The following is a 115,343-nucleotide window of genomic DNA, read 5'->3' on the forward strand; positions in this document are numbered from 1 at the left end:
ATCCACCCCCACCGACTCCAACCCCAACACCTGCGCAAACACCCCACACAGAATCTCCTCCCGCACCGACACCGGCCCCCGACCCACACCCGCACCCGCACCCGCACCCACACCCACACCCACGCTCACACCCGCGGCATAATCCGGCGCCGGCAACGCCCGACGATCCAGCTTCCCGCTCGCGGTCAACGGCAACTCGTCCAGCACCACGACCGCCGCCGGCACCATGTACTCCGGCAACCGCCGCCCGGCAAGCTCTCGCACCCTGACCCGCAGACCATCCGCAGCGGCATCCGCGTCGGCCGGCACCACGTAGGCCACCAGCCGCCCGTCCCCGGGCGTGTCCTCGCGGACGACCACCGCCACCTGACCGACCTGCGGATGAGTCCGCAGCACGCTCTCGATCTCACCGGGCTCGATCCGGAACCCCCGGACCTTCACCTGCTCATCCGCCCGACCCACAAACACCAACTGCCCATCAGGCAGCCACCGCACCAAATCCCCCGTCCGATACATCCGCTCACCCACCCCGAACGGACACGCCACAAACCGCTCACCCGTCAAACCCGCACGCCCCACATACCCACGCGCCACCCCCGCACCCGCCACATACAACTCACCCACCACACCCACCGGCACCGGAGACAAACCCTCATCCAGTACGAGCATCGACATTCCGGCGACACCGCGGCCGATCACACTGTCCTTGTCAGTGCCGTCCAGTCGCCGATGCGTGACATAGATCGTCGCCTCGGTCGGCCCGTACATGTTCACGAGCGCGGGGTTGCTGTCTCCTTGCCTGGCCCACCAGCCGTCCAACTGCGCCGGGTCCAGCGCCTCCCCGGCCAGCACGGCCAGCCGCAGCGCGCCCAGGTGGAAATCGTCGGCCGCGAGCAGCTGGTAGAAGGCCGACGGCGTCTGGCTCAGGATCGTGACGTGTTCGCGCGCCAACAGCTCCGCGAGCTCCTGCGGCGACCGGGAGACCTCGTAGGGGACGACCACGACTCGGCCGCCGTGCACCAGCGCGCCCCACAGCTCCCAGGCCGACACGTCGAAGGAGAACGAGTGGAAGCAGCTCCAGACGTCTTCCGGGCCGAGGCCGAACAGTTCCCGCATCGAGGCGAACAGCCGAACCACACCGCGATGGGGAACCGCGATCCCTTTGGGCTGCCCCGTCGATCCCGATGTGTAGATCACATAGGCGGAGTTGTCCGGTAGCGGTTCGCCATGTCGCTCCGGGCTCGACAGCGCGCCACCGTCGAGTGCCGCCAGCTCCGCTGCCACTCCCGGGTCGTCCACGACGACCGCCGGCAGACGCGGCGGCACCGACTCGGCGGCCAAGGACGCACACGCCACCGACGTCAGCACACAGTCGGCGCGACTGTCTTCCACCATGAATCCCACGCGTTGCGCTGGGAGGTGCACGTCGACCGGGAGATATGCCGCTCCGGTCTTCAGCACTCCCAGGAACGCCACCACCACATCGATCCCACGTTCCATCAACACCGCCACCACCGACTCGACGCCCGCGCCCTGAGCCGCCAGGTACCGCGCCAGCCGGTTCGCCGCCGTGTCCAACTCCCGATACGACACCTCCACCCCGTCCGCGACCACCGCCACCGCGTCGGGAGTGCGTGCCGCCTGCTGCTCGAACAGCTCCACGACCGTGGTGCCCGGGCCCTCGACCACGGAGTCGTTCCACTCCACCAGCACCTGATCACGCTGCTCCGCATCGAGCAGATCGACCGCGTGCAACCGCACCTGCGGGGCGGCCGTCACGGTCTCCAGCACTCTCGCGAACCAACCGGCGATACGCTCCGCCGTCGACGCGTCGAACAGATCCGCCGCCGCCGTCAACGATCCCTGCAGCCCCGCGGGCCGCCCCTGGGCGTCGAACGTCTCCACGACAGCCGCTTCGAGGTCGAACCGTGCCAGGGTCAAGGGCTTCTGGAGAACCTCGGCGGTCACGTTCGTCAGCTCAAGCGCCGCTTCACCGGTGTTCTGCAGCGTCAGCATCACCTGGAACAGCGGATGCCGGGCCAGCGCGCGGGTCGGCGACAGCTCCTCCACCAGCCGCTCGAACGGCACGTCCTGATGTGCCAGGGCACCGAGGCTCGTCTGCCGTACCCGGCCCAGCACGTCGGTGAAGGTCGGGTCACCCGACAGGTCGGTGCGGATCACCAGCGTGTTGGCGAAGAACCCGACCAGGTCGTCCAAGGCCTCATCGGTACGCCCCGCCACCGAGGACCCGATCGGCACATCACACCCCGCACCCAACCGCGACAGCATGACCGCCAACGCCGACTGCAACACCATGAACCCGGTCACGCCCTCGGCCCGGGCCAACCCCACCAACCGCTCATGCACCTCGGCCGACACCCGCAACGGCACCGTGTGCCCACGGTGGCCCGGCTCTGTCGGACGTCGCCGATCAACCGGCAGGGGCAGTTCTTCCGGCGCTCCTTCGAGCGCCTGCCGCCAGTAGGCCAGTTGGGTCGACAGCCGGCTCGTCGGGTCGGATTCCTCGCCCAGCAGCTCCTGCTGCCACAGCGCGTAGTCGGCGTACTGCACCGGCAGCGCGCTCCACTGCGGCGCCTCGCCCCGCAGGCGCGCCGCGTAGGCGGTCGAGAGATCCCTCGCCAGCGGAGCCCGCGACCATGCGTCCATGGCGATGTGATGCACGATCAGGACGAGCACATGCTCGTCCGGTGCGTGCCGGTCCGCACCGGTCTGGAACAGCCAGCCCCGGACCGGGACTTCCTCGGCCAAGTCGAACGCATACTCCTCCGCCTGGGCAACCGCCTCGGCAAGTCCTTCCGGCGTTATCTGGCGCACCTGCAACTGCCAGTCCAGCTCCAGCTGTCGCATGTCGAGGATCTGCTGATGCGGCTCGCCGTCGACGGCAGGGAAAACCGTTCGCAGGGATTCATGACGTTCGAGTACGTCTCGCAGGGCCGCGCCCAGCGCGGTGACGTCGAGTCGGCCGCGGAAACGCACGGTGACACCGCTGTTATAGGCCGGGTTCTGCCCTTCCATCTGAGCGAGGAACCACAGCCGCCGCTGGGCATGCGACAACGGAATCATCGATTCATCTCCCCTGTGTACGAAGCGCGCAACCGACCGACTCGATTTCCGACGCGGTCATGAATCACCCGCGCTCAACGACTTTCACGCCCGCGGATCCTCGGCCTGACGACCGTCGCCCGACGTCGGCTTGTGTCGCGGCGACATACCGACGCCCAGATTTCAGCGCATCACCGCTCGTTGAACAAGGTCAGCCTGCGAAACAACGGTTCGGGCGCTGTCCAACCGATGAGTTGGCGCAGTTGGACAGATGATGGGACATATGAGAGGACGGACTCCTGGAAACCGCGTGGGGGCTGGAGTTCTGTGCGGAAGCGTCGTTCAGGTGATTGTGGTCGCGCGGGGCGGGAAAACCAAGACCGGGAAGTTAAGCGACGGTCAGTCCAACTGCGGTGGCGGCGTCGGTTGCACAGCAGTCCGCGGTTGGCGCACCGGGGTGGACAGGTCGTGTGGTGGGCGTGCGTCGCTCCCGGTGGCTCGGCCCGTCCGGCTCGCTCCTCATCCGCGACGCGAAATGCGGCGGCGCCTGAGGTGCCGCCGCATCTTCCTGGTCGCGCTCAGTCCGCGTACCCGAACTGCTTGACCAGTGCCGCGAACTCGGCGTCCTCACGGATGCGTTCCTTGTAGGCGGCCGCCAGCGGCTCTTCGACGCCCACGACGGCCGACGACTCGAACTGGGAGGCGTCGCGTGCCGGCGGTGTCCGGAACTCCCGCATACCGGGTGGCAGTTCGAAGATGCCGGACGCATGAACGGCCGCCGGCGTCCAGTTCTCCACGGCCCGCCGAACCCGGTCGCCGTCGGTCCCTCCCGGAAGCTCGAGAAAGTCGACGAGTTGCCCGAGGGCCGCGCCCGGGTCGGCCAAGAGGTCTTCGTGGCGTATCACGGCGACCTGTTCGAGCTGTGGGAAGTGGGCGCGGACCCGCTCCGGCCGGGTCCACTCCCGGGCGTGCAACTGCCAGTTGGCGTGCGCTTCGTCGGGCTGCATGAGCGCTTCGTCGGGGCTCGCCAGCAGCTGTTTGATCCGCCGTTCCCGGTCCTCGGGCCTGACCCGGTTTCCGCGCGTCATGTCGTACAGGATGCCGCGGGGGTCCCGTGTCACGTAGACCACCTTGCCGGTGACCGCCCGGTAGTGCTGGATGACTTCCGCGTCGGGCAGGAGGTGGGTCCGCACCAGGTAGGGCCGCGGTTCCTCCAGTGGCACCACCCGCCCGTAGTCGAACAGCACGGCCATCTCGGGCGCCAGGTCGTTCAGGGCCTCCGGGGAGGCGTCGCCCGGCGGTGAGTCCAGCAGGTAGCCCGCTACGAGCGCGCGTGCCAGGCCGCAGGCGGACTGCCGGCAGGAGGTGATCCAGGAAAGGCTGGGCATGGTCCTCGTCTCCCTCGGGGCACCGGATCAGTTGGCGTATCCGTACTGGCCGGCGAGGCTGCTGAACTCCTCGTCCTCGCGCAGCAGGCGCCGGTAGGCGTCCTCGATGTCCTCGCCGTAGCCGGCCAGGGACTGGCCGCTCAGTCCCTGGCCGAAGAACAGGTTCCGGTCGCGGTGGCTGAGCGAGGTGTCCCGCCGCTCGGCGTCGCGCATCTTGTCCAATGCGGAGTTCTGCACGGCGCGCTGCACCCGGTCGGAGTCGATCTCACGGTCGAAGCCGAGGAAATCGATCATCTTGTAGAGCGAGCCGACGGTGTCCTGCTTCATGTCCTCGTACCGCAGGACCAGGAGTTCGGTGTTCGAGAAGTGCCGGCGCAGCCGCTCCGGTGATGTCCATTCCAGCACGTTCTCCGTCCACAGCCCGTAGCCCATCCGCTGCCACGGGACTATCCCACGGTTGTCGATGAAGTGTTTCGCGTACGCGGCTCGGCGGTCCGGGTCGACGTGCAGCATCCGTTCCGCGCTGGGAATCACGTCGCGGGGGTTGCGCACCACGTAGATGACCTTGGTGGTGGCGTCGCGGTACTGGTCGTGGATGTTCAGGCCAGGCAGGAAGTGGGTTTTCACCACAAGCGGCTGCGACCGGTCGACCGGCAACGTTCTGCCGGTACGCAACAGGTTGACCACGTCGGGCACCGCGTCGTCCAACCGGCCCAATTTCGCCATACGCAATTCGACCTGGCTGTCACGCAAGTAACTGGCCAACAGAATGCGGGTCCAGGTGTTTCCGGACTTCGGATAGGAAGCTATCCAGCCCAATGCCATGGTTCCTCCTTTCCATTCGGAATCCGACCGTACCCGCTTCGCTTCCCGCCGTCTTGGACGCCCGACGACGTCCGACGACGCCCGACGCCTTCTCCGGGGTGCTCAACCCGTAGTGGCCCGTAGTCCCTTCTGCGGTGCGCTCACCACGTCCGCCGGCAGACAGCGGTTGAGCACCGAGAGCAGCGGGCCGGTCATGGCGGTGGTGACCAGCGCCATCACCACCAGCGCGAGATACAGGGTGGCGGTGAGCACTCCGGCGCTGTAGCCGGCCTGCAGCAGGACGATCTCGGTGAGCCCGCGGGTGTTGAGCAGGACGCCCAGGCGGAGCGCCTCGGCGTGTCCTTCCCCGCCCCAACGCGAGAACAGGTAGCCGCCGCCGATCTTGGAGAGCACGGCCAGGGCGGTCGCCAAGGTGGCCACAAGCCAGGGAATGCCGGTCGATCCCGTCCATATCTTGAGTCCGGTGGTGACGAAGAAGACCGGCACCAGCCACAGGCCCAGCGTGGACACCCAGCGCACGGGTGCGTCCCAGTGCGGTGTGCCGGGCGGGATCATCAGTCCCACGACGAACGCGCCGAAGATGGCGGTGAGGCCCCAGGACTCCGCCGCGGCCGCCGCGCCGAGCACGCATCCCCCCAGCATCACGAACACGAGCCAGGGCCACCGGGCGCAGAACCGTTCGGCCTGACGGGTCCTCAGCAGTCGGCGGCCCAGCACGGTCGCGAGGACACCGAGGACGAGTACGGCGGCCGCGGTCGCGAAGCCGCCGACACCCCCTTTGGCGATCCCGATCACCGCGGCGAGGAGCAGCCAGGCCACGGCGTCGACGAGTACCGCCGAGGTCAGGGCGAGCCGGCCGGCGCGTGTGGTGGTCAGATTCCGGTCGGCCAGGATTCTGGCGAGCACGGGCACCGCCGAGACCGCCATCGTGGTGGCGAGCAGCAATACGAGGGCGAGGGTGGGTCCTGTCCCGCGCAGTTCGGGACGGTCGTACCAGACGAGCCAACCGGCGAAGGCCGCACCGGCCGCGAGGGAGGGTGCGAGGGTGCCCAGCGTCGTCCAGCCGATGGCTCTTTGCCGCAGCCGGGAATCGTCCAGCCGTAACTCGTGGGCGACGCCGACCAGGTACAGCACGAGTCCGGCGTGCCCGATCTCGCGGAGCGGCTCGATCACGGGGGCCGGCAGCAGGACGGGCTGTGCCTGTGGCCAGGCCCAACCGAGGATGGCGGGCCCCAGCAACATGCCGACCGCGATCTCGCCGACGACGCCGGGCTGGCCGATCCGGCGGGCGGTCCATCGTCCCAGGTAGGCGATTCCCAGGACGACGGCGAGAGCGGCTGCCGTGTGGACGGCCACGGCGGGGGTCATCGTGCGTCCTGCCGGTCCGTCGCGCCCTGGCCCGTTCTCTGCGGTTCCGGAGCGGCCCTGCGCGACACCTCGTATGCCGCGACTGCGGCACGCGACGCGTGGCCGAGGACGGCGGGTGACGGGCCGAAGGGGTCATGCGCGGGCTCGATCGCGTGGGTGAGGTGGACGGCGGAGGATTCCGTTCCGTCCGACTCGCAGTGGCCGGGCTGATCGGCGACGGCCTCGGTCGCGGCCCGGTCTGGCGTGTCCATTCATGGCCCCCTCTGTCATGTTCCGCAGGCGTGCGGAGGTGGTCTTCCGCACGGTGGGCGATTCCGCGGTGTCGAGATGACCGGCGCCTTCGACGCGTTCCGCGGTCGGCTGCGGCCGGCTCGATCGCGGTTCCTCGTGGGCCGCAGGGCGAGGTGTCGGCCGACTCACAGAACCCGGCGGGCAGCCGTGTCGTCAACTCCCGTCGGCTGGGCCTTGGCCGGGCGGGATCACGGTCCGTGGCAGGCCGTGCGGGCCGGCGGGCCACCGATCCGATTCCGATCCAGGACCTGGCGACCCCCGAAGTCCTGCGCCGGCTTCAGACCGAGCAGGCGCGCTGACCCGAGGGATCAGGGCGGTTCTGGCTCCGCATGCCCATCTCTGATAGAGATGGTTGACATCGCGAACCATCGTCTCGAAGGAGGAAACGTCCGGAGCGGATCGGCGCTTACCCCTGTGTGACGGCGGCGAAGAAGCCGCCGGCCACTCCACGGCACTACCACGCACCGGACTCCCGGCTCGCCGTACTGACCACGCTCATCCTCGGCCAGCACACCGTCTACCAGCTCGATGCCGCCGCGCGCGCCCGCCTCAACAGTGCCTTCATCGCCATGTCCTTCGTCGGCGGGGCGGTCGGATCCGAGCTCGGATCCGTCGTCTACCACGCCGGAGGCTGGACCGACCTCACCGCACTCGGCGCCGCCCTTCCCCTCAACGCCGGCGCTTCCGCGCTCGTCCTGCCGGCGTGGAGCCCGCAGGACGAGGCCCGCAGCCTGCTCCAGGCCGCCGAGCTGCACCGTTTCACCCAGGCCACCCTCACCGACGTCGACGCCCTGATGGAACGCCTCGGCCGGATCCGCCGGATCGGCTACTCCGTGACGCGCGGGGAGCTCGATCCCGATGTGGTGGGCATCGCCGCCCCCATCCGGAACGAGAACGAGCAGGTGGTCACGGCGGTGAGCGTGGCCGCCCTCGCCTCGCGGGTCTACCCGGAGGCCGAGATGGAGATCGCCCAGAAGGTCCTGGCCGCAGCCGCCGAGATCAGCGACCGAATGGCCGTCGTCACGGGGTGACTCCGCGTCAGCAGCCACCCGCCCGGCCTCAATCCGTCGGAGACGGGCTTCGAGGACGACCCGTCCGGGCTGCGCGTCCATCCGGAGGGGTTTTGACGAGTTGCCGTCGGGCTCGGGGAGATATCGCCTGATCCGGTGGGTAATCTCGCGCTGCCACCGGCCGAATCGCGCCGGCCGCGCGCGCCGCGCTGCCCTCCCAGCAGACTCAGGAGAAGAGCCATCACCGAGCAGAAGCCCGGAACGGCTGGGGCCGCTCCGGGAAACCAGCCCCAAGAGGCCGACCAGTTGAGGAACATGCTGCGTCGGCCCGAGTACCGGCGGGCGTTGGTGTTCTGCGGCTTGATCGGGATTCCGGTGTCGTTGGTCGCGTTCTGGTTTCTCGTCCTGCTCCATCAGTTGGAGAATCTGATCTGGGTGGACTGGCCGCACGATCTCGGGTGGACGGATCCGCCCTGGTGGTGGCCTTTCCCACCGGCTCTGCTGTCCGGTGCGGTCGTCGCCCTGGTCGTCCTGCGGTTTCCGGGCCGCGGAGGACACATCCCGGCGGCGGGCCTGCACTCCGGAGGGGCGTCGAAGGCCGCGGTTCCCGGTGTGGTCCTCGCCGCGTTGGCCAGTCTCCCGCTGGGCGCCGTCCTCGGGCCCGAGGCTCCGCTGATCGCCCTCGGCGGTGGTCTGGCGCTGGTTTTCCGGGATCTCGCACGCGCTCCCGCGACCGAGGCGAGCACGGCGCTGCTCGGCGCGGCCGGCGCCGCGGCGGCCATCTCCGCGATCTTCGGCAGTCCGCTCGTGGCGGCCGTGATGCTCATGGAAGTGGCCGGAGTCGGCGGACCGCAGCTGTTCGCGGTGATGCTGCCCGCCCTGCTGTCCAGCGGAATCGGCGCCATCGTGTTCACCGGTTTCGACCACTGGACGGGACTGAAGACCGGGAGCCTCCAGATCGGGCTGCCCACTCCGCCTCTCCTCGACACCGGGGACGTGGTGTGGTCGGCGCTGATGGCCGTCGTCATCGGGGTGGCGGTGCACGGGGTCATGGTGGGCGGACGGATCTCAGCGCGCTTCGTGTCCGGACACCCGTTGCGCGGCACGGTGTTGTGCGCACTCGGCGCGGCGGGCTGCGCGGCCCTCTACGCGGTCGTCACCGGCCGTTCGCCGTCCGAGGTCTCCCTGTCCGGGCAGGCCGCTCTGGCGCAACTCGCCGAGAACCCCCATGCGTGGTCGGTCGGCAGTCTGGTGGCGGTCCTGGCGTTCAAGGGCGTCGCGTACGCGCTCTGCCTGGGCAGCCTTCGCGGCGGTCCGACCTTCCCCTCCCTGTTCCTGGGCGGAGCGGTGGGCGTCCTGCTGTCGCCCCTGCCGGGGCTCGGCGTCGTAGCCGGTATGGCGGCGGGCATGGCCGCCGCGTGCGCCGCCGCGCTGCGGCTGCCCGTCAGTACGGTGGTGCTGGTCGTCCTGATGGTGGGCAACTCGGAAACGGTGCCCGTGATCGTGCTGGCCGTCGTCGTGTCGTTCGTGACCACCGAGCTGCTGCCCCAGGGACCGGCGATTCCCGCCCCGAGGGTTACGCCATAACCGCCCGCAGGTGGAGTGGAATTGATCAGGAAGTACCGACGGGCCCGGCCCTCAACCGGAAACTGGCCACGAGGATGTGCAGGCTGACGATCAGTGCCCATACGGGGAAGACCAGCTCGGACCAGGCGAAACTGCCCGTCAGGAGAAGCAGCGTCAGGGCGACGAGGTAGCCGAGGAAGGAGAGCCAGCGCGGCAGGACTCCGAGCCGATGCCCGATGGTGGAGGTGCAGAAGGTGAACACCGCGGCCATGCGCATCGCATAGGTCGTCAGCAGGCTGTAGGTGACGTGACGGCCGAACGACCACCCTTGCAGCCTGGAGCCGGCCCCCGCCACATCGACCGTGACCAGTAGGCCGCCGGCCGCCGCCGCGGCCCCGAAGAGAGTCGCCACGAACAGCAGCCCGCTGCCCAGGAAGACCATGGCGAAGAACTGGTCCTCGGCCTCTCCGATGCGTGCGCGCACGGCGCCCATGAACCACAGGAAGAAGATGCCCGCGAAGGGGATGAGGTTGAGCGCCGTCTGTACGGCGCGGCGGCGCGAGGGGTCGGTGACCCAGCTGCTGCCCGTGCTGCCGGATTCGTCCGGTACCGCTACGCGGATCAGCACGATGGCCGCGGCGAGCAGCAGGGCGAACAGGATTCCCACCAGTCCCGCGGCTCGTGGAGTGCGCAGGGCCTGAAGTTTCCTCTCCATGGGCGGTCTTCCGCTTCCTCTCCCGGCCGGTGCGTCCTCGTCGGCGACGGTCCCTTGTCCCTCCGTCCCGTGCGGTCATGCGCGGACGCCGGCGGGCGGCCAAGACCAGCAAGCACCGGTACAGGTCGGCGTGCCACTCGGGCTGTCCATGCGGGTGAGGTGCGCGGACATCCGCGCCCCGGGCCGTGCACGTCGCGAGCGCGACGGGGTCGGGGCCGACGGTCGGGCTACTCCGGCGGACGCTCGGCGCCCGGTCGGCCCGGGGTCAGCAGGACTGCCGTGTCCCCCGGCCGGGGCAGTGGCGTGCTGCCTCCCGTGACCGGATCGAGGCGGCCGTCGCGCCGTACGAGGAACAGCAGCTCGCTGCCGGGCCGCAGGGCGTCGCCGGCGGGCCGGCCCAGGACGGCTGCCCCCTGCGCGTACCTGCGGGAGAACGTCGGCCAGGTCAGCTCCGCGCCGAACAGCACCTCGCCACCGATGAACGGCGCCACCACGCCGTGGCTGTCGGCCGGTGCGTTGAGGCGGTGGACCGTACCCTCCACGCTGCCGCGCAGCACCACCGCCGCCAGTGCGTTGAAGTCGTCCTCAGCGGTGAGGAAGTACACCTCCGTGATGCCCTCCAGCTCGGCGGCCCCACCCGTGGCGGCGCCCAGCAGTTCACCCGGCGCAAGCTCGATCCCGGCCTGCCGGATCCGCTCGCGCTGTTCCTCTTCCGCTGCCCACATCAGCACCTCCAGCCCTGCCGACTTCAGGGCCACGCCCAGGTCGACCACCCAGGGGTCGCCGCCGACCAGCAGGGGCCGCGAGCGGGACGGGCGTACGACGCCCAGGCGCCGGGCGAAGGGTGCGGCGGTCAGCCCGTAGAGCGTCACGGTCGCGACGATAACCATGAACACGGCCGGAAGGATCTTCGACGCGCCGCCGATCCCTTTGGCCACGAGGCCGGCCGAGAAGGTGGAAGCGGTGGCGGCCGCGACGATCCCGCGCGGGGCCATCCAGCCGATGAAGCCCCGCTCGCCGCGGGTCAGGTCGGTGCCGAGGGTGGACACGACCGCGACCAGCGGCCTGACGATCAGCACGAGAAAGGCGGCGAGCCCGAGCGCGGGCAGCCACACATGGCGCAGCGAGTGCGGGGTGACGGTGGCCGAGATCGAGATGAAGAGCAGGCCGAGGATCAGGCTGACCAGGGTCTCGAAGAACGGCCGGCGCGCGGGTACGTCGATGCCGGGCAGGTTGGCGACCGCCAGGCCCATCACCACGGCGGCGATGAGTCCCGTGTCGTCGCGCAGGACGTCGCAGAACGCCGCGACGCCGATCACCGTGGCGAGCTGCGCGGTGGTGCCGAGGACCTCGCCGAGTCGCAGCACCCGGAACAGCACCCACAGCGCAGCCGCCCCGACGACTCCGCCGGCCGCCCCGATGCCCACGCTGGCCAGAAACTGCGCCGTCCCGCCGCCGAGGTGGTGGCCCGAGCTCGCCACGACCGCGTGGAAGACCAGTGCTCCCAGGACCCCGCCGACCGGGTCGATGAGCGAGCCTTCCCAGATCAGGATGCGCTGGAGCCGGTCCTTCGGCCGTACGAAGCCCAGCAGCGGTCCTACGACCGTCGGCCCCGAGACCACGAGGATCGTGCCGGTCATGACGGCCGCCCGTGCGGACATGTCCAGCAGCGGCGCGGCGAGGAGCGTGCCGAGCAGCCCGGTGACCAGGACGCCGATCCAGATCAGCCGGACGACGGCACGGCGGGTGTGGCCCGTCAGCCTGGCCAGGTCGAGCCCGAGGCCGGCGTCGTAGAGGATCACGGCCACGGCCAGCGACACCAGCGGTGAGAACGCCGCTCCCAGCAGCCGCTCGGGGTCGACGTCGTCGATCAGCGCGCCGGCGGCGAAGCCGACCGGCAGCAGGACGATGAGGGCGGGGATGCGCAGCCGGCGGGCCAGGACCTGCGATCCGACGGCCAGGACCAGGATCAGGCCCACGCCGATGAGCACCTGGTCCGTCGTCACGGGTGCCCCTTTCTGTGCATGCCGGACCCGGCAGACCGGGTCCTCAGCGGGTCGCTGGAAGTGGCGCGGTGTGTCGTCGTTCTGCTGCGGCGCCGTCGTGGCTGGTCACGCAGTTCCCCGCGCCCCTTCAGGGCGCTGCTGAACCGCCGCCGACTTCGCCTGACCCGCTTAGCCGGTCCACGGTGTGATCCCCCAGCGGGCGGTGTGCTGCTCGCCCGGGTCGAGGCTGACCAGTCCGGTGCCGCTGCGGAAGGCGTCCGGCGGGCAGGTCATCGGCTCGACGGCGACCGCGCGACGGCGCTCGCCCGGTGGCAGGGTGTCGCCGGTGTAGAGCTGTACGTAGTCGGCGCCCTCGCCGAGCCATACGTCCGTGCCGAACGCGCCCGACGGGTGCGCCAGGCGCACCACGGCCCGCCCGTCCGCGTCCCGGTCGAGGTCGCCGAAGGGGGTGTCCAGCCGGAGAGCGCCGACGACCTGTGGCGTGCGCAGGTCGTAGGCGGTGCCGGCGACCGGCTCGGCGGCGACCGGCAGGCCGCGCTCGTCGGTGCGCAGCCAGGTCCGCGCGGGGACGGTCAGCACGGCCTGGTCGACGACGGCGGTGCCCGCGGTGAAGTAGGGATGCTGGCCGAAGCCGTAGGGTGCGGCGCTCGTGTCGAGGTTGCGCGCGGTGACGGCGACTTCGAGCCCGCTGCCGCCCAGGGCGTACTCGGCGCGGACGTGGAGGTGGAACGGATAGCCCGGCTGCGGCCACAGCGGAACCTCCAGCACGGCGTGCCGGTCGTCCGCCTCGACGATCCGCCAGGCGACCCACCGCAGCAGGCCGTGGAGGGCGTTGCCGGCGGTCGGCTCGGTGAGCGGCAGCTGCAGCTCCTGTCCGTCCCAGGGGTAGCGGCCGTCGCGGATGCGGTTGGGCCACGGCACGAGGATCTGGCCGCGCCCGCCGGTGATCCGGTCCTGCCCGGCGAATCCGTCGAGCACAGTGCGCCCGCCGGCCGTGTACGACCGAAGGGCCGCGCCCAGCTCGACGACGACGGCGCTGTGCGTGCCGTGACGGAGGGTCAGTTGCCGTCCGGTGCGGCTCTGCTGCACGCGTGGCCTCCTCGTCCGCCCGGTCGGCGTCCTCGGACGCCGGCGTGGTGGTGGCCCGCGGTGCCGGCCCTCCCGTCGGGAGCGTGCGGCCCCTCCTGGACCCGGTCAAGCGCGACACGTTCCCGTCGGCGCGATCGCCGGGCAGGTTCGCCCGCCGGGGCCACAGGGCGGGAGCGGGCGGCCGTCGACGCACGGGGGCTGGTGCGCGCCTGTGCGGTGGCACGGCCGGGGGCGGCGGCGTCACGTGCTGCTCGTGCGTCTGCTGCGACGGCCGATGCTGCGCCAGACGGCCCGTTGGAATCTGAGCATCAGCACGCCCACCAGGATCAGCAGCACGATGTTGAGGAGCAGCTGGATCAGGGATCCACGCGCCTGGTGCCAGCTGGAGAAGGCGCAGGAGACGCCGATGTCGGCGGCGGCCGGGATGGTGGTGACGGAGATGAAGACGCCGAGCAGCGCGCTCGTCCTGGCCTGGGTCAGGGACATGATCCCGACGATGCCGGCCAGCACCGCGACGACCACGGAGAAGAAGTTGGGGGCGTCGATGAGCGTGGAGACGGGTCTGAAGCCCAGGTCGAACGCCTCGGGTTGGAGGTCGAGACCCCGGATCGCCCAGGAGAACAGGAAGGTCACCAGGACGGCCAGCACGAATCCCACGGTCAGGGCGGACAGGCCCTGCCGGATCCTGGTGCCGTTGCCGCGGTCGATGCCCAGCGCCACGCTGGTGATGGCGCCGTACTCCGGTCCGACCACCATCGCCGCGACGATCAGGATCTGGGAGTTGGTGATGATGCCCACCGCCCCGATGACGCCTGCGATGACCAGGTAGACGTAGAAGCTCGGCAGATAGGTGCCCTCGGCGCGGATGCGTGCTTCGACCTCCTCCCAGACCGGCGCGTGCGCGAGCGCCCCGAGTTGCTGCTGCTCCGCCGCGGCCGCGGTGCCGGAGAAGGCCATCTCGACCGGCTCGATGACGATGGATCCGCGGCGGTCGAGTTCCAGTGCGCGCAGGCCTCGCAGCACGGTGTTGGCCGCACCCGCCAGGATGTCGCACTCGATCGCGTCGCCGTCGGGTTTGTGCGCCAGTTCGGCGAGGACGACCAGGTTGAAGACATAGCGGTCGTCGGTCAGCAGCCCGACCGCCCGGGGGGTGAGATCAGGGGGGCTCACCAGCCGGACGTGGATCATCTCCATGCGGCCAGTAACACCCGGTGGCCGGGGGTCGGCAAGCCGGATGAGGGTGCCGCCGCCGGGCGGCGGACCGTCCACGACCGGTCGCGCTGAGCGACCGGTCGTGGACCGTTTCCGACGCGCAAGGGCCACCCGAGTGGCCGATAGTGGACCTAGGGGGCTCCTTCCGAGAACTCGGAGCAGCCATGGACCGCTACCCTCCCATCGCCGAACACGGCCTGGTGGGCGACCTGCAGACCGCCGCGCTCATCTCGTCGCAGGGTGTCGTGGACTGGTTCGCCGCTCCCCGGTTCGACTCGCCCAGTATTTTCGCCGCCCTGCTCGATCACGACGGCGGCGGATACCTGCGACTGGCCACCGAGCACCCCGACGCGACCTGCAAGCAGCTCTACTACCCCGACACGGCCATTCTGGTGACCCGGTTCATGTCGCCGGACGGAGTGGGCGAGGTGGTGGACTGCATGCCTGTGGACCGGCCGCACACCGCCACCGACCGTCACACGCTGATACGCGTCGTGCGGTGCGTGCGCGGGACCGTCGACTTCACGCTCGAATGCCGGCCGCGGTTCGACTACGGCCGGGCCGAGCACCGGCTGGAGCTCGGCGAGAAGACCGGCGTGTTCCGGTCCCCGGTGATGGACGCGCATCTGCAGACCTCCTTCCCTCTGGAGCGGGACGGCCAGGACGTGCGCGGCAGGGTGACGCTGAGCGCCGGCGAAGCGGGCGGCGCCGTGTTCACCGTCTGCGCGTCCGGCGGCGAGGCGCCCGCACCTCTCACGGTCGACGGGCTCACCGCGCAGGTCGAGGGCACCGGCCGCTTCTGGCAGACCTGGTTGCACCAGTCCCGCTACCGGGGCCGCTGGCCCGAGCTGGTGCACCGTTCGGTCATCACCCTCAAGCTCCTCACCTACGCTCCCACCGGCGCCCTCGTCGCGGCGGCCACGATGGGCCTGCCCGAGCAGATCGGCGGGGAGCGCAACTGGGACTACCGGTTCACCTGGGTGCGCGACAGCGCGCTGTCCGTGCGCGCCATGCTGGACCTCGGCTTCGCCGAGGAGGCCACCGCGTTCCTCCACTGGCTGGTCGAGAGGCTGCAGGAGCGCGAGGGCAAGGAGGAAGAGCCGCTCCAGACCATGTACCGGGTCGACGGCAATCCCGATCTGCCCGAGGAGACGCTCGAACACTTCGAGGGCTACCGCGGCTCGTCCCCCGTCCGCATCGGCAACGGAGCCGCCGACCAGCTCCAGCTGGACATCTACGGTGAGGCCCTCTACGCGTTGTCCCAGGGCCGCGAGATCGCCCAGCAGGCCACCTACCGGGGGTGGAAGACCCTGGCCAGGACGCTGGACTGGTTCGCCGAGGCCTGGGACCGGCCGGACGAGGGCATCTGGGAGACCCGCGGCGGCCGTCAGGACTTCACCTACAGCCGGGTGATGTCCTGGGCCGCCTTCGACCACGGGCTGAGCCTGGCCGAGCACTTCCGCAGGCCCGCCGACGTGGTGAAGTGGCGCAGTGCCAGGGACGCCGTCCTGGAGCAGGTCATGGAGCGCGGCTGGAGCGAGCGGGAGGGCGCCTTCGTCCAGCACTACGGCGGCGACGTCCTGGACGCCTCCCTGCTGCTCATGCCGAGGGTCCGGTTCATCGCCCCGAGGGACCCGGCCTGGCTCGCGACCCTCGACGCGATGGATCGCAAGCTCGTCTCCGACAGCCTCGTCTACCGCTACGACCCCGCCGCATCGCCGGACGGGCTGCGCGGTTCGGAGGGCACCTTCAGTCTGTGCACCTTCCTCTACGTCGACGCGCTGGCCCGGGCAGGGCGGCTGCCCCAGGCCCGCTACACCTTCGAGAAGATGCAGACCCACGCCAACCATGTCGGGCTCTTCGCCGAGGAGATCGGTCCGACCGGGGAGCAACTGGGCAACTTCCCCCAGGCGTTCACTCATCTGTCGCTCATCATGGCGGCCACCACCCTCGACGAGGCGCTCGACGCGGAGAACGGGCGCTGACCCATGGTCACGCATGCCCGTCCGGCAGAACCGCCGCCGCTGACCGCGGACGAGTTCGGCGTGCTGTACCGGCGGCTGCGCTCGCGCGCGGCCTGGGCCGCGGGTGACCGGGGCGCGCTGGAGGCGCTCACTCCCGCCCGGGTGCTGGCCGCCGCCCGCGAGGTGCGGACCGGGCGGACGGTCACGCTCGCGGCGCCGGTGGAGACGCTGCCCGGCCCGGACAATCCGGAGCCCGCGAGGCACCGGATGAGCGGGCCGCCGGACGAAGAGGCCGCGGGCGGGCTCCACTTCGCGCGGGACAGCTTCGCGATGAACGTGCACGGCGACGCCGACAGCCACATCGACGCCCTCTGCCACGTGATCTACGACGGCACCCTGCACGGCGGCCGTTCGGCGAGCAGCGTCACGGCGGGCGGGGCCACGGCACTGTCCATCGAGGCGGCGCGCGACGGGATCGTCGGACGCGGCGTGCTGCTGGACATCCCCCGGCTGCGCGGTGTGCCCTGGCTCGAACCGGGTGATCATGTGAGCGCCGACGACCTCGACGCGGCCGAGGCGGCGCAGCGGGTCCGTGTGACCGAGGGCGACCTTCTCTTCGTCCGGGTGGGCCACCGTCGGCGCCGCGCCGAACTCGGGCCGTGGCGCGCGGCACGTGAGCGCGCCGGGCTTCACCCGTCAGCGCTGGAGTTCCTAGCGGACCGGCGGGTCGCCGTGCTCGGCGGCGACGGGAACAACGACACCGCGCCGAGTTCCACCGAGGGCGTCGACTTCCCCGTGCATGTGCTGGCGATCCACGCCATGGGCCTGCACCTGCTGGACTATCTGCAGTTCGAGGACCTGGCACCGCTCTGCGAGGCGGAGGGACGCTGGTCGTTCCTCTGTGTGATCGCCCCGCTGAGGCTGCCGGACGCCACCGGCTCGCCGGTCAACCCGACAGCCGTCCTGTGACCCGATTGCACGACTCCTAGAACGGGACCTCTCATGGCCGACGATCAGCACTACGACGTCATCGTCATCGGTTCGGGAGCGGGCGGCGGCACGCTCGCGCACCGGCTCGCCCCCACCGGCAGGCGGATCCTGATCCTGGAGCGCGGCGGCTACCTGCCGCGGGAGCGGGACAACTGGGACTCCACCGCCGTGTTCGTCAAGGGCAAGTACCGTGCCCCCGAGTTCTGGTACGACAAGCACGGCGACCAGTTCCCCCCGGAGGTCAATTACTACGTCGGGGGCAACACCAAGTTCTACGGCGCCGCGCTCTTCCGACTGCGGCCCGAGGACTTCGGCGAGCTGCGCCACCACGACGGCGTCTCACCGGCCTGGCCGATCCGCTACGAGGACCTGGAGCCCTACTACACCCAGGCCGAGCACCTCTACCTGGTGCACGGCCGGCACGGCGAGGACCCCACCGGTGGGCCGACCAGCGCGCAGTACGCCTACCCGCCGGTGGAGCACGAGGCGCGCATCCAGCAGCTCAGCGACGATCTGGGCAAGGCCGGTCTGCACCCCTTCCATCTGCCCATCGGCGTGAACCTCACCCAGGACGAGCACGGCCGGGCCACCCATGACAGCGTCTGCATCCGCTGCGACCGGGTCGACGGCTTCCCCTGCCCGCTGGGCGCGAAGTCCGACGCACAGGTGATCTGCGTCGACCCGGCGCTGAAGTACGCCAACGTCACGATGGTGACCGACGCCCATGTGCGGCGCCTGGAGACGGACCCGGCCGGACGCACGGTCACCAGGGTCGTCGCCGAGCTCAGGAACGGGGTGACCGAAGGGTTCAGCGGCGACATCGTGGTGGTCGCCGCCGGGGCGGTCAACTCCGCGGTGCTGCTGCTGCGTTCGGCGAACGACAAGCACCCCGGCGGCCTGGCCAACAGTTCGGACGTGGTGGGGCGCCACTACATGCGGCACAACAACCTGGCGCTGATGGCGGTGTCGAAGGAGCCGAACCCGACCAGGTTCCAGAAGACGCTGGCGCTGAACGACTGGTATCTGGGCGCGGACGACTGGGAGTATCCGCTCGGCGGCATCCAGATGCTCGGCAAGTCGGACGCCGACCAGATCCACGGCGAGGCGCCGCGCTGGGCCGGCGCCGTCACGCCCGAGATGCCTTTCGAGGTACTGGCGCACCATGCCGTCGACTTCTGGCTGTGCGGCGAGGACCTCCCGCTGGCCGAGAGCCGGGTCACCCTCGACAGGGACGACGCCATCCACCTGACGCTCGACGAGAAGAACAACGTGGCCGGTCTGAAGCGCCTCCAGCACAAGCTGCGGGGCATGCTCGGGCACCTGGGCATGCACGAGGACCACTTGCTGGACCACAGCATCTACCTGCACAAGGGCATGCCGATCGGCGCCACCGCGCACCAGGCGGGCACCGTGCGGTTCGGCGACGACCCGAGGAGTTCGGCTCTCGACGTCAACTGCAAGACCCACGACCTGGACAACCTCTACGTCGTGGACACCAGCTTCTTCCCCAGCATCGGCGCGGTGAATCCGTCCTTGACCGCCATCGCCAACGCCCTGCGGGTCGGCGACCACATCGCCGACCGGCTGAGCTGACGGACGCGTCGCTACAGGTTGTCCCCCGGCGTTGCGGCGGCCCGGGTGTCGGCGTCGGTGAGCTCCTCCAGCTCCCCCATCGTGTCCAGCCGGTAGAGCAGCACCAGCGCCGGACCGACCAGCACGATCGCGACGACCGTGACGATCACCAGCCAGCGCAGGGTGTGGTCCGCACCGGCCGCTTCGGCCACCGTCAGCGAGGTGGGCAGCGCATAGGGTCGCTGCGCGAAGCCCCAGGCGCCGACGGTCAGGGCGACGCTCGCCACCGAGGTGTAGCGGGACCAGCCGTGGGACCGGCGCAGCACAAGCAGCACCGTGGCCAGACCGCAGACGGCGGCCAGGACGATCAGCAGCAGGCCGAGGCCGCCGGTGAGGCCGTCCCACACGTAGCGGGCGTCGTGGTGGGTGACGGGCAGCCCGATGAGCGCCAGGACCACGACGGCGCCGAAGGCGATCAGCGCCCGTACGCGGAAGTAGTCGACGAGGTCGTGCGCGCCGAACCGCAGGGCGTCGGAGCACAGGAAGACCGCCCCGAGGAAGGCGGTGGCCGCGATGGCCAGCAATCCCACGAGGACGGAGGTGCCGTTGGCCCAGGCATCCGCGGAGGCGGTCGTGCCGACCTTGACCCGACCGGAGGCGATGCCGCCGAGCACCGTCCCGAGGAAGAACGGCGTCACGAGGGACGCGACGGCGAACACCGCGCCGAAGACGCGTCGTTGGGCCAGTCGGCGGGACGGCTTGCGCAGGGCGAACCCGGCGCCGCGGAGCACCAGGCCGACGGCGGCGAGGGCGAGCGGCAGCCACATCGCGGAGAAGACGGCCTGGAACATCGTCGGGAAGCCGGTCCACATGATGACGAGAATGAAGATCAACCAGACGTTGTTGACCTCCCAGACCGGTGCCATGGCGTGGTCGATGAGCCAGCGGGGCCGTTTGCCGCGCTCCGCGCCGCCGGCCAGGAGGTCCCAGAAGCCCGCGCCGTAGTCGGTGCCTCCGGCGCAGGCGTAGGCGGCGATCGCGAGCACCAGTACCCATGCGATGAACGCGGCCACTAGGACGCACCGCCAGGGGTGTGGTCGGACCCGCCGCCGGGCGCGGCCCGGGCGAGTGCGGGCTCGGGCTCGCTTCTGGGCCCGTACGGGGTGTCGGTCTCCGGGGGCAGTTCGCCGCGCGGGGCGGCCGCGCCCTCGTCGGCGATGCGCCAGCGGGTGCGCATCTTCAGGACGACCGCGAGGAACGCGGAGAACACGGTCACGTACACGACGATGACGATGCCGAGCATCGCCCACAGCGATCCGGCGTGCGTGCCGGTCACCGCCTCCGAGACCCTCATGTGCCGGTAGACGATCCAGGGCTGGCGGCCGACCTCCGTGGTGATCCAGCCGCACTCGACGGTGAGCAGGCAGGCGACTCCGGCGATCGCGGCGCAGCGATAGAACCAGCGGCCGCCGGGGTTGTCCCGGTGTCGCCACCAGGACCAGGCGTACCAGAGCGCGAGCAGGATCAGCAGGCTGCCGATCGTGACCATGATGTCGAAGGCCCAGTGGGCGATGGTGGCCTGGACGGCGGTGGGGCGGTCGGCGGCCGGCACCGAGGTCAGCCCGGTGACCTGGGTGCTGGGCTTGAAGCCGGCGAGGATCGAGTCCAGCTGGGGAATCTTGATTCCGCCGGAGATCGTGCCGTCGCTGTTCAGCCGTCCGAACATGTACTCCGGTACGTGGGTGTCGGTCTTCCAGACGATCTCCATGGCGGCGAACTTGATCGGCTGCTTGTGGAAGACGGCGCGGGCGGCGGAGTCGCCGAGCATGAACTGGACCGGTGTGAGGATCGCGGCGACCGTGAACGGCACGGTGAAGCCGAGCCGGTGGTAGCGGTCGCGGCGACCGCGCAGCCAGCCGACCGCGTACACGCCGGCGACCACGTAGCCGGCGGTCAGGAGCATCGCGACGACGAAGTGCCAGTATTCGGGGCCGAACATCGGGGTGAAGATCGCCTGGCGCACGTCGACGTCGACCGGATCGCCCTGGGCGTCCAGGCGGAACCCTTGCGGGGTGTTCATCCAGGAGTTGGCCGCGATGATGCCGAACGATCCCATCAGGGCGGCCAGCGGCAGCGGTACGGCGAGCCAGAAGTGGGTCCAGGGCTTGAGGCGGCGCCAGCCGTAGAGGTAGATCGCGATCAGGACGGCCTCCAGGAAGAACGCCCATGCCTCGATGCCGAACCCGAGGCCGAACACATCACCCCAGCGGCCCATCAGGCCGGGCCACAGCAGGCCGAACTCGAAGGACAGCACGGTGCCGGTGATGATGCCGATGGCGAACTGGACGGCCATCACCGCCGACCAGCGGCGGGCGAGGGTGAGGGCCACGGGGTCGTTGCGGCGCAGCCCCCGGTGGTGCATCAGCAGCGTGATGAACGGCAGTGCCACGCCGAACGGGACCAGCAGGATGTGCGAGGCCAGGGTGAAGGCCATCAGCTCTCGGGCCGGGAGGAGTTGGTCCGGCGTGTTGGCGAGCTGGGCCGCGGTGCTGAGCATGTGCGCCTCGGAGGTCTGCCCCGGATGAGGAGGTGGGGCTGGGGAAGGACGGGTGAGGGAGGGGACGCCCCCGAAAAGGCCGGCCCGCGGACCGCGTCAGGAAGGCGGCGGGGGCGCTTTCGCCGCGGGCGGCCCGGCGGCTGAGGCGCCGGTGCCGGTGCCGGTGTCGGTGTCGGTGTCGGTGTCGGTGTCGGTGTCGGTGTCGGTGTCGGTGTCGGGCAGGGTGAAGGCGCGTTCGCGGCGCGAGCTGGTGGCGAAGGCGACGGACCAGCTGAGCACCGCTCCCAGCCTGCTGCGGAAGCCGGTGAGGAAGGCCAGGTGGATGAAGAGCCAGACGAGCCAGCCGGTGAAGCCCGACAGATGCACCGGCCCGGCCTTGACGACGGCCCGGCCGCGGGCGATGTAGGCGGCGGTGCCGAGATCCACGTACGCGAAGGGCTTCGGCTTCTTCGTCCTGCCTTCGACCTGGTGTCGCACGCTGCGGCCCGCGTACGCACCCGACTGCATGGCCACCTCGGCCAGTCCCGGCAGCCGGTTCAGGCTCATCACGTCGCCGGTGACGCGGATCTCCGGATGGCCGGGGAGGGTGAGGTCGGGTTCGACGAGGAGGCGTCCGGCGCGGTCCTGTTCGGCGCCGGTCGCGCGGGCCAGCGCGGCTGCGATCGGCGGCGCTTCGACGCCGGCCGTCCACAGCACGGTGCGGGCGTCGAACCGGGTGGTCGTGCCTTCGTGGTCCTGCACGGTCAGGCCGTGCTCGTCGATGTCGGTGACCCTGGTGCGCAGATGGAGTTCCACGCCGAGGTGCTGCAGGGTCCGGGCCGCACGGTGGGCCAGTGGGGGGCCGAACGCCTTCAGCACGGCGTCGGATCCCTCGAAGAGCAGGACCCGGGCGTTGGCGGAATCGATCCTCCGGAACTCCCGTTCGAGCGTATGGCCGGCGATCTCCCGGATCTGTCCGGCGAGTTCGACGCCTGTCGGGCCGCCGCCGACGAGTGCGAAGGTCAGCCACTGCTGCCGTTCCCGGTCGTCCGCGGCCGTTTCGGCCATCTCGAACGCCCGGTAGATCCGTCGGCGGATGTCCAGCGCGTCGGCCAGGGTCTTCATGCCGGGGGCGTGCGCGGCGAACTCGTCGTGCCCGAAGTAGGACTGACGCATGCCCACCGCGACGATCAGATCGTCATACGGCACCGCGAGGGCTCCGCCCCCGGGGCGCCGGGCGTGGACCAGCCGGGCGTCGGCGTCCACGTCGGTGGCCTCGGCGAGCACGCAGCGCACATTGTGGTGGCGCCGCAGGACCCCGCGCAGCGGTTGGGCGATCTGCCCCTCCGACAGGATTCCGGAGGCGCACTGGTACAGCAGCGGCTGGAAGAGATGGTGGGCACGGCGGTCGACCACCGTCACGGCGACCGGCGACTTCCGCAGGGCACGGGCGGCGAACAGCCCGGCGAACCCCCCGCCGAGGATCACCACCCGGCGGGGCGTGACGTGATCCTGCATCGAAAGATCAGCCTCCGGTGGCGAAGCCGGGAAACAGCGTCATTCCGCCGTCGACGTAGAGGGTGGTGCCGACGACGTAGTCGAGCAGGTCGGACGCCATGGCGACGACGGCGTTGGCGATGTCGTCCGGGTCGCCCACGCGGCGGTACGGGATCAGGCGCAGCAGCTCGGCCTCGGCCTCGGGGGTGGACCAGGCGTCGCGGTTGATCGGCGTGCGGATGGCGCCGGGCGCCACGGCGTTGACCCTGATCCGCTGCGGGGCCAGCTCCTGGGCGAGGGTCTGCATCATCATGCCCACCCCGCCCTTGGAGGAGGCGTAGTTCACGTGCCCCGACCATGGGACGATCTGGTGGACCGAGCTCATGCAGACGATCTTTCCCGCCGACCGGGAGACCTCCTCCACCACGCCGCGCCGGATGAACTCCTTGGCGGCCTCCCGCGCGCACAGGAACTGACCGGTCAGGTTGACGTCGATGACCTTCTGCCACTGGGCGAGCGTCATCTCCGTCAGGGGCGCGTCCCGCTGGAGGCCCGCGTTGGCCACCATGATGTCGATGGTGCCGAACTCCTCGACCATCCGCGCGACCATGTCGGTCACCTGGTCCTCGACGGACACGTCGGCCTCATGGGCGTAGGCGCGGACGCCGAAGCCCTCGATCTCCTTCACGACGTTCTCCGCCTCGTGCGCACCGGCGACGTAGTTCACCACGACGTCCGCCCCGGCCCGGCCCAGCGCGATGGCGGTCGCCAGACCGATGCCCGAGTTGGCGCCGGTCACCAGCGCCTTCTGGCCCCTGAGAAGCTGCGCGGACACCGTCCCGCGATTTTCGGTCTTCGCTGCCACCACGATCTCTCCTTGGGCGTTTCGGACGGCACGCCGCAGAAACGGGCGACGCGTATGAGGGAGGCCGCGGCCCGGCCGACCGCCAGGACAGACACAGCAGCCGTGACACACCCGGCCTCCAGACGAAAGCACCCCGCGCCGGGAACGACTCCGACCGGCACGCGGCGCCCCCGACATCGACACGCCACATCACACGGTCGGGCTACGTGCCGCCGACGTTCACCTGTGCGGTCGGCGACGTCATGAACGCCAAGCGCCGAAGCAGGCCTGGGCAGCCCAATAGAAGGGATCCTTGGTGACGGAACGAAGCTCCCGCTGCGTCGAGGTGACGGCTTGTGGGGAGTCTTCGCCGGCAGCGAGTCTGCGGTAGAAGATGTCGGCGAAGGCTCGCCCGGTCCACTCTGGAAGGGCCCACATGCTGCCGATGACGCTTCGCGCGCCGGCGGCGAGGTCCGCGTCCATGTCGCCGTGACAGGCGAAGTGGACGAGGTCGTGGTGCGGCAGTTCGGTTTGTACCCGGCTGCAGGTGGCCTCCCGGCCCAGCACGGCGGTCACGTCGCCGCCGTAGGCTCGCAGAGCCGCCAAGTCGTGCGCGTAGTCGATGTCGCCCGCCGGGTCGTGGCCGATGAACAGGATCCGACGCGGGCGGGTGGCCGGTAGGTGAGGGCGGCCGGCGAAGGACGCGGTGGGCAGGTACACGATCCGCTCGAGGGTTCCGTCGTCCACGGCCTGCAGCACCAGGCGCAGACTGTGCACGGGGATCTTGCGCAGGTATCCGTACGGGACGATCAACAGGGTCTTCGGGAGGGGACCCGACGGAAGCAGAAGGGGCCGGCCGACGGCCGGAGGCAGACCTGCGGCGGGGAGCAGCGAAGAGGTCCCCGCGTCGAACAGTGCGCGTAGTTCGCCGCCTGTCACCGCGACGGAACTGTGGGCACAACTGGCACCTGAACGCTGGCGGAGATACCGCGCCCAAATCGCTGCCCTGCACGACGCACACGTCTCTCTGGCAGACATCCAAGCGGCACTCGGTGAGGAAGCCGAAGCCGCCTTGGTCGACCAGTACACCCACATCGACCTCGTAGGTCTTCACCGCGCAATCGCGGGAGGTCACGGCGAGTCCTGAGATGGATTCACCGAACACCTCGTAGGTAAGGTCGAGGAGTAGGAGGAACCGACGGCGTTGAGAGGAGGTCAGTCGTGACCCGCCGTGGTTCACTCTTCGTCCTCCTCGATGATCTCGAAGGCGAACGAAACGTCCTTGGCTCTCAGCAGGCCTTCGTGCGGGTGACGACCAACCCCCCAGCTGTCACGGCCGCGCAGCCACGAGTCCCGGTACACCCCGATCGTGGAGCGGGTCTCCATGGTCAGCCGAGTCAACGCGGCGCCTCCGACCGCCCACGTGCCCTGCAGGGCCAGGCCGAGGACGTCGGGGTCGGGCAACCCGGTCGCCAGCAGCCGGATCGCCAGAGGTGGACGCGGTATACCAGACGGCACCGTGCCGCGCCTCGTCAAGCAGCACCGCATCGGACGGCAGAGCGATTCCCGGCCCGCCGATCATCCATTCGGCCATCTGTCCGCCCCTCCGGAAGTGCCCACCAGCCGATCGCCTGGAACGCTACGTCGCAGCTGGCACGCCTGCGCCCTTTTCCCCATCAATCCGACAGGCGACCGCCCCGACCGCTGACATCCACTTCCGTCCACTGGACGACGACCCGTCCCCGGCGCAGATTCGAGTGAGCGTCATCGAACCTGGTGTCGCGTTCCTCTGCACTCCCAGCAGGTGGAGCGGGGGCGTGAACGCCCCTGTTTCTGCATCGGGTTGTCAGACACGCGCGCGCCTTGCACTCTCCTCCAGCTTGGGACCGCACCACAGAAAGTGCAACCGTGTGCCCGTCTCCCGCCTCCCCGGTCGTCGGACACAGCACCGAGTTGCGGGCCCCGCCCCGCAATTGGACCCTGATAAGGAGAAATGCTCCGAAGGAGGGAACCGCTATGACCAGCATCCAGGGCAAGGGCGACCAACCGGAGGAACCCGGCGTCGTCGGTGAGGCACAGATCGGTGACGGCGTGCGGGGACTGAGTCACGCCGAGTACAAGGGTGGAGTCGTCGGCGTAAATGACAACGACACACCGCGAGCCGGCCCGGGTGTGTACGGACAGAGTCCGGGAACCGGAGTCGTCGGGGAGTCGACGACGTGGCACGGCGTGTTCGGGCACACCACATCCACAACCGGCGGTCATGGCGTGAGCGGTGACGGGGACGTGGGTGTCTCCGGGGTCGGCCGCAAGTGGATCGGGGTGTACGGGGAGACCAACGCCGACCCGAGCGTGGGCGCCTCAGGAATCTGGGGCGACGGCAAGGACTCCGGGGACGGCGTAAAAGGACATGCCAAGGCGCCGGGCAAGGCCGGGGTCGCGGGATTCCAACTGGGGAACTCTGGACCCGGCATCTTTGGACAGGGCGCGCCCGCCGGGCACTTCCAGGGTGACGTCGTCGTCACCGGGGACCTGGTGCTGCCGGGCGCGGACTACGCCGAGGAACTGACCGTAGGGTCCGACGAAGTGACTCCGGGAACGGTCGTCGTCCTCGACGAGGCTGGTCGGATTCGCCCGTGCACCGAGGAGTACGACGCACGCGTCGCCGGTGTCGTGTCCGGTGGCCGCGGCGTGAAGTCCAGCCTGGTGCTGGACCGTCACGACGAGGGCGCGCCCGTTGCCCTCATGGGGAAAGTGTGGGCGCTGGCCGATGCCGGCACGCATCCGATACGGGCTGGGGACATGCTCACCACCTCCGGGCGGTCCGGGCACGCCCAGCTCGTCACCGACCGGTCGCGCGCCTTCGGAGCGATCATCGGCAAGGCTCTCACCGATCTTCCCTCAGGACGTGGACTCGTTCGCGTCTTGGTGACATCGAGTTGAGGCGATCGCTATGTCGCGCATTCGCATGGCGGTCGAGATTCGCAACGAGGCGCCCGTGCCGCTCGTCTGGGCCCGGGACGAATTGGCCTCGGGAGAGTGGACCGACCCCTGGTACCCCTCCCGCGCCGGGACCGTCACCCCCGGAACGACCGCGGAGTGGCGGGCCGAGGGAGACCTCTTCGTCGCACCGACGTCCGGTACCGAGGGCAGAGTCTGGTACAACATCGACGGCGACCCAGGGCGGCAGCTGTACATACACTTCAACAGTCCGCTCATCGAGTCGCAGTACGGGAACACGTTCCACGTCTGGGCGCCGCCCGGTTTCGAGGCGGCCTACAACGGCGGTCAGGGCCACCAGGCTCGGCTCGTCATCCGCCTTCGGGAGAGCGCACGTCGCCAGGTTCGTGGGTTCACACCCTCGGTCAACGGGTTCCAATTCGCCAATCAGTGGCGTCCCGGTCTTCCCGCGATGACCGTCGGCTTCCTCTGGAATCGACTGCTCGACGAACTCGGCGGGGACGCCGCCGAGGCTCTGGACATCGCCCGGGTCGACGACGGCTGGCTGCCCCTCACTGAGGCCAGTGCGGGAATGTGCGGCGGAATGACGTTCGCAGCCATGGACTACTTCGCCGCCGGCAAACTCCCGCCCGCCGAGACGACGGCGCCGGACTCCGAAGACGACCCGGTCTTCCAGTTCATCCGGGACCGGCTCCTGGACAGCTTCGACATCACCGGTTCCGGGCACCGGTGGCTCGGGTACTCTTCGCCGCACTACCCCAACGGGGACGAAGGGTTCATCCAGGTGGCCGGACTCGCCCGTGGCCGCGCCTGGGTGACCTGCCGCGACGAGTGGCCGCGCATCCGGGACGACATCGACTCGGGGCGCCTGTCGCCGATCGGGCTGATCCAGACCGATTCACTCGACATCGGCCGGAACCACCAGGTGCTGGCTTACGCATACCAACAGAACGGCCAGTCGGTCGAGCTGTGGGTGTACGACAACAACTACCCTCGCGAAAACGATCTGCACCTGCGGTTTGACATCACGGACACCGCAGGCGGGGTCGACGTCCAGCGCCTCGGCCCGTATCGCCCCAACGAGCCACGGATCTTCTGCATCTTCCGCACCAACGGCTACAACCCGCACACAGCACCGGGCGGACGTCAGCTGTCGGTACGTCAACTGCTGGAGCGTGCCACCGGACGCAGGTCCGGCCGCCTGCCCGGGGACGTCGGTCTTCCCCGACCGGCCTCCGTACGTCAGTGGCTGAGCAGCGTCGGCTGACCGGTCATTCGGGTCAGGCCGTAGCACCATCCACCGGGCGGGGTTGCCGACCATGTAACAGGTGCCCTTCTCACAGGCCGTGCTCTGCCGCCGACCCCCGCTCCAGCCGGTCTACATGGCGATCAGTCTTTCGAAGAAGAACTCGTGCTTCAGGAAAGACGTCTCGTGTTCCGCGCCCGGGTACGGCGGGATGAGCTGGGCGGCCTGGAAGAGACGCCAGCCGTCTTCCAGCGCGGCGACACCCGTCTCGTACGGCGGCTCGTCGCTGTCCCCGGTGGTGGGCCGGGTGGCGCCGGTGCCGTCGTAGCGGGCCCAGCCGATGACCGGGGAGTCGAGGGCGGAGGTTCCCAGGTAGAGGACGAGGACTTGCTGCCGCACGGTGTTCGAAGTGGTCACGCGTTGCTCCTGTGCGCAGGCCGGTTGGTGATCCGGGTGGTCCAGTACTCGATGTCGAAGTCGGGGTCGGCGGTCAGGGAGCGCCAGAGCCCGATCCGGTTGTGGATCTCCAGGCGGCCGGTGGCCGGTTCGTACCAGGGGAAGGTGCGGCTCAACTCCTCACGCACGGCCGGGTCGTGCAGGTCCGCCGTGTCCCAGAGCCGCACCTGCGGCACGGTCGGGTTGAAACGGATCTTGTACATGTGCCGGACGGTGTCGCTGCCGTTGCGCCGGCCTCCGTGCCAGATGCCGTGGTGCAGCAGGACGACCGTGCCGGCCGGGCACGTCAGCCGGGTCTGGCCGCGCAGGTTCTGGTAGCGGCCGGTGTCGGACTCGTTGGTCCGGCGCAGATGACTGCCCGGGACGATGAGCGTGCCGCCCATGTCCGCGGTGACCTCCTGCGGGTAGTACATGAGCTGCACATCGAAGGCGTCGGTCCGCAGATCGATGAGGGCGTCGGCGTGCAGCGGCTGCGCACTGCCCTCGTGGGGTTCGCGGGTGTGCACGTAGTGGTGGTCGACGGTCGGATCCGGGCCCACCAGGCTCTCCAACGCGCCTGCGACGGCAGGCAGTTCGACGAGCCGTCGGGCGAGGGATCCCTCGGGGAACGCCTTCGGCACAGGAGTGCCGTACGGCACGGAGGACAGCCCGGCTGCGAAGACGCCGAGCGCCTCCTCATTGAGTTCCCGGGGCACGATGCCGTCGAAGCGCAGGAAACCCTGGGCCACGAACCGCGCCGCCTGAGCCGAACTCAGCAGTTGTCGTGTGGTTGACATACGGCAACCGTAGGAAGAGACAGCCCGGAAGTCGTGGGCTGTAATCAGCAAGCACTGGTAATTTTCCACCATGACGCATTCCGTGGAGCTGGCACTCGACCTGCCTCCGCAGGTGGAGAACGCGGGCGTGGGCATCCACGGGTACGCCGGCCCGCACGATGTGTTCCGGCTGCCGCGGCTGTGGCAGCTCCATCTGTACGGCTACTCCGGCACCCTGGCGTTCGACGGCTTCCGGCACCCGATCCGCCCCGGGCACGTGAGCCTCGTGCCGCCGGGCACAGAAGTGCACTTCCACTACGACACCACTCCGTGCGAGCACCTCTACGCCCACTTCAGGCTGCCGGGCGAAGGCGAGCGGCATCGCGTCCCGGTGATGCAGGACGCGGGCGCGGACGCCGCGGTGCTCCGTGGGCTCCTGCGGCAGACGGTCGCGGCCGGCACGCACTCCCCGGCACGGGCCGCCGCGGAACTGTGGACCGTGCTGTGGCGCACGACCGGCCTGGTGGGCGCCTCCGGGAACGGTGACGGGGCGCGGCATCCCGCCCTGCGGACGGCCATGGCCCACATCGAGGAGCATCTGGCCGACCTGTTGGGCGTCCCGGACATCGCCCGTGCCGCCGGGATCTCGCACAGCCATCTGACGCGGTTGTTCCGGGAGGACACCGGGCTCACGGTCGTCGGCTACATCCGGCACCGCCGCATGGAGCGCGCCCGGCATCTCCTGATCGCCTCGACGCTCGCCATCCCGGCGATCGCGGCGACCGTCGGCATCCCCGACCTCCAGGCCTTCAACAAGACCTGCCGCAGAGAACTGGGCGCCGCACCGAGAGCCGTCAGGCACTCGGGCCATCGATGAAGGCGGCCGCGGGGCCCCAGCGGAGGCGGAGGCGGTCAGAAGCTGGTGGGCGCGGGGCGTGCCAGGCCGGTCCGGTAGGCGATGACGACGAGTTGGGCGCGGTCGCGGGCGCCGAGCTTGGTCAGGGCGCGCTGGATGTGGGTGCGCACGGTGAGAACGCTCAGGACGAGTTCGTCGGCGATCTCGTTGTTGGACTTCCCCTGGGCGACCAGTCCGGTGATTTCGCGTTTGCGGGGGGTGAGGTCGCGCAGGCGCTCCACGGGTGCGAGGAGGGGGCCGGGTTTGGGGCCGGCGAGGAAGCGGGTGATCAGGGCCCGGGTCGCTCCGGGGGAGAGCAGGGCCTCGCCGGCGGCGACGGTGCGGATGCCGGCGAGGAGCGCGTCCGTGGTGACGTATTTGCCGAGGAAGCCGCTGGCGCCGACGCGGAGGGCCTGGGCGACGTACTCCTCGGTCTCGAACATGGTCAGGACGAGGACGCGGGTGCCGGCCAGGTCGGGGTCCTCGCAGACGGCGGCCGTGGCGGCGAGACCGTCGGTGCCGGGCATGCGGATGTCCATGAGGACGACGTCGGGCTGATGTGTGCGGGCGCGTTCCACGGCCTCCTGGCCGTCGCAGGCCTCGTCGACCACTTCCATGTCGGCGCAGGAGTCGATCAGGAGGCGGAACGTGCCGCGCAGCAGGGCCTGGTCGTCGGCGAGCAGGACACGGATGGTCAAGGGGTTGCCTCTTGTCGTGGGGCCAGGGCTTGTGCCTGGGTGTGGGGCTGGAGCGGCAGGGCGGTGGTGACTTCGAAGCCGCCTTCGGGGCGGGGTCCGGCGTGCAGGGTGCCGCCGACGGACTGGGCGCGTTCGCGCATGCCCATCAGGCCGTATCCGCCGCCGGGGACGGGCGGGGCGGCGGCGGTGCCGTCGGTGGTGACCGTGACGGTGAGGCCGGCCGACTCGCACGTGGCCACCAGCTCCGGCAGGCGGTCCAGGCCCGGAGCCGGTTGCAGCGAGTCGGCCTCCGGGTCGCCGGGATGACGTAGCACCCCGACTGTGGCCTGCAGCTCCAGCAGGGCGGAGGACGTCGTGCCGGCCAGGTCGGCGAGGATCTTCTGTGCCTGCTCCGGCTGGGCGGGGGCGAGGTGGGCGGCGGTGCCGGCCTGCGCGTGGGCGACGGCCATGTGGTGGGCGACGACGTCGTGCAGTTCATCCGGACCCTGGTGCAGCGTTCGTCCTCGCCGCACCACACGCGCTGTGCGGACGTGACCTCGCCCATGACGCGCACGCCGGCCGTGTCATAGCCCGCCGGACGATTCACCGGACCTTCGGCCTCAGGTATCGCACCGCTCGTCACGACGTGGCCCGCCCACCACGGGGAAGCGGTCGTCGGGGTGGTGAATGAGATCACCACCCCGACGACCGAGGGGATCTAGGGCGGGTCTCCGTCGGCGGGCGGCCGAGTTGCGCGCTGGACGGAGGGGCGGTCAGCCCTTCTGGGCGTGGGCCAGTGCGATTGTCTTCATCTTCAAGGTGCGCACCGCAGCGGGGTCCGTCACGGGCCGGGGCGTCTGTCCCTGCCCCTTGGCCGTGGTGTGGGAAGCCCGCTCCGCGGCCGCGGCGGCGACCGCCTTCGTCTTCTGCTTCTGGGTGCTCGCGGAGTCGTCGTCCGTCGCGGAGTGCGAAGCCGCGGTGGCCGCGTGGACCTGCGATCCCGCCGCCACAGCCAGGCTGCCGAGCGCGAAAGCGCTCACCGCGGCGGTCCTGAACGTCGTACCCATCCTGCTCGGCTTACGGGGGGCGGCATGGCGCATGGGAGTTCCTCTGCTGTCGGTTCGACTTGGACAGCTGGACTACGCAGCGCGTGAACCCGGTCGCGACAACCGGAGGCAGTGATACAGATCACGCGGAGCCGCTGTAGCGGGTTGCCGAGGCCGGTGCGTACCTCCCGTACAGAAGTGCCCTGGTCGTTCTGTGGACGGATATGGATGGCGGAAGAGTGGCGAAAGGCGCGACGGAGGAGGAGTTCGATGAATTCTATGCACTGGCCTATCCCAGACTCGTTCGGCAGCTTTACGCGATGACCGGCGATCTGCCGGAGGCCCAGGATGTCGTCCAGGAGGCGTTCATAAGGGCCTGGGGCCGGCGTGGAATATTCACGAGCGACGGTGCCCAGGAGGCGTGGATCCGCACGACGGCCTGGCGGCTCGCCATATCGCGTTTCCGGCGTGTACGGCGCGGCATTCAGCTCATGCAGCGTCATCACGAACAGCGCCACGCCGAAGGTCCGACCCCCGAGCGCGTCGCTCTCGTCGAGGCACTCCGCGCTCTTCCGAGGAAACAGAGAAGCGTGGTCGTCCTCCACCACTTGTGCGACCTCAGCGTCGAACAGATAAGTACCGAGACGGGCTGGCCGACCGGCAGCATCAGGGTGTGGCTGGTCCGTGGGCGCCAGTCGCTCGCCCGCCACTTCGCCCCCCTGCCGGACCAGGAGGTGGATCATGTCGGATGAGTACGAGCACCCCGTCTGGCTTGCCGAGGGCATCACCCAGTTGGAGAGCGTTCGGGTGGAGGGGCCGGTCTCCGCACAGGAGTTGCGTCGCCGAAGCGTCCGACGCCGTCGCCGCCGTACCCGTGCCGGCGCCCTTGCGGTGATTGCCGTGACAGCGCTCGGCGTCGGCGCCTACTGGAATTCCACGGGCATGAAGGTATCGGCGGACGATCCTGCCCGCCGCGGGCGTGATTCCAGAATATCGGCGGCCCAGGAGGAATTGCAGGCCTACTACTCGGCTCTGCCGGATGCGTACGCCCCTGCCTATGCCGATGCATCTCCGGATTCGCGGGCCGAGCTGTGGAAGTTGATGACCGCGCATTTCACGGACACGGCGCTGAAGCGGGAAGTCGTTCTCGAAGGGAGCGGAGGCGACGACCTCGCGGCCACGTGTGGGCCCGTGGACGCCACCTCCGCCTTCACCGTCGGAGACCCCCGCAGCACCGGGGCCGACACCGTCCGCGCCCGCGTGACGAGCAGCAGCTCACCGGAATCGATCGAGGTCGATTTCGATCTCCGCTCGATGAGAATCTCGAACTGGTCCTGCACCGACGGATCCTGACCTCACCGAGTGTGCCGCGCCGGACTGTTCAGGTGTCAGAGCGACGTCATGACGTGCTTGATCCGGGTGTAGTCCTCGAAGCCGTATGCGGAGAGGTCCTTGCCGTAGCCGGACTTCTTGAAGCCGCCGTGGGGCATCTCGGCGACGAGTGCCATGTGGGTGTTGATCCAGACGCAGCCGAAGTCGAGGTTCTTCGACATCCGCATCGCCCGCGCGTGGTCCTTGGTCCACACCGAGGAGGCCAGGGCGTAGTCGACGCCGTTGGCGTACTCCACGGCCTGGGCCTCGTCCGTGAAGGACTGGACGGTCATGACCGGGCCGAAGACCTCGTTCTGGACGATCTCGTCGTCCTGGTTCAGGCCGGAGACCACCGTCGGCGCGTAGAAGTAGCCCTTGTCGCCGACCCGGTGGCCGCCCGCCTCGACCCTGGCGTGCTCGGGGAGACGCTCGATGAAGCCGCTGACCTGCGCGAGCTGGCCCGCGTTGTTGAGCGGTCCGTACAGCACGTCCTCGTCGTCCGGCCGGCCCGTCTTCGTGTCGGCCGCGGCCTTCGCGAGCGCTGCGACGAACTCGTCGTGGACCGACTCGTGGACCAGGACGCGGGTCGCGGCCGTGCAGTCCTGACCGGCGTTGAAGAAGCCGCCGACGACCAGGTCCTCGACCGCCTTCGCCAGGTCGGCGTCCTCGAAGACCACGGCCGGGGCCTTGCCGCCGAGCTCCAGGTGGACCCGCTTGACGTCCTTGGCCGCGCTCTGGGCGACCTGGATGCCGGCGCGCACCGAACCGGTGATGGAGGCCATCGCGGGGGTCGGGTGCTCCACCATGAGGCGGCCGGTCTCGCGGTCGCCGCAGACCACGTTGAAGATGCCGCGGGGCAGCTCCAGCTCCGCCAGGACACCGCCGATGATCTCGGCGAGCAGCACCGTGGAGGCCGGGGTGGTGTCCGAGGGCTTGAGGACCACCGCGTTGCCCGCCGCGAGCGCCGGGGCGAACTTCCACACCGCCATCAGCAGGGGGTAGTTCCACGGCGCGACCTGTGCGCAGACACCGACCGGCTCGCGGCGGATGATGGAGGTCATCCCGTCCATGTACTCGCCGGCCGAGCGGCCCTCCAGCATCCGGGCCGCGCCCGCGAAGAAGCGGACCTGGTCGACGGCGGGGGCGAGTTCCTCGCTGCGGGTGAGGTGGAGCGGCTTGCCGGTGTCCCGGCTCTCCGCGGCGACGAGTTCCTCGGCGCGTGCCTCCATCGCGTCGGCGATCTTCAGCAGCGCACGCTGCCGCACGGACGGTGTGGTGTCGCGCCAGACGGGGAACGCCGCGGCCGCGGCCGCCATCGCCGCGTCGACGTCCGCCGCGCCGGAGAGCGCGGAGGTGGCGTAGACGTCACCGGTGGTGGGGTCCACGACGTCGAGCGTGCGGCCGTCGGAGGCGTCCGCGAACGCACCGTCGATGTAGTTGCGGAACGTGCTGCTCATGGAACGTCTCTCCTGGTCAGGCGGCGGTGCGGGCGGACAGGTGCTCGTGTACGGCGACCCAGCGGCCGCCCTCGGCGCGGGCGAAGACGATGGTCTCCCGCTCCTGGAGCGTCTCCTCGCCGGCGTGGGTGGAGATCCGGGTCTCCACGTCGTGGCTGAAGACGGCGGTGTCGCCGAAGGGCTGGATCAGCTGGGCGGACGAGGTGCAGCCGACGATGCGGAAGCCGTCCTCGGCCACCCACGTCTCCCAGAGCGCGCGGTACTCGGCGGTGGAGCCGAGGCGCTGCGGGGTGGTGTGGAACACGAAGGTCGCGTCGGGGGCGAAGGCGCCGAAGTAGTCGTCGAGGCGGCCCTCGGCGAAGGCGGCGACGAGCGCGTCCGCGGCGGTTCGGACTTCCTGGAGGGTGGTGGTGCTCATGCTCAGCTCCTTGCGAGGGGTCAGTGGGCCGCGACGGGCTCGGTGCCGGTCTTCTCGGCGCCGCCGCTGATCGGCGGCACCGGGGCGTCCGAGGCCCGGACGAAGCGGGGTCCGGCCGGCCCGTACACGGCGCGCGGCTCGGGGAACAGGGTGAGCAGGGCCAGGTAGAGCACGACGGCGAGGCCGAGGCCGACCGGCAGCGAGATGTCCGTGCCGTTCGCGAGGTCGCCCAGCGGGCCGACGAACTGGCCGGGCAGGTTGGTGAAGAGGAGCGCCACGGCGGCGGAGACGAGCCAGGTGGACATCCCGCGCCAGTTCCAGCCGTGCGTGAACCAGTAGCGGCCGCCTCGCTGCCGGCGGTTGAAGACCTGCAGCGCGTCCGGGTCGTACCAGCCGCGCCGGGTGACATAGCCGAGCGTCATGACGATCATCCAGGGTGCCGTGCAGGTGATGATCAGCGTGGCGAAGGTGGAGATGGACTGCGCGAGGTTGAGTCCGAAGCGGCCGATGAAGATGAACGCGATGGACAGGGCGCCGATGAAGAAGGTGGCCTGGACGCGGCTGAAGCGCGTGAAGACGCTGGAGAAGTCGAGGCCCGTGCCGTACAGGGACGTCGTGCCGGTGGAGAGGCCGCCGATCAGGGCGATCAGGCAGAGCGGCAGGAAGTACCAGCCGGGCGAGATCGCGAGCAGTCCGCCCACATAGTTCGGGGCGGCCGGGTCGACGTACTTCGCGGCCTTCGACGCGATGATCGACGCGGTGGTCAGGCCGAAGAGGAACGGCAGCAGGGTGGCGATCTGGGCGAGGAACGCGGCCCCCATCACCCGGCGGCGCGGGGCTCCGGCCGGGATGTAGCGGGACCAGTCGCCGAGGAACGCGCCGAAGGAGACCGGGTTGGACAGCACGATCAGCGCGGCGCCGATGAACGACGGCCAGAACAGCGGGTCGGAGGTGGAGGCGAAGGATCCCGCGTAGCCGGGGTCGAAGTCACCCGCGAAGGCGAAGGCGCCGAGCACGAAGAGGGCCGACGCCGCCCACACCGCGATCTTGTTGACCAGCAGCATGAACCGGAAGCCGTAGATGCAGACCACCAGGACGAGCCCGGCGAAGATCGCGTACGCGATGCCGTAGGTGACGTCCGACTCGGGGACGTCGACGAGCCGGTTCGCGCCGCCGACGAGGGCGTCTCCCGAGGACCACACCGAGATCGAGAAGAACGCGATGGCGGTGAGCAGGGAGAGGAACGAGCCGACGACCCTGCCGTGCACGCCCAGGTGCGCGGAGGACGAGACGGCGTTGTTCGTGCCGTTGGTGGGGCCGAACAGGGCCATCGGGGCCAGCAGCAGCGCACCCGCGACGAGGCCGAGGACGGTCGCCGCGAGCCCCTGCCAGAAGGACAGGCCGAAGAGGATCGGGAACGCGCCCAGCACACAGGTCGCAAAGGTGTTGGCGCCGCCGAAGGCGAGCCGGAACAGATCGATCGGGCGGGCCGTGCGGTCCGCGTCCGGGATCCGCTCGACACCATAAGTCTCGATTTCGGTGACCGAGGTCGTCACGGGCGCTCCACCTTCCGTTCATGCAGGGGGGACGATTCCACAGTGTGTGGCCCTCCGCCGACCAGCGACAATTGTGTCCATCACAGAGACGTACGCTGTTATGTGTGGCCAGCAACAAACTCACCGTCGGAGACCTGCTCTCCTTCCCCGCACTCCAGCTCTCCGTCAAGGCCGGCAGCGGCGGTCTGCACCGGTCCGTGTCCTGGGCGCACGCCAGCGAGCTCGCCGATCCGACGCCCTGGCTCCTGGGCGCCGAGGTGATCATGACGACGGGGCTGGCGATCCCGCGTGCCGCGGCCGGACAGCGCGCCTATCTGGAGCGGCTGGACGACGCCGGGGTGTCCGCGCTCGCGCTCTCCGCGCAGCTGCACATGCCCCCGCTGCACGACGCGTTCTTCCGGGCGGCGGAGGAGCGCGGCTTCCCGGTCCTGGAAGTGCCGCTCGCCGTCCCGTTCATCGCCGTCTCCCAGGAGGTCGCCGCCGCGGTCCAGGAGGACGCCCGGCACCGGCTGGGCGCGCAGCTCCAGGTCTTCGGCGCGCTGCGCTGGCTGGTCGCCGAGGACCTCGACACGCCGACACTGCTGCGCCGCCTCGAAGACCTGTCGGGGTACGACGTCTACCTCTGCACGCCGCAGGGCCGCCCCCTCCTGCCGGGCGTTCCCGCGCCGGATCCCGCCGTCCTGCCCGCTTCGGTCGACGCGCCGCCGACCGTCCCCGGCGGCTTCGTCCTTCCGGTGCCCGCGCCCGGCGGCCCGGCCGGCTTCCTCGTCGCGTACGAGCGTCAGGGCGCCCAGCCCGCGGGCCTCGCCGTCGCCCAGCACATCGCCACCGTGGCGGCGCTACGGCTGGCGATGGTGCGCAACGAGCGCGAGACGCTGCGCCGCGAGGGCGCGGAGACGCTGGCCGAGCTGCTGCAGGAGGTGCTCGACCCGGAGACCGCGCGCCGCCGGCTCGCCCGGCACGCGGTCGAGGGCGACACCGTCCTGCTGCTGGTGCGGCACACCACCGACGAGGCGCTGCTGCGCTGTCTGGAGGACCATCCCCATCTGCTGCTCACCCGGGGCGAGGACCGCTACGTCCTGGGGGCGCCGGAGCTGGCGACGGCCGTCGGCGAGCTGCCGGACGTGGCAGCCGGGATGAGCCGGCCGTTCCTGCCGGGCGCCGCGCTGAAGGTCGCCCAGCGCGAGGCGCTCTGGGCGGTCTCCAAGGCCGTGGAGTCGGGCCGCCCCGTCGTCCGGTACGGCGACGACTCGACCGGCCGGTGGCTGCCCGACGACCCCGCCGTCCTGGCCGCGCTGGTCGAACACGTGCTCGGCGACGTGCTGCGTTACGACGCGGCCCACGACTCGCAGCTCCTGGTATCCGCCCGCACCTGGATGGAGCGCGACCGCCGCACCGAGACGGCCGCGGCGGCGCTCCACATCCATCCGAACACCCTCGCCTACCGGCTGCGCCGCTTCGGCGCTCTCGCCGACCGCGACCTGACGTCGACGGGGGCGCTGGCCGAGGTCTGGCTGGCGATCCAGGCAGCGGGGACGCTGGGCCTCACCGACTGAGCACGGCTCATCGCGGGCCGGCATCGCCGCCCGGTGCGGACGGCGCTGTGCCGAGACGCAAGAGGACGGCGGTGTCGGGGCGGGGCAGCGAGACCGTCAGCTGTCCCTCGGCCGCGTCCCAGGCCGCGGTGGCGTCGCAGGTCGGGGGGTAGAGCAGCGTGGGACGCAGGTCGGTGCCGCGCAGGTGGGGGATCGTGAGGGTGCGGGTGGCGGCATCGGCTCCGCGCTGGTCGCGCGGAGCGTGGGCTCCTCCTTCGTCACCGGTCGCCGGCTCCCGTCGCCACAGGGCGAGCAAGGTGCCGGTGTCGCCGCGCAGGCCGGAGGCGATCCAGGGGTCTTCCCAGGAGGGAAGGCCGAGCGGCCAGAACGGAAGGCCTTCGCGGATCTCCGGGCGGATGGCCTTGTAGAGGGTGATGCCCGAGCGCACGAGCGCGAACTGCTCCGGGTCCATCCGGTCGAGGAACCCGGACAGGTGGATCCGGGCCGACAGCGCGCCGGTGAGGGTGAAGGCGATCTCGTCGAGGCTGAAGTGCGGCTGGGGGTAGGCCCACACCGCGGCCTGCTCGGGGGTCACGGCGGTGGCCGCCGCGGCCGCGATGGGCGGATAGCGCAGGGGGTCCTGCTGGTCGCTGGTGGACTGCACCTGGACGACCCCCAGCTGCGCGTAGTCCGTGCGCAGCCCGCCCGACGCACAGTTCTCCAGGACGAGGCCGGGGTACCGGTCGAGGAGCGAGCCGAGCCAGTCGAGGTGCGCGCGATGGTGCCCGAGCAGTCCCTCGCCGGCGCTCTCGGCGCCGCTCTCCGTGCCGGGGCCGATGTTGATGTTGTAGTCGAGCTTCAGATAGCCCACGCCCCAGTCCCCCACGATCCGGTCCACGACCCGGTCGAGGTGCTCGCGGGCGGCGGGGTGGCGCAGGTCCAGGTGGTGGCGGCCGTGCTCGGTGACGCGGATCCCGCCCCGCCGGAAGAACGCCTCGGGCGGCAGCGTGCGGGCCAACGGGCTGCGCACGCCGACCACTTCGGGCTCCAGCCACAGCCCCGGGGTCATCCCGTGTTCCCTGATGGCGTCCAGGACCTTCCGGATCCCGCCGGGAAAGCGACTGTCGGCGGCCTCCCAGGCCCCCACGGCGTCCCACCAGCCCTGGGCGTCGTCGTCGTACCAGCCGGCGTCGATGACGAAGACCTCGGCGCCGGCGGCTCCGGCCGCTTCGACGAGCGGCAGGAGCTTTTCGGTGGTGGGGTCGCCCATCAGGGTGTTCATGTAGTCGTTGTAGATCACCGGGAGTGCCGTGTGATCGGGGTGCGGACGGCGTATCCGGCGGCGGTAGGCAGTGAGTTCGCCGAACGCGGCGTCCAGGCCGCCGGTCCCGTCCGCAGCCCCGACCCCAGCCCCGGCCCCGGCGAGCACAGCGGGGACGGTGGTGAACTCCTGGCCGGGTTCCAGGGTCCGGCGCCACTGGTGGTGGGCGTCGTCGGGTCCGAACAGGGCGACGTAGGCCGCGCCTTCCCGTTCGCCGGTCTCGTAGCGCCAGCCCGCGCTGGACTCGATCTGCCAGAGCCAGGCGCGGCCCGCCCGGTCGGTGAGCGCGGCGACCGGCAGGTGCCGTCCCGTGGACCAGCTTCCCTGCGAGTACCGCTCGAAGCAGCCGCGCCCTTCGTGGCCATGGGCGGACCGGTTCAGGGCGACGATGTGGTCACGGAAGGCGGAGTCCCGCCAACGGCACTCGGCGAGCCAGTCGTTGTCCGCCCAGTGCAGGGTCAGTCCGTCCACGCCGCCGGCGGCGTCCACGATGCCGCCGAGGGCCAGGCTCGACACGCTCTCCAACTGGAGAGGCGTGCTGCCCTCGTTGATCAGGCGCACCTGTGAACGGAGGAAGCCGGCGCCGGGGCAGGTACGCAGGGCGATCTCGGCGGCGAGACCGGTCACCGGGTCCGCCAGCCGGATGGTCGTGCCCTGCCACTCCCCCTTCCGGGCCGTCTCGTGGCCGCGGTATGTCAGGCGCTCACCGATCGCGGTGTCGATGAACCGCTCCCCCGACCAGGCGCGGCCGTGGCCGGTGGCGGTGACCTCCACCAGGGGGAGCAGGGAGTTCCAGGTCTGGCCCGGCGTCCCGAGTCTGACCGACCCGGTGGAGTCCGCGAAGGCGTGCAGCCCGAGCACCTCATGGGACCAGAGCAGAGACCTCTCGGCCGCTTCGACAGCAGTAGTCAACGCGGTTGCCCTTCTTCCTTGACGGCAGCGTTGTGACCGGTCACAATCCTCGCATGGATGTGACCGGTCACACAAGGTCCGACAACCCCACCGGTCCTGAAGAGAAACCGCCGCGGAAAGCCGCCAGCATTCGCGACGTCGCTCAGGAAGCGGGCGTCTCCTACCAGACCGTCTCGCGGGTCATCAACGACCACCCGAACGTCCGCGAGGAGACCCGCCGACGGGTCGAAGCGGCGATCGAAACGCTGGGATTCCGGCGCAACGCCACCGCGTTCGCCCTGGCCAGCGGCATGACCCGGTCCGTCACCGTACTCACGTCCAACACGACCCTCTACGGCTATGCGGCCACGCTGCAGGGCCTGGAGGAAGCGGCCCGTGCCGCGGGCTACTCCCTCGGCGTGCGGGTGCTGACGCCCGAGGACGACCTGGACCGCACCATCTCCACGACGGTGGCCGGCGCCGGCGGTCTGATGGTCATCGGCTTCGACCGGCTCGGCGCGTCGGCGCTGCGCCGGGTCCCGGCGGACGTGCCGTGCGCCGCGGTCGTCGAAGCGCCCCCGCACGGCCGGACACCTCCCCGTCCGGCCGTGTGGGCCGACGACCGTGCGGCGGCCCGCGCCGCCACCGCCTACCTGCTCGGGCTCGGACACCGCACCGTGCACTACGTCGCGATCCCGACGTCCGTGGGCACCCGGCGCTCCGAGGGGCCGCGCGCCCAGGGCTGGCGCAAGGCGCTGGAGGAGGCCGGCATCACTGCGCCCGAACCCCACGGCGGCAAGGGCTGGGACGCGCAGACCGGCTACGCCGAGGGAGAGCAGCTGGCCCGCGATCCGGACGTCACGGCGATCCTGTGCGGCAACGACGACCTGGCGCTGGGGGTGCTGCGCGCCCTGCACCACGCCGGGCGGTCGGTGCCCGGGGACGTCAGCGTCGTCGGTTTCGACGACGCCCCGCACTCGGGCTTCGTCACACCGGCCCTGAGCACCGTGCGCATGGACTTCCAAGGGCTCGGCCGGGACGCATTCGCGCTCCTGCGCGGCCAGTTGGAGCACGACCAACGGCCTCCCGCGCGAACCGGCGCCGGGACGGACCTCGTCGTGCGGGAGAGCTCGGGGGTCAGGGAGGTATGACGACGGCGCGGCCTCTCCTGCCGAGCGGCGGTCGCTCACCCGTCCGGATGCGCTGAGTAGTGCGTCGGTGGTGGGCCGCCGCCAGGATGGAGAGGGCTCTGTCCCACCGGCGAGGGAGAGGTACGCATGGTCGACCTGCGGCGCATCGGAGCGAACCCGGATTTCTGGTATCCGGTCGCGCTGTCCAGAAGCGTGCGCAGCAAGCGGGTGCTCGCGACCGCCTTCGCCGGAGAGCGCATCGCGCTCTACCGCGGGCAGAGCGGTACCGTCCACGCGCTGGAGGACCGGTGTGCGCACCGTCAGGTGCCGCTGAGCATGGGGGCCGTGGAGGGCGAGACCCTGCGCTGCGGCTATCACGCGTGGGTCTACCGCGGAGACGGCCGCCTCTCGCAGATCCCGTACCTGTCCAAGGGCGACGGCCGGCCGCCGCGTGGCGTGGGCAGCTATCCCGTCCGCGAGGCGTACGGCCTGGTGTTCGTCTTCCCGGGTGATGCGGAGAAGGCGGCGGTCACTCCCCTGCCCGACCTGCCGGCATACGGTTCGGCGGAGTACAGGACCATGACCTTCTCCCGGACCGTGCGCTGCCACTACTCGTTCATGCACGAGAACCTGCTCGACATGAATCACCAGTTCCTGCACCGGGGAGTCGTCGGCAGGCTCCACCCCGAGTTGCTGGGATACCAGGCCGGCCCGCGGTCGGTGGAGGCCCGCTACCTGTTCACCCATGCCGGAGGGAAGCGGAACCGCGCGGCCGGCCTGCTGGCCGCGGAGGGGATCGGTGGCGGTGACTCCAGCGACGTCATGACCATCCGCACCGAATACCCGTACCAGACCCTCGACCTGGTCCCGCAGGGCGCCGAGCGTCCGGCCCTCCGGCTCTGGGCCGCGTACGTGCCCGAGGACGCCGAGCAGCGCACGTGTCACACCTATGGCCTGCTCATGATCGAGAAGCCCGGGATTCCCGGGGCCCTGAATCTGGCGTGGCCGCTCATCAGGCGCTTCACCGAGCGGGTGTTCGCCGAGGACCGGATGGCCGTCGAGGCCGAGCAGCGGGCGTGGGAGGAGCAGGGCGAGGACCGCAATCATGAGGTCTTCCCCTTGATCCTGGGCGTCCGCGACGTGCTGCGCGCCAACGGCGTCCCGATCCGTCCCCAGGACGCCGCATGCCGTATCAGCCAGGGCACCCAGGGCACCCAGGCGTCGGTGCCCGGCCACGACACCGTGGAACCGGTCGTCCCCGACAGCCCGGATGCCTCCCCAGCGCCTCCGCCCGGGTGAACGGGAGCGACGCGAGGCCGGTCAGGCGGAGGCCTGACCCGCCTCCCGCTGCAGACGGATGAGCAGCGCCATGAAGTCCAGGTCGCCCAGGCCGGTCGAGATGCATGCCTGGAGCAGCTGCTGCACGACACCGGTGACCGGCAGCGGAACCCCTCCGGCGGCGGCCGCGTCGAGGGCCAGGTCCAGGTCCTTGCGCATCAGCCGTGAGCTGAACGTCGACGAGTAGTCGTCCGCCAGGAGGGGCCCGATCTTGTACTTCACCAACGGCGACGCCACCGCCGAGGCGCCGACGACCTCCAGCAGCCTGTCCCGCCGGACGTTGTGGGCCTCGGCCAGCGCGACGCACTCGGCGAGGAGCTCGGCCGTCCCGGCGACCATGAGGTTGAGAGCCAGCTTGATGATGCGGGCGGCGTCGCCCTCACCGACGTAGAACAGATGAGGGCCGATGTCCCGAAGGAGGCTCTCGGCGGACGTGAAGACGTCCTCGTCCCCCGAGGCGACGATCGTGAGATTGCCGCCCCGCACGACGCCGGGGTTTCCGCTGACCGGAGCGCGCAGGTAGGCGACGCCGGCGGCCGTTGCCGCGGCGGCGACGTGTCCGGAGACCTCCGCCGAGACCGTGCTCATGTCGATGAGGGTCTTGCCCCGGCCGGCCGCGGCGTGCACGAGCCCGCCGTGCGGTGCGAGTGCGATGTCGGCCAGAGCGGCGGAGTCCGCGACCATCGTGATACACACGTCCGACCGGGCCCACGCCTCGGACAGCGCGTCCATTTCGAACGCGCCGCTGGCCACCAGGTCGTCCGCTTTGCCCTTCGAACGGTTCCAGACACTGACCTTGTGGCCCGCGCCGATGAGCCGTTCGGCAATGGCGGATCCCATTTGACCGAGACCCAGCACGGATACGTCCACGTTCATCTCCTGAGAATGAGGTGCGCCGTATGCGCAAGAGGTTGTTGATTGCGACGGACCGGCCGTCAACGCGAGGGGACGCGGTGGCGGCCGGTGCGCGACGAGTCGGCTGTCGCTACAGTGATGCGGCGAGTTGCGACTCGTAAGCGAGCTGCGCGTGGGAACTGAGATCGCAGAGGCTGCCGAATTTCCCGCCGAAGTACACGATCGGGTCCGAGTCGACGGAATAGCCGCAGCTGACGACCTCACCGACGAATATCGTGTGGTCTCCCCCGGCGAACTCTTCCTTCACATTGCAGGCGAAGTGAGCGACGGCGTCTTCGAGGACCGGGAGGTCCTGGTCGGTGCGCAACCCGAGTCCGGCGAACTTGTCGTCGCACCGGCTCGCGAACCGAAGCGCGTACTGTTCCTGTCCCCTTGCCAGGACGCTGACCGCGAAGACCCCGGAATCGGAGATCGCGTTCCGCGTCGCAAGGGTGTTGCCGACGCACACCAACAGCATGAGCGGATCCAGTGAAACGGACGCGACGGCGCTGGCCGTCATTCCTGCGGGTCCGTTCGGAGTCCTGGTGGTGATGATCGTGACGCCGGTCGTGAGCCGTGACATTGCTCCGCGATAGGTGGCGCGCATGCCCTGCGCGTTCGATGCACCCATGATGCCCTCCGTTGCCTGTAACGAGGTGGCCGAGCATTTCCTGTAACCAGGTGTTCGAGTGTGGCCTACGGCGTGTTTACCGACGCGAAATCGGGCGGCCCTATCGCCTATCGGCGCACTTGCATGACGAGCCGGCGGACCTCGTCGGACGGCGGCACTCCAAGATCCCGCATCCGTGCGATATACCGCTGATAGAGCGCCAGCACGCCGTCGTCGCTGCCGCTGGCATGCGCCAGCCGGATGGCGAGCTGCCAGGCCTCCTCGCGGTACGGATCCTCGCGCAGCACGCAGTCGACGAGTCCCTTCGCCTCGCGATAACGGTTCATTCGATAGGCGAGCTTGGCCGCGTCGACTCGCGCCGACATGAACGTCTCGGCCAGGGCCACACGGCGCTCGGCGACCCATTCACCGGAGATGGTCGCCAGGTAGGGACCCCGCTCGGCGCTGCTGAGGGCACGTGTCAACGTCTGGAGGCGGATCTCTCCGTCCTGTCTGCCGGCCTGGGCGATGAGGTCGATCGCCTGTTGCGCCGAGCCCATCGCCACCGCGGCGCCGACCAGTTGGAAGACGTCGCCGTCCTGGACGGGACTCAGGCCCTCGGGCAGTGCCTCGCGCAGCCGGTACAGCGCCTGCCGCAGATAGCTGCGGCCTGCGGCGTCGTTGCGGCCGCCGAAGAGCGCCCCTAGCAACTCCTCGCGTGTGGCCCTGCGATGGGGCGCCCAGAGCAGGTAGTCGAGGAGTTCGAGGCTTTTCGTCAGCCGGGGCTGGGCCGCGATTCCGTCGACGGTGAGGACCGGCTCGCCGAACTCTTCGAGAACGAGCCGGGGCGTGCTGACGTTCACCCGGATCGGATGCTGACCCGAGAGGGCCGCGAGGATCTCGTGCCAGGGTGACATGCGACTTGACGTCGTGTCGGCGGCTCTGGCCGCCACCGATGGCACGTCCGCCAGGGCCGTGAGCAGCAGGTGCTGTGTTCCGTGGGTCGAGGCGGAGCTCATCGCGAGGTCGGCCGTGGCGTCGGACTCGTCTTCGAGACCGAGCCGCCACTGTGCCTCGGACAGGTACACGGCCGCCGTCGGGAGATCGAGGTGGCGGTCTCCCTTCTGCATGCTCCTGAGACATTGCGTGAGGTGTTCGTACCCCTCGGCGTCCCTGTTCTGCAGGAGCATGGACAGCCCCGTCCACATCTGCCACGCCTCCCGTGTCAGGGTGTAGTCCAAGGCTCCGGCGGCGGTCGCCTCCGCCAGTACGCGGTCGGCGCGCCGGGTGTCGGGTTCGAGGCGCAGCCACAGCTTGGCTTCGACCAGCAGGCTCATGTGCCTGTACACCTTGGAGCCCGTTGACGCGATGAGTTCCCGCCCGCGCTGGATGGACGCGCAGGCCTCGTCCCCACGGCCGAGGTCGAGCATGAGGTCGACGGCGTCGACCGCATGCAACCAGACCGGCTGCGACGAACCGCGGCGGGGCTCGAACATCGACATCGCGGCGTCCAGGCGGCCGGTGGCGCGCAGCGCGGCCACGACCCAGGGGCCGCCGAGAATCGTGCGCCAGGGATCGAACGACCCCGGGTCGTCGAGCCCGTCGAGACGACCGCGCAGGAAGGCGAGCCGCATCAGCAGGCCGTCGAGCGGTCCGGACGGCATGGTCGAGTACTCGGGAAAGGCCGGCGGCTCCTCGCCGGTGGCCATGGCGATCAGCGTCTGCGCGATGAGCCGGTTCCGGCCCGGCGGCAGCTGATCGGCGATGGCTCGCGCCTCCCGGATCCGCCCGTGGTGCCACAGGCACCAGCAGGCCAGGACGTGGGCCTCCTCGCTTTCGGGGGTGTCCGGGGTGGGCAGCCAGTCGTATCCATGGCGGTCGACGAGTGCCACCCCGCGATCGCACTGCTCCAGGGCGAACGCGACGCGCAGGATGACCGACCCGATCTCGGGGGTCGGCGCCCTGGCCACCGCTTCGAGTGCATCGAGCCAGCGGGCCGCCGGCGCGAAGTCCATCCGGGCGACGAGGCTGGGGAGGGCCGCGGCGGCCAGCCGCCCGGCCGCCTCCAGGTCCCCGAGCAGGAGCAACTCCTCCACCGCTTCCTCGTACGCGCCGCTGGCGATGAGGACTTCGGCGTGCCTGCGGCGCACCGCGTCGAGTGTCTTGGCGTTCTCCCGTCCCAGGGCCTCGATCAGGAAGTCGCGGAACACCGGGTGCGGTGTCATGCGGGAACCGTCCGAGGACCAGGTCACGGGCAGATGCCGAGCCCGCAGGCCGGCCATGGCCTGCGCCGCGTCGTCCTGGCCCAGTGCGCGGGCGCCCTGGGCCGACACCTCCTCCAGCAGACTGGTGTGCAGGAGGAAGGTTCTCTCGACCAGGGAGAGCGAGTTGAAGATGTTCGCCGCGACATAGGAGCGCAGTGAGTCGGGGTCCAGTTCGTGGGAGCGTGCGTGCCGCCAGCCCTCGAACAGCACGCCGGTGACCCAGCCGCCCGTCGCCGCGACCGCCTGGGCAGGGTGCACGTCGTCGCGGCCGACGTTGCGCAGCGCGGCGGCGGCTTCCTGGGCGTCGAACGAGAGATCGCCGTCGAGCAGATCGCCCACCCGGTCGCGCTCGCTGGTCGAGCCCGGGTCGAGGCGGACGTCGTCGCGCGAGATCAACACGAGGTTCACGCCGGACGGCAGATAGCGGGCGAAGGACGACAGCACCGCGATGCAGGTCTCGTCGGGTGCGATGCGTTCCACGTTGTCGCACACGACGATGAGCCGGCTCCCCTGGAGGCTCTCGGCCAGCAGTCCGGCCGCCTCACCGATGTGGAGACTGCTGCTCAGGGCGTCGGACGCCACATCGGCCGCGTCGGGGACGGCGCCTTCGACGGCCGCTTCCAGATACACGAGCAGACGGCCTGCCGCCTGCTCGGTACCGTCGAGCGACAGCCAGGCGACGGGCCTGTCGAGGTCACGAACGGCCAGCGCCACGGCCGTGGTCTTGCCGGCGCCGGCAGTCGCGAACACATTCACCACGGTGTGACGGTCGAGCAAACCTTGCAACCGTCGGTTGAGCCTCTCGCGAACGACGATGTCATTCGCCGGCTCCGGCATGACCAGCTTCCGCCTGATGATGGCCCGATGCTGTCGACCTTGCGTTGTTGCGTCGCTCGGCCGATCGGGACGGGAGTCACCCATCGATCGTCCCGCCTCCGTGATCCTCAGTGCTCCTCCGGGAGCTTACGCCAATCGTCGGGGAAGAAGAATGCGTCGGATGTGGGAGGAATCGGCGACTGCACCTCGACCCAACGTGCCGGTTCGTCACGCTCATTGACGAAGCCGTGCGTGCCGTCGGTACCCACCCACACCAGATCACCCGTCTCGATGACCTCGTCCTGCCCATCGAGGGTGCCTCGCATGCCGCCGGAAGTGAAGTAGTAGATCTCCTCGAACGGGTGGTAATGGACCTTGGCGGCCTTGCCCGGCCCGGACTTCGGCGCGATCTCGCACACGAAGACGGTGTGATGCTGTGCTCCCAGCAGCTGGTCGACCATCATGCGCAGGCTGATGTTCTTGATGTTGGGACCGTGGTAACCGGGCATCGACAGCTGCGCGTAGGGCGCCATGTCGGAGTCGGCGAAGTGCCCGACGTAGCGGTGCCGGGGGTCCGTCTCGGACGGGCGTCCCAGGTTCTCGCCCGGGGAGGCCTTGGCGGAGATACGGCTTCGGGCTCCGTCGAACGTCGGCGGTTTCGGTGCGCGCACCCCGATCCACGTCAGTCCCTCGTCGCCGGCGGACAGCTCGTGGGCGACGCTCACCGGCGCCACACCGTAGTCCCCGGTGCCGAGTTCGTAGCGCAGTCCGGCGTAGGCGGCCTGCCCGGTGCCGCCGGTGATGACCCATGACTCCTCGAACGGGCAGCGCATCCAGCCCGTGGTCGCTCCGGGGGCCAGCTCGTACAGGCTCACTTCGAGGTGAGCGGCGCCCTGCTCGTGCCCGACCAGGAGCGCCTGCTGGAGGCCGGGCACGCCTTCGACATCGAAGAACTTCCGCTCCGACGCGCGTGAAATGTAGTAGGCCATGTCAACCTCTCCGTCGTCCCGCAAGGGTGCCCGGCCGGCATCCCTTGCCTGGTGTCTGCTGGTCGTCTTCGGGACTCGGCCCGGGGTACGCCGGGACGGGCGGTTCGTGAGGGACAGCCGCCACGAACCGCCCCGCCCCGTCGTCCGCTCAGCGGACCCGCGAGCCTTCCAGCCGCGTGCCGTCGAGTCGACGTGCGTACTCGGCCTGCTCGGTGTACGCCGTCACCTCGGGCGCCTGGGCCGCCGCGAGGCCGCAGACCTTCCGGGCGAGCTGGGTGAGCTGCCCGGAGGGCGACAGCTCCGAGCGCTTCATGGTGAGCATCCGGGTGCCGAGCACCGGAGTTCCGTTGAACTGCTCGAAGGTGCTGATCCGGTCGCCGAAGTCGGAGAGGAAGAGGTCACGGATGACACGCGAGATGCGCATGCGGTCGTACGGCTCGCCGACCGCGCCCGCCTGCAGCGGTGCGAGCCAGTCGTGCAGCTCGGGGTTGTTCCACTGCTCCTCGGTGGGGAACAGCAGCGAGGCACGGCCGGCCAGGTCGATCACCTCGTGCCGCATCTCGGCGTACTTCTCCAGGTAGTACGCCCGGCCGAAGTCGAAGAGGAGGACGTTGGGCTTGTAGAGCCCCGCCGGCGAGATGAACCCTTCCGTCTCGGACGCGATCACATGGGCTCGGATCGTCTGGTAGAACTCGACGAGACGCGCCACGCGTGCCTGGACCGGCGGCAGCTGGAAGGTGCCGAGGTGCTCGGTGATCAGCATCGCGAGGCCGGCCATGAGCTCGGCCCGCACCATCGTGCGGATGAGCGCCTCGTAGTGCACCCAGTCGAAGATGCGCTGCGGGTAGAGCGCGGCGTGCTCGGGGTTGCCGACGTGGAAGACGTTCTCCCACGGAATGAAGACGTGGTCGAAGATGACGGTGCATTCGAGCTCGTCACCGGCCGACGACATCGGGTGGTTCTCGGGGTCGTCACGAACGGTGGTCTCGCGGGAGACCATCGTGACGCCGGGCGCGTTGGCCGGGCAGGCGCCGTAGATGACCTGTTCGCTCTCGATCCCCGGGCGGTAGAAGACACCGATGTGGATGTAGTCGGCGAACGGTGTGCCGGTGCTCACGGCTTTGACACCGTTGACCACGATGCCGTCGTCGCGCGTCTCCACGACGCGCAGCGCGGACTTGGCCGACTCCTGCTTGGAGCGGTCGACCTGAGGATCGATGAAGGCGAAGGCGCAGTTGAGGTCGCCCTCCTTCACGAGCTCCAGGAAGTTCATGATGCCGACGGTCAGATCGCGCCCGCCGGTGCCCACGGACTGCTCACTCCACGGCTTGGGGTCCTCCAGGTAGGTGATCAGGCCGTAGTTGTTCGCACACGGGGTCCGTCCCGTCGATCCGCCGTCGAGTTCCCGGACGACGGTCTCCAGGTAGATGCGCTTGCGGCGCAGCCCCTCGGCGTCGGTGTGTGTGAACCACATCATCGAACGGCGCACTCCGTCGTCGTCGACGAAGGTCAGGACGTCCTGAAGTGCGGCGTCGTGATGCAGGTCGTAGAACTTCGCCATGCGCTTCGCCTGCGCACGGGTCGTCGGGTGCGTCGTGACGTCGTCGACCCGATCGCCTCCGACCCAGAGAACGCGCCCGTCCCGCAGGGACTCCAAGTACTCGTCGCCAGTACGCATCAAGTTCCACCTTCTCGTGTTCACCGATGGCCGTCGTACACGGCCCGTTCTTGTTGGGGGACGATTGCAAAGCGGCGTCGCCGGCTCGTTCGGCTGCCGGACGGCGGGCCGGGGGCGGCCCGCGACGTCGCGGAAGGCGAGGAGCCGCCCGGTTCAGATGCGGGCGTCGACCGGTGCGGGCGGCGCCGGCATGTCGAGCTCGTAGGCCATGACACGGTGGTAGCGCGACAGGGCGTTCCACATGCTGATGCACATGACCAGCTCGACGAGTTCGGCGGCGCTGAACATCCGCTGGACTTCGTCGCGGACACTCGTGGAGACGCCGGTCGGGCCGTCCGCCACGGAGATCTTGGGAAGGTCGAGCGTCATTTCCTCGGCCAGTTGAAGAGCCAGCCGCTCCCGCTCGTCGAAGCCTTTGAGCTCGCCGTCCGCGACGGCGGCCAGCTCGTCCACCTGCACTCCCTTGGCGAGCGCGGAGGTGCAGCGGTGACTCGCGGTGTAGCGGCAGTGGTTGAGGACGGCGATGCGTACGGCGAGCAGGTCCTTCAGCCGGCCGTCCAGGGCGCCGGCGCCGTTGAGCCGCCCGAGGAAGGGCAGGTAGGTGGAGAGCAGTCCGGGGCTGTTGCCGATGCCCGCCCAGGTGTTCAGCACTTCGCCGTAGGTGTTCACGGCTTGTTGGAGAGCGGGTTGGTCGGCCTCGGAGAACTGCTCGGACGACAGAAGCGGTACCAGCGTCATGAAATACCTTTCGACGGGGCCTGCCTGGATACGACCGGCTCGGTGTGAAGGTGAGGGTGGGAGCTGATTCCTAAAGAGTGGTGCTGTCTGCGGGCTCGGACCGGTGCCGGGGTGCGGCGCCGGCCTTCCGCAGGCCGATCGCGAGCCCCAGCGTCGCGTTGAGCCACGGCACCAGGAACGTCAGGGCGACGCGCAGCGTGAGCGCCCAGGTGAACGGACCGTCCACCACCTGCGAGTACAGGTTCACCATGAACAGAGTCGACCCGACGGCCAGGGCGGCCGCGATCGTCTGCCCCAGGGCCCTGCCCCGTACGGCACCGCGCAGCGCCACGCTCCAGGTGACCCCGGGGGTCTGCGGCCGAGGTTCTCGCCTCGGGGAGTCGGTGCGCCGGCGGCGTGCGCCTGCCCGTGTTTCCCGTGGGATACTTTCGAGGTCCCGGATCCCCATCACCCCTCCCTCCTTCACCCTCGGAGCGGGCTGAGTGCAGGTCATTGTGCGCCGCACCCTGTTAACCGCCGGGAAGGAACGTGGCGGCCGGTCAGCCGCCCTGTGAACCGGCCGTTAACCGCGCTTGCTGTGGCGGTGGCGCTTCGGATCGACTCTCCGCAGCAAGGAATGAACCGCTGACTGGAGGGGCCGAACATGGCTGCAGGTTGGAACTTGGATGGCCGCACCGCTTTCGTGACCGGCGGGAGTCGGGGCCTGGGCTTCGCCATCGCCCAGGCGCTGCTGGAGCGTGGTGCCAAGGTGGCGATCGCGGCCAGGGACGAAGCCGCCGTGAAGGCCGCGGCCGGGCGTCTCACCGCCGGATCCCGCGCGGAGAACGTGCTCCCCGTCGTCGTGGACGTCACGGACGCGGACTCCGTCGCCGGCGTGCTGGCCGAGGTGCACGCGTGGCAGGGCGCCCTCGACATCGTCGTGAACAACGCGGGGCCGCAGCTGACGCCGTCGCCGCTGGAGACGATCGAGGCGGGCAACATCGCCTCGGCCTTCGACACCAAGCTGATCGGGTACGTGCGCGTCGCACAGGCGGCTCTGCCGCTGCTGAGCCGGAGCGGCAGCGGCGCCATCGTCAACGTGGTCGGCGCGACCGCGCACATGCTGGTCCCCAACGCCGGCGCGACGGGCATCGTGAACGCCGGCGTGGTCGCGCTCACGAGCTACCTGGCGAGCGAGGCGGCTGCCAGCAACATCCGGGTCAACGCGATCTCCCCCGGCATGACGAAGACCGAGGGCTGGCTCACCAAGACCGAGGCGATGGGCCAGCAGCAGGGCAAGACCTCCGAAGAGGTCCGCGCCGGCATGGCCAAGGGTCTCGGAATTCGCCTCGACCGCTGGGCCGACCCGGCCGAGATCGGCGCCGTGGCCGCCTTCCTGGCGTCCGACGACGCCTCCTACGTGACGGGTCAGGTCCTGCGCGTCGACGGCGGCATGACCAAGCCCGTCGCCTGATCAACAGACCGCCCGGCGAGCGCCGTCCACACAGCAGTTGGCGTTGGACGGCGCTCCTGGTCTGCCCGCATGGGCGTCCGCCGAGCGCTCTGGAACATTGACCGTCTGGAGTGTGGGTAATGCTGATCGGAATCGTGAGCGAAGCCCGCGGTGGCGAGACGCGGGTTGCCGCGACTCCCGCCACGGTGGTCCAGCTGGTGAAGCTGGGATACGACGTCGTGGTGGAGCCGGGTGCCGGCCTGTTGTCGAGCTTCCCGGACGAGGCGTATATCGAGGCCGGGGCGAGGGTCGGTGACCCGCTCGCGGCGGACGTCGTGCTCGGTGTGAACGCGCTGTCGTCCGCGCAGTGGGACGAGTTGAAGGCGGGTACGACGGTCATGGGCATCATGAGCCCGGCGTTCGACCCCGCGCTCGTGGAGGACCTGGCGAAGCGGCCGATCACGGCGCTGGCGATGGACGCGGTGCCCCGGATCTCCCGGGCGCAGTCGTTGGACGTGCTGTCGTCGATGGCGAACATCGCGGGCTACCGGGCCGTGGTGGAGGCCGCCCATGCCTTCGGGCGGTTCTTCACCGGCCAGGTGACGGCCGCGGGCAAGGTGCCACCGGCCAAGGTGCTGGTGTGCGGCGCCGGGGTGGCGGGCCTGGCGGCGATCGGCGCCGCGGGAAGCCTGGGCGCCGTCGTCCACGCGACCGATCCGCGGCCGGAGGTCGCCGAGCAGGTCAGGTCGCTGGGCGGCGAGTATCTCTCGGTCGAGGCCGCGGACACCGCCGAGGTGGCGGTGTCGGCGACGGGCTACGCCAAGGAGATGTCGGACGACTACAACACCCGTGCCGCCCAGCTGTACCGGGAGCGGATCACGGAGATGGACATCGTGATCACGACCGCGCAGATCCCGGGCCGGCCGGCGCCCACGCTGATCACGGCGGAGATGGTGGCGTCGATGCGACCGGGCAGCGTCATCGTGGACATGGCCGCCGCGACCGGCGGCAACGTCGAGGGCACGGTCAAGGACGAGGCCGTGGTCACGGCCGGCGGGGTGACCATCATCGGTTACACCGATCTGCCCGGCCGGTTGCCCGCGCAGGCGTCCCAGTTGTACGGCACCAACCTGGTCAACCTGATCAAGCTGATGACGCCGGAGAAGGACGGCCGGCTGGTGCTGGACTTCGACGACGTGGTGCAGCGGTCGATGACCGTGGTGCGCGACGGCGAGTCGACCTGGCCACCGCCGCCGGTCCAGGTGTCCGCCACTGCGCCGACCGCCGCCGCGGCAGCGCCCACGGCGGCGAAGCCGGCCGGCTCCCGGGCCGAGGCGCCCGTGTCGACCCGCCGCCGGTTCACGGTGGTCGGGATCGGCGCCACCGTGCTGTTCCTGTGCGCGGCCCTGTCCCCGGCGGCGCTCCTGGGTCACCTGACGGTGTTCGCGCTGGCCATCGTGGTCGGCTACTACGTGATCGGGCATGTGCATCACGCCCTGCACACACCGCTGATGAGCGTGACCAACGCGATCTCCGGAATCATCGTCGTCGGCGCCCTGCTCCAGATCGGGCACGATGACGCCCCCAACGGCACCGCGGTGACGGTGCTGTCGACGATCGCGATCCTGCTGGCCTCGGTGAATGTCTTCGGTGGCTTCGCGGTGACCCGCCGGATGCTCTCCATGTTCTCGAGAAGCTGAAGAGGCCAGTGATGACTGATCTGACGACTGTCGAGACCGCTGCGGCCGCCGCCTACATCGTCGCGGCGCTGCTCTTCATCCTGGCGCTGGCCGGGCTGTCGCACCACGAGAGTGCCAAGGCGGGCAAGGCCTTCGGCATCGGCGGCATGGCGGTCGCCCTGGCCGCGACGATCACCCTGGCGATCGACCGGGACGTCTCCGGCGTCGGTCTGGCGTTGATGATCGCCGCCATGGCGGTCGGTGCGGCGATCGGGCTGTGGCGGGCGCGCGTGGTGGAGATGACCGGCATGCCGGAGCTGATCGCGCTGCTGCACTCGTTCGTGGGTCTGGCCGCGGTCCTGGTGGGCTGGAACGGCTACCTGCACGTGGAAGCGACCCTGAACGGCGCGGTCAGCGCCGAGGCGGAACTGCTTCAGGCCCGAGAGCTCCTCGGGATCCATTCCGCCGAGGTGTTCATCGGCGTCTTCATCGGCGCCGTCACCTTCACCGGTTCGATCGTGGCGTTCCTCAAGCTCTCGGCCCGCATCAAGTCGGCTCCGCTGATGCTGCCGGGCAAGAACCACCTCAACCTCGGCGCCCTGGCCGCGTTCGCGGTGCTGACCACGTGGTTCGTGATCGACCCGACGCTGTGGCTGCTGATCGCCGTCACGGTCGTCGCGCTGGCCCTGGGCTGGCATCTGGTCGCCTCGATCGGCGGCGGCGACATGCCGGTGGTCGTCTCGATGCTGAACTCCTACTCGGGCTGGGCGGCCGCGGCCTCGGGATTCCTGCTGGAGAACGACCTGCTGATCATCACCGGTGCGCTGGTCGGCTCCTCGGGCGCCTATCTGTCCGCCGTCATGTGCAAGGCGATGAATCGTTCGTTCATCTCGGTGATCGCCGGCGGGTTCGGCATCGAGGCCGGCCCGGCCGACGACAAGGACTACGGCGAGCACCGCGAGATCACCGCCGAGGGCGTCGCCGAGCTGCTCGGGACCGCCGACTCGGTGATCATCACCCCCGGCTACGGCATGGCCGTGGCCCAGGCCCAGTACGGCATCGCCGAACTGACCCGCAAACTCCGCGACCGCGACGTCGACGTGCGCTTCGGCATCCACCCGGTCGCGGGCCGGCTGCCGGGCCATATGAACGTCCTGCTCGCCGAGGCCAAGGTCCCCTACGACATCGTGCTGGAGATGGACGAGATCAACGACGACTTCGACAAGACCTCGGTCGTCCTGGTCATCGGCGCCAACGACACCGTCAACCCCGCCGCGGCCGAGGACCCCGGCTCACCCATCGCCGGCATGCCCGTCCTCCAGGTCTGGAACGCCGAGCACGTCATCGTGTTCAAGCGCTCCATGGCGTCCGGCTACGCCGGCGTCCAGAACCCCCTCTTCTACCGCGAGAACTCCGCCATGCTCTTCGGCGACGCCAAGGACCGCGTGGACGACATCCTCCGGGTCCTCTGATTCCCGCCCGGCCGCAGCCGGCGGCCGGGCGGCCCTGACCACCCGTCACCTTGTCCCTCCCTGACACAGGAGCTTCCCCCATGAGCGCACCGACAGAAATCCGCACTCACTCCGACTTCCCCACCCACTTCCGCGGCGCGGTGCTGCGGCCTGGTGACGAGCAGTACGACGCGGCGCGTGCCCTGTACCAGGGCCGCGCCGTCGACGAGGGCCCCGCACTGATCGCGCAGTGTGCGGACGAGGAGGACGTCGCGACCGTGCTCCGCTACGCCTCCGCGCACTCCATACCGGTGGCGGTGCGCGGCGGCGGACACGGTTCCGACGGCTATGCGATGCCCGGTGGCGCGCTGGTCGTCGACCTCTCGGCGATGCGGGCGATCACGGTCGACCCCGAGACCCGGGTGGTACGGGCCGAACCGGGCGTCAAGCTCGGCGAGATGGACGCGGCCGCGCAGGAGCACGGGCTGGCCGTGCCCGCCGGGACGGTCAGCAGCACCGGTGTGGCCGGGCTGACCCTGGGCGGCGGCATCGGCTACCTGATGCGGCGTTACGGCGCCACCGTCGACAACCTGCTGGCCTGCGACATGATCACCGTGGACGGGCGCAAGGTCCGCGCCGACGCGACCGAGAATCCCGAGCTGTTCTGGGCCCTGCGCGGCGGGGGCGGCAACTTCGGGGTCGTCACCTCCTTCGAGTACCGGGCGCACCCGGTCGGCCCCGACGTCGTCGCCGGAAAGCTGATCTTCCCCATCGACCAGGCCGCCGACGTCCTGGGCAAGCTGTCGGCGCATCTGGCCGATGCGCCGCGGGAGTTGGGGCTGCTGGTGGCGATCGCCGCCGCTCCCCCGCTGCCGATGCTTCCCGAGGAGGTGCACGGGAAACCGGTCCTGATTCTCGTCGTGGTCTACACCGGGGACCCCGCGACGGCCGACGAGGTCGTCCAGCCGCTCGCCGCGCTCGGCCAGCCGCTCGCCAACCTGGTCACGGACACCACGTGGGTCCAGGCGAACAGCATGCTCGACGTCGTCGCCCCCTACGGCATGCGCATGAACCTGCGGGGCGGGTACCTGCCGGCCCTGTCCGGCGACGCCGTCGACGTGCTCCTGGACTATGTGGGCACGGTGCCGACGAACCCCGGCGACATCTACTCGATCAACATCTCGTTCATGGGCGGCGCGATCTCCGAGGACGTCGACGAGGACGCGATGGCCTTCTCCCGGGCGGGAGCCGCCTGGCTGTGGGAGGCCATCGCCAAGTGGGACGCGCCCGAGCATGACGCGCCGTACGACGAGTGGGCGACGGCCCTCACCGAGGCGATGCAGCCGCACGCGCTGACGAACGCCTACGCCAACCTCAGCGACGACCTCGGCGAGGAGTGGCGGCGTGGGGTGCACGGCAGCGAGGCCAAGCACCAGCGGCTGCGTGCGGTGAAGGCCGCCTGGGACCCGCGCAACCTGCTGCGCTTCAACAAGAACATCACGCCCGGCACCGCCGACTGACAGCACAAGCACAAGCACAGCTCTCCGGAGGGGCGTCACACGAGCGGTTCGCCGTGTGACGCCCCTCCGCCGTGCGCCCGAGGGCGCCCGGGTGACGTCAGGCCTTCCAGATCGTCTTGAGGTTGCAGAACTCCCGGATGCCTTCCGCGGCGAGCTCGCGGCCGATGCCGGAGTCCTTCACACCGCCGAAGGGCAGTTCCGGGTGGGAGACGCTCATGCCGTTGACGAAGACGGCGCCGGCGTCGAGGCCGCTGATCAGCAAGCGCTCCTCGGCCGGGTCGGTGGTCCACACCGAGGAGCTGAGACCGAAGGTCGTGTCGTTGGCGAGCTCCAGGGCATGCTCGACGCCGTCGGCCCGGTGCACCACCGCCAGTGGCCCGAACGCCTCCTCGCGGTACACCCGCATCGCAGGCGTGACCTCCTCCAGCACCGCCGGCTCGAAGAACCATCCCTCGGCGCCCACGGCCGACCCGCCGCACCGCAGCACGGCGCCCTTCGCGACGGCGTCGTCGACCAGGTCGACCAGCTCGCGACGGCCGGACCTCGTGGCGACCGGCCCGATGTCGGTCTTCTCGTCGAGCGGGTCTCCGACGACCAGCGCCTTGGTGCCCGCGACGAACGCCTCGACGAACTCGTCGTAGACCTCCGTGTGGACGATGAACCGCTTGGCCGCGATGCAGGACTGGCCGTTGTTCAGGGTGCGGGCGGCGACGGCGGTCCGGGCGGCGGCGCGGACATCGGCGGAGGGCAGCACGATGAACGGGTCGGACCCGCCCAGTTCGAGCACGACCTTCTTCACCTCGGCGCCCGCGGTGGCCGCGACGGACCGGCCGGCCGGCTCGGATCCGGTCAGGGTCGCGGCGGCGACGCGGCGGTCCCGGAGCACCGCCTCGACGTCGGCGGCTCCGATGAGGAGGCTCTGGAACGATCCGTCGGGGAAACCCGCTCGTTCGAAGAGCGTGTCCAGGTACATCGCGGTCTGCGGCACGTTCGAGGCGTGCTTGAGCAGGCCGACGTTGCCGGCCATCAGCGCGGGTGCGGCGAACCGGATCACCTGCCACATCGGGTAGTTCCACGGCATCACGGCCAGGACGACGCCGAGGGGCGCGTAGGTGGTGTAGGCGGCCGAGGCCTGGACCGTGCTCGGGTCGGCGAGCGGCTGGTCGGCGAGCAGGCTTTCGGCGTTGTCGGCGTAGAACCGCATCGCGCGGGCGCACTTGAGGACCTCCGCGCGGGCCTGCGCGATCGGCTTTCCCATTTCGATCGTGAGCATGCGGGCCGTCCGGGCCGCGTCGGCCTCGACCAGGTCCGCGGCGGCCCGCATCCACCGGGCGCGCGTGTCGAAGTCGGTCGCGCGGAGCGTCGCGGCCGCGGCCTCCGCTCGCGTCAGGCGCTGGGCGACCTGTGCCTTGGTGTGCGGGGCGAACTCTTCGATGAGCTCGCCGGTGGCGGGGTTGACGGTGACGATGGGCACAGAGCTCTCCTCGTGGCGTGGGCAGCGATGAGTGCAGTGAGTGCACCGGGCAGCTGCCGGCGTGAACACTGTTCGAGAGTGGCTGGTTGGATACATTCGACGGGATCGCCCTGGTGGCGTCCCGGACCGGCTCAGCGCAGTCCGCTTGCGTCCTCGTCGGCGGCGAAGAGCTCGGTGTGGGCCGTGAGTTCGACCCGGGTGCGACGGATGTGGCCCGTGAGGTAGCGCTCGCAGTCCTCGGGGTCGCGCCGTCGCACGGCGTCGAGGATCAGCCGGTGTTCGGCGTTGACGATCATCGCCCGGTCGGGGTCCGCAAGGACCATGAACGCACGGCGATAGTGCTGGGTGGAGTTCCAGAGCCGCTCCGTCATGGCCAGCAACGGGGCGCTGGGACAACCCGAGTAGGTCGTCATGTGGAAGTCGCGGTCCAGGAGAAGGAACCGGTTGACGTCGCTCTGGTTCTCGATCTCGTCCTGGATGCGTTCGAGGCGGGCCAGCTGGTCGTCCGAGAGATGGCGGAGACTCTCGGTCAGGGTCAGCGGCTCCAGTCGCTCGCGCATCCGGTAGTACGTGTTCACGTCGTCGAGACTGAGCACGGGAACGCGCGATCCGCGGTTGGGGAACGACTCGGTGAGCCCCTCGGACTCCAGGATCCGCAAGGCCTCACGGACCGGAATCCGGCTCGCGCCGAGCCGCGCCGCGAGTTCGTCCTGCCGCAGCCAGGTGCCGGGCTGCAGATCACCGGCGAGGATCTCGTCGCGGAGGATGCCGGCGATGTGCTGACTCCTGACGCTGTCCGACCCGCGCGGATCGCGAGCGTGCGCAGGACTCAAGTGCGGTCACCTCTGCAACTCTGACGGGGCGCGGTCGTACGCCTTGCCGTCAGGATAGGACACCAGCTCGAACTGCATCCCCCACGGCGAGAGGAAGTACACCCACCGCTGCCCCAGCGACGGTCCCGCGCTCGCGGTCGGCTCCCCCAGCACGGGAACGCCCCTCGCCTTGAGGTACGCCACGGCGGCGTCCAGGTCCTCGACGTACAGCGCGACATGGTGACCGCCGACGTCGCTGTTGCGCGGGACGACCGTCCGCTGGTCCTCCGCCCGGTACTCGAAGACCTCGAACACGGCCTGCTCTCCGCACCGGTAGAAGCGCAGCTGACGCATCACCGTGCGCGCGCCGACGTTCAGGTGCTCCGCCATCCAGTCGTCCGACAGGTCGAAGGGGCCGATTGCGTACATGTACTCGCAGCCCAGGACGTCCACGAGCCAGGTGTGCGCCTGTTCCAGGTCCGGCACCGTGAATCCGATGTGGTCGAGGCGCTTGAGGCCGGGTAGAGCCATGACTCTCCTCCTTTGGATCCAAAGTGCGTCCATAGTGGCGCTCCTGGCCCAGAAAGTCGAGATGAGTCTTGTTATTGGATCCAATCCCATGGCAGAGTCGGGGCACTCCGGTCGACTGAAGGGGGCTGGCGATGCCTGCCGAACACATACTCGAACCGAAGGCCGCGTGGTCGGAGTTCGTCGTCACCCAGGACGACTGGAACGCCGCGGCTCCTGACCTCTTGACGGGGATGTACAGCCAACTGGTGCTGATCCGGGCGTTCGAGGAGTACGTCCTGGAGCTGGCGGCGGACGGGCTCATCCACGGCCCCGCGCACTCCAGCATCGGTCAGGAGGGCGGCGCCGTCGGCGCGTGCTTCACCCTGACGTCCCATGACACCGTCAACGGGTCGCATCGTGGCCATCACCAGTTCCTGGCCAAGGCGCTGGCCCATCTGCATCCGAAGGGCATCGACCCGACGAAGCCGTTCCCCGAGGACGTCCGGGCCGTGCTGCTGCGCACCCTGCGCGAGATCTGCGGACTGGACCAGGGCTTCAGCCACGGGCGCGGCGGCAGCATGCACCTCCAGTGGCACGAGGCCGGCGCCATCGGCACCAACGCGATCGTCGGCGGTGGCGTGCCGCTCGCCGCCGGGTCGGCGTGGGCCCACAAGAAGGCGGGCACCGACGCGGTGTCCTTCACCTTCTTCGGCGATGGCGCCATCAACATCGGATCCACGCTGGAGACGCTCAACCTGGCGGCGGCCTGGTCGCTGCCGCTGTGCTTCTTCGTCGAGAACAACCTGTACGCCGTCTCCACCCACGTGTCCGAGGTCACCGGCGAGTCCCGGCTGTCCGGCCGCGGTCCGGGCTTCGGCATCCGGAGCTGGAAGGTCGACGGCATGGATCCGCTGGCCGTGCACCTCGTGACGCAGCAGGCTCTCGCGCACATGCGCGCCGGCAAGGGTCCGACGTTGATCGAAGCCGATGTGTACCGCTACTTCCACCAGAACGGGCCCTTCCCCGGCTCGGCGTTCCGGTACCGCACCAAGGAGGAGGAAGCCCAGTGGCGGGCCCGCGACCCGATCGACACCCTGGCGGGGCACCTGGTGCGACGCAGGATCCTCACCAAGAAGGCGGTCACCGAGACGGTCAAGGGCGCCAAGGCGCTGATGTCGGAACTCGGCGACGTGATCCTGGAAGCGCGTCCGGGCGGCAAGCCGGGTGAGCGGCGCATCGTTCCCGCCGAGTGGCCGGATCCCGCGTTCGTCGACGAGGGCGTCCGCGGCGACCTGTCGGAGCTGGCCGGGATCGAGTTCACCGACACCGAGGACTTCGCCGACAGTCTGACCGACGTCAAGTTCATCGGCGCCGTCGCGGGCGTGATGGGCCGTCGCCTGGAGACCGATCCTCGTGTCGTCGTGATGGGCGAGGACGTGCACCGGCTCAACGGCGGAACCAACGGCGCCACCCGCGGCTTGAGCGAGGCGTTCCCCGACCGGGTGCTCGGGACCCCGATCTCGGAGAACGCGTTCGCCGGCCTCGGCGGCGGACTGGCCCTGGACGGCCGGTTCCGCCCGATCGTCGAGTTCATGTACGCCGACTTCATGTGGGTGGCGGCGGACCAGCTGTTCAACCAGATCGGGAAAGCCCGCCATATGTTCGGAGGCGAGGGCACGGTGCCGTTCGTCCTGCGCAGCAAGGTCGCGACGGGCACCGGGTACGGATCACAGCACTCGATGGACCCGGCCGGCATCTTCGCGACCGCACCCGGCTGGCGCATCGTCGCGCCGTCGACGCCGTTCGACTACGTCGGCCTGATGAACACGGCTCTCGCGTGCGACGACCCGGTCGTCGTGCTCGAACACGTGGATCTGTACAACTCGACGGGTCCCGGCCTGCCGGACGACTACGACCACTTCCTTCCCGTCGGCAAGGCCGCCGTGCGCCGCGAGGGAGCGGCCCTGACCATCCTCAGCTATCTGGCGATGACACCGGCCGTCCTGGCGGCCGTCGAAGAAACCGGGGTGGACGCCGAGGTCATCGACCTGCGCTGGCTGGACCGGGCCAGTCTGGACTGGGACACGATCGCCCGGTCGGTCCGCAAGACCAACAACGTGCTCATCGCCGAACAGGGCGCCGTCGGCACCTCCTACGGCGGCTGGCTGGCCGACGAGATGCAGCGCAGGCTCTTCGACTGGCTCGACGCCCCGATCGAGCGGGTGACAGGCGGTGAGGCCTCGCCCAGCATCAGCAAGGTGCTGGAGCGCGCCGCCTTCGCCTCCACGGAGGAAGTCGTCGCCAAGCTGCGCGAGATCTCCCGGGGGCAGAACAATGGCTGAGATTCTGCGCATGCCCGAGGTGGCCGCCAACACCGCCGAGGCAGTCCTGCAAGCGTGGAACGTCGAGCTGAACACCCCTTATGCGGCGGGCGAACCGATCGTCACGGTGGAGACCGAGAAGGCCGTGGTCGAGGTGGAGGCCGAGACCGACGGCGTCCTGCTGCGGCTCCTGGTGGACGCGGGCTCGACCGTGGAGGTGGGTGCGCCGATCGCCGTCTGGGGCAAGCCGGACGAGCCGGCGTCCGCGGTGGACGACGTGCTGGCCTCGCTGGGCGTCCCACCGGCACAATCGCCTGCCCCCATCGCTCCGGAGCCGGAGCAGGAGGCGACGGCGACGGCGGCCACTTCGACCCCGACGCCTACGGACCCGGTCGCACCGGCCCCAGCCGACGCGGCGTCCGACAGGGGCGAGCGCGTTTTCGCCAGCCCCCTGGCTCGACGTCTGGCCCGCGAGTCCGGCGTCGATCTGAGCACGGTGGTCGGGACCGGCCCGCACGGACGCATCCGGCGCAACGACATCGAAGCGGCCGTCGCCGCGACGGCGGAGCAGGAGCAGGCGCAGGAGCAGGCGCCGGAGCCGGAGCAGGCGTCGGAGCGAACCTCACCGACCGAGGCCTCGGCCGACCGGCAGAGCATCGCGACTCCGGCGGCGCCCCAGCGCTTCGTGGACGTGCCCAACACGCGGATGCGGGCGGCCATCGCCCGTCGGCTGACGGAGAGCAAGCAGCACACGCCGCACTTCTATCTGCGGGCCGGCGTGCGCGTCGACGCATTGCTCGAACTGCGGCAGCAGATCAACGCCGGCGGCCTCGGCGTGAAGGTGTCGATCAACGACATGCTCGTCAAGGCGGTCGCCTCGGCCCATATGACCGTCCCCGCGATGAACGTGCAGTGGAACGACACCTCCGTGCGGCACTTCTCGGACGTCGACATCGCCGTGGCCGTCGCCACCGAGGGCGGGTTGGTCACGCCGGTGGTGCGCGGGGTGGACTCCCTGTCGATCAGTGGTGTCGCGACGGCGACCAAGGACATGATCGCCCGTGCGAAGGAGCGCAGGCTCCGGCAGGACGAGCTGGAAGGCGGCACGATCTCGATCACCAACCTCGGCATGTACGGCACCGAGGACTTCGCGGCGATCATCAATCCGCCACAGGCCGCGATCCTGGCCGTCGGCGCCGCGCGGCAGGAGGCCGTCGTCGAGGAGGGTGCGGTCACCGTCGCGTCGGTGCTGCGGCTGACCCTCGCCGTCGACCACCGGGCAGTGGACGGGGCCACCGCGGCCGAATGGATGCAGGCGTTCGTCAACGTGCTGGAACACCCCCTGCGGATCCTGGTGTGACGTTCCTCGGCGGTCCGCCGGTGTGTGACTACACTGAACACGCTTAACACGCACGGCGGGCTGCTGCCGAGGCGCGGACCGCATGACCGACGGAGGTGGCGTGAGCAGCGCCAAGGACAGATCGACATCGCCGTCCGCATCGGCCGCTCACACGATCGGACCCACGGTTCGTGCGGCGCGAGAGGCGCAGGGCATGTCGCTGCGCGAACTCGCCCGCAGGATCGGCGTGTCACCGAGTTTCGTCTCGCAACTGGAGCGGAACAAGGCGAACGCGAGCGTCAGCACGCTGTATGCGCTCGTCGAGGCCCTCGGCCTGTCACTGGACCAGTTGATGGTCAACACCCAGGACAGGGGCCGCGACGAGCGCCCGGCGCAGTGGCCCGCGGTGGAGGCGCCGATGCAGCCGGCGGGCACCCGGGCCCGGATCCGGTTTCCCGGCGTGGTCTGGGAGCGCCTCACCCAGGCCTCGGATCCGCTCGTCGACTTCCTGCACGTCGAGTACGCGCCCGGCAGTTCGTCCTGCGCCCCCGACAACATGATGCGCCACGGGGGCCGGGAGTACGGCTATGTGGTCTCGGGGCGCATCAACGTCCAGATCGGATTCGAACGCTACGAACTCTCCCCCGGGGACGCCGTCACGTTCGACTCGATGACGCCCCATCGCCTGAGCAATCCCTTCGGCGAGCCCTGCCTGGCCGTCTGGGTGGTGGTGGGGCGCCGCACTGACGAACGGGCGCAGGAGGCACCGCCGCCGCCTCCGAACGTCACCCATCTGCCGTCGATGCCGGCCTGACCGAGTAGCGCCGTCACAAGGTGGGGTGACGCGCGCTTCACACCCGGACGCCGTATCGCCGCTCCGCGCTTTCGCCCTGGTTAACGGCGTGAGGCGCACACTGCCCTTCGTTCAGCCTGCTCTCAGGGTGAAGGAGGAATGGGTCATGGAGGTAGTCGACCTCGAAGTGCCCGACGGAATACCGGGCGCCGGTGGTCACCGTCGCGCCGGGGGAACCGGTGCGCACGCCACAACCGGTGCGCGCGCCAAAGTCGCGATCGGCACCTTCGACGGCGTGCACCTCGGTCACCGACAGGTCCTCCAGGGGTGCGACACGGTGCTCACCTTCGACCCCCATCCGATGCAGGTCCTTCAGCCGCGGCAGGTGCCGAACCTGCTCAGCGATCGGCGACAAAAGCTGCGCAAGCTCGGCTCGTTGGGGATCCGACGGGTGGCGATCGTTCCGTTCGACCAGGCCTGGTCGCGAGTCCCGGCCGAGAACTTCGTCGAAGACGTCCTGCTCGACCGGCTCCGTGCGGACTTCGTGAGCGTCGGCGAGGGCTTTCGGTTCGGCGCCCGCGGCGCCGGGACGACGGCCACCTTCGATCGGTATCCCGAACTGAGCACCCGGGTCGTCCCGCTCGTCACCCGGGGCGGGGCCGGAGAGCCGATCTCTTCGACGCGCATCCGCCGGCTGATCTTCGACGGCGAGGTCGAATCGGCGGCCGAGCTGCTGGGAGCCGCCCTCGCGCTGCCCGCGGTCGTCGGCGGTGAGGGCCAGTTGCTGATCTCGCCCCGGTTCGCGCGGCCCGCGCCCGGGTTCTATTTCGGGTGTGTGGACGGGCGTTACTGCGGGATCCGAGTACGCCAGGACCGCACGGCCGTGGTCCTCGGCCCGGCGCGGACGGGCACCTCCGTCGAGGTGACGTTCGTGAAGAGAGCCAGATAGCCCGAGGCGAGGTTCCATGCGGTTGCGCGGGGCGCTGTTCAGTGGAACTGCACAGCGATCGGGGACCGTGGACAACCAACTCTGCTCCGCAGGCCGGTTGACGTAGCAACATCCCGGATGTTCAGTATTACTGAACACTACTGAACACTGTTGAACGCACACGCTCACGCGCTCGGCGCGCGTGCCACTCCCTTACCCGCAGCTGTCCGCTTGGCAAAGGACTTGTGATGGCGATTCCGACGTTTGGACCGAACGCAGTCGACTGGGAGACCCGCATCGACATGGGCAGGCTCCGCGACGAGCGGCTGGCCCGTCTCCGCGCGTCGTTGGAGCAGTCCGACGTCGGCGCCGTCCTGGCCTTCGACTTCTCCAACATCCGTTACATGACCTCGACCCACATCGGCACGTGGGCAGTCGACAAGATGATCCGGTTCTCACTGCTGGTCAGGGGTGGCGAGCCGATCGTCTGGGACTTCGGTTCCGCGGCCAAGCACCACCAGCTGTACAACCCGTGGCTGGACTACTCGAAGGCCCACGCGGACGGTGATCCGCACGGCGCCCACCACGGAGCCGATGCCCGCAACCCGAGCGGCGCCCGCGCCGGCATCTCGACCTTGCGCGGCGCGATCAACCCGCTGGTGGGAATGGCCGACTCCGTCGCCCAGAAGATCAAGCACGAGCTGGAGCTCTACGGGCTCCTGGACGAGCCGCTCGGCGTCGACGTCATCGAGCTGCCGGTCCTGATGGCCCTCCAGAACGCGGGCATCACGGTGGTCGACGGCCAGCAGGTGTTCCTGGAGGCCAGGCGCATCAAGACACGCGACGAGATCCATCTGCTCACCCACGCCTGCTCGATGGTCGACGCCGCCTACGAGAACCTCTACGAGTTCCTCCGGCCGGGTGTGCGGGAGAACGAGTGCGTGGGTGTGGTGGCCAAGACGCTCTACGACCTGGGCTCGGAGTTCGTCGAGGGTGTCAACGCCATCTCCGGGGAGCGGTGCGCGCCCCACCCCCATGTCTTCTCGGACCGCATCGTACGGCCCGGGGATCCGGCGTTCTTCGACATCCTGCACAGCTACAACGGCTACCGCACCTGCTACTACCGGACGTTCGCCGTCGGCAGTGCCTCGTCCGCCCAACGCGACGCGTACACGCGGTGCCGTGAGTACATGGACGAGGCGATCAGCCTCGTCCGGCCCGGCGCCACGACCGCGGACATCGTGTCGGTGTGGCCCACGGCGCAGGAGTTCGGCTTCGCCGACGAGGAGGCGGCCTTCGCGCTCCAGTACGGTCATGGCGTGGGGCTGTCGATCTGGGAGAAGCCGGTGTTCTCCCGGCTGGTCTCGCTCGAACACCCCGAGGTGATCGAGGAGGGCATGGTGTTCGCGCTGGAGACGTACTGGCCGTCGAAGGACGGCTGGGGCGCGGCCCGGATCGAGGAGGAGCTCGTGGTGACCGCGGACGGGTGCGAGGTGATCACGAAGTTCCCGGCGGAGGAACTGCTCGTCGCCGGGCGGCGCTACTTCGGGGTCTCGGGACCGCTGCCGACCGAGCGCGACTCGCAGTCGCATCTGAACACGGCCGCCGGAACCAAGGCCCTCCACCAGGACCGGCCTGCCGATCTCTGAGCACGGTGCCGCCGGGCGGCCACGAACTGGAAAAGGCGCCCCGAGAGAGCCGGCTGAGGGGCCTGCCGAACGTACGGCAGGCCCCTCACGCATGGCACAGACTCCTGCCGCGACCACCCGGACCGCCGATCCTCACTTCATCCGCCAGGGACGGAGCTTCTCGGGGTTTCGCACCGCCCCGGTCGCCCGACACCCGCGCGATCTCGACGTAGGCACGGGCGATCCGCTCACCGCCCACGATCGGGCGCAGGTGGGTGACGGCCCGCCCGCCGCCGTCGGCGGTCGCGATGGCGTCCGGGTCGAGCAGACCGATCAGCGCGTCGATGCCCTTGGCCTCCCACGCGGTTCAGCCAGCTCCCCGCCAACGCGGGCGGCGCGGCGCACGCGGTCTGGATCGTCGGCGCGCAGAAGGTGGCCGGGGAATACGGTGGCCCGCCGTCGGCCGGCCTGCGATCGTGGGGGCGTGTCAGAACACTTGACGATGCGTTCGCCGTTGCCGGACACGAAGTGGTCGGCCGGATCGATCCGGATCACGAGCCGGACGGTCCGTGCCGAGGAGATCTCGGTGCGCCTGGGGATCGTCCCCGACGCGCAGTTCGAGCAGGGGAGCCTGACGAGTCCCCGGAACCCGAGCAGCGCCCGGCGGGAGCACAGCGTCTGGATCCGGCGGAGTGGGCTGGACAGCGACAGCGGGCTGGAGGAGCACGTCGCGGCGCTGGTCCGGCTGGTCGACGGGTGTCGTGAGGAGCTGACGCGCCTGGCCGCCGATTGCGATCTGGAGCTTTATCTCGGCTTCGGCAGTGATAACGGTCAGGGCGGCTGCGTCCTGCCGGCCCGCCTGCTCGCCGAGATCGGCGGGCTGGGGCTCGATCTCGTGCTCGACCTCTATCCGCCCGCGTCGGAGTCGTAGACGTCGCCGATGGGCTCGCCCATGCCGGTAGCGGGTCCGTCGGGTGGGCGGGGTCAGCGGGAGGTGTCGCCTCGGGCGGCGGCCTGTTCCGGCTCGGGGCACAGCTGTGCGTACACCCGCGCGGACTCGAAGGGGTACTGCACGCAGCTCTCCCCCGCGAAGCACTGGGCGGCGTGCCGGCGCATCCGGGGGCCGTAGCTCCCGTGACCGATCAGGTCCGTGTAGGTCTGCCGTTCGCCGAGCCCCAGGAGGTCCGCCGTGTCGGCCAGGTAGACGTCGAAGCCCGGGTACATGAGTCCCAGGTACGGCAGGTCGTCGAAGTCGAGGGCGAACACCGGGTACTCGCCCTCTCCGTCCCGCTCGGTGACGGCCAGGAGCCGTTTGGAGTCCGATCCGCCGGGGAGGAGGAAGCACTCGGAGAAGCGCCCGGCCAGCCAGGCGAACTCCTCGGCCCAGGCGGCGCCCATCTCCTCCCCGACCAGTCGGTCCAGCGGGCGCGGCGCGAACCCGCCGTCCGGGGTGAACCAGCCGTGGCGCTCCAACAGGCTGGTGTCGTAGGCCAGCCACGCGCGCAGGCTCGGCGGCAACGGCCGCCCGGAGGGGAACGCGGCCCGAGCGAGCACGTCCTCGGCCATCGGCCTGGCGACGCCCCCTTCCACCCAGGGCACGTCCACGTACGGCAGCAGATACGGCAGCGCGCTCGCCGCCGGATCGCGGCGCACCACCTCGATGACCCGCTCCGTCAACGACGCTCCATGCATGGGACTAATATTCACGACATCTTCGATCAAGGGAAGAGAGAAGGGGGAGGAACTCGTGTCGGACAGTTTTATGGTGGCGACCCGTATTCCCATGTCGCGGACCGGGTTCGAGGCATGGCTGAGCACGCCGATACCGGAGCTGAGCAGGATCGTGAACCCGGCCGACATGTTCGACGGCTGGCTCTGGAACGGCCGCCGCGCGGACACGGAGTGGAACTCCATCGGCTTGGGAATGACGCCCCACGAGTTCTTCGCGGAACGAATCTCCGATTCCTACGACGGTAAATCCCCGGAATGCGTCCTGCGGTACCGGGACGGCGCGCTGGAGGCATATCTGTTCCACCTCGGTTATCGCGAGTGGAGTGTCCATACCGCCTTGCTCATGTTCGCCGCCGCCGGGGAATTCAAGTCCGAGCCCGCCGACGACACCGTGCTGTTCTGGGCCGAGACCGGCGCCAACCTCTGGCCCGCCGACGCGACCGGATGGCTGGCGGTGCTGTCCGTCGGCAAGAGCGAGGCGCGGTTCGTCGACGCGCGGGACCTGACCGAGGCGGTGGCCGGCTTGCGGCCGGCCGAGAACCTGTTCTTCGAGATGTTCCAGAGCGATACCCCCTGCGCCCCGGCCTTCCTCGAACCCTCGGTGCTGGAAGAGCCCCGCCCCCGGTAGACGAGGGGCGGACGCCGGGTCGTCGGGGCCGTCGCCGTGGCAGGTCGTCCTTGCGGAACCGCCCGCGGGCCCCGATGCTGGGTATCTCACGCCCCAGGACGTCACTCCGAGACCACGGACAAGACCACGGACAAGCCTTCCGAACCGGGGCCGCAGCAATCCGGCGACGTATTGCGATACCGGTCGAAGCATTCTGCACAGAGGAACGGCCATGACAAGCGGCGGCGGTCCACGAGTCGAACTCCTCGGGCGAGGAAAGGAATGCCGGGCCCTCGACGACGTCCTGGCGGGCGCCAGGGCCGGGCGTAGTGCGGCTCTGGCGCTGCGCGGGGAGCCGGGTATCGGCAAGACCGCGCTGTTGAAGTACCTCCTCGGACGTTCCGCCGGATGCCGTGTCGTCAAAGTCGCCGGCGTCCAGTCCGAGATGGAGCTCTCCTATGCCGGGCTGCATCAGCTCTGCGCTACCCTGGTCGCCGGCCTCGGCTCCCTCCCGGAGCCTCAGCGCGAGGCGCTCGCCACGGCGCTCGGCCTGGAGGCCGGCCCCGCGCCCAACCGGTTCCTCGTGGGCCTCGCCACGCTGAGCCTGCTCGCGGACAGCGCGGCGAAGCAGCCGCTGCTCTGCGTCGTCGACGACGCGCAATGGCTGGACCGTGTGTCGGCGCAGACTCTGGAGTTCGTCGCCCGTCGGCTGCTCGCGGAGTCGGTCCTGCTCGTCTGCGCCGTCCGTGAGCCCAGTCCGGGCGAGACGCTCAACAGCCTGCCCGAACTCCTGATCACCGGGCTGACCAGCAACGACTCGCGCACCCTGCTCGACTCGGTCATCCCGGCCCCGCTCGACGAACGGGTGCGTGAGCGCATCCTGGCCGAGACGCGCGGCAACCCGCTGGCGCTGCTGGAGCTCCCCCGCGGGCTGACCACCGCCGAGATGGCCGGCGGCTTCGCGGCCCCCCACGCACAGCCCCTGTCGAGCCAGATCGAGCAGGGCTTCCTGCGCCGCGTCCGCTCGCTCCCGGTGGAGACGCAACAACTGCTGCTGACCGCCGCCGCCGAGCCGGTCGGCGATGTGACGCTGTTGCGCCGCGCGGCCGAACGGCTGGGGATCACGGTGGACCCGGCAGCGGTGCACGCCGAGACGTCCGGGCTGATCACGCTCGGCACGCGGGTGCGTTTCCGGCACCCGCTGGTGCGATCGGCGGCCTATCGGGCGGCGGCGCTGTCCGACCGTCGCGAGGTGCACAGAGCGTTGGCGGACGCGACCGATGCTCACCTCGATCCCGATCGCCGCGCCTGGCACCTGGCGTGCGCGACGACGGTGCCGGACGAGACGGTGGCCGCCGAACTGGAGCGTTCGGCGGACCGGGCGCGGGCTCGGGGCGGAGTCGCCGCCGCGGCGGCCTTTCTGGCCCGGTCGGTCGAGCTGACGCCCGACGCCGCCCGCCGTGGAGCCAGAGCGCTGGCAGCCGCCCAGGCCAAGTACCAGGCCGGCGCGTTCACCGCCGCGCGCGAACTGGCGAACGCGGCCGAACAGAGCCCGCTCGACGAACTCGACACGGCGAAGCTGACGCTGCTGCGCGGTCAGATCGCCTTTCTCACCGAAGGCGGTGGCGTCGGCTTTCCGCTGATGATCGAGGCGGCCAAGCGGCTGGAGCGCTGCGACGCCGAACTCGCCCACGCCACCTACCGGGACGCCATGTTCGCCTCGCTCACCGCCGGCCGCGTCCCGCGCGGGCTGGCCGAGGCCGTGCTCGCCGCGCCTCGGCCCGACGAACCCGCGCGGGGCCCTCGGCTCCTCGAAGGCCTGGCCCGGATGATCACCGACGGGTACGCCACGGGCGCGCCGACGCTGCTGCGGGCGCTGGCCGCGTTCCGCACCGGCGAGGTCTCGAAGGAGGAGGGACTCGGCTGGCTCCCCCTGGTGTGCGGGCTGGCCCAGGACGCGTGGGACTTCGAGACCTGGTCCGTGCTCTCGGCGCGGCTGGTCGACCTGGCCCGGGAGACGGGAGATCTGACCGTGCTGCCGACCGCGCTCCTCCACCGCATCGGCAACCGGGTCCGCGTCGGCGACCTCTCCGGCGCGCAGTCGCTGCTCGGCGAGAACGTGGCGATCGGCGAGGCCACCGGCAAGGACATCTGGGCGCTCTACGGAGCGTTGTTCCTGGAGCCGTGGAAGGGCCGGGAAGCCGCCACGCTCCAGGCGATCAAGGCCATCACCCAGGATCACATGCTGGGCGGACAGCCGAAGGTGATCGCCGACACCCAGTGGGCGGCGTCCGTGCTCTACAACGGCCTCGGCCGGCACGAGGAGGCCTACGCCGCCGCCCGGCGCGGATGCCGGGAACCGGAGGAGATGGGCCACACCATCCCGTCCATGATGGAGCTCATCGAGGCGTCGGCACGGCTGGGGCGACCTGCGGACGCCGCCGACGAGGTCCGCAGGATCGTCGACATGGCGCTGGGCACGGGCACCGACTGGGCTCTCGGCAACGCGGCCCTCGCCCGCGCTCTGGTCGGCGAAGGGCAGCCGGCCGACGCCTTGTACCGTGAGGCGATCGAGCGGCTCGGCGCCACCGAGATCCGGATGGAGACGGCGCGCGTCCGGCTCCTCTACGGCGAGTGGCTGCGCCGCGAGGACCGCGTCGCCGACGCCCGTGTCCACCTGGGCGCCGCCCACGAGACGCTCAGCAGTATCGGGGCGGAGGGGTTCGCGGAACGCGCACGACGCGAACTCCAGGCCACCGGGGCCAAGGTCGGCCGGCGCAGCACGGCGGGCCGCACTCCGCTCACCTCCCGGGAAGCGCAGATCGCCCGCCTCGCCGGCTGCGGACTGACCAACCCCGAGATCGGCGCGCAGCTCTTCCTCAGCCCTCACACCGTCGAATGGCACCTGCGCAAGGTCTTCGCCAAACTCGGCATCTCCTCCCGCAAGGAGATCCCCGCCGCGTCAGGCCCGGCGTCAGGATCGGCGTCGGGCCCGGCGTCGGGCCCAAGCGCGGAGGCCCTTCCTCGGTGATCGTTCCCGCTGTTCCGACAGCATCAGTTCGAGGTTGTGCCGGTAACCGCTCTCCTGAGGATGGTGCTCCGGCAACGCGGCGAGGGCTTCCTCGGCCGAGGCGATCGCCGCCCTCAGGTCGTCGTGGCTGCCGGCGAGTTCAAATCTGATGAACAGTGCCGAACCGAGGTTGAGGAGCAGCTGATGCCGGTTGGCGTGGTCCTCGGGAGTTGCCTTCAGCGCCGCGCGCAAGGTGGCCACGCCCGCCTCCAGATCGTCGGCCCGGTGCGACAGCTGATACCGCATCAGTCGCAGGGCGCCGAGTACCCCGAGGAGTCTGCGGCGGTCCACCTCTCGGATTCCGGGCGCTTTCACGGCCCGGTCGCAGGCTTCGATGGCGCGGTCCGCGCCCTGGTCGTCGCCCGAGTGCTCGTGCTGAAGGGTGAGGGCGACGGCGAGGTTGCCGACGGCCGCGGGCCATCTGCCGTCGTTCTCGTCGGTCTCGGCGACCGCTTCCTCGGCGGCCCGCACCGCCGCCGCCAGGTCGTCGGCGTCTCCTTGGACTTCGAACAGCACCCTGAGGCTGAAGGAGAGGTCGCTGAGACAGGACGCCCGTAACGGGTCGCCGGGCGGCGCGGCGGCGACGGCCTGCCGGATGACCTCGACCGCCTCCGTCAAGTGCTCGACGTCGTCGGTGAGTTCGTACAGCAGGTGTAGGGAGCTGCCGAGGCCCGAAAGATAGACCGGGAGGTCGCGGTGCCCGGCGGGGATCGCGGCCGCCGACTCCCGGAAGGCCGCCACGGCCTCCTCGATGTCCGGTGTGGCCCCGCGCGCCTCGAACCTGATCCGAAGGCTGAGGCCCAGGGTCTGGAGGTGCGGCGCGCGGCGGGAGGGGTCGGCGTGAGCCGCCTCCAGCGCGTCGCGCGATGCCTGCACCGCCGCGTCGAGATGGGTGGGCACACCGGTCCGCTCGTAGCGGCTCCGGTGGGCCCTCGCGAGGTCGTCGAGGGCCTCGGCCCGGTTCCGGTCGGTCATCGTCGCGGCTGCGACGGCCTCGGTCGCGGTGTCGATCGCCACGTCGGCCTCCGCGGCCGGGCGGTCGGTGTCGGCCGACCAGTCGGCCAGGGCGGCGAGACGGCGCGGGGTCTCGGGGTCGTCGGCCCGGCTCGCGCGCACCGCCCGGGTCATGGCGTCGACGGCGGCGAGCAGGTCGTCGGGCCGGCGGTCGCGGCGGTGTCGTTCGTGCAGGACTTCGGCGAGCACCGCGAGATGGCTCGGCCGCTCCGGGCTGTCCTCGGAGAGGTGCGACAGGACCTCTCCGCAGGCCTGGACGGCTGCCGCCACGTCCTCGGCTCCGCCCGTGGCCCGGTACCGGTGGAGGAGCAGCAGGGCGTACGAGCCCTTGCTCGACGCCCATCGGCGGCTGCCGGCGGATTCGTTGCGCACCGCTCGGCGACAGGCCGTGATGGCGGTGTCGAGGTCCTCGGGGAGCTTCGTCACCTCGTGTCTGGCGAGCTGGATGTCGGCGTACGTGCTCCAGGCGGAGCGCTGGTCGCGGCTGCCGAGCGCCTCCCGGACGAGAGTGTCGGCCCGGTCGAGGTCGGAGACCGTCCTCGTCTGTCTGAACAGGGCGAGGAACGCCAGGGCCGCGTTCTTCAGCACCCGCGCACGCTTGGAGTCGCCGGCGGGGGTCAGCCGCAGCGCCTCCTCGATCCAGGAGACCGCCTCCCGCACGTCCTCATGACGTCCCGTCCGATCGGCTCGGGCGAGGAGCGACACGGCGAGATTGGAGCGAAGGGCGATGTGCGCGGAGTGTCCGGCCGGGCAGGCGGCACTCGCGCGGCGGCCCTCCTCGACGGCACGGTCGAGATCGGCCGGGTCGCCGCGCAGTTCGAAGCGGAGTTGCAGAGCCGAGCCGAGTGCGGCGAGGTGCACGGGCTGCGCGACGCCGTCGTTGTGCGGTGTGTCGGCGATCGCCCGGTCGAGGAGGACGACGGCTTCGTCGAGGAGGGCCGGATCGTCCGAGGTCTGCGCGTCGGCGATCAGGGCGAGCGCTGCCCGTCCCAGGCGTACGGCTTCGGGTTCCGGCTGTTGCTGCGTGTCGATGGGAACTCCTCCTGGTGGTCTCCCGGTGGTCTCCTGGTGGTCTCCTGGTGGTGCCGTCAGCCGTTCTTCGAGATGCAGAACGTCGGCCGGTGGGCACCGGGCCGCAGGGCTCGGGCGACCCCTCGTTCCAGGACGCGGGCGGCGCTCTTCACGGGCCAGGGCATCCGCTCGGCCAGCGGTGACCCGGCCAGGCGCTCCCACAGGGCGTGCATGCGGTCCTCGGCGTCGGAGCGGGTCATGGCGCGCACCGCGTCCAGCGCCCCCTGGCAGGCGGCCAGGCTGCCGTCGGCGGGCAGTCGGCGGCCGAACTCGGCCACCACGAGCGCCGAGATCAGGTCGTTGACGGGCAGGATCGGTGCGACGACATGGCGGCAGCCGGAGACCAGCGCCGCGTTCGAGAACGACACCGACTCGCGTTCATGGTGCTCGTCGAGCCGACGGCCCATCTCGCACGAGGCGAGGAAGAGCATGTCGATGTGGGCCAGGGAATGCTTGGTGGCGATGTCCAGCACGGACAGGCCGTCCGCGCCGATCATCAGCGAGGATCCGAGCAGGCCGCCGCGGCCCTGTGCGCCGTGACAGCTGGCGACGATGACCGAGGCGTCGGGAAGGTGTCGGCCGAACATCTCCGCGCTGGAGTCCGAGCCCAGCAGACTGCGGACCTCCAGTCCCGCGATCTCCCGCAGCGCCGCCGCCTCCAGCCAGGGACCCAGCAGCGTGTTCGAGGCATCGCCGATGTGCAGCAGCCGGGCCGGTCGTTCCGTGGCACCGGCGTCGACGGGGTCCGGTTCGCGTGGCTGGGCGAACCGCACGCTCGGCAGGTGGTTCAGCCTCCGGGGCTCCCCGAATTCGACGAGAGTCACGGCCGCGAACACCTGTTCATTGAACAGGGCCAGCTCCGGCCGCTCACCGGCCGCGATCAGGATCGGCCGCAGGTCCTGCGGAGCGAATCCCTGGTCGGCGCACTCCCGCAGGGCCGACGCCCACGACCAGCCCACACTGTGCAGCAACTCCTGGTTGTCCGCGCCGAACACATCCCGGTCGGCGATGTCGAGGGGACCGAAGGTCAGTGCGCGTCGACCGGCTATGAGATGAACCATCCGGAGGCGGCCGTCGTGGACGAACTGATAGGTGACGATGCCCGAGCGGTCGGCGACCTCGACAGCGCCGCCGGCGTCGATGTCCTGGAAGATGTGCTGCCAGTCCTCCCTCGCGATGCCGAACTCCACGGGGGGCGGTTCGCTCGCGCGTGCGGCCAGGTAGTCCCACACGGCGCGTTCCGACAGGTCGGTGCCTTCGGTGTCCAGGTCGGCGTTCGCGTCGGCTGTCTCCTCGTCGATGCCCAGCCGGAGTCGTCTGAGGAGCCGGAGGCGGCCCTGCTCCAGCACCTCGACCACGGCGGGGATGTCGTTCGCGTCCGCTGCCGCCGCCGCGACCATCAACTGAGCCGTGTCGCAGTGGTCGTCATGGGTCAGTTCGTCGAAGCGGGCGGCCACGCCGATCGCCTCGTCCTGGAGGAAGGTCAGCCGGTCGAGCTCGGCCCGGATGCCGCGGACGTCCCCGAGGCGCATCAGGGCGGACACCCGTATCTGTCTGATGTGCGCCTCCAGCGCGGGCATCGCAGCCCGTGCCAACTCGTCGAGCTCCGGCAGGATTTCGGCCAACGCCACGGTGTCGCCCGTCACCAGCAGCAGTTCCGCCCGGCGCACCGGCGCGCGGGACCGGACGGCCATGTCCATGTCCCGGTGCGTGTCCGTGGCGACGGCCCGCCGCAGTGCGCGCAGTGCCGTCTGCGCCTCCTCCACCAGGTCCTCGGGGCCGAACTTCCGCGCCAGCAGCGTGACCGCGAGCGCCTGTTGGACCGCGGACGGCGGGAGCTCGGCCATCGGACTGCGCAGCAGCACACGCAGCCAGTGCAGGCCCTGCGCGCGATCGCCGGCCGACGCGGCCGATTCGATCATGAGCATCGCGTAGTCGCTCTCGATGGCGTCGGCGGGGATCAGCGAATCCGGCATCGACCGGGCTTCCTCCAACGCGAGGGAGAGATACTCCCGGGCGACGTCGCGCAGGCCGGCATGGTGCGCGCATTCGCCCACCGCGTAGCGGACGGCCGCCTTGATCGGTTCGGACACCTTTTCGGAGGCGCGCACGAACTCTTCGAGCACCTTGGCCACCGTCCAGTGACCGAGCCTCGCCCGGCGGTCGTGGACCGGCCGGTCGGCGTTGGCCAACAGCCAGCCCAGCAGGGTGACCGCCGCTTGTTCGGTATGCCCCTGCTCGCCGTAGCGGGCGCAGGCCTTGAGGGTTTCGACGAGCGACGTCTCCCATGTTCCGAGCTGGGTGGTCACATGGACGTCGGGCCCGGAGCTCTCCTCGGCCCGATGCGTGCGCACCATGGCCGTGGCCAGGCGGATGTCCTCGGGGCCCAGGCCTGCGAGGTCGGCGATCCAGCGCTGGGTCAACGCCGCCAGGGCGGCCACTCCCCTCTCGCCGAGGCTCAGTACGCCGGGCAGATCGTCGAACAGGGTCCGGGCCGCGAGTGCGGTCTCCCGTCCGAACGGTTCCGCCGTCGACAGCGTGGTGTCCGCGACGGCGTTGATCAGGTTGACGGCGGCTGCCGTCCAGGAGCCGAGGTTCAGTTCGGGGTGCGCCGCCATCAGCCGCAGACCGCCCGCGTGATGCGTCACGAGGGCGGAGGCGTCCGCGCACTCCTGGGCGACCAGGGCCCGTACCCGGATCAGATCGGCCTCCAGCGCCACGGCCGCCGCCTCGTCCACGCGACGATGCTCCTCGACGCGACGGCCCAGGTCGGCGACGACGTCGTCCATGTCGTCCCCCTCGATCAGCGTCCGCACCTTGGCCGCCTGCAGTTCGGCGCGCAGGACGTCGTAGGCGGCGACGTCGGAGGGCTCGGACCGCCAGGCGTGCTCGGCGAGACGGACCAGTTCCCGGGTCCACCGTGCCGCGATGCGCTCGTGCCGCATATCGACGGCGACGGGCATGATGGTCCGCCAGCCGGTGAACATGGCCTCGTACCGCTCGGATTCCGGCAGCCGCAGGGCGAGGTCGTACATGAAGGACAGCAACTCGTCCCAGCGCGCACCGGGTGCCCCGCTCGCGGCCAGTTCCATGCAGGCATGGAGGAAGTAGCCGGCGGCCTCGGGCACGTCTGCCGCGTCCAGCGATGCGAAGAGGGACATCAACTCCGGCAGGGCCGACTCCTCGCCGCGCTGTCCGGCGAGCACCACGGCGGCCACCCGGGACGCCAACTGCGTCAGCATCCCCATGGACGACGGATCCCGCGCCGCGTCCTGCCACTCCGTGACCACCAGTTCTTCCGGCGGCACCACCCGTCCGCCGAGCCGGTATCCCATCAGGATCACGACCAGGCCCAGGGGGTAGCCCCCGACGAGGAGCAGAGCGGACGCGTACTCCCTGACCTCCGCCGGGAGAGGGGCGTCGCCGGGAAGATCCCCGGAGAGCGGGATGTCCTCGGCTTCTGCGGCCAGGAGGTAGCCGAACCAGTCCGAGAGCGGCGGTCGCACGGAGTCGTCCGGCGTCGGTTCGTCCAGTTCCTGGAGCCAGTCGCCCGCCCACCGTCGCCAGAGCCGAAGTCGGAGTCGCCACCGGTCGGGCTGCGGCAGTTCGGCGAACCCGGACCGGTGCAGACAGGCGAGCACCCTGACGCGCAGGGAGGCTCCCTCGACGAGTTCGTCCGGGTGCGCCTCCTCCGCGGCGAACGCGAGATCCAGCGCGTTGTGGAAGGCCGCCGGCCCGTGGGCGGAGAGCAACTCCAGAAAGCTCCGGTTGGTCAGTGTCAGGGCGATCCGGTGCCGATCCGGCTGCTCGTCCTCGTCGAGCAGCCGGAGCGTGCGCTCGAACGCGTCGCGCGCCTCGTCGACGTGCTCCTGGAGGATCGGCTTCGGCCCGGTCCCCATCAGCTGCAGACGGCCCTCGGCGACCGCCTGCTGGAGTTCGCCGTGCGCCGACAGGCCGCGCAGGATCAACCGATGCCGGTCCAGGAAGGCCTGCGCCGCACGGAGCCGAGCCAGGTCGACGCCCTCCAGCCGTACGGTGTCGGCGAGAAGGTTCACATCCCGTTCGAAATCCTCGACGGACCCTTGCAGGACGTAGCCGACATCCGTCTGGCAGGCCAGGAGCGCGTGGTCGACGGCCTGCACCGCGTGTCCCGGGATGCCCAGTCGCACCAGCCGCCAATGCCCGACGCTCACATCGTGGTGCACCAGCGCACGCAGTTCCGTCGCGGGGATCATGCCGAGCACCGTCGTCAGGAGGGCGACGGCCTTGGTGAGGGTGGGCTCGGTTCGCCGATCGAGCAGCCGACGGCCTTCGGTCCACAGTTCGTACGCGCGACGGTGATCGTCAGCCGTGGGCTCGGGCTCGGGCCCGGCCACGGGCTCATCCCTGGTCAGGCCGGTCCCCACGAACGCGCCTGAGGTAGGCGGCGATCTCCTCGTCGGTGGTGTCCGCGTCGATCACCAGCGCCGTGTCGTCGTCCGACGTGCGCAGCGTCGGCGGGTCGTCCGCCTCCCGCTGCTTCAGCCAGCCCCGAATCGCGGCGGTCAGCGAGGCGACGGCGCTGTCGGTGAGCTTCGTCGCCACGACGGTCGACACCGCGGTCGTCACGGCGAGCACCACGGCAGGCACCAGCGCGGGATCGATCCGGTCCTCACGCACATACGGCCAGACGACATCCTGCTCCATCAGTTCGTAGGCGAACTCGGACGGGAACTCCAGCAGAACTTCCGGTGCGGAGTTGGTCTCAGGCATCGCTCTCCCTAGCCTCGGGCGCCCGTGCGCGGCGTCCGTCAGATGATCAAATGACAGGATAGGGGCGGATCTTCTCCCCCACAGGGGGAATACGGCATTCCGGATCGAACTCGCCCGGTCGGTGAGCATTCTGCCGTTCAGCGGTGCGCACGCCGGGTGCGGGTGAGGTTCCGCAGGGCGGTGCCGATGAGGGCGATGCCCTCCTCGATCTCGTGGGCGGGGCCGGCCGCGTAACCGAGGACCAGGCCCGGGGGGCCGGGGCTGATCCGGTGCCAGGACAGCGGGTGCGCCTTGACGCCCTGGGCGAGGGCGGCCGCGGCGAGGTCGGTGTCGCGGAAGCCGCCGCGGGGGTCGTCGAAGGTGACCATCAGGTGCAGGCCGGCGGCCGCCCCGTGGACGCGGGCGCCGGGCAGGTGCGTCTCGATGGCCCGCAGCATCACGTCCCGGCGCCGACGATGGCGCAGCCGGACATGGCGCAAGTGCCGTTCCAGTTCCCCGGAGTCCATCAGCCGGGCGAGGATCAGCTGGGTGAGGATGCCGTTTCCGAGGTCGGCGTAGCGTTTGGCGGTCACGGCGGCCTCCAGCCGGGCCGGCGGTACGAGGAGCCAGCCGACCCGCAGCGCGGGCGCGAGGAGTTTGGACACGCTGCCCGCGTAGCAGACGCCCTCGGGCATCAGCGAGCGCAGCGCCGGCACGGGCGACCGGTCGTAGCGGTGCTCGGCGTCGTAGTCGTCCTCGATGACGACCCCACCCCCGGCCGCCCAGCTCAGCAGGCGGCGACGGCGTTCCCCGTCGAGGACGACGCCGGTGGGGAACTGGTGGGCCGGAGTCAGCAGCACCGCACGGGCGCCGTCGGCGCGCAACGCCGCGACGTCCAGGCCGCCGGCGTCCACGGGGACGGGGACGGTCGTCAGGCCGCCGTACTCCAACTGCTGGCGCGCTCCCAGGGATCCGGGGTCCTCGACGGCGATACGGCGGATCCCGTCCGCCCGCAGGAGTTGCCCGAGCAGGCCGAGGGCCTGTGCCACACCCGCGACGACCACCACCTCGTCCGGGTCGGCGCGGATGCCGCGGTTGCGCGCCAGCCAGCCGACCACGGCCCGTCTGAGCGCGAGGGCGCCCTGGGCGTCGCCGTAGCCGAAGTCGGCCGGGGTGACCCCGGCGAGGACGGCGCGCTCGGCGCGCAGCCACTCGGTGCGGGGGAAGGCGGCGAGGTCGGGGACGCCCGGCGAGAGATCGATCCGGCAGGGCAGGGCGCGCAGCGCGTCGACCACGCCGTCGCGGTCGTCCGAGCCGAAGAACGCGGGCCCGGTCTCCGTCGCGCCGGGGGCGCGTTCGCGGGGCGCGGCGGGCGCCGCCACGACGACGGTTCCGAGCCGGCCGCGGCCGGCGATCTGACCGGACTCGGCCAGTCGCCGGTAGGCCTCGGTGACCACGCCCCGGGTGACCCGCAGTTCTTCGGCGAGCACCCGACTGGCGGGCAGCCGGGTGCCGACGGGCAGCCGGCCGTCGGCGATGGCCGACCGCAGCCGGTCGGCGAGCCAGGCGGTACGCCCGCCGGAGGGCGCCTGGCCGATGTCCAGCTGGAGGAAGTCCGAGCCGATCCCCGCGACGGAGGCGGAATCCGACACCGGTTCGGGCGCCGATTCGGACACCGGTTCGGGCGCCCGGGGTGTCGTCGCGCGTGGCTTTTTGGACCCCTTGGCCGGTGGCTCTGTGGACCTGCCCATGGCGTCCATTGTGACGGCAGGGTGGACGGCATGGACACACCTTCCCCGCGATTCGCCCAGCTCGTCCCAGGAATGGTCGGGATGGTGCTGGTCGGCAGCAGCGTCACGGTCTCGCACTCGCTCGTCGACGCCCCGCTGTTCACCGCGCAGGCCGTCCGGTACGCGGCGGCGACCGTGATCCTCCTGGTGGTGGCGCGGTTCGCCGGTGCTCGCCTGGTGTGGCCGCGTGGCCGCGAGTGGCTGTGGCTGACGGGGCTCGCGGTGACCGGTCTGGTGCTGTTCAACGTGGCCGTGGTCCGGGGCGTCGCGCATGCGGAGCCCGCGGTGGTCGCCGTCGCGGTGGCGTGTGTGCCCCTGGTTCTCGGGGTGGTGGGCCCGCTGCTGGAGGGCCGTCGGCCGAGTCGGCACGTCCTGCTGGCGGCGCCGGTCGTGATGACGGGCGCGGTGCTGGTGGAGGGCACCGGGCGTACCGATGCCGTCGGGGTGGCCTGGGCGGCGGTCACTCTGGGCTGCGAGGCCGCGTTCACGCTGCTCGCGGTGCCGGTGCTGCCCCGGCACACCCCGTGGGGGGTGTCCGTACACGCGACATGGCTGGGCGGTGTGCTGCTGGCCGTCCTCGGCGCGACGCGGGAAGGGCCTTCGGCCGCAAGGGAGTTGACCGGCGCGCAGTGGGCGGCCGTCGGCTACCTGGCGCTGATGGTGACGGCGGTCGCCTTCGTCCTGTGGTACTCGACGGTGCGCTCCGTCGGGGCGGGGCGGGCCGGGCTGCTGACCGGCATCGCGCCGCTGGCGGCGGCGGCCGTCGGCACCGTCTCGGGCGTGGGGGTGCCGGGGCCGTGGGTATGGCTGGGCATCGCCGTGGTGATCGCGGGTCTGGTCGGCGGCCTGCGCCCACGAGACGTTCCCGCCGGAACGATCACGGAAGTCGACGTCGACGAGGACGACCGCACGGCCCGGGTGGATCCGCCGCCCGCCGCGGTGCGCTCGAAGTAGGGGTGGCCGTCGACAGTCACCCCTGGCTACGGCGTGCTGGGCAGCCGGACGGTGACCCGGAGGCCGCCGCCGGGGCGGGGGGCGAGGTCGAGGGTGCCGTCGTGGGCGCGGACGACGCTGTGCACGATGGCCAGGCCGAGGCCGACGCCGGCGTGCTCGTCGGTGCGTACGCGTTCCGTTCCGCGCCGAAAGGGCTCGGTGAGGTTCGGCACCAGGTCGGGTGGGAGCGGGCGGCCCGTGTTCTCGACCCGCAGCACGCTCGTGTCGCCGAGCGCCTCGGTGTGGACGGTCACGGCGCCGCCGCCGTCGGCGGCGGGGAGGTTGTGGACGATGGCGTTCTGGACGAGGTTCGTCACCACCCGCAGCAACAGTTCCGCGGAGCCGCTGGTCCGGGCCGCTCCGCCGGTGACGTCGAGCGTGATCCGGCGCTGTTCGGCGAGCGGAAGCAGCGTTTCGGCGGCTTCCTCGGCGACGAGGGAGAGGTCGACGCTCTCGCGGGTGAGGTCTGCGCGGTCGCCGCGACTGAGCAGCAGGAGGGCCTCGGTGAGGTCGATCGCCCGCGTATTGACAGCGTGCAGGCGTTCGATGAGTTCGCCCCGGTCCCGTGTGGGGTCCTTGCGGGCGACGTCGAGCAGCGTCCGCGAGATCGCCAGCGGGGTGCGCAGCTCGTGGGAGGCGTTCGCGGCGAACCGCTGCTGCTCGGCGACGTGGGACTCGAGTTGTCGGAGCATCGAGTCGAACGCGTCGGAGAGCTCACGGAATTCGTCCTGGCGGCCCTCCATCCGGATCCGGTGGGACAGCGACCCGTTCCCGACCATCCGCGCCGCAGCCGTGATCTGCGTGAGCGGTGCGAGCATCCGGCCGGCGAGGATCCAGCCGCCCAGGAGGCCGAACGCGAGGAGGAAGGCCAGCGCGGTGGCCGCGGCGGGGGCGAAGCCGCGCAGGAGGTCGGAGCGGTCGGGCCCGACGATGATCACGGCGCCGAACGACTTCTGGAGGGCCTCGGGATCGTTGGTCGGCAGCCAGCGCAGCACGAACACCCACATGACGGCCAGCAGGAGAGTCCCGGCGACGCACAGGAATCCGGCATAGCTGAGGGTGAGCTTCAGCCGGGCGCTGCGCCCTTGGCGTCTGTTCAAGGGGCGCCTGTCGTTCATCGGGCGTCCGTCCATGAGTCCGTTTCGGTGTCGATCCGGTAGCCGACGCCGGGCACCGTGGCGATGATCCATGGTTCGCCGAGTCGTTTGCGCAGCGCGGAGACGGTGATGCGCACGGCGTTGGTGAAGGGGTCGGCGTTCTCGTCCCAGGCCCGTTCCAGCAGCTCTTCGGCGCTGACGACCCCGCCCTCTGCGGCGACGAGGACTTCGAGGACGGCGAACTGCTTACGGGTCAGGGCGACATAGCGTCCGTCCCGGAAGACCTCCCGGCGGAAGGGGTCGAGCCGCAGGCCCGCGATCTCACGGACCGGGGGCCGGGCGTACGCGCGTCTGCGGTCGAGCGCCCTGAGCCGCAGGACGAGTTCCCGCAGCTCGAAGGGTTTGGTGAGGTAGTCGTCGGCCCCGAGCTCGAACCCGGAAGCCTTGTCGTCGATCCGGTCGGCGGCGGTGAGCATGAGGATCGGGATGCCGCTGCCGGAGGCGACGATGCGCCGGGCGACCTCGTCGCCGGACGGCCCGGGGATGTCACGGTCGAGGACGGCGAAGTCGTAGGAGTTGACGCTGAGCAGTTCCAGGGCGGTGTCGCCGTCGCCGGCGATGTCGGCGGCGATCGCCTCCAGCCGCAGACCGTCACGGACGGCTTCGGCCAGGTAGGGCTCGTCCTCCACGATCAGTACGCGCATGCCCGAAGCCTAGGCAGCGCGCCATATCGCCGGCGTATGCGCGGTGCGCCACCAGCGGCGCGAGGCCAGCCCGGCCAGTACGGCGCCGGTGGCGTTGACCAGGACGTCGTCCACGGAGGACACCCGGTCGAGTTGCAGGACGAACTGCGCGGTCTCGACCAGGACCGAGCAGCCCGCCCCGAGCGCCAGGATCCGCGGCACGGACGCGAGCGCCGCGAACCGCATCGGGGCGAAGAACGCCAGCGACGCGAAGACCAGCAGGTTGCCGACGATCCCGAGCGGTCCCATCGTGACCAGGTCCCGCAGCGGTACGAGGCTCACCCGGGCGGGGGCGATGCCGGGCGCGGCGCCGGGCATCAGGGTCAGCCACAGGAACGGCACCGTCCCGTGGACCATGCCCACCTCGGCCAGCGAGATCCGCCATGCCGATGTCCCGTCGTCGGCGGCACGCCGAAGACGCGCCAGGCCCCACGCCAGCAGCACGGCCAACGGCAGCGCGACCAGCGTCATGAGCACCACACCGTTGAAGGTGTCGTAGCAGCCGTGCCAGCGCCCGGCCATACACCGGGGAGCGGACATCATCAGCGGCCCCCGCACGGCGAACAAGGCGCTCGCCAAGGCGAGGATCGCCACGCTGAGAAGCACGATCTTGCGCGTGCGGCGGGGCGGTGCCGTTGCGGATGCCGATTCGGCTGCGGTGGGGTTCATGTCCCCATGGGAGGCGGCGGGGCGTTGCGGCGACGTATCCGATTTTCGATACGCCCCCGAGACGCTCAGGCATAGCGTTCACCCTCAGCTCATCGCAACGGCCAGGCCGGGGATCATTGCGTTATCTACAGCTTATTGCAACGATTTCACGCCTTCTACCTGCCACGATCGTGATGGCGTGCAATAACTTCGTTGCCAGTTATATGAATGCAACGTAGCGTTTCCATCACAGGAAACATCGGTGGGCGGTCAAGGGGGTCGGATCATGGAGACGGTGCAGAGTCGGCAGCAGGCGGCGCCCGGCGCCCTCGCCGCCTTCGCCCGCTTCGTGGTCTGCGGCGGCGGGGTGGGGCTCGCCTCCAGCTTCGCCGTGGCGGCCCTCGCCGCCTGGATTCCCTGGGGCCTGGCCAACGCCCTGATCACCGTGGTCTCCACGCTCCTCGCCACCGAGCTGCACGCCCGCTTCACCTTCGGCGCGGGCGGACACGCGACCTGGCGCCAGCACACGCAGTCGGCGGGATCCGCCGTGGCCGCGTACGCGGTGACCTGCGCGGCGATGGTCGCCCTGCACCAGCTCGTGGCGGCGCCGGGTGCGGTGCTCGAACAGATCGTCTATCTGTCGGCCTCCGCACTCGCCGGCGTCGCGCGATTCGCGGTGCTGCGCCTCGTCGTCTTCGCGCGAAACCGCTCACAGGCCGCCACGGCCACGGCCACCGCCACGGCCACCGCCCGCATCCCCCGTCCCGTACCGGCGACCGTAGGCCTCAGCTCGGCCCCGGCCGAGCAGCGCTGCTACCGTCTCGGTCCCGCGACGGCGTAGGCCGCGGTGCCGACGACGGTCAGGACCAGGGCCGTCCAGGCGCCCGCCGGTGTGCCGGCCGGCAGCAGCATCCAGTTCGCCACCCGCGTGGGCACGCTCGTCGGGGGCGGCGCGAAGAACGAGAACGAGAGCCAGGCGAACGGCAGCGTCCAGGCGTACTGGCCGCCCGAGAGCGCCGCGCCCAGGGCGGCCAGTCCCATCAGGCCCGCGCTGTCCCGGACGACGAACGCGACGGCGGCCATGTCCCCGCCACCCCTGCCCCCGACCCCGACCCCAACCCCGACCCCGCCTCCGCCCATGCTCTGCACCGTCAGCAGTGCCGCGGCGACGACCGCGCCGGCCAGCAGCACATGCGCCGCTCTGCGCGGCGCCCAGCGGATCGCGGCCGTCCGGTCCAGCGTGAGGTCCTGCCCGCTGAGCCCGATCGAGGCCGCCATCGCCCCCGCGGCGAGGACGAGGACGAACGGTCGGGGATCATCGGGCCCCTGTCCCCCGTCCCGGGCGAGCGCCCACACCGCCACCGCGCCGATCACCACCGCGGCGAGCGACGCGGGTACCTGACGCGAGCGTGCGTACAGCGCAAGCCATCTCACCGGGACGCACCCCCGGACAGCACCTCGAACGGGTCGCCCTCGCAGGAGAGCGCGGCGGCGCGCATCGCGTCGATCCGCGCGACCTGTGCGGCCCGTGGCAGCGCCTTGAGTTCCTTCCACACCGGGCGGGTCTCGGCGTCGACCTCGTCGCGCAGACCTGCCGGCAGCGTGCCGGGAAGCGGTTCGAGGTCCCCGAGGACCCAGCCCGCGGCGACGGTCTGCGCGTACAGATCCGGCCCGAAGCTGGTCCAGCCGGTGGGGGTGCATCCCGGCACCATGCCCTTGGCGACCAGGGCCAGGGTGACTTCCTCGCCCTTCGCGGCGGCGATGACGTCGTCGTCGAAGTCGAAGAGCACGGTCGTGCGGGACCACTGCGGTGTGGTGCCTTCCGGCAGCACGGTGGCGTTCTCCCGCACCGAGACCGGCGCTTGAGCACCCAGCACGCCGTGCAGCAGGCGCAGCGCCTTCTCGCCGGGACCGGCGAGGTCGGCAAGCCGTCCCCGCTGGGTCTTCGTCACGCACACCGGGCCGTCGCACACCAGCTCCGCGGCGGCCTCGTCGACGACGTAGATCCGGTGCGGGTCGGACGGGAGGACGAGCAGGGCGATCACCGCGCCCGCGAGGACGGGCGTCAGGGCGGCCAGCCGGGCGCGCGGGGTCGCGGCGACCAGCAGCGCGAAGCCGGTCGCGGCCATGCCGAGCAGCCAGATCGTCTGCCCGACGTGCACGGAGGCGGAGAGCGTGACGAGCACGTCGCGCACGTCCTGCACCGCCGGCGACAGCAGCGAGACCGGGTTCGGCTCCGTGATCGTGATCCCCGTCTCGGTGACCGTCTCCGCCCGGCCGAACGACATCTGCATGAGGGCCGTGAACACGAAGGCGCCCATGGTCAGCGCGGGCGGGGTCAGCACGGACGGCAGCGCCCGCCCGGCCCCCATGCCGAGCACGGCCCCCGCGACGAGAGAGAGCGCCCCGACCAGCGAGATCGGCAGCCACCGGAGGTGCGTGTACCCGGTGTGGGCCACCACCTGGACCGCGCCGACGACGACGAGGAGCGCGAAGGCCGAGGCCAGGGTGAAGGCCGTCGTGCCCGCCAGCACGGCCGCACGGTGGCGGGCGGGCCGCGGCGTGCTCGTCAGCAGCTCGGACATCTTCGAGCGGTGGTCGCGCAGCCCCTGCAGCGCGCCGAGGCCCACGGCGAGCGGCCACAGGTAGAACAGCAGGGCGCGGGTCCACAGGGCCAGCGACGTCCACTGGGCCGTCCACGCCGTGGTGCCCGTCCGCCACACGCCGTTCAGCAGGTACAGGAAGGCCAGCGGCGCCATCAGGGCGACGGCGCCGGCCCACGGGGCGACGGAGCGCTTCAGCTCGATGCGCAGGACGCGATGGTTCACCAAGTCTCCCTGGTCTGCTCGGGGTCGAGAAGCAGCGCCGAGTAGCCGCGCTCCAGGGGGCTGTCGCCCGGGTGCTCGGGGCCGCCCGCCGCCGCCAGGTCGTCCGGGGTGCCCTGGAAGACGAGTCGTCCCTCGGCGAACAGCACCACGTCGGTGCAGGCGGCGGCGACGTCCTCCACCAGGTGGGTCGAGACGAGCACGCAGGCGTCCGTGCCCAACTCCTGCAACAGCTGGCGGAAGCGCAGCCGCTGCGCCGGATCCAGACCGACCGTCGGCTCGTCCAGCAGCAAAATCGTCGGGTCGTTGACGATGGCCTGGGCGATGCCGACCCGGCGCACCATGCCGCCGGAGAGGGCCTTCATCCTGTCGTCGGCGCGGTCGGCGAGACCCACCCGCTCCACGGCGCGCTGCACGGCCGCGGGGATCTCCGCCTTCGGCACCTCCTTCAGCCAGGCCATGTACTCGACGAACTCGCGCACGGTGAAGCGCTTGTAGTAGCCGAACTCCTGCGGCAGATAGCCGATCCGGCGGCGCAGCGCACGGTGCTCGCCCAGGCCGCCCCGGCCGGCCGCGCCGCCGACGGACTCGCCGAACAGCTCCAGGGCGCCCTCGGTGGGACGCAGCACGGTGGCCAGGGTCCGGATGAGGGTGGTCTTCCCCGCCCCGTTGGGGCCGAGCAGTCCGTGCACTCCGGTGCCGAGCGAGAGGTCGAGGCCGTCGACGGCCATCCGTTTCCTGCCGACCCTGACCTTCAGCCCGGTGGCCCGGATCTCCCAGGCGTAGGCCCTCGGTGCGAGGTCGGCCGCGCTCACGGCGGACGTCATGTCGTGTCCTGCCCTTCTCTTGGTCATCGGTGGGCTCCCAGCACGGAGTACGCGCCTCTGCGGGCGATCACGACGCCGACGCCGAGTGCGAGGATCAGCCCCCACGCGGGCAGTCCGCTCGTCTGCAGGGCGAAGGTCGTACGGCCGGCGGCCAGAGTCGGCGCCACGACGACGACGGCCCATACGGCGGCCAGCGCGACGGCGGCGCGGGTCACCCCGACGACTCCGCCGAGCGCCAGCGTCGTCGCCGTGAAGGCCAGACAGGGCAGCAGCCACTGAGCCACCATCACCCCCGTCAGCCATCCGCCCACCAGCAGGGCGGGGACGACCACGCCGAGCACGGCCGCGGTGCGTCGCAGCACCAGGTGGAGCCCGGCCCTGGGCGCCGAGGCGGTCAGTTCGTACGCCGGGTCCAGCCCGCGCGACCAGGACGCGGCGACGCCGAGCACGGGCAGGACCGGCGCGAACAGCAGCACCAGCGACACCCCGCCGGAACCGGATCCGGAGCCGGTGGTGCCGACCAGGTCGAGCAGCAGGGCCAGCAGCGTCACGGCGACGACCATGGCGAGCCAGGGCACCATCGTGGGCGTCAGCCATCTCGACAGCCGTGCCGACCGGCGTCGTCCGCGCGGCATCGTGGCGGTGACCGCGAGCCGGGGTTCGAGGCCGGACCACACGGTGTCGACCAGCGACGCCACGGCGGGCGCCTCGACGGCGACGGCGGCGGACAGCCGGTCACGGCACACCCGGCACGTCTCCAGGTGGGCCTCCACGGCCCACACCTCGTCGGCGGCGAGGTCCGTGCCGCCGCGCGCGTAGCCTTCGATGATCCGCGTCGACGCATGTTCCACGCTCATGCCAGCGCCCTCCGCATCGCGATCCGGGCCCGGCGGGCACGGGTCTTGACCGTGCCCTCGGGCAGCCCGAGCAGGACCGCGGTCTCCCGGACGGACAGCCCGTCGAGCACCATGGCCTGCAGTACCTGTCTCAACTCCGGTGCGAGGCAGCGCAGCGCATCCCCGACATCGCCGCCGACGGTCGCCGCGAGCGCCAACTCCTCGGCGGCGGGGGCTGCTTCGGGCACGGCGGCGGCCGGCGGCGGCTCCGCGTGGTGCGCCCTGCGCCGGAACGCGTCGACGAGGCGGCGCGCGGCGATCGTCCACAGCCACCCGACGGCCGTCCCGCCGACCGCGGCTCCGGCGAACGCGCCCGCCGCGCGCCACACCACCAGGTAGGTCTCCTGCATGACCTCCGCGACGATCTGCTCGTCCGCGCAGCGGCGGCGCAGCCGCACCGCCAGCCACGGCGCCGTGCGCCGGTACAACTCCTCGAAGGCGGCACGGTCGCCTTTCGCCACCAGCCGCACGAGACGTTCCTCGTCCCACTGGTGCAGCAGCGCTGCTCTGACTGATCTCACACCGGCTAGACGCCCGAGCCGGGCCGCAGGTTTTCCCCCCACCGTGATCCCCGCCACATCCGAGAGGCCTGCGGCCGCGGTTCGGCAGCGCCCTGAAGGGGCGCGGGGAACTGCGCGACCAGCCACGACGGGGCCGCAGCAGAACGACGGCACATCGCGGCATCTCCAGCGGAACGCTCAGCTTCGCGGGACGTCCCTGACGAACACGATGCCGTCGTATGCGGCGAGGTGGGCCGCGTCGAGCGGGGCGTAGCCGTAGTACGGGGACTCGCGGGGCGCGGGGCACGTGTCCCCGAGGACGGTGGCCAGCCCGGCGGGGTCGACGACGCAGCGGTCCTGCGGGAGCGCGTGGAGGAGTCCTTCGAGGGTGTCCGGCGGCGGGATGTCCACTCCCTGGTGCCGGAGTGTGCCGAGGGCCGTGGCCAGGAAGGCGTAGTCCTCGCCCAGGCGGGCGTTCACGAGCGCGCCGGCGCTCCACCACCGCAGCGGCAGGCCGCCCATCCGCATCGTGCTCTTGTCCCGCTGGAGATGGCCGTTGTGGGCGTGGACGAGTGCCGGGGCCCGTTCGGCGAGGGCGAGGAGGTTGTCGGCCATCATCTGGTCCCGCAGGCCCACCAGTCGGGTCATACGGGCCGGTGAGGCGTCGGCCATCCAGTGGTGGTAGCGCAGCAGGCCGGTGGCGGTGCGCCCGTACAGGCGCGTCCGGCGCCAGTCGTCCCGCGAGGTCGCCGCGATCAGGTGCGGTGTCTGCGCGTCGAGCAGCGCCACGAGATCGTCGGCGAGCAGCCGCAGTCGGCCGGCCTCGGGCGACTGTCCCACGGACCGGGCCGGGTCCGTCATCGCGGCGGGATCGGTCCACCGGTCGTCGGCGCCGAGCAGGCGGTCGAGCGTGTCCGCGGTGCAGGGCAGCAGGTCCGGGTCCACGTGGGCCGCGAGGCAGCCGTGGAGCGCGGTGAGGGCCTGCCGGGGACTCGCGGCGCCGGTGATCTCCAGCGGGCCGTCGAAGCCGGCGAAGCGCAGCCGCTCGGACGCGGGCCGGCCGTCGTTGTGGGCGCGCATCCAGCGCACGAGTTCGCGGTTGGCCGCTGACGCGCCCCAGCCGTGGCTGAACCCGCGCTCCATGACCTCGTCGAGGGTGCCCGTGCCGGTGGTGACGTAGTCGTCCACGACCAGGCCCATCATGCAGTCGCTCTCGATCGTGATCGTCCGGTAGCCCTCCTCCTCGACGAGTTGCCGGAAGAGCTCGTTGCGCAGGTCGAGCAGCGTGTCCTCACCGTGGGTGGGCTCGCCCAGCGCCAGCAGCCGCGGGCGGGCCGGGAGCAGCCTCATGACGGCGGCGGCCTCGATCGCCTGGGCGGTTTCCTTGATGTCGATAGCCATGACCTCAACGGTATCGTTGAACTTTCGGTTGAGGCTTTTTCGCAGTATCGGCGGGGATCGGCGGGGTCATGGGAGCAAACCTTCAAAGCGACGAGCGGCTCAGGCCGATCGACCTGGCGCGCGGGCACGGTCTGTCCACGCAGGCGATCAGGAACTACGAGGAGGCAGGCATCCTTCCGGCCGCCGATCGCACGGCGAGCGGCTACCGCACCTACACCCCGCTGCACGCGCAGGCCCTGCGCGCGTTCCTGGCCCTGCTGCCCGGCCACGGCCATCGGACGGCGACGTCGATCATGCGGGCCGTGAACGAAGGCGCGGCCGAGGACGCGTTCCGCCTCATCGACGAGAGCCACGCCCAACTCCTCGACGACCGGCGGACCCTCCAGGCAGTGGAACGCGCCCTGGCCGGCCTGGAGCCGACCGGTCCAAAGGCAGGTCCAGCCGTGTCGTCCGGGCCCGGCGGCACCTTCATCGGGCCGCTGGCGGAGCAGCTCGGCGTCCGGCCCGCGACCCTGCGCAAGTGGGAGCACGCCGGGCTGGTCCGCCCGCACCGCGACCCGCTGACCGGGTATCGCGTCTACGCCGACGCCGACGTACGGGACGCCCGGCTGACGCATCAACTCAGGCGCGGCGGCCACCTGTTGGAGCAGATCGCCCCGCTGATCGCCCAGGTGCGGGAGGCCGGCGGACTGGAGCCGCTGGAGGCCACCCTGCGCGACTGGCACGACCGGCTGTCCGCCCGCGGACGGGCGATGCTGACCGGGGCCGCCGAGTTGGAGGCATACCTGCGCCGGCTCGGATGAGAGTCCACGCCGACGGCGGCTGCGCGACCGGGCCGAAACACCGAGACTGGACGCAGGGAAGGAAAGAAAGAGAGAAAGAAAGGGAATCGCCAGCTATGTCACTCGTCCGCGTCCACAACTTCTCCATCTCGCTCGACGGCTTCGGCACCGGCGAGGGCCTGACCCGTGACGCGCCGTTCGGCCACGCCGGCGAAAGGCTGCACCAGTGGATGTTCGCCACCCGGTTCTGGCACACGATGACCGGCCGCCCCGGCGGGACCGGCGGTCTCGACGATGCCTTCGCGCAGCAGTTCGCGCCCGGGATCGGTGCGGAGATCATGGGCGCCGGAAAGTTCGGCCCGCCGGGATGGCACGAGGACCCGGAATGGCAGGGGTGGTGGGGGCCCAACCCGCCGTTCCACACCCCGACCTTCGTCCTCACCCATCACCCGCGCCCGTCGATCGAGATGGAGGGCGGCACGACCTTCCACTTCCTCGACGCGTCGCCGGCCAAGGCGCTCGCGGCGGCCCGCGAGGCCGCGGGCGACCAGGACGTACGCATCGGCGGCGGCCCCACCGTGATCCGCGACTTCCTTGCCGAGGGGCTCATCGACCGCATGCACGTGGTGCTGGTCCCGATCCTCCTCGGCCGGGGAGTACGCCTCTGGGACGGCCTGGAGGCGCTGGAGAACAACTACGACCTCGAGGCCGCCGGCTCCCCCAGCGGCGTCACGCATGTGACGCTCACCCGCGCAGGCATCTGAGAACCTCCTCGGCCGAGCGCCCGGACCGCGGGCGTTCCGCACCTGGCCCCGAGGACGGGTCAGAGCCAGCCGTTGCGCTTGAACCCCCGGTGAATGACGAAGCAGGCGGTCACGATGACGGCGAGGACGAGGGGGTAGCCGAAGCGCCAGCGCAGTTCGGGCATGTGCTCGAAGTTCATGCCGTAGACGCCGCACACCATGGTGGGGACGGCGATGATCGCGGCCCAGGCGGTGATCTTGCGCATGTCCTCGTTCTGGGCGACGGTGACCTGCGCGAGGTGGGCCTGGAGGATGGAGTCGAGCAGGGCGTCGAAGGCGGTGATCTGCTCGGTGACACGGGCGAGGTGGTCGGCGACGTCCCGGAAGTACGCCTGAATGTCCTTGTCGACACAGGCGCGGGGTTCGGTGGCGAGCCGGTCGAGGGGGCGGGCGAGCGGGACCACGGCCCGCTTGAGTTCGAGGAGTTCGCGTTTGAGCTGGTAGGTGCGCCCGGCGTCGGCGTTTCGGGGACTGTGCGGGGAGAAGACGTCCGTCTCGACCTGGTCGATGTCGTTCTGGACGGCGTCGGCGACGGTCACATAGTCGTCGACGACATGGTCGGCGATGGCGTGCAGCACGGAGGACGGGCCCTTGGCCAGCAGTTCCGGGTGGGCTTCGAGGTCTTCGCGCAGGGGGCCGAGGGAGCCGTGGCTGCCGTGCCGGACGGTGACGGCGAAGTCGGGGCCGGTGAAGATCATGATCTCGCCGGTGTCGACGACCTCGCTGGTCGCGGTCAGTTCGGCGTGCTCGACGTAGGTGACGGTCTTGAAGACGGAGAACAGGACCTCGCCGTACTGCTCGGCTTTGGGGCGCTGGTGGGCGTGGACGGCGTCCTCGACGGCGAGCGGGTGCAGGCCGAACAACTCGGCCACCTGCGCGAACTCCGACTCGGTGGGCTCGTGCAGGCCGAGCCAGACGAAGCCGTGCCCGCGCTTGCGCACCCGGGCGACGGATTCCTCGACGGTGGGGGCGGCCTCCTGGCGGACGCCGTCCTGGTAGATGACGCAGTTGACGACCGTCGAGCCGAGCGGGGACCGGGCCGGGTGGCTGAGGTCCACGCGCCGTCCCCGCAGCGCGAGACGGGCGACTTTGCGCAGGTTGCCGACCATCGACATGCGGTGTACTCCTTCGCCGGGATCCGGCCAGTGTGCCAGGTGACGTCGAACCCCCGACATGTCAGAGAAGCGTTGTGAACCGTCCTCCCGGCGTCAGGTGTGCACCAACAGCAGGCAGCGACCGGCCCCTCGCGCGCTTCGATGGAAGGCGCACAGCTGCTCTGCGAGACTCCCCAGGCCTCCTGGAGCAGCTGCTTCTGCGTGATGAGCCGGCCGGGGTTGGTGACCAGGATCTCCAGCAGATGCCATTCGGTCGGGGTGAGCCGGACGTCGTGGCCCGCGCGGGTGGCCTTCTTGGCGCGCAGGTCGAGTGAAGTCGTCGGTGGTCACCAGGACGGTCTCGGGGGCGAGCGGCGCGTCCTCGGTGCGGCGGACGGCGGCGCGCAGCCGGGCCAGGAGCTCGTCCATGCTGAACGGTTTGGTGATGTGGTCGTCGGCGCCGGCGTCGAGCGCGGCGACCTTCTCCTCGGAGGCGCGGCGCGCCGACAGCACCAGGATCGGCACCCGGCTCCAGCCGCGCAGCGCCTTGATGACCTCGGTGCCGTCCATGTCGGGCAGGCCCAGGTCGAGCGGGACCACGTCGGGCTGACGGGCGGCGGCGAGCCGGAGCGCGGTGGTGCCGTCGGGCGCCGGGTCGACCCCATGGCGGCGGGAGTCGGCGCGGCGGGGTGCCCCGGTGCGCCGACTCCCGCGTGGTGCACGTAAGCCCATCAGCTCTTGGCCACTAGTTCCTTGAGCGCGATGTTGAGCTCCAGGACGTTGACCCGGGGTTCGCCGATGAAGCCGAGCGTGCGGCCGTCGGTGTGCTCGTCGACCAGCCTCTGCACCTGGTCGACGGACAGGCCGTTCTTCTCCGCGACCCGGTGGACCTGGATGTCCGCGTAGTCCGGGGAGATGTCCGGGTCCAGGCCCGAGCCGGACGACGTCACCGCGTCGGCGGGCACGTCGGCGGGCTTGACCGTGTAGCCGCCGACCGAGTTGTCCTTGACGACGGCGGCCTTGGCGGCCGTCACCCAGTCGATGAGGTCCTTGTTGTCGCCGGAGCGGTTCGTCGCGCCGGACAGGATCAGCGAGTACTGGGTGTTGACGCTGTTGGTGCCCAGCCCGTTCTGCGGGCGGCCCTGGAACCACTTCAGGTCGGGCTCCGGGGTCTCCCGGCCGTCCTTCAGCGGCAGGTTGTAGGACTGCCCGATCAGGGACGAGCCGACGACCTTGCCGTCCGCCTTCATCTCCGAGCCGTTCGCCTGGTCGTTGAACAGGGCCTGCGCCACACCGGTGACGGTCAGCGGGTAGATCACACCCGTCACCACCGTCAGCACCAGCAGGGCGCGCAGCCCCGCCCACAGCAACCGGGCCGTGTTCGATACCGAGTTGTTCATGGCCGATCAACACGCTTTCAAATAGTTACAGCCCGGGGATGAGGGAGATGAGCAGGTCGATGATCTTGATGCCGACGAAGGGGGCGATCAGGCCGCCGACGCCGTAGATCGTCAGGTTGCGCCGCAGCATCTTGTCCGCGCTGACCGGCCGGTACCGCACGCCCTTGAGGGAGAGCGGCACCAGCGCGATGATGATCAGCGCGTTGAAGATGACCGCGGACAGGATCGCGGAGTCCGGCGAGGACAGCTTCATGACGTTGAGCCTGTCCAGGCCCGGGTAGACGGCCGCGAACAGCGCCGGGATGATCGCGAAGTACTTGGCGACATCGTTGGCGATGGAGAACGTCGTCAACGCGCCCCGGGTGATGAGGAGTTGCTTGCCGATCTCGACGATCTCGATGAGCTTGGTCGGGTTGGAGTCGAGGTCGACCATGTTGCCGGCCTCTTTCGCGGCCGACGTGCCGGTGTTCATGGCGACGCCGACGTCCGCCTGCGCGAGGGCCGGTGCGTCGTTGGTGCCGTCGCCCGTCATCGCGACGAGCTTGCCGCCCGCCTGCTCCCGCTTGATGAGCGCCATCTTGTCCTCGGGAGTGGCCTCCGCGAGGAAGTCGTCGACGCCGGCCTCGTCCGCGATCGCCCTGGCCGTCAGCGGGTTGTCGCCCGTGATCATGACGGTCTTGATGCCCATGCGGCGCAGTTCGTCGAACCGCTCCCGCATGCCCTCCTTGACGACGTCCTTGAGGTGGATGACGCCCAACACCCGTGCGCCGTCGGTGTCTTGCACGGCCACGAGCAGCGGGGTGCCGCCCGCCTCGGAGATCCGGTCGGTGAGCGTGCCGGCGTCCTCGGAGACCGTGCCGCCCTGCTCCCGGACCCAGGCGACGACCGAACCGGCCGCGCCCTTGCGGATCTTGCGCCCGTCGACGTCCACGCCCGACATCCGGGTCTGGGCGGTGAAGGCGATCCACTCGGCGCCTTCGAGTTCGCCCTGCCGGCGCTCGCGCAGCCGGTACTTCTCCTTCGCCAGGACGACGATGGAGCGGCCTTCGGGGGTCTCGTCGGCCAGCGACGACAGCTGGGCCGCGTCGGCCAGTTCGGCTTCGGTGGTGCCGGTCACCGGCACGAACTCGGACGCCTGCCGGTTGCCGAGGGTGATGGTGCCGGTCTTGTCCAGCAGCAGCGTGGAGACGTCGCCCGCGGCCTCGACGGCCCGCCCCGACATGGCCAGCACGTTGCGCTGCACCAGCCGGTCCATGCCCGCGATGCCGATCGCGGAGAGCAGTGCGCCGATCGTGGTCGGGATGAGGCAGACCAGCAGCGCCACCAGCACGACCATCGTGAGATGCGTGCCCGCGTAGTCCGCGAACGGCGGCAGCGTGGCGACGGCCAGCAAAAACACGATCGTCAGCGAGGCGAGCAGGATGTTCAGCGCGATCTCGTTCGGCGTCTTCTGCCGGGCCGCGCCCTCGACCAGGGCGATCATGCGGTCGATGAAGGTCTCGCCGGGCTTCGTCGTGATCTTGATGACGATCCGGTCGGAGAGGACCTTCGTGCCGCCGGTGACGGCCGAGCGGTCGCCGCCGGACTCGCGGATGACGGGCGCCGACTCACCGGTGATGGCGGACTCGTCGACGCTCGCGACTCCCTCGACGACGTCGCCGTCGCCGGGGATGACATCGCCGGCCTCGCAGACGACCAGGTCGCCGATGCGCAGTTCGGTGCCGGGCACCTGCTCTTCCACAGCACCGTTGAGCCGACGGGCGACCGTGTCGGTCTTGGCCTTGCGCAGGGTGTCGGCCTGCGCCTTGCCGCGGCCCTCGGCCACCGCCTCCGCCAGGTTGGCGAACACGACCGTCAGCCACAGCCAGACGCTGATGGTCCAGCCGAACCAGTCGCCCGGGTCCTTGAACGAGAAGACCGTGGTCAGCACCGAGCCGATCCACACCACGAACATCACGGGCGACTTGACCATCACCCGGGGATCGAGCTTGCGGAACGCGTCCGGCAGCGACTTCAGCAGCTGCTTCGGGTCGAACAGACCCGCGCCGACGCGTCCTTCGGCGGGCTTGTGACCGGTCGGCACATCACTGTGCGGCGCCCGGGTCGGGGTGGCAGTGGACATCGAGTCCTCTTGCTTCTCTGTACGGGTGGTCATGACGCCAGCCCCTCGGCCAGCGGACCCAGCGCCAGGGCCGGGAAGTAGGTCAGACCGGTGATGATCAGGATCGCGCCCACCAGCAGACCCGTGAACAGCGGCTTCTCGGTGCGCAGGGTGCCCGCGGTCGCCGGCACCGGCTTCTGCTCGGCGAGCGAGCCGGCCAGCGCCAGCACGAACACCATCGGCAGGAACCGGCCGAGGACCATCGCCAGGCCCAGGGTGCTGTTGAACCACTGCGTGTCCGCGTTCAGACCGGCGAACGCCGAACCGTTGTTGTTCGCGGCCGACGAATACGCGTACAGGATCTCGGAGAAGCCGTGCGCGCCGGAGTTCGTCATCGAGTTGCCCGGCGTCGGCAGGGCCATCGCCGCGGCAGTGAGGATGAGCACCAGCGCCGGGGTGATCAGGATGTACAGGGCCGCGAACTTGATCTCGCGCGTGCCGATCTTCTTGCCCAGGTACTCGGGCGTGCGCCCGACCATCAGACCGGCGATGAACACCGCGATGATGGCCATGATCAGCATGCCGTAGAGGCCGGAGCCGGTACCACCGGGTGCGATCTCGCCGAGCTGCATGCCCAGCATGGTGATGCCGCCGCCGAGACCGGTGAACGAGGAGTGGAAGGAGTCCACCGCACCCGTCGAGGTCAGGGTGGTCGACACCGCGAAGATCGACGAGGCGCCGACGCCGATGCGCTGTTCCTTGCCCTCCATCGCACTGCCGGCGATGTCGAACGCCGGGCCGTGGTGCGCGAACTCGGTCCACATCATCAGGGCGATGAAGCCGAGCCAGATCGTGGCCATCGTCGCCAGGATCGCGTAGCCCTGCTTGAGGCTGCCGACCATGCGCCCGAAGGTGCGGGTCAGGGCGAACGGGATGACCAGGAGGAGGAAGATCTCGAAGAGGTTCGTGAACGGGGTGGGGTTCTCGAACGGGTGGGCGGAGTTGGCGTTGAAGTAGCCGCCGCCGTTGGTGCCCAGCTCCTTGATGGCCTCCTGGGAGGCGACCGCGCCGCCGTTCCACTCCTGCTGGCCACCCATGAACTGCCCGACCTCGTGGATGCCGGAGAAGTTCTGGATGGCGCCGCACGCCACCAGGACGATCGCGGCGACCACCGAGAACGGCACGAGGATGCGGACGACACCGCGCACCAGGTCCGACCAGAAGTTGCCCAGCTCACCGGTGCGCGACCGGGCGAAGCCCCGGACCAGCGCCACGGCGACGGCGATGCCGACGGCCGCGGAGACGAAGTTCTGCACGGCCAGACCACCGGTCTGCACGACGTGGCCCATGGCCTGCTCGCCGTAGTACGACTGCCAGTTGGTGTTCGTGACGAAGGACGCGGCGGTGTTGAACGCCTGGTCCGGGTCGATGGCGGCGAAGCCGAGCGAGCCGGGCAGATGGCCCTGGAGCCGCTGCAGCAGGTAGAGGAAGAGCACGCCGACCGCCGAGAAGGCGAGCACGCCGCGCAGATAGGCGGGCCAGCGCATCTCGGTGTCGGGGTTGGCGCCGATGCCCTTGTAGATCCACTTCTCGACACGCCAGTGCCTGTCGGAGGAGTAGACCTTGGCCATGTAGTCGCCGAGCGGGATGTAGGCGAGCGCCAGTGCCCCTGTCAGGGCGAGCAGCTGGAGCACACCGGCAAGTACGGGACCCATATCTGTTCTCAGAACCTCTCCGGGAAGACAAGGGCGAGGACGAGATAGCCCAGCAGGGCGACGGCCACGACCAGGCCGATGATGTTCTCGGCGGTCACAGCTTCGTCACCCCCTTGGCGACGAGAGCCACCAACGTGAACACCGCGATCGTGGTGACGACGAAGGCCAGGTCGGCCATCGCGAGCTCCTTGAGAAGGGGTTCGGATCGAACGGACGATTAGAGGAAACCGCCTCCGTGGCCGGATTCGATCGCCGTTGACACCTCCCTTACGGCAATGGGTCCGGCTTTGACGGAACCCATACGGCAACCCCCTCCATCTGCGGGAACGAATCCATTCGTCCGCTGGAAAACGCCGACGGCCCGCCCCTGACAGGGGCGGGCCGCGGTGCGAGGCGGGTGGGACGTGAGAGGCGGCGAGACGCGCAGCCGGACTGGTCAGGAGACGCGGAAGCGCAGGCGGCAGATCACCGCGTCCGTGTCCCTGCGCACCGCGTGCGCGACGACCGCGCCGCGCTGGTTCTGCAGGAGCCTCTGCCAGAGCCGTTCCGGTTCGACCTCGGCGATCAGGACGGTCACCCGGGCATCGGGCTCGGCGGCGGCCGTCTCGCCGACGTAGGCGGCGACCGGGCGGCCCAGGGTGCGGCGCTCGGAGGGGAGCTGGATCAGCGGCACTCCGGGGTCCCACGCGGCCCAGGCGCGCGCCAGCGCATGCGCATGGGCGCGGTCCTCGGGGTCGGGATGGCAGACGGTGACCGCGCGCACCTCGTCGCCGAGGGAGGCGGCGGCGTTCAGCGCCTCACAGGTGAGCCGGGACAGGTTGGACATCGGGACGATCACCACGGAGCGGTCGCGGTGCGGCGGCTCCGGGATGCAGCCGAGGCCGAGGCGCTCGCCGATGCGGGTGTAGGCGCGGTGCACGGCCGTGAAGGCGGCGACCAGCAGCGGCAGGGCGATCACGATCAGCCAGGCGCCGTCGTCGAACTTGGACACGGTGACGACGATCGTCGCCACGCCCGTCAGGACCGCGCCGAAGCCGTTGAGCAGCGCCTTGCCCCGCCATCCCGGCCCGCGTTCGAGCCGCCAGTGCCGGACCATGCCCACCTGGGCGATGGTGAAGCCGATGAAGACGCCGATGGCGAAGAGCGGCACGAGGGTGTTCGTGTCGCCGCCGGAGAACACCAGCAGGCCCGCCGACACGACGGCCAGAGCGAGCACGCCGTGCCGGTGCACCTGCCGGTCGGCCATGCATCCGAGCCGACCGCTGAGTCCGGCCGGCGACCGCCATCGGCGCGGTGGCGCCCGGCTCGCGGTGGGTTGGGCGCTCTCCCTCGGCGCTCTGGCGGTCCTGGTCGACTGGGACGCCGGCACGCTGACCCCGCCTCGCGCCCTGCTGTGGCTCGCCCTGTCCGTGGCGATCTTCGCCGTGCTGTTCCCGCAGCGCGTCACGGCCGGGGACGGCTGGCTGGTGGTACGCGGCCCACTGCGCCGACGCGCCGTGCGGACGGACGCTCTCGTCTCCACCTGTGGCACGAACTCGAGACCGGCGTCCACCGCTCCCTGGACAAGGGCACCCTCGCCCAGGGGGAGGACGTGGTCCGGCGACTGGCCGAACGCATCGACGGCGAGACGGCCCGGGCGGTGCTGCGGGCCTCCGGCCTGTCCTAGGGCCGGTCCGGCGCAGCTGATCCACATGCTGTCGCCGTCGTGCGGGCTTAGCGTTCTGACCATGGGCGTCAGGTGTTGCGCTACATGACCGGGGCCAGGACCGGAGAGCGGCCGGGTGAGGGCGATCCGCTCGGCGAGGCCCTGGCAGCGGCCGTGCACCGTACCGGCGCCCGGTACGGAGGCGTCTATCTGCTGGACCCGGCGGAACCCGTGCTGGGTCTGGTCGCGCTGTGCGGTATGCCGGTCGAGATCTTCATGCCGTGGTGGCGGGCCTCGGTCACCGCCCGCGGCCCCAGCCAGGACGCGATCCGCGACGAGCGGCTCGTCTGGGTGAGTTCCCTGGAGGAGCTGGCCCGCGTCTACCCGCGCGTGGCGGCGGCCGTTCCGTATCCGCTCGCGTTCGCCGTGGCTCCGCTCACCGAGATCCGGCACTGCCGGGGCACGCTGTTGCTGTTGTGGGCTCCGGAGCGTTCCCCCGTGCTCAGCCGCAGTGAGCGCCGGCACATCGCGTCGAGCGCCCGCCGCATCGCCCGCGTGCTGGACGCGGCCGCCTTCCCTCCGGCCATTCCGGACCGGCCGCGGTTCGTCCGCCCCCGGCGCCCGGAGCCGCCCCCGCGGTCCGGGCTCGCGGCCGCCGACCTGGTGGAACGCCTGCCCCTCGGCACGCTCGCCCTCGACCTCGGCGGGCACATCACCTAGCGGATGGCGTCGAGCGAGAGACCTGCCTCCTTGGCCCGCAGGATGACGGCGACGCGGGTGAGGTCGGCGGTGCCGTAACGACGGTGCCCCGCGGCGTCACGCGCCGGGGTGAGCAGCCCCATCGACTCCCAGTGCCGCAGGACGTGCGTGGCCAGACCGAAGCGCTCCGCGAGCGCGCCGATGGTCATCGGTCCACGCTCGCCGCCGAGAGGCACCCGGTGCTCGTTGACTTCATGCCGACATTAAGTCCGAGCATGGCGCCCATGACCAGCGAGACGGAACAGCCGAGCCACCCGGCGAACGCCCTCCTGGCGCGCCTCGACGCCGCCGAACGGCTGCCGGGCGCCGAGCAGTTGAGGGCTCGCTCCTATGACTTGCTCGGCGCCGAACGCGGCGCGACGGTCGTGGACGTCGGCTGCGGCGCCGGACGGGCCGTGGCGGAGCTGACGGGAAGGGGCGTGCGGGCCGTCGGTGTGGACCCGAGCGAGCGGATGATCGCCGTCGCCCGTGGCCGATGGCCCGAGGCGGACTTCCGGATCGCGGGAGCCTACGAACTGCCCCTGCGGGACGCCTCGGTGGACGGCTACCGAGCGGACAAGGTGTTCCACGAACTGGCCGACCCTGAGCGGGCGTTGGCGGAGGCCCGCAGGGTTCTCACGCCCGGAGGGCGGATCCTGCTGGTCGGCCAGGACTGGGACGCCTTCGTCATCGACTCCGACGATCCGGCCCTCACCCGCGCCCTCGTGCACGCCCGCGCCGGCCTGACCGCCGATCCGCGTGCCGCGCGCCGCTACCGCAGCCTGCTGCTGGACGCCGGCTTCGACGACGTCACGGTCGAGGTGCACACGGCCGTGTTCACCGGGCCGGCGATGTCGCCCTGGCTCACCGGTCTGGCCGAAGCGGCCTGTTCCACCGGCGCTGTCACCCGCGAGCAGACGGACAACTGGATCGCGGAGCAGCGCGAGCGGGCCGAGGCCGACCGCCTCTTCCTGGCGCTGCCGATGTTCATGGCGGCGGCGACCGCCGGCGGTCGCCTTCAAGGATTCAGCTCTCCGCTTTGATCTTCTTCATGGTGAGGTGGGATTCGAGGCGCAGGACGGCGGGCAGCCCGCTGAGCTTCTGCGTCTGGAAGACCTCGTAGGCGGCGTGGTCGGCGACGGCCACCCGGACGAAACAGTCGGGGCGGCCGTACATGCGGCGGAACTCGATGACCTCCTCGTAGGAGGCCACGGTCTCCTCGAACTCGGCGACGGTCTTGCGGTCCTGCGCGGAGATCTCGACGTCGACGAGGACTTCGAGGCCGCGACCGAGGGCCTCAGGGCTGATGACGACCCGGTATCCGGCGATGATCCCGGCCGCTTCGAGCCGTTTGACCCGGCGCAGACACGGTGGCGGGGTCAGGCCGACCCACGGAGATACGTTCTGCCGTCGTCGGTGACGCCCGACTTTCCCCCGGTTCGCCACGGCGGGCCGGGGCCTCGCGGATTCCGCCTCCGTGGGGCTGGGCTTCCTGCCGCTCGGGCTCCCCTTCGGGGCGCTGGTCGTCCAGTCCGGGTCTGGACTGGTGGTGGGCGGGCCTGTCCGCCGCGCTCGTCTACGGCGGATCCTCGGTCTGCACCTGTGGCGTCGCAACGCCCTGCTCAGCATCCTCGGCGGCACCGCCGTCCATGTGACCCTGGCCAGCACCGTCTTCGTCGGCTGAGGGCCACCCCCGTCACCACGCCCACGCCCGCGTTCCGAGGCCGCAGGCACCCAAGCGGTCAGGCGGTCAGGCGGGCTGCCACAGCTCGATCCGGTTGCCCTCAGGGTCGGTGACCCAGCCGAATCGGCCGACGCCCGCCATCTCCTGGACGTCCTGGGCCACGTCCGCTCCCGCGGCGCGCAGTTGCGCGAGCATCGCGTCGAGGTCGCGGACCCGGAAGTTGAGCATGGTCTGCTGGGCGCGGGACCCGAAGTAGTCGGTCTCGGACTCGAATGTCGCGAACACCGTCAGCCCGGCTTCCTGACGCCACAGGCCGTGCTCATCGGCGTCCAGGCCCAGGCAGTCGCGATACCACGCGCTCAGGGCCGTCGGGTCGGCCGCCCGCAGGAAATATCCACCGATTCCCACCACACGTTCCATGCATCCATCCTGCCAGGACCGCGATCGGTTCCGACGTGACGCCTCTGTCCGAAACGCGATCGTCGTCCGCTCCGGGCCGACGGGCGTCAGCCACCCTCTCAGCTGCCCTCTCCGACCCGGCTGCCGCCGGTGACCGACGAGGCCGTCGGCTGCGAGGACCGGCCGAGTTCCTGTGGCGCGTGCGGGAACCGCAGGCGTGGAGCCGGCGGCAGCGGTGCACGCGCTCCCGGCTCCTCCCCCGCGCGGAACGCCTCGATCACGTAGGCGGCGAAGCGGCGGGAGGCCGCGAGCCGGTCGGCGTGCGGCGCGTCCCGGACGCCTCGGTGGGCCATGAGCATCAGGACCAGGTCGTCGACGACGAAGCCGGGGCGCAACCAGCCCGTCTCCTTGGCGCGGCGGGCCAGTTCGGCGACCGCGCCCAGCATCCGCTCCCGGTCGGCGGCGGAGTCCATGGCCTCGGGGAAGGCCGTCATGAAGGCGTCGGCGAATTCCCGGCCGGCGGCGTGGAGTTCGCAGATCTGCTCGACCAGGCTCCGGAATCCGTGCCATGGGTCCGCGTCCGCGAGGGCGTCGCGGACGATGCCGCGGCAGGCCCGGCGCTGCGCTGCGAACGTCTCCGCGATCAGGGCCTGTTTGGTCGGGAAATGCCGGTACAGCGTGGCGGGGCCGACGCCCGCGTGCCGGGCGACCTCGCGCATCGGCGCGTTCAGGCCCTCCTCGCCGAACACCGCGCGGGCGGCGTCCAGGATGCGGGCCCGGTTGTCGCGGGCGTCGGAGCGCACGATGTGAGGCAAACGGCCGGTCATGGTTTCTCACTGTAGCCAGCCGGACGGATGCGTTCGTTACGGTCCGATGGCAGTGGGGCCGGGCCTGCTCGCCGTCCAACGCCGTTGCGGCCGTGCCCCGTTCAGCCACCGACCCGAGGAGCCGAGTTGAAAGCCGTCGTGATCAGGACGTTCGGAAATCCCGATGGACTGGAGGTCGTCGACGTGCCGGCGCCCGACCCCGCGCCGGGGCAGCTGCGGATCGCCGTGGAGGCGATCGGGGTGGGCGGCGTGGACGCCGTGATCCGCCGGGGAACGCTCGCCGCGTACGGCTTCCGGGAGGGTCATCTCCTCGGCAGCGAGGTCGCGGGAACCGTCACCGCCGTGGGAGAGGGCGTGGACGCCTCGTGGACCGGGCGGCGGGTGTGGGCGTTCACCGGCCTGTCGGGTGGGTACGCCGAACAGGCCGTCGCCGCGGTCGAGGACGTCCTTCCGCTGCCCGACGGCCTGACCTGCGCAGACGCGGTGACGCTGGGCGGTTCCGGCACGGTCGCCCACTTCGCCCTGGACCATGCCCGCTTCGCGCCCGGCGAGACGGTGCTCGTGCGCGGGGCGGCGGGCAGCATCGGGATCACGGCGGTCCAGCTCGCGGCCGGGCGCGGCGCGGGCGCGGTGGTGGTCACCACGTCGTCCGCGGAGCGCGGCGCCCGGCTGCGGGAGCTGGGCGCGACCCATGTCCTCGACCGCTCCGGCGAGGGCGGCCCGGACGCGCCGTCGGGCTTCGACGTGGTGATCGATGTCGTGGGAGGTCCCCAACTCCCCTTTTTCCTCGACAGATTGAACTCCAACGGACGGTTCGTGGCAGTCGGCGTGGTCGCCGGGCAGCCGCCGGCGGACTTCGGCATGCGGCTGATGGACGCCTTCCTCAAGTCGCTGTCGTTCTCCACCTTCAGCTCCGACACCGTGCCCGGCCCCGAGACGCGGTCCGTGCGCTCTTCCCAGTTCGCCGCCGCCGCACGCGGGGACCTGCGCACGGTCGTGCACGAGGTGCTGCCGCTGGACCGAGCGGCTCTGGCCCACCGGAAGATGGACGCGGGCGAGGTCTTCGGCAGGGTCGTCCTGACCCCATGACGCCATGCCCCCCTGCCCCCTGACCCCTGACCGTCCTCGCGGAGGAAAAAGTGCCGTATATATTCTTTTTACCCCGCGAGGATTCCGGCCACCGCGCCACCGCTGTAGCGTGCGGTGTGACCAGGGGGCCAACCGTGATGAGAGCGGGCAACCGTGGCGAATCCGGAGTACGGCTCGGGACACGGGGACAAGGCCCGTCTGCTCGGACGGCAGCCCGAGTGCGCCCTCCTGGACGAGGTACTCGACGCCGTCCGCACCGGAGAGAGCCGAGCGCTCGTGATCCACGGACCGCCCGGCGTCGGAAAGTCGGCGCTGCTCGGCCATCTGACGGATGCGGCTGCCGACCTGCTCGTGGTGCGTGCGATCGGCATCGAGTCCGAGATGGAACTCGCGTTCGCCACCCTGCACCAGTTGTGCGGCCCGCTGCTCGACCGGCTGTGGAACCTTCCCGCGCCGCAGTGCACCGCACTCGAAACTGTGTTCGGAATCAGAGCGGGGCCCCCACCCGACCGTTTCCTGGTCGGCATGGCGGTGCTCGGTCTGTTGTCGGACGCTTCGGAGAAGCGCCCGCTGCTCTGCCTGGTGGATGACGCGCAGTGGATGGACCAGGCCTCGGCGCAAGTGCTGGGTTTCGTGGCGCGGCGGCTGCTGGCCGAGTCGATCGGCCTCGTCTTCGGCGCCCGCGAACGGGCTCCGGACCTGCTCGGGCTGGCGGAGCTGGAGGTCACCGGGCTGGCGGACGCCGCCGCACGCACCCTGCTCGACTCGGTCACGCCCGCCCGGCTCGACCAGGACATCCGCGGCCGGCTCGTCGCGGAGACCAGAGGCAATCCCCTCGCCCTGCTGGAACTGCCTCGCGGGTTGACCGTCACCCAGCTGGCGGGCGGCTTCGGCCTGCTGAACGCCGACACGCTGCCCAACCTGATCGAGCAGAGCTTCCTGCGCAGGATCGAGGAGCTGTCCGATCGGACCCGGCTGCTCCTGCTGATCGCCGCCGCCGAGCCGGTCGGCGATCCGGTCCTGGTGTGGCGTGCGGCCGAACGGCTCGGGATGACGCCGGAGACGGCCCTGGCCGAGGGCACGGACGGGCTGCTGTCGTTCGATGTGCGCGTGACGTTCCGGCACCCGCTCGTGCGGTCGGCCGTGTACCGGTCGGCGACCGAGGCCGATCGCCGGGCGGCACACCTGGCCCTGGCGGAGGCGACCGACCCGTACGTCGACCCGGACCGGCGTGCCTGGCATCTCGCGTCCGCCACCGCCGGCCCCGACGAGTCCGTGGCCGCCGAGCTCGAACGCTCCGCCGACCGTGCGCAGGCGCGCGGCGGGCTGGCCGCCGCGGCCGCGTTCCTCCAGCGATCCGTGACCCTGACCGTGGACGCCTCGCGGCGCGCCGAGCGGGCGGTGGGGGCCGCGGACGCCAGCCTCCAAGCCGGCGACCTCGACGCGGCCCGCCGCTTCGTCGCCGTCGCGGACCACAACGCCCGCAGCGAGTTCCAACGCGTTCGAGCGCAGCTGGTGCGGAGCGAGATCACATTCGCGGCCGGCCTCGGCCGTGAGGCGCCGCCGCTGCTGCTGACGGCCGCGCGGCGCCTGGAGTCCTTCGACATGGGTCTGGCGCGCGAGACCTACCTGATCGCGTGGGGCACCTCGGCGCTGGTCGCCGCGGACGCCGACGGCCTCCTGGCGATCTCCCGGGCGATGGGTGCGCTTCCGGCGGCGACGGAGCCTCCCGGCGCGCTCGATCTCGTGATCGCGGGCTGCGCCCGGCTCGTCACGGACGGGCGGGCCGCCGCCGTCCCCGTGCTGCGGCGGGCAGCGACCGCGCTCGCGGATCTTCCGGCGCACGACCTCCTCAAGTGGGGCTGGGTGGCCAACGGCGTGAGTGCGGCGGTCTGGGACGACGCCGCCATGCGCGTGCTGTACGGCCGGGGGGTGGAGGTGACACGCGCGGCGGGCGCGCTGACCGAACTCCCGGTCCATCTCGCGTCGTTGGGCATGGCGACCGCCTGGACCGGCGACTTCGTCGCCGCGGCGGCGATCGTCGACGAGGCGGACGTCGTCGCCGCGGCGACCGGCGTCACCCTGGCCCCGCACGTCAGGCTCCGTCTCAGCGCGCTGCGGGGCCGCACGGCCGACGCCGAGGCGCTCATCGCCGCCACGATCGAGGACGCCGGGGCGAGCGGTCAGCTGATGGGCGTCACGATCGCCCACTGGGCGGCCGCGGTCCTCTACAACGGTCTTGCCCGCTACGAGCAGGCGATGCCGGCCGCCGAGGTCAGTGCCGGGATCGCCGAGCTGTGGGTCTCGGTCTGGGTGCTGCCCGAACTGGTCGAGGCGGCGGCGCGCACCGGTGAGGCGGAGGTCGCCGCCGCCGCACTCGCGCGGCTCGCGGACGCGGCGGAGCCGTGCGACACCGACTGGGCGCAGGGAATCCTGGCCCGCTGCCGGGCCCTGCTGAGCGAGGGAGCGTCCGCGGACCGCCTCTACCGGCGGGCGATCGAGCGGCTGGGCCGGACCCGGCTGCGTCCCGAACTCGCGCGTGCGCATCTGCTGTACGGCGAATGGCTGCGCCGGGAGCGGCGGCGCGTCGAGGCGCGGGGTCAGCTGCGCACCGCCTTCGAGATGTTCGCGTCGATCGGGATGGAGGCGTTCGCCGAGCGGGCCCGTCGTGAGCTGCTCGCCACCGGGGAGTCCCTGCGCAGAAACAGGCCGGGGGACTCGCCGGGCGACGAGCTGACACCGCAGGAGCAGCAGATCGCGCTGCTCGTGCGGGACGGCTTCTCCAACCCGGAGGTCGGGTCCCGGCTGTTCCTGAGCCCGCGGACCGTCGAATGGCACCTGCGCAAGATCTTCTCCAAGCTGTCGATCACCTCCCGCAGACAGCTCCGCGACGCCCTGCCCCGCGGCGCGTACGAACCCGCGCCGGAGCAGGGACTCGGCGGATGACCTGCCGGCCGCGTTCACCGCGGCCGGCACCCGAGCAGGATCGGACGGCGGGGCGGCTGCTCGCGCCCGCACATGGGTGGGCCTGGGCCTCAGACGCCCCCAGCGTCTCAATTCGGGGCGCTTCCCCTACCGGCCGGATCATCAAGAACGCGTAAGGACTCGGCGGGCCCGCCCCTGGGCAAGGGGTTCCCCCGGGGGTGACCCCCGGGGATGGCCACGTAGGTGACCCAGGGGTGGGCCAGGGACTTCCACAGGTGCGAGAGCCGCCGGCCCAGGTGCAGGCTGGTTTCGCAAGTCCGGGTGTGCAAGCGCAGGCCCTGCCGACCCGATTCCGTGGTGATGGCGATGAGACGTCCTGGCGATCAGGCTCCTGTGGTGTTCAGAACACTTGCCCGATTCCTTCTCTCCGACGATGCGGCCCAACCGGTGGCCGTCGACATGATCTATGCCAGCTCGGACCCCTATGCCGTGTCCATGACCTTTCATGTGTGCGCCGAGCTGTCCGTCGAGTGGGTGTTCGCCCGGGACCTCCTCCTCGCCGGTCGACACCGGCTCGCGGGCGATGGCGACGTCCAGGTGTGGCCCGCGCGGCGCACCGCCGTCAGCGAGGTCTGCATCGGTCTGCGTCCCGGTGCCGAGGCGGAGCCGGTCGTCCTGGCCACGTCGGCGCGGGCGCTCGACGTGTTCCTGCGCCGGACTCTCGACCAGGTGCCGACCGGAGCCGAGACGGAGCACATGCATCTCGACGATCTGGCCGACCACCTGCTCGACAGGCCCGATGAACCGCACCGTTAGTCCGACGCTGCGGCCCACGACAGGAGTGATCCCATGGCTGGTGCCGGTTGGTTCATCGAAGACGCCGCGATCGACGAAGTCGCGCTGACGCTGCTGGGCGCCGCAGCCCTGACCGGCGAGAGCCCGGAGGATCTCGTGGCCAGGCTGTCGGACGCGGACCTGGCCTCCCTGTACCGGAACTGCTCCCACGAGATGTGCGCGACGTGTCATACGAGCCGGGCTCGGCCGCCCTTCGCCGTCGGCGTCGGCGTCGGCGTCGGCGTCAGGAAGGCGCGGATCAGCTCGACGGCCTTCGTCGAGGCGCGGGCGCGTACGTCGGCTACTGCTCGCCCAGGCCGGTGGCGTGTTGATCCACCTCGATGGCCGAGCGTCCTGCGCCCGCGAATCGGGTGGGCCGGAAGGCCCGGAGGAGGTCCTGTTCCCGATCGGTGGTGATCTCGGTCGCGACCAGGCGTCCCAGGATCGGCGCCAGGGTGACCCCGCTGTGCGAGACGAGGCAGTAGACGCGGGAGTGCGCGGAGGCATAGCCGGCGATGGTGTGGCCGTCCGCGGGCAGTGACCGCAGGCCGACGCGCAGGTCGATCCTCGGTGCCCGGCTCGGGTCGGGCAGCAGCGCGGCGAACCGCCGAGCGAGGGTGCCGGCGATGGCCCCGTCCGCGGACGGGGGGTCTTCGGGATCGACGTCGGCGTTCAGGTCGAGCGCCTGTAAGACGACGTGGCCGTCGGCCGCCGGGCGCAGATTGAGGCCGGGGCTGTGGATCACGCAGCGCAGGTCGAGTTCCGGTGCGCTCGCGTACCCGAGCAGACCGACGGTCTGCGCTCCGCGCCCGGCATCCGTCACCATCGGAACATCGATCCCGGCCCGTGCAGCGAGCCGTTCGGTCCAGCGGCCTGCCGCCAGGACGACTCGATCGCCGCGGTGGACCTCGCCTCCGGCCAGGGTGACGGTCACTCCGTCAGGTCTGTCGTCGACGGCCACGACCTCGCCGATCGCGCACACGGCTCCGTGCCGCTCGGCGTCCGCCAGCACATCGCCCACAAAGCGGGCCGGCAGCACGTATCCCTCGCTCGGGAAGTGCGCGATGGAGGTGATGGTCGCCGGGATCCGTAGGTCGCCCGCGATCCCTGTCGCCTCGTCGGGCGTGATCCAGCGTGCGGGGTAGTCCAGGGCCTGAAGTCGTCGCACGTTGTCGGCGAGCCACTGCTCGCGTGCGGCGTCCGCCCATTGCAGCGCCCCGCTGGGGAAGTACGACGGCGCGCCGCGCAGTCGCTCGGCGAGTCCGGCGTGCTCCGCCATCCCCGCGAGGTTCAGCCGGTGGTAGTCCGGGTCGGGCTTCCGGCTGGAGTTGATCCAGGCGAAGGTGGTCGCGGACGTGCCGGCGCCGGCTCCCGACCGGTCGAGCAGGAGAACGTCCTCGCCGACGAGGGCGAGTTGCCTCGCGACGCTCACGCCCAGTACGCCGGCGCCGATGATGATGACCTTCATGGTGTGCGCACTTCCTTTCCGGCAGCGACACGCTGCTCAGACGACCGGGACGGGCAGCTCCAGGAAGAACTCGGCGGTTCCGGGACGGACGACGGTCGTGACCACCTCGACGGTGCTTCCGTCGTCGGCACGCAACTCCCTGCGCCGCATCAGCGCGGGCGTCCCGATCTCGCTGTGCAGCAGGGCGGCGTCGTGCTCGTCGAGGCACACCGGGTCGAGGTAGACCCGGATCGCGTCGACGGCCACGCCTGCGCGCTGGAGATAGGGGAGGGTGACGAGGTCTTCGAGGTTCTCGTTCAGCAGTTCGGGGGCGACCGCGAAGAGGACGACGTGCCGCTCGACGGACTGCGGCTCCTCGCGTACATCGAGCTTGCGGCGGACCAGTTCCACCACGGCCGTGTCGGCCGGGGCGCCGGGGAGCGTCAGGACCGCGTCGGCGGCCCGGACGATCCGCGCGGACACGACTTCGTGTCGGCCCGGTACGCCCTTCGCGGCTGTCGCGGGCGTGACGAAGTTCAGCAGATTGATCTGCCGTGTCACGTCCGCGACAAAGGTGCCGTGCCGCCGCCGACGGATCGCCAGTCCCGACTCCGCCAGGTCGTTGAGGACCCGTTGGGCCGTGGCACGGCTGACGCCGTACCGGGTCGAGAGCTCCTTCTCGGTCGGCAGCCGCGCGCCACGGGGCAGTTCCCCGGCCCGGATCCTCGCCTCTAGCTCTCGCCTGATCTGTACGTAGAGCGGCACGGTCATCATTAGACCGTACAATCACTCAATTGACCGGTCAATAGGGTCCGGTGCCATACGGTTCGATGAATCGCCCGCGTTCCACGGGAAGTTGATGAGGCGTCAGGCGACGATCAACGGCCGCAGCGTCCGGTGGGCTATCTCCAGGCCGGTCTTGATCCGCGCCTCGTCGCCGCTCCACACCGGGTCCTCGTGCTCGACGGAGAGGGTTCCGGTGAAGCCGTTCTCGTAGAGGGCGTCGACGACCGCGTTCCAGTCGACCTGGCCGCGGCCCGGGACGCGGTAGCGCCACCAGCCGGTGTCCCACGGGTCCTCGCGGCCCGCCGCCTTGCCGAAGAAGCCGTAGCGGTCGACCCTGCCGGGCAGGATCTGCAGATCCTTGGCCTGGGCGTGCACGATGCGGTCGGCGTACGGCGCGATGGTCGCGACCGGGTCGATGCCGATCCAGGTCAGATGCGACGGGTCCCAGTTGAGGTACAGCCCGAGCGAGAACATCCACTCCCACAGCTCGGGCGAGTAGGCGAGGTTGCCCGGGTAGCCGTCGGGGTGCCAGCCCTCCATCACGCAGTTCTCGATGATGAGACGTACGTCCCGCTCCCCCGCGTACTCGACGAGTTCGGGGAAGACCTTCTCGGCCTCCTCCAGGTTGGCCGCCACCGGCCGGGTCCAGTCCCGGCCGACGAAGGTGCCCACGTACGGGACTCGCAGCAGCGCCGCCGCGTCGACGACCGCCTTGAGGTGGGCGTGGATCTCCGCGCGCCGGACGGGGTCGGGGTGCAGGTTGTTCTCGTAGTAGGCGAGGGCCGAGGCGTCGAGGCCGTGGCGTGCCAGCAGGGCGCGCGTCCCGTCCGCCGCACGGCTGTCGAAGCCGGCCACGGGGAGGTGGGCGGCTTCGAAGTCGCGACCGCCGGTCTCCGGCCAGGCGGCGATCTCCAGTGCCTGGTATCCGGCGTCGCCCGCCCAGGCGGCGATGTCGGCGAGCGGGAGTCCGGGCAGACACGCGGTGAGCATGCCGAGTTTCATGGGGTGGTCTCCAGGGCTGCGGGTTTCGTGCGGTGGTCTCAGAGCGCTACGGGGACGGCTTCGGCGGCGACGTCGGTCCAGGCGAGCGACGCGGAGGAGCTGAGCACGGCCTCGACGATCCGGGCCGAGCGGACACCGTCGGCACCGGTCGGCAGTCCTTCGGGCACCGCGCCGCGGACGGCCGCGTAGGTGTCGGCGACGAAGGACGTGAAGCAGTCGGCGTACCCCTGGGCGTGGCCGGCGGGCAGCCGGGAGAGACGGCGCTGTTCGGCCGAGCCGTGGTTGGGATCGCGGACCAGCACGCGCGCCCCGTCCGGTGCGCCGAGCCAGGCGGTCTCCGGGTTCTCCTGGTCGAAGACGGCGCTGGCGGCCGCGCCGTCGAGCTCGAACCACAGCCGGTTCTTGCGGCCGGCCGACATCTGGGACACCGTCAGGCTGGCGAGGACGCCGTCGCCGGTGCGCAGCAGCACGGTCGCCACGTCCTCGGTGCGCACCTCGGCCCGCGGGCCGCCGGTGGTGGCCGTGAAGCTGGGGCCGGTGCCGGTGGGGCGGGTGGGGACGGTGGTGCCCAGCCGTGCGGTCACTTCGGTGAAGCGGACGCCGGCGACCCACTCGACGAGGTCGCACCAGTGCGAGCCGATGTCCGCGAACGCCCGCGAGGGTCCGCCGTGGGCCGGGTCGACCCGCCAGGACATGGCGTCCTCGGCAAGCATCCAGTCCTGGAGGTAACTGCCGTGCAGCAGTTGCCAGGCGCCGAACTCGCCGCGCAGTCGGCGGTCCCGGATCTCGCGGACCAGCGGGTGGTAGCGGTAGACGAAGGGAACGGCGAGCACGAGTCCGGACTCCTCGGCCAGCCGCGTGAGTCGTTCGGCCTCGGCGGCCGACGTGGCCAGCGGCTTCTCGCAGACGACGTGCTTGCCCGCGGCCAGAGCGGCCTCCGCCTGCCGCACATGCAGGGCGTTGGGGGTGCACACGTGCACGACGGAGACGGAGTCGTCGTCGAGCACGGCGTCCAGGTCCGGGTAGCGGCCGGGGACCCGCCACTCCTCGGCGGTCCGCGCGCCACGCTCCGGGGTGGAGGCGACCACCCCGGCGAGCTCGCCGCCCGCGGCGCGGATCGCGGCGGCGTGCACGGCGCCGATCATGCCCGCCCCGACGACCACCGACCGCATCACGTCACTCACCGTCGCACCTCCGTTGTCCGGCACCGCATGTTCCGGCATCCCAGGTTCGGCATCCCATGTCCGGGATCCGGCCGTGGCCTGAATGCCGCGTCGCGCATCACCATCGTTTAGTTCGCACGACAAGCACAAGAGGAGCCATTTAATTTTCTTCGAGGTCTAAAATCGGCCCAATTCACGGCGTCATATCCGCTTAGGTCCCGATCCCTGCACCCGACGGCCCGCGCCCTCCGCGCCGAAGAAACGTCGGCATTACGTTTGCGGAAATACATAAAGGCCCCGACACAGGGACCGCCGATCCATGGACAAACCTTCCTCTCCCGCCCCCGCGCAGGCGCTCCTACGGTCGGGACTGCGGGCGCTCACCGGCCCGCCGTAGCGCGGGAACGAAGGAGACAGACCCCATGAAGATGACCGGCAACACGATCCTGATCACCGGCGGCACCTCGGGCATCGGCCGCGGACTCGCCGTGCGCCTGCACGAGGCCGGCAACAAGGTGATCGTCGCCGGCCGGCGCAAAGAGCTCCTCGACGAGATCACGGCCGAGCACCCGGGCATCGACGCGCTCGTCCTCGACGTCACCGACCCCGGCTCGATCGCCCGCGGCCGTGCGACCGTGGCGGCGAGCTACCCCGAGCTGAACGTGCTGGTCAACAACGCCGGCATCATGCTGCGGGAGAACCTGCTCGACCCGGCCGAGCTGCCGATCGCCGAGGACCACGTCACGGTCAACCTGCTCGGCACGATCCGCGTGACGTACGCAGTCCTCCCCCTGCTCATCGGCAAGGACGGCGCGGCCGTCATGAACATCACCTCCGCGCTGGCGTTCGTCCCGCTGCCGAGCACCCCCACCTACAACGCGACCAAGGCCGCCCTGCACTCCTTCTCCGAGAGCCTGCGCGTCCAGCTCGCGCGGGCCGACGCCGGCGTCCAGGTCATCGAGGTGGCTCCGCCCGGCGTGCGCACGACCCTGCTCGGCCAGCAGGACGACCCGAATTCCATGCCGCTGGACGAATTCCTCGACGAAACCCTCGGAATGCTGCGCGACCGGCCCGACGCCAGGGAACTCGTCGTCGAGCGCGCCAGGTTCGTCCGCGAGGCGGAGGCGAACGGCGCCTACGACCAGGTCCTCGCGATGCTCAGCGGCGTCTGAACCCGCTCATCCAGGGATCGGCGGTCTCTGGATAGCCGGGTGGGACGCGGCGAGAATGGGGGCATGGACAAGAAGGAACTGGCGGCATTCCTGCGCCATCGGCGCGAGACGTTGCGCCCCCGCGACGTCGGGCTGGTCGAGGGCCCGCGCAGGCGCACCCAGGGGCTGCGCCGCGAGGAGGTCGCACAGCTCGCCGGCATGTCCACCGACTACTACGCCCGCCTCGAACAGCAGCGTGCCCCGCAGCCCTCCCTCCAGATCACGACGGCCCTCGCCCGGGCGCTGCGGCTGACCGAGGACGAACGCGACCACCTCTTCGTCCTCATCGGCCACAGCGCCCCGACCCGCCTCCAGCGCTCCGAGCACGTCAGCCCGACCCTGATGCGGGTCCTGGACCGCCTGGACGACTCGCCGGCCCTCGTGCTGACCGACATGGCCGACACCCTCGCGATGAACCCGCTGGCCGTCGCCCTGCTGGGTGACCAGACCCGGCACACCGGCCTGGCCCGCAGCGCCTACTACCGCTGGTTCATGGACCCGGCCGAACGCCTGGTCTACCCCGAGGAAGACCACGATCATCACAGTCGCACCCAGGCAGCCCGTCTGCGCGTCGCGCTGTCGGCCGGCAGCGACACCCGCAGAGCCGCCCTCATCCTCGCCGAACTCCGGGAGCACAGCCCCGAGTTCGTCCGTGCGTGGGCGCTCCAGGAGGTCGCCCAGCGCTATGACGAGAGGAAGACCATCGTCCACCCCGAGCTCGGCCGTATCGACGTCGACGGCCAGGTCCTCTTCACCGACAACCGGGCCCAGACCCTCGTGGTGCTGACCACCCGCCCCGGCACGGAGAGCCACAGCAAGCTGGAGCTCCTCTCGGTCATAGGGCACCAGCAGCTCACTCCGTGACGCCGACCGCCACGCCGAGCCATGA

The 115,343-nt window shown here is 70.7% G+C and carries 95 protein-coding genes and 4 pseudogenes; 37 read left to right on the forward strand and 62 right to left on the reverse strand.

Going from position 1 to position 115,343, the window contains the following annotated elements; all coding sequences use genetic code 11:
- From ACWCPF_RS21075 to ACWCPF_RS21095, 5 genes are all read right to left on the reverse strand, one after another.
- The coding region (locus ACWCPF_RS21075) for a non-ribosomal peptide synthetase (protein ID WP_451046578.1) at positions 1-3,084 on the reverse strand (3,084 nt) is incomplete at its 3' end.
- A 557-nt stretch (positions 3,085-3,641) separates the two neighbouring features.
- Entirely contained in the window at positions 3,642-4,451 is an 810-nt protein-coding gene (locus ACWCPF_RS21080) for a sulfotransferase domain-containing protein (protein ID WP_451046579.1), read from the reverse strand.
- A 27-nt stretch (positions 4,452-4,478) separates the two neighbouring features.
- On the reverse strand, positions 4,479-5,276 hold the full coding sequence (locus ACWCPF_RS21085) for a sulfotransferase domain-containing protein (protein WP_451046580.1): 798 nt from the start codon (positions 5,274-5,276) through the stop codon (positions 4,479-4,481).
- 102 nt (positions 5,277-5,378) lie between these two features.
- Positions 5,379-6,644 carry a cation:proton antiporter gene (locus ACWCPF_RS21090; RefSeq protein WP_451046581.1) on the reverse strand — a complete coding sequence of 422 codons (1,266 nt, stop codon included), beginning with the start codon at positions 6,642-6,644 and terminating at the stop codon, positions 5,379-5,381.
- Complete coding sequence (locus ACWCPF_RS21095; RefSeq protein WP_451046582.1) at positions 6,641-6,895, reverse strand: hypothetical protein; 255 nt, start codon at positions 6,893-6,895, stop codon at positions 6,641-6,643. The genes ACWCPF_RS21090 and ACWCPF_RS21095 overlap by 4 nt, the downstream gene beginning before the upstream one ends.
- Positions 6,896-7,351: 456 nt before the next feature.
- Between ACWCPF_RS21095 and ACWCPF_RS21100 the strand changes: the two genes are divergently transcribed.
- Together ACWCPF_RS21100 and ACWCPF_RS21105 are read left to right on the forward strand one after the other, a co-directional pair.
- Positions 7,352-7,966: an IclR family transcriptional regulator domain-containing protein gene (locus tag ACWCPF_RS21100; protein ID WP_451046583.1), complete on the forward strand. Its 615-nt coding sequence runs from the start codon at positions 7,352-7,354 to the stop codon at positions 7,964-7,966.
- A gap of 294 nt (positions 7,967-8,260) precedes the next feature.
- The gene (locus tag ACWCPF_RS21105) at positions 8,261-9,532 is read left to right on the forward strand and encodes a chloride channel protein (RefSeq protein WP_451046584.1); all 1,272 of its coding nucleotides are present in this window, start codon (positions 8,261-8,263) and stop codon (positions 9,530-9,532) included.
- A gap of 25 nt (positions 9,533-9,557) precedes the next feature.
- Here ACWCPF_RS21105 and ACWCPF_RS21110 read toward each other — a convergent pair whose 3' ends face one another.
- The 4 genes from ACWCPF_RS21110 to ACWCPF_RS21125 form a co-directional block, all read right to left on the reverse strand.
- Positions 9,558-10,226 (reverse strand): hypothetical protein, encoded by a 669-nt coding sequence (locus tag ACWCPF_RS21110; RefSeq protein WP_451046585.1) that lies wholly within the window; start codon positions 10,224-10,226, stop codon positions 9,558-9,560.
- A gap of 227 nt (positions 10,227-10,453) precedes the next feature.
- Positions 10,454-12,232 (reverse strand): cation:proton antiporter, encoded by a 1,779-nt coding sequence (locus ACWCPF_RS21115; protein ID WP_451046586.1) that lies wholly within the window; start codon positions 12,230-12,232, stop codon positions 10,454-10,456.
- Between the two features lie 168 nt (positions 12,233-12,400).
- Positions 12,401-13,321 (reverse strand): aldose 1-epimerase family protein, encoded by a 921-nt coding sequence (locus ACWCPF_RS21120; protein WP_451046587.1) that lies wholly within the window; start codon positions 13,319-13,321, stop codon positions 12,401-12,403.
- Positions 13,322-13,561: 240 nt separating this feature from the next.
- On the reverse strand, positions 13,562-14,515 hold the full coding sequence (locus ACWCPF_RS21125) for a DUF389 domain-containing protein (RefSeq protein ID WP_451046588.1): 954 nt from the start codon (positions 14,513-14,515) through the stop codon (positions 13,562-13,564).
- Between the two features lie 182 nt (positions 14,516-14,697).
- On the opposite strand from ACWCPF_RS21125, the gene ACWCPF_RS21130 reads away from it, so the two are divergent.
- From ACWCPF_RS21130 to ACWCPF_RS21140, 3 genes are read left to right on the forward strand one after another with little or no spacing between them, the layout of a single operon-like run.
- Positions 14,698-16,518 (forward strand): glycoside hydrolase family 15 protein, encoded by a 1,821-nt coding sequence (locus ACWCPF_RS21130; protein ID WP_451046589.1) that lies wholly within the window; start codon positions 14,698-14,700, stop codon positions 16,516-16,518.
- A gap of 3 nt (positions 16,519-16,521) precedes the next feature.
- Positions 16,522-17,466 carry a cyclase family protein gene (locus tag ACWCPF_RS21135; RefSeq protein WP_451046590.1) on the forward strand — a complete coding sequence of 315 codons (945 nt, stop codon included), beginning with the start codon at positions 16,522-16,524 and terminating at the stop codon, positions 17,464-17,466.
- A gap of 33 nt (positions 17,467-17,499) precedes the next feature.
- Positions 17,500-19,080 carry a GMC family oxidoreductase gene (locus ACWCPF_RS21140; protein WP_451046591.1) on the forward strand — a complete coding sequence of 527 codons (1,581 nt, stop codon included), beginning with the start codon at positions 17,500-17,502 and terminating at the stop codon, positions 19,078-19,080.
- Between the two features lie 11 nt (positions 19,081-19,091).
- On the opposite strand, the gene ACWCPF_RS21145 is transcribed toward ACWCPF_RS21140, so the two are convergent.
- From ACWCPF_RS21145 to ACWCPF_RS21170, 6 genes are all read right to left on the reverse strand, one after another.
- Complete coding sequence (locus tag ACWCPF_RS21145; protein ID WP_451046592.1) at positions 19,092-20,132, reverse strand: cytochrome d ubiquinol oxidase subunit II; 1,041 nt, start codon at positions 20,130-20,132, stop codon at positions 19,092-19,094.
- The gene (locus ACWCPF_RS21150; protein ID WP_451046593.1) at positions 20,132-21,616 is read right to left on the reverse strand and encodes a cytochrome ubiquinol oxidase subunit I; all 1,485 of its coding nucleotides are present in this window, start codon (positions 21,614-21,616) and stop codon (positions 20,132-20,134) included. The genes ACWCPF_RS21145 and ACWCPF_RS21150 overlap by 1 nt, the downstream gene beginning before the upstream one ends.
- Before the next feature lie 96 nt (positions 21,617-21,712).
- Positions 21,713-23,113 (reverse strand): NAD(P)/FAD-dependent oxidoreductase, encoded by a 1,401-nt coding sequence (locus ACWCPF_RS21155; protein ID WP_451046594.1) that lies wholly within the window; start codon positions 23,111-23,113, stop codon positions 21,713-21,715.
- A gap of 7 nt (positions 23,114-23,120) precedes the next feature.
- Positions 23,121-23,957, reverse strand: a complete 837-nt coding sequence (locus tag ACWCPF_RS21160; RefSeq protein WP_451046595.1) for an SDR family oxidoreductase — start codon at positions 23,955-23,957, stop codon at positions 23,121-23,123.
- A gap of 240 nt (positions 23,958-24,197) precedes the next feature.
- Entirely contained in the window at positions 24,198-24,875 is a 678-nt protein-coding gene (locus tag ACWCPF_RS21165; protein WP_451046596.1) for a CHAT domain-containing protein, read from the reverse strand.
- Between the two features lie 297 nt (positions 24,876-25,172).
- Entirely contained in the window at positions 25,173-25,454 is a 282-nt protein-coding gene (locus ACWCPF_RS21170; protein ID WP_451046597.1) for a hypothetical protein, read from the reverse strand.
- Positions 25,455-25,952: 498 nt separating this feature from the next.
- Between ACWCPF_RS21170 and ACWCPF_RS21175 the strand changes: the two genes are divergently transcribed.
- Together ACWCPF_RS21175 and ACWCPF_RS21180 are read left to right on the forward strand one after the other, a co-directional pair.
- Positions 25,953-26,879 carry a hypothetical protein gene (locus ACWCPF_RS21175; protein ID WP_451046598.1) on the forward strand — a complete coding sequence of 309 codons (927 nt, stop codon included), beginning with the start codon at positions 25,953-25,955 and terminating at the stop codon, positions 26,877-26,879.
- Between the two features lie 10 nt (positions 26,880-26,889).
- Entirely contained in the window at positions 26,890-28,164 is a 1,275-nt protein-coding gene (locus ACWCPF_RS21180) for a hypothetical protein (RefSeq protein WP_451046599.1), read from the forward strand.
- 111 nt (positions 28,165-28,275) lie between these two features.
- On the opposite strand, the gene ACWCPF_RS21185 is transcribed toward ACWCPF_RS21180, so the two are convergent.
- The gene (locus tag ACWCPF_RS21185; RefSeq protein WP_451046600.1) at positions 28,276-28,560 is read right to left on the reverse strand and encodes a hypothetical protein; all 285 of its coding nucleotides are present in this window, start codon (positions 28,558-28,560) and stop codon (positions 28,276-28,278) included.
- Positions 28,557-29,375: a phytanoyl-CoA dioxygenase family protein gene (locus ACWCPF_RS21190; RefSeq protein ID WP_451046601.1), complete on the reverse strand. Its 819-nt coding sequence runs from the start codon at positions 29,373-29,375 to the stop codon at positions 28,557-28,559. The genes ACWCPF_RS21185 and ACWCPF_RS21190 overlap by 4 nt, the downstream gene beginning before the upstream one ends.
- 70 nt (positions 29,376-29,445) lie before the next feature.
- Between ACWCPF_RS21190 and ACWCPF_RS21195 the strand changes: the two genes are divergently transcribed.
- The gene (locus ACWCPF_RS21195) at positions 29,446-30,231 is read left to right on the forward strand and encodes a helix-turn-helix domain-containing protein (protein ID WP_451046602.1); all 786 of its coding nucleotides are present in this window, start codon (positions 29,446-29,448) and stop codon (positions 30,229-30,231) included.
- Between the two features lie 35 nt (positions 30,232-30,266).
- Here ACWCPF_RS21195 and ACWCPF_RS21200 read toward each other — a convergent pair whose 3' ends face one another.
- The 3 genes from ACWCPF_RS21200 to ACWCPF_RS21210 form a co-directional block, all read right to left on the reverse strand.
- Positions 30,267-30,947, reverse strand: a complete 681-nt coding sequence (locus ACWCPF_RS21200; protein WP_451046603.1) for a response regulator transcription factor — start codon at positions 30,945-30,947, stop codon at positions 30,267-30,269.
- Entirely contained in the window at positions 30,944-31,459 is a 516-nt protein-coding gene (locus ACWCPF_RS21205; protein ID WP_451046604.1) for a sensor histidine kinase, read from the reverse strand. Before ACWCPF_RS21205 ends, ACWCPF_RS21200 begins: the two co-directional genes overlap by 4 nt.
- A 240-nt stretch (positions 31,460-31,699) precedes the next feature.
- Positions 31,700-31,966 carry a hypothetical protein gene (locus ACWCPF_RS21210; RefSeq protein ID WP_451046605.1) on the reverse strand — a complete coding sequence of 89 codons (267 nt, stop codon included), beginning with the start codon at positions 31,964-31,966 and terminating at the stop codon, positions 31,700-31,702.
- Between the two features lie 230 nt (positions 31,967-32,196).
- On the opposite strand from ACWCPF_RS21210, the gene ACWCPF_RS21215 reads away from it, so the two are divergent.
- Together ACWCPF_RS21215 and ACWCPF_RS21220 are read left to right on the forward strand one after the other, a co-directional pair.
- Entirely contained in the window at positions 32,197-32,724 is a 528-nt protein-coding gene (locus ACWCPF_RS21215; protein ID WP_451046606.1) for a SigE family RNA polymerase sigma factor, read from the forward strand.
- Positions 32,714-33,325, forward strand: a complete 612-nt coding sequence (locus ACWCPF_RS21220; RefSeq protein ID WP_451046607.1) for a hypothetical protein — start codon at positions 32,714-32,716, stop codon at positions 33,323-33,325. Before ACWCPF_RS21215 ends, ACWCPF_RS21220 begins: the two co-directional genes overlap by 11 nt.
- 35 nt (positions 33,326-33,360) lie before the next feature.
- Here the strand turns inward: ACWCPF_RS21220 and ACWCPF_RS21225 are convergent, their stop codons facing one another.
- From ACWCPF_RS21225 to ACWCPF_RS21235, 3 genes are read right to left on the reverse strand one after another with little or no spacing between them, the layout of a single operon-like run.
- Complete coding sequence (locus ACWCPF_RS21225) at positions 33,361-34,800, reverse strand: gamma-aminobutyraldehyde dehydrogenase (RefSeq protein ID WP_451046608.1); 1,440 nt, start codon at positions 34,798-34,800, stop codon at positions 33,361-33,363.
- A 16-nt stretch (positions 34,801-34,816) separates the two neighbouring features.
- The gene (locus tag ACWCPF_RS21230) at positions 34,817-35,218 is read right to left on the reverse strand and encodes a YybH family protein (protein WP_451046609.1); all 402 of its coding nucleotides are present in this window, start codon (positions 35,216-35,218) and stop codon (positions 34,817-34,819) included.
- Positions 35,219-35,238: 20 nt separating this feature from the next.
- Positions 35,239-36,774 carry a purine-cytosine permease family protein gene (locus tag ACWCPF_RS21235; protein WP_451046610.1) on the reverse strand — a complete coding sequence of 512 codons (1,536 nt, stop codon included), beginning with the start codon at positions 36,772-36,774 and terminating at the stop codon, positions 35,239-35,241.
- 104 nt (positions 36,775-36,878) lie between these two features.
- On the opposite strand from ACWCPF_RS21235, the gene ACWCPF_RS21240 reads away from it, so the two are divergent.
- A complete protein-coding gene (locus ACWCPF_RS21240; protein ID WP_451046611.1) occupies positions 36,879-38,330 on the forward strand; it encodes a PucR family transcriptional regulator in 1,452 nt (483 codons plus the stop codon).
- A gap of 7 nt (positions 38,331-38,337) precedes the next feature.
- On the opposite strand, the gene ACWCPF_RS21245 is transcribed toward ACWCPF_RS21240, so the two are convergent.
- Positions 38,338-40,542, reverse strand: coding sequence for an alpha-galactosidase (locus ACWCPF_RS21245; RefSeq protein ID WP_451046612.1), 2,205 nt, complete (start codon positions 40,540-40,542; stop codon positions 38,338-38,340).
- A 53-nt stretch (positions 40,543-40,595) separates the two neighbouring features.
- Here ACWCPF_RS21245 and ACWCPF_RS21250 point away from each other — a divergent pair, with 53 nt between their 5' ends.
- Together ACWCPF_RS21250 and ACWCPF_RS21255 are read left to right on the forward strand one after the other, a co-directional pair.
- Positions 40,596-41,672, forward strand: a complete 1,077-nt coding sequence (locus ACWCPF_RS21250) for a LacI family DNA-binding transcriptional regulator (protein ID WP_451046613.1) — start codon at positions 40,596-40,598, stop codon at positions 41,670-41,672.
- A 126-nt stretch (positions 41,673-41,798) separates the two neighbouring features.
- A complete protein-coding gene (locus ACWCPF_RS21255; protein ID WP_451046614.1) occupies positions 41,799-42,950 on the forward strand; it encodes a Rieske 2Fe-2S domain-containing protein in 1,152 nt (383 codons plus the stop codon).
- A 21-nt stretch (positions 42,951-42,971) separates the two neighbouring features.
- Here ACWCPF_RS21255 and ACWCPF_RS21260 read toward each other — a convergent pair whose 3' ends face one another.
- The 7 genes from ACWCPF_RS21260 to ACWCPF_RS21290 all read right to left on the reverse strand — a co-directional run bounded on the left by ACWCPF_RS21260 (position 42,972) and on the right by ACWCPF_RS21290 (position 51,309).
- Positions 42,972-43,865, reverse strand: a complete 894-nt coding sequence (locus ACWCPF_RS21260; RefSeq protein ID WP_451046615.1) for an NAD(P)-dependent oxidoreductase — start codon at positions 43,863-43,865, stop codon at positions 42,972-42,974.
- Positions 43,866-43,974: 109 nt separating this feature from the next.
- On the reverse strand, positions 43,975-44,514 hold the full coding sequence (locus ACWCPF_RS21265; protein WP_451046616.1) for a flavin reductase family protein: 540 nt from the start codon (positions 44,512-44,514) through the stop codon (positions 43,975-43,977).
- A gap of 107 nt (positions 44,515-44,621) precedes the next feature.
- On the reverse strand, positions 44,622-47,507 hold the full coding sequence (locus ACWCPF_RS21270) for a BTAD domain-containing putative transcriptional regulator (RefSeq protein ID WP_451046617.1): 2,886 nt from the start codon (positions 47,505-47,507) through the stop codon (positions 44,622-44,624).
- 194 nt (positions 47,508-47,701) lie between these two features.
- Positions 47,702-48,562, reverse strand: a complete 861-nt coding sequence (locus ACWCPF_RS21275; protein WP_451046618.1) for a cupin domain-containing protein — start codon at positions 48,560-48,562, stop codon at positions 47,702-47,704.
- A 148-nt stretch (positions 48,563-48,710) separates the two neighbouring features.
- On the reverse strand, positions 48,711-50,240 hold the full coding sequence (locus ACWCPF_RS21280) for a 4-hydroxyphenylacetate 3-hydroxylase N-terminal domain-containing protein (RefSeq protein WP_451046619.1): 1,530 nt from the start codon (positions 50,238-50,240) through the stop codon (positions 48,711-48,713).
- Positions 50,241-50,393: 153 nt separating this feature from the next.
- Complete coding sequence (locus ACWCPF_RS21285; RefSeq protein ID WP_451046620.1) at positions 50,394-50,978, reverse strand: carboxymuconolactone decarboxylase family protein; 585 nt, start codon at positions 50,976-50,978, stop codon at positions 50,394-50,396.
- A 70-nt stretch (positions 50,979-51,048) separates the two neighbouring features.
- Positions 51,049-51,309: a hypothetical protein gene (locus ACWCPF_RS21290; protein ID WP_451046621.1), complete on the reverse strand. Its 261-nt coding sequence runs from the start codon at positions 51,307-51,309 to the stop codon at positions 51,049-51,051.
- Between the two features lie 312 nt (positions 51,310-51,621).
- Here ACWCPF_RS21290 and ACWCPF_RS21295 point away from each other — a divergent pair, with 312 nt between their 5' ends.
- The 4 genes from ACWCPF_RS21295 (at position 51,622) to ACWCPF_RS21310 (ending at position 57,060) form a co-directional block, all read left to right on the forward strand.
- The gene (locus tag ACWCPF_RS21295) at positions 51,622-52,431 is read left to right on the forward strand and encodes an SDR family NAD(P)-dependent oxidoreductase (RefSeq protein ID WP_451046622.1); all 810 of its coding nucleotides are present in this window, start codon (positions 51,622-51,624) and stop codon (positions 52,429-52,431) included.
- A 119-nt stretch (positions 52,432-52,550) separates the two neighbouring features.
- Entirely contained in the window at positions 52,551-54,110 is a 1,560-nt protein-coding gene (locus ACWCPF_RS21300; protein WP_451046623.1) for a Re/Si-specific NAD(P)(+) transhydrogenase subunit alpha, read from the forward strand.
- An 11-nt stretch (positions 54,111-54,121) separates the two neighbouring features.
- Complete coding sequence (gene pntB / locus ACWCPF_RS21305) at positions 54,122-55,561, forward strand: Re/Si-specific NAD(P)(+) transhydrogenase subunit beta (protein WP_451046624.1); 1,440 nt, start codon at positions 54,122-54,124, stop codon at positions 55,559-55,561.
- Positions 55,562-55,641: 80 nt separating this feature from the next.
- Entirely contained in the window at positions 55,642-57,060 is a 1,419-nt protein-coding gene (locus ACWCPF_RS21310; protein ID WP_451046625.1) for an FAD-binding oxidoreductase, read from the forward strand.
- A 97-nt stretch (positions 57,061-57,157) separates the two neighbouring features.
- Here ACWCPF_RS21310 and ACWCPF_RS21315 read toward each other — a convergent pair whose 3' ends face one another.
- The 3 genes from ACWCPF_RS21315 to ACWCPF_RS21325 form a co-directional block, all read right to left on the reverse strand.
- Positions 57,158-58,534 (reverse strand): NADP-dependent succinic semialdehyde dehydrogenase, encoded by a 1,377-nt coding sequence (locus ACWCPF_RS21315; RefSeq protein ID WP_451046626.1) that lies wholly within the window; start codon positions 58,532-58,534, stop codon positions 57,158-57,160.
- A 131-nt stretch (positions 58,535-58,665) separates the two neighbouring features.
- Positions 58,666-59,367, reverse strand: coding sequence for a GntR family transcriptional regulator (locus ACWCPF_RS21320; protein WP_451046627.1), 702 nt, complete (start codon positions 59,365-59,367; stop codon positions 58,666-58,668).
- Between the two features lie 6 nt (positions 59,368-59,373).
- Positions 59,374-59,877, reverse strand: a complete 504-nt coding sequence (locus tag ACWCPF_RS21325) for a VOC family protein (protein ID WP_451046628.1) — start codon at positions 59,875-59,877, stop codon at positions 59,374-59,376.
- 131 nt (positions 59,878-60,008) lie between these two features.
- On the opposite strand from ACWCPF_RS21325, the gene ACWCPF_RS21330 reads away from it, so the two are divergent.
- From ACWCPF_RS21330 to ACWCPF_RS21355, 6 genes are all read left to right on the forward strand, one after another.
- Entirely contained in the window at positions 60,009-62,198 is a 2,190-nt protein-coding gene (locus ACWCPF_RS21330) for an alpha-ketoacid dehydrogenase subunit alpha/beta (protein WP_451046629.1), read from the forward strand.
- Positions 62,191-63,537 (forward strand): dihydrolipoamide acetyltransferase family protein, encoded by a 1,347-nt coding sequence (locus tag ACWCPF_RS21335; protein ID WP_451046630.1) that lies wholly within the window; start codon positions 62,191-62,193, stop codon positions 63,535-63,537. The genes ACWCPF_RS21330 and ACWCPF_RS21335 overlap by 8 nt, the downstream gene beginning before the upstream one ends.
- Before the next feature lie 82 nt (positions 63,538-63,619).
- The gene (locus ACWCPF_RS21340; RefSeq protein WP_451046631.1) at positions 63,620-64,330 is read left to right on the forward strand and encodes a helix-turn-helix domain-containing protein; all 711 of its coding nucleotides are present in this window, start codon (positions 63,620-63,622) and stop codon (positions 64,328-64,330) included.
- Positions 64,331-64,475: 145 nt separating this feature from the next.
- Positions 64,476-65,258 (forward strand): FAD synthetase family protein, encoded by a 783-nt coding sequence (locus ACWCPF_RS21345; protein ID WP_451046632.1) that lies wholly within the window; start codon positions 64,476-64,478, stop codon positions 65,256-65,258.
- 227 nt (positions 65,259-65,485) lie between these two features.
- Positions 65,486-66,886 (forward strand): M24 family metallopeptidase, encoded by a 1,401-nt coding sequence (locus ACWCPF_RS21350; RefSeq protein WP_451046633.1) that lies wholly within the window; start codon positions 65,486-65,488, stop codon positions 66,884-66,886.
- Between the two features lie 493 nt (positions 66,887-67,379).
- Positions 67,380-67,796: a DUF4279 domain-containing protein gene (locus ACWCPF_RS21355; RefSeq protein ID WP_451046634.1), complete on the forward strand. Its 417-nt coding sequence runs from the start codon at positions 67,380-67,382 to the stop codon at positions 67,794-67,796.
- A 53-nt stretch (positions 67,797-67,849) separates the two neighbouring features.
- Here ACWCPF_RS21355 and ACWCPF_RS21360 read toward each other — a convergent pair whose 3' ends face one another.
- Positions 67,850-68,542, reverse strand: a complete 693-nt coding sequence (locus ACWCPF_RS21360) for a hypothetical protein (protein WP_451046635.1) — start codon at positions 68,540-68,542, stop codon at positions 67,850-67,852.
- A 13-nt stretch (positions 68,543-68,555) separates the two neighbouring features.
- Between ACWCPF_RS21360 and ACWCPF_RS21365 the strand changes: the two genes are divergently transcribed.
- Together ACWCPF_RS21365 and ACWCPF_RS21370 are read left to right on the forward strand one after the other, a co-directional pair.
- Positions 68,556-69,224 (forward strand): hypothetical protein, encoded by a 669-nt coding sequence (locus ACWCPF_RS21365; protein WP_451046636.1) that lies wholly within the window; start codon positions 68,556-68,558, stop codon positions 69,222-69,224.
- A gap of 211 nt (positions 69,225-69,435) precedes the next feature.
- Positions 69,436-72,234, forward strand: coding sequence for a helix-turn-helix transcriptional regulator (locus tag ACWCPF_RS21370; RefSeq protein ID WP_451046637.1), 2,799 nt, complete (start codon positions 69,436-69,438; stop codon positions 72,232-72,234).
- Positions 72,235-74,375: 2,141 nt separating this feature from the next.
- Here the strand turns inward: ACWCPF_RS21370 and ACWCPF_RS21375 are convergent.
- The 3 genes from ACWCPF_RS21375 to pdxR form a co-directional block, all read right to left on the reverse strand.
- Positions 74,376-78,734, reverse strand: coding sequence for a hypothetical protein (locus tag ACWCPF_RS21375; RefSeq protein ID WP_451046638.1), 4,359 nt, complete (start codon positions 78,732-78,734; stop codon positions 74,376-74,378).
- A gap of 4 nt (positions 78,735-78,738) precedes the next feature.
- Positions 78,739-79,110, reverse strand: coding sequence for a hypothetical protein (locus ACWCPF_RS21380; protein WP_451046639.1), 372 nt, complete (start codon positions 79,108-79,110; stop codon positions 78,739-78,741).
- A gap of 137 nt (positions 79,111-79,247) precedes the next feature.
- On the reverse strand, positions 79,248-80,849 hold the full coding sequence (gene pdxR / locus ACWCPF_RS21385) for a MocR-like pyridoxine biosynthesis transcription factor PdxR (protein ID WP_451046640.1): 1,602 nt from the start codon (positions 80,847-80,849) through the stop codon (positions 79,248-79,250).
- A 21-nt stretch (positions 80,850-80,870) separates the two neighbouring features.
- On the opposite strand from pdxR, the gene ACWCPF_RS21390 reads away from it, so the two are divergent.
- A complete protein-coding gene (locus ACWCPF_RS21390) occupies positions 80,871-81,833 on the forward strand; it encodes a DMT family transporter (RefSeq protein WP_451046641.1) in 963 nt (320 codons plus the stop codon).
- 26 nt (positions 81,834-81,859) lie between these two features.
- Here ACWCPF_RS21390 and ACWCPF_RS21395 read toward each other — a convergent pair whose 3' ends face one another.
- The 3 genes from ACWCPF_RS21395 to ACWCPF_RS21405 are packed head-to-tail and all read right to left on the reverse strand — an operon-like array spanning position 81,860 to position 84,381.
- The gene (locus ACWCPF_RS21395; RefSeq protein WP_451046642.1) at positions 81,860-82,972 is read right to left on the reverse strand and encodes a sensor histidine kinase; all 1,113 of its coding nucleotides are present in this window, start codon (positions 82,970-82,972) and stop codon (positions 81,860-81,862) included.
- A gap of 14 nt (positions 82,973-82,986) precedes the next feature.
- Positions 82,987-83,673: a response regulator transcription factor gene (locus ACWCPF_RS21400; protein ID WP_451046643.1), complete on the reverse strand. Its 687-nt coding sequence runs from the start codon at positions 83,671-83,673 to the stop codon at positions 82,987-82,989.
- 9 nt (positions 83,674-83,682) lie between these two features.
- Positions 83,683-84,381 (reverse strand): VanZ family protein, encoded by a 699-nt coding sequence (locus ACWCPF_RS21405; protein ID WP_451046644.1) that lies wholly within the window; start codon positions 84,379-84,381, stop codon positions 83,683-83,685.
- A gap of 265 nt (positions 84,382-84,646) precedes the next feature.
- On the opposite strand from ACWCPF_RS21405, the gene ACWCPF_RS21410 reads away from it, so the two are divergent.
- Positions 84,647-85,201 (forward strand): hypothetical protein, encoded by a 555-nt coding sequence (locus ACWCPF_RS21410; protein ID WP_451046645.1) that lies wholly within the window; start codon positions 84,647-84,649, stop codon positions 85,199-85,201.
- Here the strand turns inward: ACWCPF_RS21410 and ACWCPF_RS21415 are convergent.
- The 6 genes from ACWCPF_RS21415 to ACWCPF_RS21440 all read right to left on the reverse strand — a co-directional run bounded on the left by ACWCPF_RS21415 (position 85,174) and on the right by ACWCPF_RS21440 (position 90,809).
- Complete coding sequence (locus ACWCPF_RS21415) at positions 85,174-85,794, reverse strand: hypothetical protein (RefSeq protein WP_451046646.1); 621 nt, start codon at positions 85,792-85,794, stop codon at positions 85,174-85,176. The genes ACWCPF_RS21410 and ACWCPF_RS21415 overlap by 28 nt on opposite strands.
- Positions 85,791-87,188: a hypothetical protein gene (locus ACWCPF_RS21420; RefSeq protein ID WP_451046647.1), complete on the reverse strand. Its 1,398-nt coding sequence runs from the start codon at positions 87,186-87,188 to the stop codon at positions 85,791-85,793. The genes ACWCPF_RS21415 and ACWCPF_RS21420 overlap by 4 nt, the downstream gene beginning before the upstream one ends.
- Positions 87,185-88,012: an ABC transporter ATP-binding protein gene (locus ACWCPF_RS21425; RefSeq protein WP_451046648.1), complete on the reverse strand. Its 828-nt coding sequence runs from the start codon at positions 88,010-88,012 to the stop codon at positions 87,185-87,187. The genes ACWCPF_RS21420 and ACWCPF_RS21425 overlap by 4 nt, the downstream gene beginning before the upstream one ends.
- Before the next feature lie 23 nt (positions 88,013-88,035).
- The gene (locus tag ACWCPF_RS21430) at positions 88,036-88,869 is read right to left on the reverse strand and encodes a zf-HC2 domain-containing protein (protein ID WP_451046649.1); all 834 of its coding nucleotides are present in this window, start codon (positions 88,867-88,869) and stop codon (positions 88,036-88,038) included.
- A complete protein-coding gene (locus tag ACWCPF_RS21435; protein WP_451046650.1) occupies positions 88,866-89,429 on the reverse strand; it encodes an RNA polymerase sigma factor in 564 nt (187 codons plus the stop codon). The genes ACWCPF_RS21430 and ACWCPF_RS21435 overlap by 4 nt, the downstream gene beginning before the upstream one ends.
- Before the next feature lie 177 nt (positions 89,430-89,606).
- Positions 89,607-90,809, reverse strand: a complete 1,203-nt coding sequence (locus tag ACWCPF_RS21440; RefSeq protein WP_451046651.1) for an erythromycin esterase family protein — start codon at positions 90,807-90,809, stop codon at positions 89,607-89,609.
- Positions 90,810-90,877: 68 nt separating this feature from the next.
- Between ACWCPF_RS21440 and ACWCPF_RS21445 the strand changes: the two genes are divergently transcribed.
- Together ACWCPF_RS21445 and ACWCPF_RS21450 are read left to right on the forward strand one after the other, a co-directional pair.
- Positions 90,878-91,612 carry a TioE family transcriptional regulator gene (locus ACWCPF_RS21445; protein ID WP_451046652.1) on the forward strand — a complete coding sequence of 245 codons (735 nt, stop codon included), beginning with the start codon at positions 90,878-90,880 and terminating at the stop codon, positions 91,610-91,612.
- A 95-nt stretch (positions 91,613-91,707) separates the two neighbouring features.
- Complete coding sequence (locus ACWCPF_RS21450; RefSeq protein ID WP_451046653.1) at positions 91,708-92,355, forward strand: dihydrofolate reductase family protein; 648 nt, start codon at positions 91,708-91,710, stop codon at positions 92,353-92,355.
- A 59-nt stretch (positions 92,356-92,414) separates the two neighbouring features.
- Here the strand turns inward: ACWCPF_RS21450 and ACWCPF_RS21455 are convergent, their stop codons facing one another.
- The 7 genes and pseudogenes from ACWCPF_RS21455 to ACWCPF_RS21485 all read right to left on the reverse strand — a co-directional run.
- Positions 92,415-93,509, reverse strand: a complete 1,095-nt coding sequence (locus ACWCPF_RS21455; protein WP_451046654.1) for a magnesium and cobalt transport protein CorA — start codon at positions 93,507-93,509, stop codon at positions 92,415-92,417.
- A gap of 158 nt (positions 93,510-93,667) precedes the next feature.
- Positions 93,668-94,163: pseudogene (locus tag ACWCPF_RS21460) on the reverse strand (response regulator transcription factor); the annotation flags it as partial.
- A 56-nt stretch (positions 94,164-94,219) separates the two neighbouring features.
- Positions 94,220-94,888 carry a potassium-transporting ATPase subunit C gene (locus tag ACWCPF_RS21465; RefSeq protein WP_451046655.1) on the reverse strand — a complete coding sequence of 223 codons (669 nt, stop codon included), beginning with the start codon at positions 94,886-94,888 and terminating at the stop codon, positions 94,220-94,222.
- Between the two features lie 25 nt (positions 94,889-94,913).
- On the reverse strand, positions 94,914-97,043 hold the full coding sequence (kdpB, locus tag ACWCPF_RS21470; protein ID WP_451046656.1) for a potassium-transporting ATPase subunit KdpB: 2,130 nt from the start codon (positions 97,041-97,043) through the stop codon (positions 94,914-94,916).
- Positions 97,040-98,704: a potassium-transporting ATPase subunit KdpA gene (gene kdpA, locus ACWCPF_RS21475; RefSeq protein WP_451046657.1), complete on the reverse strand. Its 1,665-nt coding sequence runs from the start codon at positions 98,702-98,704 to the stop codon at positions 97,040-97,042. The genes kdpB and kdpA overlap by 4 nt, the downstream gene beginning before the upstream one ends.
- Positions 98,705-98,712: 8 nt before the next feature.
- Positions 98,713-98,802, reverse strand: coding sequence for a K(+)-transporting ATPase subunit F (gene kdpF, locus ACWCPF_RS21480; protein ID WP_451046658.1), 90 nt, complete (start codon positions 98,800-98,802; stop codon positions 98,713-98,715).
- Positions 98,803-99,140: 338 nt separating this feature from the next.
- Positions 99,141-99,947: pseudogene (locus ACWCPF_RS21485) on the reverse strand (amino acid permease); the annotation flags it as partial.
- Positions 99,948-100,454: 507 nt separating this feature from the next.
- On the opposite strand from ACWCPF_RS21485, the gene ACWCPF_RS21490 reads away from it, so the two are divergent.
- Positions 100,455-101,069 (forward strand): hypothetical protein, encoded by a 615-nt coding sequence (locus ACWCPF_RS21490; RefSeq protein ID WP_451046659.1) that lies wholly within the window; start codon positions 100,455-100,457, stop codon positions 101,067-101,069.
- Here the strand turns inward: ACWCPF_RS21490 and ACWCPF_RS21495 are convergent.
- Positions 101,069-101,257 (reverse strand): annotated as a pseudogene (locus ACWCPF_RS21495) (MerR family transcriptional regulator); the annotation flags it as partial. The gene ACWCPF_RS21490 and the pseudogene ACWCPF_RS21495 overlap by 1 nt on opposite strands.
- A gap of 75 nt (positions 101,258-101,332) precedes the next feature.
- On the opposite strand from ACWCPF_RS21495, the gene ACWCPF_RS21500 reads away from it, so the two are divergent.
- Positions 101,333-102,130 (forward strand): methyltransferase domain-containing protein, encoded by a 798-nt coding sequence (locus tag ACWCPF_RS21500; RefSeq protein WP_451046660.1) that lies wholly within the window; start codon positions 101,333-101,335, stop codon positions 102,128-102,130.
- On the opposite strand, the gene ACWCPF_RS21505 is transcribed toward ACWCPF_RS21500, so the two are convergent.
- Positions 102,114-102,533, reverse strand: a complete 420-nt coding sequence (locus tag ACWCPF_RS21505; protein ID WP_451046661.1) for an Lrp/AsnC family transcriptional regulator — start codon at positions 102,531-102,533, stop codon at positions 102,114-102,116. The genes ACWCPF_RS21500 and ACWCPF_RS21505 overlap by 17 nt on opposite strands.
- A gap of 142 nt (positions 102,534-102,675) precedes the next feature.
- On the opposite strand from ACWCPF_RS21505, the pseudogene ACWCPF_RS21510 reads away from it, so the two are divergent.
- Positions 102,676-102,771, forward strand: a pseudogene (locus tag ACWCPF_RS21510) (branched-chain amino acid ABC transporter); the annotation flags it as partial.
- A gap of 66 nt (positions 102,772-102,837) precedes the next feature.
- On the opposite strand, the gene ACWCPF_RS21515 reads toward ACWCPF_RS21510, so the two are convergent.
- Both ACWCPF_RS21515 and ACWCPF_RS21520 read right to left on the reverse strand, forming a co-directional pair.
- Entirely contained in the window at positions 102,838-103,191 is a 354-nt protein-coding gene (locus tag ACWCPF_RS21515; protein WP_451046662.1) for a VOC family protein, read from the reverse strand.
- Between the two features lie 98 nt (positions 103,192-103,289).
- A complete protein-coding gene (locus ACWCPF_RS21520) occupies positions 103,290-103,997 on the reverse strand; it encodes a TetR/AcrR family transcriptional regulator (RefSeq protein ID WP_451046663.1) in 708 nt (235 codons plus the stop codon).
- 126 nt (positions 103,998-104,123) lie between these two features.
- Here ACWCPF_RS21520 and ACWCPF_RS21525 point away from each other — a divergent pair, with 126 nt between their 5' ends.
- The 3 genes from ACWCPF_RS21525 (at position 104,124) to ACWCPF_RS21535 (ending at position 108,827) form a co-directional block, all read left to right on the forward strand.
- Complete coding sequence (locus ACWCPF_RS21525; protein ID WP_451046664.1) at positions 104,124-105,086, forward strand: zinc-dependent alcohol dehydrogenase family protein; 963 nt, start codon at positions 104,124-104,126, stop codon at positions 105,084-105,086.
- A gap of 153 nt (positions 105,087-105,239) precedes the next feature.
- Complete coding sequence (locus tag ACWCPF_RS21530; RefSeq protein ID WP_451046665.1) at positions 105,240-108,032, forward strand: helix-turn-helix transcriptional regulator; 2,793 nt, start codon at positions 105,240-105,242, stop codon at positions 108,030-108,032.
- A 438-nt stretch (positions 108,033-108,470) separates the two neighbouring features.
- The gene (locus ACWCPF_RS21535; RefSeq protein WP_451046666.1) at positions 108,471-108,827 is read left to right on the forward strand and encodes an SsgA family sporulation/cell division regulator; all 357 of its coding nucleotides are present in this window, start codon (positions 108,471-108,473) and stop codon (positions 108,825-108,827) included.
- A 319-nt stretch (positions 108,828-109,146) separates the two neighbouring features.
- On the opposite strand, the gene ACWCPF_RS21540 is transcribed toward ACWCPF_RS21535, so the two are convergent.
- From ACWCPF_RS21540 to ACWCPF_RS21555, 4 genes are all read right to left on the reverse strand, one after another.
- Entirely contained in the window at positions 109,147-110,313 is a 1,167-nt protein-coding gene (locus ACWCPF_RS21540) for an NAD(P)/FAD-dependent oxidoreductase (RefSeq protein ID WP_451046667.1), read from the reverse strand.
- Positions 110,314-110,349: 36 nt separating this feature from the next.
- Positions 110,350-111,063: a GntR family transcriptional regulator gene (locus ACWCPF_RS21545; protein WP_451046668.1), complete on the reverse strand. Its 714-nt coding sequence runs from the start codon at positions 111,061-111,063 to the stop codon at positions 110,350-110,352.
- A 96-nt stretch (positions 111,064-111,159) separates the two neighbouring features.
- Entirely contained in the window at positions 111,160-112,080 is a 921-nt protein-coding gene (locus tag ACWCPF_RS21550; protein ID WP_451046669.1) for a sugar phosphate isomerase/epimerase family protein, read from the reverse strand.
- Between the two features lie 38 nt (positions 112,081-112,118).
- On the reverse strand, positions 112,119-113,264 hold the full coding sequence (locus ACWCPF_RS21555) for a Gfo/Idh/MocA family protein (protein ID WP_451046670.1): 1,146 nt from the start codon (positions 113,262-113,264) through the stop codon (positions 112,119-112,121).
- Positions 113,265-113,665: 401 nt separating this feature from the next.
- Here ACWCPF_RS21555 and ACWCPF_RS21560 point away from each other — a divergent pair, with 401 nt between their 5' ends.
- Entirely contained in the window at positions 113,666-114,415 is a 750-nt protein-coding gene (locus ACWCPF_RS21560) for an SDR family oxidoreductase (RefSeq protein ID WP_451046671.1), read from the forward strand.
- A 63-nt stretch (positions 114,416-114,478) separates the two neighbouring features.
- A complete protein-coding gene (locus ACWCPF_RS21565; protein ID WP_451046672.1) occupies positions 114,479-115,318 on the forward strand; it encodes a helix-turn-helix transcriptional regulator in 840 nt (279 codons plus the stop codon).
- The last annotated feature ends 25 nt before the right edge of the window (positions 115,319-115,343 follow it).

The organism is Streptomyces sp. NPDC001858 (genome assembly GCF_053594615.1).

Bases quoted from the DNA above. Each gene is read 5' to 3' on its own strand.
- ACWCPF_RS21080 (WP_451046579.1), bottom strand. From the start codon at position 4,451: ATGCCCAGCCTTTCCTGGATCACCTCCTGCCGGCAGTCCGCCTGCGGC.
- ACWCPF_RS21085 (WP_451046580.1), bottom strand. From the start codon at position 5,276: ATGGCATTGGGCTGGATAGCTTCCTATCCGAAGTCCGGAAACACCTGG.
- ACWCPF_RS21090 (WP_451046581.1), bottom strand. From the start codon at position 6,644: ATGACCCCCGCCGTGGCCGTCCACACGGCAGCCGCTCTCGCCGTCGTC.
- ACWCPF_RS21095 (WP_451046582.1), bottom strand. From the start codon at position 6,895: ATGGACACGCCAGACCGGGCCGCGACCGAGGCCGTCGCCGATCAGCCC.
- ACWCPF_RS21105 (WP_451046584.1), top strand. From the start codon at position 8,261: ATGCTGCGTCGGCCCGAGTACCGGCGGGCGTTGGTGTTCTGCGGCTTG.
- ACWCPF_RS21110 (WP_451046585.1), bottom strand. From the start codon at position 10,226: ATGGAGAGGAAACTTCAGGCCCTGCGCACTCCACGAGCCGCGGGACTG.
- ACWCPF_RS21125 (WP_451046588.1), bottom strand. From the start codon at position 14,515: ATGGAGATGATCCACGTCCGGCTGGTGAGCCCCCCTGATCTCACCCCC.
- ACWCPF_RS21130 (WP_451046589.1), top strand. From the start codon at position 14,698: ATGGACCGCTACCCTCCCATCGCCGAACACGGCCTGGTGGGCGACCTG.
- ACWCPF_RS21135 (WP_451046590.1), top strand. From the start codon at position 16,522: ATGGTCACGCATGCCCGTCCGGCAGAACCGCCGCCGCTGACCGCGGAC.
- ACWCPF_RS21140 (WP_451046591.1), top strand. From the start codon at position 17,500: ATGGCCGACGATCAGCACTACGACGTCATCGTCATCGGTTCGGGAGCG.
- ACWCPF_RS21150 (WP_451046593.1), bottom strand. From the start codon at position 21,616: ATGCTCAGCACCGCGGCCCAGCTCGCCAACACGCCGGACCAACTCCTC.
- ACWCPF_RS21155 (WP_451046594.1), bottom strand. From the start codon at position 23,113: ATGCAGGATCACGTCACGCCCCGCCGGGTGGTGATCCTCGGCGGGGGG.
- ACWCPF_RS21175 (WP_451046598.1), top strand. From the start codon at position 25,953: ATGACCAGCATCCAGGGCAAGGGCGACCAACCGGAGGAACCCGGCGTC.
- ACWCPF_RS21180 (WP_451046599.1), top strand. From the start codon at position 26,890: ATGTCGCGCATTCGCATGGCGGTCGAGATTCGCAACGAGGCGCCCGTG.
- ACWCPF_RS21190 (WP_451046601.1), bottom strand. From the start codon at position 29,375: ATGTCAACCACACGACAACTGCTGAGTTCGGCTCAGGCGGCGCGGTTC.
- ACWCPF_RS21195 (WP_451046602.1), top strand. From the start codon at position 29,446: ATGACGCATTCCGTGGAGCTGGCACTCGACCTGCCTCCGCAGGTGGAG.
- ACWCPF_RS21215 (WP_451046606.1), top strand. From the start codon at position 32,197: ATGGATGGCGGAAGAGTGGCGAAAGGCGCGACGGAGGAGGAGTTCGAT.
- ACWCPF_RS21220 (WP_451046607.1), top strand. From the start codon at position 32,714: ATGTCGGATGAGTACGAGCACCCCGTCTGGCTTGCCGAGGGCATCACC.
- ACWCPF_RS21225 (WP_451046608.1), bottom strand. From the start codon at position 34,800: ATGAGCAGCACGTTCCGCAACTACATCGACGGTGCGTTCGCGGACGCC.
- ACWCPF_RS21230 (WP_451046609.1), bottom strand. From the start codon at position 35,218: ATGAGCACCACCACCCTCCAGGAAGTCCGAACCGCCGCGGACGCGCTC.
- ACWCPF_RS21250 (WP_451046613.1), top strand. From the start codon at position 40,596: ATGGATGTGACCGGTCACACAAGGTCCGACAACCCCACCGGTCCTGAA.
- ACWCPF_RS21255 (WP_451046614.1), top strand. From the start codon at position 41,799: ATGGTCGACCTGCGGCGCATCGGAGCGAACCCGGATTTCTGGTATCCG.
- ACWCPF_RS21260 (WP_451046615.1), bottom strand. From the start codon at position 43,865: ATGAACGTGGACGTATCCGTGCTGGGTCTCGGTCAAATGGGATCCGCC.
- ACWCPF_RS21265 (WP_451046616.1), bottom strand. From the start codon at position 44,514: ATGGGTGCATCGAACGCGCAGGGCATGCGCGCCACCTATCGCGGAGCA.
- ACWCPF_RS21275 (WP_451046618.1), bottom strand. From the start codon at position 48,562: ATGGCCTACTACATTTCACGCGCGTCGGAGCGGAAGTTCTTCGATGTC.
- ACWCPF_RS21280 (WP_451046619.1), bottom strand. From the start codon at position 50,240: ATGCGTACTGGCGACGAGTACTTGGAGTCCCTGCGGGACGGGCGCGTT.
- ACWCPF_RS21285 (WP_451046620.1), bottom strand. From the start codon at position 50,978: ATGACGCTGGTACCGCTTCTGTCGTCCGAGCAGTTCTCCGAGGCCGAC.
- ACWCPF_RS21295 (WP_451046622.1), top strand. From the start codon at position 51,622: ATGGCTGCAGGTTGGAACTTGGATGGCCGCACCGCTTTCGTGACCGGC.
- ACWCPF_RS21300 (WP_451046623.1), top strand. From the start codon at position 52,551: ATGCTGATCGGAATCGTGAGCGAAGCCCGCGGTGGCGAGACGCGGGTT.
- pntB (WP_451046624.1), top strand. From the start codon at position 54,122: ATGACTGATCTGACGACTGTCGAGACCGCTGCGGCCGCCGCCTACATC.
- ACWCPF_RS21310 (WP_451046625.1), top strand. From the start codon at position 55,642: ATGAGCGCACCGACAGAAATCCGCACTCACTCCGACTTCCCCACCCAC.
- ACWCPF_RS21325 (WP_451046628.1), bottom strand. From the start codon at position 59,877: ATGGCTCTACCCGGCCTCAAGCGCCTCGACCACATCGGATTCACGGTG.
- ACWCPF_RS21330 (WP_451046629.1), top strand. From the start codon at position 60,009: ATGCCTGCCGAACACATACTCGAACCGAAGGCCGCGTGGTCGGAGTTC.
- ACWCPF_RS21335 (WP_451046630.1), top strand. From the start codon at position 62,191: ATGGCTGAGATTCTGCGCATGCCCGAGGTGGCCGCCAACACCGCCGAG.
- ACWCPF_RS21340 (WP_451046631.1), top strand. From the start codon at position 63,620: ATGACCGACGGAGGTGGCGTGAGCAGCGCCAAGGACAGATCGACATCG.
- ACWCPF_RS21345 (WP_451046632.1), top strand. From the start codon at position 64,476: ATGGAGGTAGTCGACCTCGAAGTGCCCGACGGAATACCGGGCGCCGGT.
- ACWCPF_RS21350 (WP_451046633.1), top strand. From the start codon at position 65,486: ATGGCGATTCCGACGTTTGGACCGAACGCAGTCGACTGGGAGACCCGC.
- ACWCPF_RS21365 (WP_451046636.1), top strand. From the start codon at position 68,556: ATGGGACTAATATTCACGACATCTTCGATCAAGGGAAGAGAGAAGGGG.
- ACWCPF_RS21370 (WP_451046637.1), top strand. From the start codon at position 69,436: ATGACAAGCGGCGGCGGTCCACGAGTCGAACTCCTCGGGCGAGGAAAG.
- ACWCPF_RS21380 (WP_451046639.1), bottom strand. From the start codon at position 79,110: ATGCCTGAGACCAACTCCGCACCGGAAGTTCTGCTGGAGTTCCCGTCC.
- pdxR (WP_451046640.1), bottom strand. From the start codon at position 80,849: ATGGACGCCATGGGCAGGTCCACAGAGCCACCGGCCAAGGGGTCCAAA.
- ACWCPF_RS21390 (WP_451046641.1), top strand. From the start codon at position 80,871: ATGGACACACCTTCCCCGCGATTCGCCCAGCTCGTCCCAGGAATGGTC.
- ACWCPF_RS21400 (WP_451046643.1), bottom strand. From the start codon at position 83,673: ATGCGCGTACTGATCGTGGAGGACGAGCCCTACCTGGCCGAAGCCGTC.
- ACWCPF_RS21405 (WP_451046644.1), bottom strand. From the start codon at position 84,381: ATGAACCCCACCGCAGCCGAATCGGCATCCGCAACGGCACCGCCCCGC.
- ACWCPF_RS21410 (WP_451046645.1), top strand. From the start codon at position 84,647: ATGGAGACGGTGCAGAGTCGGCAGCAGGCGGCGCCCGGCGCCCTCGCC.
- ACWCPF_RS21425 (WP_451046648.1), bottom strand. From the start codon at position 88,012: ATGACGTCCGCCGTGAGCGCGGCCGACCTCGCACCGAGGGCCTACGCC.
- ACWCPF_RS21430 (WP_451046649.1), bottom strand. From the start codon at position 88,869: ATGAGCGTGGAACATGCGTCGACGCGGATCATCGAAGGCTACGCGCGC.
- ACWCPF_RS21440 (WP_451046651.1), bottom strand. From the start codon at position 90,809: ATGGCTATCGACATCAAGGAAACCGCCCAGGCGATCGAGGCCGCCGCC.
- ACWCPF_RS21445 (WP_451046652.1), top strand. From the start codon at position 90,878: ATGGGAGCAAACCTTCAAAGCGACGAGCGGCTCAGGCCGATCGACCTG.
- ACWCPF_RS21450 (WP_451046653.1), top strand. From the start codon at position 91,708: ATGTCACTCGTCCGCGTCCACAACTTCTCCATCTCGCTCGACGGCTTC.
- ACWCPF_RS21455 (WP_451046654.1), bottom strand. From the start codon at position 93,509: ATGTCGATGGTCGGCAACCTGCGCAAAGTCGCCCGTCTCGCGCTGCGG.
- ACWCPF_RS21465 (WP_451046655.1), bottom strand. From the start codon at position 94,888: ATGAACAACTCGGTATCGAACACGGCCCGGTTGCTGTGGGCGGGGCTG.
- kdpB (WP_451046656.1), bottom strand. From the start codon at position 97,043: ATGACCACCCGTACAGAGAAGCAAGAGGACTCGATGTCCACTGCCACC.
- kdpA (WP_451046657.1), bottom strand. From the start codon at position 98,704: ATGGGTCCCGTACTTGCCGGTGTGCTCCAGCTGCTCGCCCTGACAGGG.
- ACWCPF_RS21490 (WP_451046659.1), top strand. From the start codon at position 100,455: ATGACCGGGGCCAGGACCGGAGAGCGGCCGGGTGAGGGCGATCCGCTC.
- ACWCPF_RS21500 (WP_451046660.1), top strand. From the start codon at position 101,333: ATGACCAGCGAGACGGAACAGCCGAGCCACCCGGCGAACGCCCTCCTG.
- ACWCPF_RS21515 (WP_451046662.1), bottom strand. From the start codon at position 103,191: ATGGAACGTGTGGTGGGAATCGGTGGATATTTCCTGCGGGCGGCCGAC.
- ACWCPF_RS21520 (WP_451046663.1), bottom strand. From the start codon at position 103,997: ATGACCGGCCGTTTGCCTCACATCGTGCGCTCCGACGCCCGCGACAAC.
- ACWCPF_RS21535 (WP_451046666.1), top strand. From the start codon at position 108,471: ATGATCTATGCCAGCTCGGACCCCTATGCCGTGTCCATGACCTTTCAT.
- ACWCPF_RS21540 (WP_451046667.1), bottom strand. From the start codon at position 110,313: ATGAAGGTCATCATCATCGGCGCCGGCGTACTGGGCGTGAGCGTCGCG.
- ACWCPF_RS21545 (WP_451046668.1), bottom strand. From the start codon at position 111,063: ATGACCGTGCCGCTCTACGTACAGATCAGGCGAGAGCTAGAGGCGAGG.
- ACWCPF_RS21550 (WP_451046669.1), bottom strand. From the start codon at position 112,080: ATGAAACTCGGCATGCTCACCGCGTGTCTGCCCGGACTCCCGCTCGCC.
- ACWCPF_RS21560 (WP_451046671.1), top strand. From the start codon at position 113,666: ATGAAGATGACCGGCAACACGATCCTGATCACCGGCGGCACCTCGGGC.
- ACWCPF_RS21565 (WP_451046672.1), top strand. From the start codon at position 114,479: ATGGACAAGAAGGAACTGGCGGCATTCCTGCGCCATCGGCGCGAGACG.